The organism is Chryseobacterium sp. FG46 (assembly GCF_057809135.1).
The window spans coordinates 57,672-165,812 of the sequence record NZ_JBMDJJ010000009.1; the positions used below are offsets into that span (position 1 = coordinate 57,672).

At 36.3% G+C, this 108,141-nt stretch carries 100 protein-coding genes, 1 tRNA gene and 2 pseudogenes (1 of these 103 cut by a window edge); 38 read left to right on the forward strand and 65 right to left on the reverse strand.

The genetic code is table 11. From position 1 onward, the window contains the following. From ACODR7_RS08770 to ACODR7_RS08780, 3 genes are all read left to right on the forward strand, one after another. On the forward strand, positions 1 to 561 hold the end of the coding sequence (locus ACODR7_RS08770) for a M28 family peptidase (RefSeq protein WP_488838689.1). It extends 621 nt beyond the left edge of the window; only the last 561 of its 1,182 coding nucleotides appear in the window; its start codon lies off the left edge, out of view; its stop codon occupies positions 559 to 561. A gap of 58 nt (positions 562 to 619) precedes the next feature. Further along, positions 620 to 886: a T9SS type A sorting domain-containing protein gene (locus ACODR7_RS08775; protein WP_488838690.1), complete on the forward strand. Its 267-nt coding sequence runs from the start codon at positions 620 to 622 to the stop codon at positions 884 to 886. Between the two features lie 199 nt (positions 887 to 1,085). Continuing rightward, positions 1,086 to 2,255, forward strand: coding sequence for a M28 family peptidase (locus ACODR7_RS08780; protein WP_488838691.1), 1,170 nt, complete (start codon positions 1,086 to 1,088; stop codon positions 2,253 to 2,255). Between the two features lie 72 nt (positions 2,256 to 2,327). Here the strand turns inward: ACODR7_RS08780 and ACODR7_RS08785 are convergent, their stop codons facing one another. The 16 genes from ACODR7_RS08785 to ACODR7_RS08860 form a co-directional block, all read right to left on the reverse strand. Continuing rightward, positions 2,328 to 3,692 (reverse strand): S41 family peptidase, encoded by a 1,365-nt coding sequence (locus ACODR7_RS08785; protein WP_488838692.1) that lies wholly within the window; start codon positions 3,690 to 3,692, stop codon positions 2,328 to 2,330. A gap of 96 nt (positions 3,693 to 3,788) precedes the next feature. Next, entirely contained in the window at positions 3,789 to 4,376 is a 588-nt protein-coding gene (hisIE, locus tag ACODR7_RS08790) for a bifunctional phosphoribosyl-AMP cyclohydrolase/phosphoribosyl-ATP diphosphatase HisIE (protein WP_488838693.1), read from the reverse strand. Continuing rightward, entirely contained in the window at positions 4,373 to 5,125 is a 753-nt protein-coding gene (hisF, locus tag ACODR7_RS08795; protein ID WP_488838694.1) for an imidazole glycerol phosphate synthase subunit HisF, read from the reverse strand. Before hisF ends, hisIE begins: the two co-directional genes overlap by 4 nt. Beyond that, on the reverse strand, positions 5,118 to 5,840 hold the full coding sequence (hisA, locus tag ACODR7_RS08800; protein ID WP_488838767.1) for a 1-(5-phosphoribosyl)-5-[(5-phosphoribosylamino)methylideneamino]imidazole-4-carboxamide isomerase: 723 nt from the start codon (positions 5,838 to 5,840) through the stop codon (positions 5,118 to 5,120). Before hisA ends, hisF begins: the two co-directional genes overlap by 8 nt. A 2-nt stretch (positions 5,841 to 5,842) precedes the next feature. Beyond that, positions 5,843 to 6,421: an imidazole glycerol phosphate synthase subunit HisH gene (gene hisH, locus ACODR7_RS08805; protein WP_488838695.1), complete on the reverse strand. Its 579-nt coding sequence runs from the start codon at positions 6,419 to 6,421 to the stop codon at positions 5,843 to 5,845. A gap of 2 nt (positions 6,422 to 6,423) precedes the next feature. Beyond that, positions 6,424 to 7,518 (reverse strand): bifunctional histidinol-phosphatase/imidazoleglycerol-phosphate dehydratase HisB, encoded by a 1,095-nt coding sequence (gene hisB / locus ACODR7_RS08810; RefSeq protein ID WP_488838696.1) that lies wholly within the window; start codon positions 7,516 to 7,518, stop codon positions 6,424 to 6,426. A gap of 2 nt (positions 7,519 to 7,520) precedes the next feature. Continuing rightward, positions 7,521 to 8,546 carry a histidinol-phosphate transaminase gene (gene hisC / locus ACODR7_RS08815; RefSeq protein WP_488838697.1) on the reverse strand — a complete coding sequence of 342 codons (1,026 nt, stop codon included), beginning with the start codon at positions 8,544 to 8,546 and terminating at the stop codon, positions 7,521 to 7,523. Between the two features lie 362 nt (positions 8,547 to 8,908). After that, complete coding sequence (hisD, locus tag ACODR7_RS08820; RefSeq protein ID WP_488838698.1) at positions 8,909 to 10,183, reverse strand: histidinol dehydrogenase; 1,275 nt, start codon at positions 10,181 to 10,183, stop codon at positions 8,909 to 8,911. Positions 10,184 to 10,396: 213 nt separating this feature from the next. Continuing rightward, complete coding sequence (hisG, locus tag ACODR7_RS08825) at positions 10,397 to 11,254, reverse strand: ATP phosphoribosyltransferase (protein ID WP_488838699.1); 858 nt, start codon at positions 11,252 to 11,254, stop codon at positions 10,397 to 10,399. A 229-nt stretch (positions 11,255 to 11,483) separates the two neighbouring features. After that, positions 11,484 to 12,599, reverse strand: a complete 1,116-nt coding sequence (locus tag ACODR7_RS08830) for a glycosyltransferase family 4 protein (RefSeq protein WP_488838700.1) — start codon at positions 12,597 to 12,599, stop codon at positions 11,484 to 11,486. Beyond that, positions 12,596 to 13,372: a polysaccharide deacetylase family protein gene (locus ACODR7_RS08835; protein ID WP_488838701.1), complete on the reverse strand. Its 777-nt coding sequence runs from the start codon at positions 13,370 to 13,372 to the stop codon at positions 12,596 to 12,598. Before ACODR7_RS08835 ends, ACODR7_RS08830 begins: the two co-directional genes overlap by 4 nt. Position 13,373: 1 nt before the next feature. Then, complete coding sequence (locus ACODR7_RS08840; RefSeq protein WP_488838702.1) at positions 13,374 to 14,303, reverse strand: glycosyltransferase family 2 protein; 930 nt, start codon at positions 14,301 to 14,303, stop codon at positions 13,374 to 13,376. 5 nt (positions 14,304 to 14,308) lie between these two features. Next, positions 14,309 to 15,478 carry a glycosyltransferase family 87 protein gene (locus ACODR7_RS08845; RefSeq protein ID WP_488838703.1) on the reverse strand — a complete coding sequence of 390 codons (1,170 nt, stop codon included), beginning with the start codon at positions 15,476 to 15,478 and terminating at the stop codon, positions 14,309 to 14,311. A 29-nt stretch (positions 15,479 to 15,507) separates the two neighbouring features. Then, positions 15,508 to 16,320 carry a 2,3,4,5-tetrahydropyridine-2,6-dicarboxylate N-succinyltransferase gene (locus tag ACODR7_RS08850; protein ID WP_034694413.1) on the reverse strand — a complete coding sequence of 271 codons (813 nt, stop codon included), beginning with the start codon at positions 16,318 to 16,320 and terminating at the stop codon, positions 15,508 to 15,510. An 82-nt stretch (positions 16,321 to 16,402) separates the two neighbouring features. Beyond that, entirely contained in the window at positions 16,403 to 17,014 is a 612-nt protein-coding gene (locus ACODR7_RS08855; protein ID WP_488838704.1) for a methyltransferase family protein, read from the reverse strand. A gap of 251 nt (positions 17,015 to 17,265) precedes the next feature. Beyond that, the gene (locus tag ACODR7_RS08860) at positions 17,266 to 17,838 is read right to left on the reverse strand and encodes a C40 family peptidase (RefSeq protein ID WP_488838705.1); all 573 of its coding nucleotides are present in this window, start codon (positions 17,836 to 17,838) and stop codon (positions 17,266 to 17,268) included. Positions 17,839 to 17,992: 154 nt separating this feature from the next. On the opposite strand from ACODR7_RS08860, the gene ACODR7_RS08865 reads away from it, so the two are divergent. After that, entirely contained in the window at positions 17,993 to 18,631 is a 639-nt protein-coding gene (locus ACODR7_RS08865) for a hypothetical protein (RefSeq protein ID WP_488838706.1), read from the forward strand. A gap of 40 nt (positions 18,632 to 18,671) precedes the next feature. On the opposite strand, the gene ACODR7_RS08870 is transcribed toward ACODR7_RS08865, so the two are convergent. Further along, complete coding sequence (locus ACODR7_RS08870; RefSeq protein WP_110366091.1) at positions 18,672 to 19,040, reverse strand: hypothetical protein; 369 nt, start codon at positions 19,038 to 19,040, stop codon at positions 18,672 to 18,674. Positions 19,041 to 19,423: 383 nt separating this feature from the next. Here ACODR7_RS08870 and ACODR7_RS08875 point away from each other — a divergent pair, with 383 nt between their 5' ends. Beyond that, entirely contained in the window at positions 19,424 to 20,107 is a 684-nt protein-coding gene (locus ACODR7_RS08875) for a hypothetical protein (RefSeq protein ID WP_488838707.1), read from the forward strand. Between the two features lie 146 nt (positions 20,108 to 20,253). Here the strand turns inward: ACODR7_RS08875 and ACODR7_RS08880 are convergent, their stop codons facing one another. The 5 genes from ACODR7_RS08880 to ACODR7_RS08900 all read right to left on the reverse strand — a co-directional run bounded on the left by ACODR7_RS08880 (position 20,254) and on the right by ACODR7_RS08900 (position 24,731). Continuing rightward, the gene (locus ACODR7_RS08880; protein ID WP_488838708.1) at positions 20,254 to 21,291 is read right to left on the reverse strand and encodes an alpha/beta hydrolase; all 1,038 of its coding nucleotides are present in this window, start codon (positions 21,289 to 21,291) and stop codon (positions 20,254 to 20,256) included. Positions 21,292 to 21,643: 352 nt separating this feature from the next. Further along, positions 21,644 to 21,717, reverse strand: a tRNA-Ala gene (locus ACODR7_RS08885). 641 nt (positions 21,718 to 22,358) lie between these two features. After that, positions 22,359 to 23,312: an acyl-CoA dehydrogenase family protein gene (locus ACODR7_RS08890; protein WP_488838709.1), complete on the reverse strand. Its 954-nt coding sequence runs from the start codon at positions 23,310 to 23,312 to the stop codon at positions 22,359 to 22,361. Continuing rightward, on the reverse strand, positions 23,302 to 23,895 hold the full coding sequence (gene pnuC / locus ACODR7_RS08895) for a nicotinamide riboside transporter PnuC (RefSeq protein WP_488838710.1): 594 nt from the start codon (positions 23,893 to 23,895) through the stop codon (positions 23,302 to 23,304). The genes ACODR7_RS08890 and pnuC overlap by 11 nt, the downstream gene beginning before the upstream one ends. A gap of 224 nt (positions 23,896 to 24,119) precedes the next feature. Beyond that, positions 24,120 to 24,731 (reverse strand): alpha-ketoglutarate-dependent dioxygenase AlkB family protein, encoded by a 612-nt coding sequence (locus tag ACODR7_RS08900; RefSeq protein ID WP_488838711.1) that lies wholly within the window; start codon positions 24,729 to 24,731, stop codon positions 24,120 to 24,122. A gap of 377 nt (positions 24,732 to 25,108) precedes the next feature. On the opposite strand from ACODR7_RS08900, the gene ACODR7_RS08905 reads away from it, so the two are divergent. Continuing rightward, a complete protein-coding gene (locus tag ACODR7_RS08905; protein ID WP_488838712.1) occupies positions 25,109 to 27,718 on the forward strand; it encodes a TonB-dependent receptor in 2,610 nt (869 codons plus the stop codon). A 238-nt stretch (positions 27,719 to 27,956) separates the two neighbouring features. Here the strand turns inward: ACODR7_RS08905 and ACODR7_RS08910 are convergent. The 14 genes and pseudogenes from ACODR7_RS08910 to ACODR7_RS08975 all read right to left on the reverse strand — a co-directional run. Next, positions 27,957 to 28,016, reverse strand: a pseudogene (locus ACODR7_RS08910) (hypothetical protein); the annotation flags it as partial. 88 nt (positions 28,017 to 28,104) lie between these two features. Continuing rightward, entirely contained in the window at positions 28,105 to 28,548 is a 444-nt protein-coding gene (locus ACODR7_RS08915) for a hypothetical protein (protein ID WP_488838713.1), read from the reverse strand. 432 nt (positions 28,549 to 28,980) lie between these two features. Continuing rightward, on the reverse strand, positions 28,981 to 29,424 hold the full coding sequence (locus ACODR7_RS08920) for a hypothetical protein (RefSeq protein WP_488838714.1): 444 nt from the start codon (positions 29,422 to 29,424) through the stop codon (positions 28,981 to 28,983). 12 nt (positions 29,425 to 29,436) lie between these two features. Continuing rightward, entirely contained in the window at positions 29,437 to 29,871 is a 435-nt protein-coding gene (locus ACODR7_RS08925) for a hypothetical protein (RefSeq protein WP_488838715.1), read from the reverse strand. Positions 29,872 to 29,886: 15 nt separating this feature from the next. Further along, positions 29,887 to 29,946: pseudogene (locus ACODR7_RS08930) on the reverse strand (hypothetical protein); the annotation flags it as partial. 148 nt (positions 29,947 to 30,094) lie between these two features. Next, positions 30,095 to 30,424, reverse strand: a complete 330-nt coding sequence (locus ACODR7_RS08935) for a hypothetical protein (protein WP_488838716.1) — start codon at positions 30,422 to 30,424, stop codon at positions 30,095 to 30,097. Continuing rightward, positions 30,417 to 31,118, reverse strand: coding sequence for a HEAT repeat domain-containing protein (locus ACODR7_RS08940; protein WP_488838717.1), 702 nt, complete (start codon positions 31,116 to 31,118; stop codon positions 30,417 to 30,419). The genes ACODR7_RS08935 and ACODR7_RS08940 overlap by 8 nt, the downstream gene beginning before the upstream one ends. Before the next feature lie 7 nt (positions 31,119 to 31,125). After that, positions 31,126 to 31,692 (reverse strand): hypothetical protein, encoded by a 567-nt coding sequence (locus ACODR7_RS08945; RefSeq protein ID WP_488838768.1) that lies wholly within the window; start codon positions 31,690 to 31,692, stop codon positions 31,126 to 31,128. Continuing rightward, the gene (locus ACODR7_RS08950) at positions 31,686 to 32,123 is read right to left on the reverse strand and encodes a hypothetical protein (RefSeq protein ID WP_488838718.1); all 438 of its coding nucleotides are present in this window, start codon (positions 32,121 to 32,123) and stop codon (positions 31,686 to 31,688) included. The genes ACODR7_RS08945 and ACODR7_RS08950 overlap by 7 nt, the downstream gene beginning before the upstream one ends. A 5-nt stretch (positions 32,124 to 32,128) precedes the next feature. Continuing rightward, complete coding sequence (locus ACODR7_RS08955; protein ID WP_488838719.1) at positions 32,129 to 32,695, reverse strand: polymorphic toxin-type HINT domain-containing protein; 567 nt, start codon at positions 32,693 to 32,695, stop codon at positions 32,129 to 32,131. Positions 32,696 to 32,923: 228 nt separating this feature from the next. Then, positions 32,924 to 33,514, reverse strand: a complete 591-nt coding sequence (locus ACODR7_RS08960) for an SMI1/KNR4 family protein (RefSeq protein ID WP_488838720.1) — start codon at positions 33,512 to 33,514, stop codon at positions 32,924 to 32,926. A gap of 16 nt (positions 33,515 to 33,530) precedes the next feature. Continuing rightward, positions 33,531 to 35,135 carry a polymorphic toxin-type HINT domain-containing protein gene (locus tag ACODR7_RS08965; RefSeq protein ID WP_488838721.1) on the reverse strand — a complete coding sequence of 535 codons (1,605 nt, stop codon included), beginning with the start codon at positions 35,133 to 35,135 and terminating at the stop codon, positions 33,531 to 33,533. A gap of 4 nt (positions 35,136 to 35,139) precedes the next feature. Beyond that, positions 35,140 to 35,946, reverse strand: a complete 807-nt coding sequence (locus tag ACODR7_RS08970) for a hypothetical protein (protein WP_488838722.1) — start codon at positions 35,944 to 35,946, stop codon at positions 35,140 to 35,142. 4 nt (positions 35,947 to 35,950) lie between these two features. Next, the gene (locus ACODR7_RS08975) at positions 35,951 to 38,080 is read right to left on the reverse strand and encodes a type VI secretion system Vgr family protein (protein WP_488838723.1); all 2,130 of its coding nucleotides are present in this window, start codon (positions 38,078 to 38,080) and stop codon (positions 35,951 to 35,953) included. Between the two features lie 884 nt (positions 38,081 to 38,964). On the opposite strand from ACODR7_RS08975, the gene ACODR7_RS08980 reads away from it, so the two are divergent. Continuing rightward, positions 38,965 to 39,852: a C1 family peptidase gene (locus ACODR7_RS08980; RefSeq protein WP_488838724.1), complete on the forward strand. Its 888-nt coding sequence runs from the start codon at positions 38,965 to 38,967 to the stop codon at positions 39,850 to 39,852. A gap of 192 nt (positions 39,853 to 40,044) precedes the next feature. Here ACODR7_RS08980 and ACODR7_RS08985 read toward each other — a convergent pair whose 3' ends face one another. The 8 genes from ACODR7_RS08985 to amaB form a co-directional block, all read right to left on the reverse strand. Beyond that, positions 40,045 to 41,460, reverse strand: coding sequence for an efflux transporter outer membrane subunit (locus tag ACODR7_RS08985; protein WP_488838725.1), 1,416 nt, complete (start codon positions 41,458 to 41,460; stop codon positions 40,045 to 40,047). Between the two features lie 96 nt (positions 41,461 to 41,556). After that, on the reverse strand, positions 41,557 to 44,703 hold the full coding sequence (locus ACODR7_RS08990; protein ID WP_488838726.1) for an efflux RND transporter permease subunit: 3,147 nt from the start codon (positions 44,701 to 44,703) through the stop codon (positions 41,557 to 41,559). Next, entirely contained in the window at positions 44,703 to 45,890 is a 1,188-nt protein-coding gene (locus ACODR7_RS08995) for an efflux RND transporter periplasmic adaptor subunit (RefSeq protein ID WP_488838727.1), read from the reverse strand. The genes ACODR7_RS08990 and ACODR7_RS08995 overlap by 1 nt, the downstream gene beginning before the upstream one ends. 1 nt (position 45,891) lies before the next feature. After that, entirely contained in the window at positions 45,892 to 46,347 is a 456-nt protein-coding gene (locus ACODR7_RS09000) for a transcriptional regulator (protein ID WP_488838728.1), read from the reverse strand. A gap of 116 nt (positions 46,348 to 46,463) precedes the next feature. Continuing rightward, positions 46,464 to 46,976 (reverse strand): GNAT family N-acetyltransferase, encoded by a 513-nt coding sequence (locus ACODR7_RS09005; protein WP_488838729.1) that lies wholly within the window; start codon positions 46,974 to 46,976, stop codon positions 46,464 to 46,466. A gap of 176 nt (positions 46,977 to 47,152) precedes the next feature. Further along, positions 47,153 to 47,383 carry a DUF2007 domain-containing protein gene (locus tag ACODR7_RS09010; protein WP_076597339.1) on the reverse strand — a complete coding sequence of 77 codons (231 nt, stop codon included), beginning with the start codon at positions 47,381 to 47,383 and terminating at the stop codon, positions 47,153 to 47,155. A gap of 61 nt (positions 47,384 to 47,444) precedes the next feature. Next, positions 47,445 to 48,770, reverse strand: a complete 1,326-nt coding sequence (gene lat, locus ACODR7_RS09015; RefSeq protein WP_488838730.1) for an L-lysine 6-transaminase — start codon at positions 48,768 to 48,770, stop codon at positions 47,445 to 47,447. Between the two features lie 112 nt (positions 48,771 to 48,882). Further along, positions 48,883 to 50,433 (reverse strand): L-piperidine-6-carboxylate dehydrogenase, encoded by a 1,551-nt coding sequence (gene amaB, locus ACODR7_RS09020; protein WP_136521510.1) that lies wholly within the window; start codon positions 50,431 to 50,433, stop codon positions 48,883 to 48,885. 135 nt (positions 50,434 to 50,568) lie between these two features. Between amaB and ACODR7_RS09025 the strand changes: the two genes are divergently transcribed. Beyond that, positions 50,569 to 50,718 (forward strand): FAM210 family protein, encoded by a 150-nt coding sequence (locus ACODR7_RS09025; protein ID WP_002979804.1) that lies wholly within the window; start codon positions 50,569 to 50,571, stop codon positions 50,716 to 50,718. A 188-nt stretch (positions 50,719 to 50,906) separates the two neighbouring features. Here the strand turns inward: ACODR7_RS09025 and ACODR7_RS09030 are convergent, their stop codons facing one another. From ACODR7_RS09030 to ACODR7_RS09050, 5 genes are all read right to left on the reverse strand, one after another. Continuing rightward, positions 50,907 to 51,095 carry a type II toxin-antitoxin system antitoxin gene (locus tag ACODR7_RS09030; protein ID WP_034694367.1) on the reverse strand — a complete coding sequence of 63 codons (189 nt, stop codon included), beginning with the start codon at positions 51,093 to 51,095 and terminating at the stop codon, positions 50,907 to 50,909. 79 nt (positions 51,096 to 51,174) lie between these two features. Beyond that, positions 51,175 to 52,041 (reverse strand): SPFH domain-containing protein, encoded by an 867-nt coding sequence (locus tag ACODR7_RS09035; protein WP_110366076.1) that lies wholly within the window; start codon positions 52,039 to 52,041, stop codon positions 51,175 to 51,177. A gap of 569 nt (positions 52,042 to 52,610) precedes the next feature. Beyond that, the gene (locus ACODR7_RS09040) at positions 52,611 to 55,880 is read right to left on the reverse strand and encodes a cytochrome c biogenesis protein (RefSeq protein WP_488838731.1); all 3,270 of its coding nucleotides are present in this window, start codon (positions 55,878 to 55,880) and stop codon (positions 52,611 to 52,613) included. 277 nt (positions 55,881 to 56,157) lie between these two features. Then, a complete protein-coding gene (locus tag ACODR7_RS09045; protein WP_488838732.1) occupies positions 56,158 to 56,736 on the reverse strand; it encodes a Crp/Fnr family transcriptional regulator in 579 nt (192 codons plus the stop codon). 245 nt (positions 56,737 to 56,981) lie between these two features. Further along, positions 56,982 to 57,617: a cysteine hydrolase family protein gene (locus tag ACODR7_RS09050; protein ID WP_488838733.1), complete on the reverse strand. Its 636-nt coding sequence runs from the start codon at positions 57,615 to 57,617 to the stop codon at positions 56,982 to 56,984. 351 nt (positions 57,618 to 57,968) lie between these two features. Between ACODR7_RS09050 and ACODR7_RS09055 the strand changes: the two genes are divergently transcribed. The 6 genes from ACODR7_RS09055 (at position 57,969) to ACODR7_RS09080 (ending at position 65,114) form a co-directional block, all read left to right on the forward strand. Beyond that, positions 57,969 to 60,548 carry an FtsK/SpoIIIE family DNA translocase gene (locus ACODR7_RS09055; RefSeq protein WP_488838734.1) on the forward strand — a complete coding sequence of 860 codons (2,580 nt, stop codon included), beginning with the start codon at positions 57,969 to 57,971 and terminating at the stop codon, positions 60,546 to 60,548. An 89-nt stretch (positions 60,549 to 60,637) separates the two neighbouring features. Beyond that, positions 60,638 to 61,099, forward strand: a complete 462-nt coding sequence (locus ACODR7_RS09060; protein WP_488838735.1) for a hypothetical protein — start codon at positions 60,638 to 60,640, stop codon at positions 61,097 to 61,099. A 147-nt stretch (positions 61,100 to 61,246) separates the two neighbouring features. Further along, positions 61,247 to 61,894: an outer membrane lipoprotein periplasmic chaperone LolA1 gene (gene lolA1, locus ACODR7_RS09065; protein WP_034694350.1), complete on the forward strand. Its 648-nt coding sequence runs from the start codon at positions 61,247 to 61,249 to the stop codon at positions 61,892 to 61,894. A gap of 110 nt (positions 61,895 to 62,004) precedes the next feature. Continuing rightward, complete coding sequence (locus tag ACODR7_RS09070; RefSeq protein ID WP_488838736.1) at positions 62,005 to 63,462, forward strand: LptF/LptG family permease; 1,458 nt, start codon at positions 62,005 to 62,007, stop codon at positions 63,460 to 63,462. Positions 63,463 to 63,593: 131 nt separating this feature from the next. Continuing rightward, positions 63,594 to 64,385: a hypothetical protein gene (locus ACODR7_RS09075; RefSeq protein ID WP_076597350.1), complete on the forward strand. Its 792-nt coding sequence runs from the start codon at positions 63,594 to 63,596 to the stop codon at positions 64,383 to 64,385. A gap of 84 nt (positions 64,386 to 64,469) precedes the next feature. Continuing rightward, the gene (locus tag ACODR7_RS09080; protein ID WP_076597351.1) at positions 64,470 to 65,114 is read left to right on the forward strand and encodes a hypothetical protein; all 645 of its coding nucleotides are present in this window, start codon (positions 64,470 to 64,472) and stop codon (positions 65,112 to 65,114) included. Between the two features lie 59 nt (positions 65,115 to 65,173). Here ACODR7_RS09080 and ACODR7_RS09085 read toward each other — a convergent pair whose 3' ends face one another. The 3 genes from ACODR7_RS09085 to ACODR7_RS09095 form a co-directional block, all read right to left on the reverse strand. Beyond that, positions 65,174 to 66,235, reverse strand: coding sequence for a 3-oxoacyl-ACP synthase III family protein (locus tag ACODR7_RS09085; RefSeq protein WP_076597352.1), 1,062 nt, complete (start codon positions 66,233 to 66,235; stop codon positions 65,174 to 65,176). 197 nt (positions 66,236 to 66,432) lie between these two features. Beyond that, positions 66,433 to 66,987, reverse strand: a complete 555-nt coding sequence (gene frr, locus ACODR7_RS09090; protein ID WP_488838737.1) for a ribosome recycling factor — start codon at positions 66,985 to 66,987, stop codon at positions 66,433 to 66,435. Between the two features lie 374 nt (positions 66,988 to 67,361). Then, positions 67,362 to 67,910, reverse strand: coding sequence for a hypothetical protein (locus ACODR7_RS09095; protein ID WP_488838738.1), 549 nt, complete (start codon positions 67,908 to 67,910; stop codon positions 67,362 to 67,364). Positions 67,911 to 68,469: 559 nt separating this feature from the next. On the opposite strand from ACODR7_RS09095, the gene ACODR7_RS09100 reads away from it, so the two are divergent. After that, positions 68,470 to 69,816: a lipase family protein gene (locus ACODR7_RS09100; protein WP_488838739.1), complete on the forward strand. Its 1,347-nt coding sequence runs from the start codon at positions 68,470 to 68,472 to the stop codon at positions 69,814 to 69,816. Between the two features lie 132 nt (positions 69,817 to 69,948). Here ACODR7_RS09100 and pyrH read toward each other — a convergent pair whose 3' ends face one another. After that, entirely contained in the window at positions 69,949 to 70,656 is a 708-nt protein-coding gene (gene pyrH, locus ACODR7_RS09105) for a UMP kinase (RefSeq protein WP_045496358.1), read from the reverse strand. A gap of 167 nt (positions 70,657 to 70,823) precedes the next feature. Here pyrH and porQ point away from each other — a divergent pair, with 167 nt between their 5' ends. From porQ to ACODR7_RS09130, 5 genes are all read left to right on the forward strand, one after another. Next, positions 70,824 to 71,816: a type IX secretion system protein PorQ gene (gene porQ / locus ACODR7_RS09110; protein ID WP_488838740.1), complete on the forward strand. Its 993-nt coding sequence runs from the start codon at positions 70,824 to 70,826 to the stop codon at positions 71,814 to 71,816. 84 nt (positions 71,817 to 71,900) lie between these two features. Further along, complete coding sequence (gene cmk, locus ACODR7_RS09115) at positions 71,901 to 72,575, forward strand: (d)CMP kinase (RefSeq protein WP_488838741.1); 675 nt, start codon at positions 71,901 to 71,903, stop codon at positions 72,573 to 72,575. A gap of 96 nt (positions 72,576 to 72,671) precedes the next feature. Then, complete coding sequence (locus ACODR7_RS09120; protein WP_034694334.1) at positions 72,672 to 73,022, forward strand: YtxH domain-containing protein; 351 nt, start codon at positions 72,672 to 72,674, stop codon at positions 73,020 to 73,022. A gap of 80 nt (positions 73,023 to 73,102) precedes the next feature. Next, positions 73,103 to 73,411: a phage holin family protein gene (locus tag ACODR7_RS09125; protein ID WP_047496002.1), complete on the forward strand. Its 309-nt coding sequence runs from the start codon at positions 73,103 to 73,105 to the stop codon at positions 73,409 to 73,411. 3 nt (positions 73,412 to 73,414) lie between these two features. Continuing rightward, positions 73,415 to 73,915, forward strand: a complete 501-nt coding sequence (locus ACODR7_RS09130) for a phosphoribosyl-ATP pyrophosphatase (RefSeq protein ID WP_488838742.1) — start codon at positions 73,415 to 73,417, stop codon at positions 73,913 to 73,915. 79 nt (positions 73,916 to 73,994) lie between these two features. On the opposite strand, the gene ACODR7_RS09135 is transcribed toward ACODR7_RS09130, so the two are convergent. Beyond that, positions 73,995 to 74,720: a TrmH family RNA methyltransferase gene (locus ACODR7_RS09135; protein ID WP_488838743.1), complete on the reverse strand. Its 726-nt coding sequence runs from the start codon at positions 74,718 to 74,720 to the stop codon at positions 73,995 to 73,997. Between ACODR7_RS09135 and tamL the strand changes: the two genes are divergently transcribed. Continuing rightward, positions 74,706 to 77,315 (forward strand): translocation and assembly module lipoprotein TamL, encoded by a 2,610-nt coding sequence (tamL, locus tag ACODR7_RS09140; RefSeq protein ID WP_488838744.1) that lies wholly within the window; start codon positions 74,706 to 74,708, stop codon positions 77,313 to 77,315. The genes ACODR7_RS09135 and tamL overlap by 15 nt on opposite strands. Here tamL and ACODR7_RS09145 read toward each other — a convergent pair. Next, positions 77,312 to 77,869: a SanA/YdcF family protein gene (locus tag ACODR7_RS09145; RefSeq protein ID WP_410493465.1), complete on the reverse strand. Its 558-nt coding sequence runs from the start codon at positions 77,867 to 77,869 to the stop codon at positions 77,312 to 77,314. The two genes, tamL and ACODR7_RS09145, sit on opposite strands and share 4 nt — an antisense overlap. Positions 77,870 to 77,925: 56 nt before the next feature. Continuing rightward, a complete protein-coding gene (locus ACODR7_RS09150) occupies positions 77,926 to 79,050 on the reverse strand; it encodes a 2Fe-2S iron-sulfur cluster-binding protein (RefSeq protein ID WP_488838745.1) in 1,125 nt (374 codons plus the stop codon). A gap of 33 nt (positions 79,051 to 79,083) precedes the next feature. Between ACODR7_RS09150 and ACODR7_RS09155 the strand changes: the two genes are divergently transcribed. The 13 genes from ACODR7_RS09155 to ACODR7_RS09215 all read left to right on the forward strand — a co-directional run bounded on the left by ACODR7_RS09155 (position 79,084) and on the right by ACODR7_RS09215 (position 92,592). After that, a complete protein-coding gene (locus tag ACODR7_RS09155) occupies positions 79,084 to 79,644 on the forward strand; it encodes a TlpA family protein disulfide reductase (RefSeq protein ID WP_488838746.1) in 561 nt (186 codons plus the stop codon). Between the two features lie 24 nt (positions 79,645 to 79,668). Beyond that, positions 79,669 to 80,640 carry an iron chelate uptake ABC transporter family permease subunit gene (locus ACODR7_RS09160; RefSeq protein WP_488838747.1) on the forward strand — a complete coding sequence of 324 codons (972 nt, stop codon included), beginning with the start codon at positions 79,669 to 79,671 and terminating at the stop codon, positions 80,638 to 80,640. A gap of 499 nt (positions 80,641 to 81,139) precedes the next feature. Next, positions 81,140 to 82,063, forward strand: coding sequence for an ABC transporter ATP-binding protein (locus tag ACODR7_RS09165; RefSeq protein ID WP_488838748.1), 924 nt, complete (start codon positions 81,140 to 81,142; stop codon positions 82,061 to 82,063). A 165-nt stretch (positions 82,064 to 82,228) separates the two neighbouring features. After that, complete coding sequence (locus ACODR7_RS09170) at positions 82,229 to 82,681, forward strand: MarR family winged helix-turn-helix transcriptional regulator (RefSeq protein WP_062671553.1); 453 nt, start codon at positions 82,229 to 82,231, stop codon at positions 82,679 to 82,681. 53 nt (positions 82,682 to 82,734) lie between these two features. Next, positions 82,735 to 85,128, forward strand: coding sequence for a 3-hydroxyacyl-CoA dehydrogenase/enoyl-CoA hydratase family protein (locus tag ACODR7_RS09175; protein WP_488838749.1), 2,394 nt, complete (start codon positions 82,735 to 82,737; stop codon positions 85,126 to 85,128). An 83-nt stretch (positions 85,129 to 85,211) separates the two neighbouring features. Next, a complete protein-coding gene (gene tnpA / locus ACODR7_RS09180; protein ID WP_488838750.1) occupies positions 85,212 to 85,676 on the forward strand; it encodes an IS200/IS605 family transposase in 465 nt (154 codons plus the stop codon). A gap of 103 nt (positions 85,677 to 85,779) precedes the next feature. Continuing rightward, positions 85,780 to 86,958: a thiolase family protein gene (locus ACODR7_RS09185; RefSeq protein WP_488838751.1), complete on the forward strand. Its 1,179-nt coding sequence runs from the start codon at positions 85,780 to 85,782 to the stop codon at positions 86,956 to 86,958. Between the two features lie 36 nt (positions 86,959 to 86,994). Continuing rightward, positions 86,995 to 87,351, forward strand: coding sequence for a four helix bundle protein (locus ACODR7_RS09190; RefSeq protein WP_488838752.1), 357 nt, complete (start codon positions 86,995 to 86,997; stop codon positions 87,349 to 87,351). Between the two features lie 50 nt (positions 87,352 to 87,401). Beyond that, positions 87,402 to 89,180, forward strand: a complete 1,779-nt coding sequence (locus tag ACODR7_RS09195) for an acyl-CoA dehydrogenase FadE (RefSeq protein WP_076597370.1) — start codon at positions 87,402 to 87,404, stop codon at positions 89,178 to 89,180. A 148-nt stretch (positions 89,181 to 89,328) separates the two neighbouring features. After that, the gene (locus ACODR7_RS09200; RefSeq protein WP_488838753.1) at positions 89,329 to 89,643 is read left to right on the forward strand and encodes a hypothetical protein; all 315 of its coding nucleotides are present in this window, start codon (positions 89,329 to 89,331) and stop codon (positions 89,641 to 89,643) included. A gap of 27 nt (positions 89,644 to 89,670) precedes the next feature. Continuing rightward, positions 89,671 to 90,006 carry a YegP family protein gene (locus tag ACODR7_RS09205; protein WP_136521527.1) on the forward strand — a complete coding sequence of 112 codons (336 nt, stop codon included), beginning with the start codon at positions 89,671 to 89,673 and terminating at the stop codon, positions 90,004 to 90,006. 79 nt (positions 90,007 to 90,085) lie between these two features. Further along, a complete protein-coding gene (locus ACODR7_RS09210) occupies positions 90,086 to 90,532 on the forward strand; it encodes a phosphohydrolase (protein WP_034694511.1) in 447 nt (148 codons plus the stop codon). A gap of 11 nt (positions 90,533 to 90,543) precedes the next feature. Next, on the forward strand, positions 90,544 to 92,592 hold the full coding sequence (locus ACODR7_RS09215; protein WP_488838754.1) for a M48 family metallopeptidase: 2,049 nt from the start codon (positions 90,544 to 90,546) through the stop codon (positions 92,590 to 92,592). Here ACODR7_RS09215 and ACODR7_RS09220 read toward each other — a convergent pair. Both ACODR7_RS09220 and ACODR7_RS09225 read right to left on the reverse strand, forming a co-directional pair. After that, complete coding sequence (locus ACODR7_RS09220; protein ID WP_488838755.1) at positions 92,589 to 93,305, reverse strand: DUF2490 domain-containing protein; 717 nt, start codon at positions 93,303 to 93,305, stop codon at positions 92,589 to 92,591. The genes ACODR7_RS09215 and ACODR7_RS09220 overlap by 4 nt on opposite strands. Positions 93,306 to 93,376: 71 nt before the next feature. After that, positions 93,377 to 95,188, reverse strand: coding sequence for a TonB-dependent receptor plug domain-containing protein (locus tag ACODR7_RS09225; protein ID WP_488838756.1), 1,812 nt, complete (start codon positions 95,186 to 95,188; stop codon positions 93,377 to 93,379). 633 nt (positions 95,189 to 95,821) lie between these two features. Between ACODR7_RS09225 and uvrA the strand changes: the two genes are divergently transcribed. From uvrA to ACODR7_RS09240, 3 genes are all read left to right on the forward strand, one after another. After that, the gene (uvrA, locus tag ACODR7_RS09230; RefSeq protein ID WP_488838757.1) at positions 95,822 to 98,614 is read left to right on the forward strand and encodes an excinuclease ABC subunit UvrA; all 2,793 of its coding nucleotides are present in this window, start codon (positions 95,822 to 95,824) and stop codon (positions 98,612 to 98,614) included. 77 nt (positions 98,615 to 98,691) lie between these two features. Continuing rightward, on the forward strand, positions 98,692 to 99,459 hold the full coding sequence (locus ACODR7_RS09235) for a methyltransferase domain-containing protein (RefSeq protein ID WP_488838758.1): 768 nt from the start codon (positions 98,692 to 98,694) through the stop codon (positions 99,457 to 99,459). 246 nt (positions 99,460 to 99,705) lie between these two features. Beyond that, complete coding sequence (locus ACODR7_RS09240) at positions 99,706 to 100,476, forward strand: alpha/beta hydrolase (protein WP_488838759.1); 771 nt, start codon at positions 99,706 to 99,708, stop codon at positions 100,474 to 100,476. Positions 100,477 to 100,792: 316 nt separating this feature from the next. Here ACODR7_RS09240 and ACODR7_RS09245 read toward each other — a convergent pair whose 3' ends face one another. Next, a complete protein-coding gene (locus ACODR7_RS09245; RefSeq protein WP_488838760.1) occupies positions 100,793 to 101,494 on the reverse strand; it encodes a MarR family winged helix-turn-helix transcriptional regulator in 702 nt (233 codons plus the stop codon). Positions 101,495 to 101,576: 82 nt separating this feature from the next. Between ACODR7_RS09245 and ACODR7_RS09250 the strand changes: the two genes are divergently transcribed. Further along, positions 101,577 to 101,864 (forward strand): hypothetical protein, encoded by a 288-nt coding sequence (locus ACODR7_RS09250; protein WP_076597378.1) that lies wholly within the window; start codon positions 101,577 to 101,579, stop codon positions 101,862 to 101,864. A 48-nt stretch (positions 101,865 to 101,912) separates the two neighbouring features. Here ACODR7_RS09250 and ACODR7_RS09255 read toward each other — a convergent pair whose 3' ends face one another. The 6 genes from ACODR7_RS09255 to ACODR7_RS09280 form a co-directional block, all read right to left on the reverse strand. Further along, on the reverse strand, positions 101,913 to 102,284 hold the full coding sequence (locus ACODR7_RS09255; RefSeq protein WP_488838761.1) for a response regulator: 372 nt from the start codon (positions 102,282 to 102,284) through the stop codon (positions 101,913 to 101,915). 19 nt (positions 102,285 to 102,303) lie between these two features. After that, a complete protein-coding gene (locus ACODR7_RS09260) occupies positions 102,304 to 102,873 on the reverse strand; it encodes a chemotaxis protein CheB (protein ID WP_488838762.1) in 570 nt (189 codons plus the stop codon). 11 nt (positions 102,874 to 102,884) lie between these two features. Beyond that, a complete protein-coding gene (locus ACODR7_RS09265; RefSeq protein WP_488838763.1) occupies positions 102,885 to 103,715 on the reverse strand; it encodes a CheR family methyltransferase in 831 nt (276 codons plus the stop codon). Further along, positions 103,716 to 104,081 carry a response regulator gene (locus ACODR7_RS09270; protein ID WP_488838764.1) on the reverse strand — a complete coding sequence of 122 codons (366 nt, stop codon included), beginning with the start codon at positions 104,079 to 104,081 and terminating at the stop codon, positions 103,716 to 103,718. Positions 104,082 to 104,096: 15 nt separating this feature from the next. After that, positions 104,097 to 107,705, reverse strand: a complete 3,609-nt coding sequence (locus ACODR7_RS09275; RefSeq protein ID WP_488838765.1) for a response regulator — start codon at positions 107,703 to 107,705, stop codon at positions 104,097 to 104,099. Positions 107,706 to 107,710: 5 nt separating this feature from the next. Continuing rightward, the coding region (locus ACODR7_RS09280; protein WP_488838766.1) for a sensor histidine kinase at positions 107,711 to 108,141 on the reverse strand (431 nt) is incomplete at its 5' end.

Consider the following 108,141-nt stretch of genomic DNA (forward strand, 5'->3'; position numbering starts at 1 on the left):
GGTGGTATATCTTCCAATAATGCAGCTTCTACAGCTGTAACACAGGAACTGATGAACTGCACTACCCTTTACTCTCCTCTTCAGACGAATCTTTCTTACGCTTACAGTTCTGATTATATGCCTTTTGAAGCAAAAGGATACACCATTACAGGTTACTACGAGTATCTGAGAAGTGAAAACGAGCATACGACAAGTGATACTTTTGCCAATCTGGATCCTGTCTATGTTTTCAATGTAGGAAAAGCAGCTGTAGGAGCTTTACAGCATTTTGCTGTTGCATCCACAGCCAGTAACCTGCTAAATACCAACGAAGCATCTGTACATAAATCTGGTGAAACAATCAGGGTTTATCCTAATCCGGCTAAAGATCTTGTAACTGTGGAATTTCAGGAAAAAGTAAAACAATTTAAAGTTGAAGTCAATGACATGGCAGGCAATACTGTTTTAACGCTTGAAAATCAGGAGAAAATAAATACTTCAGGATTAACAAACGGGCTGTATACTTTTACCATTACAACCGATAAAGGAAGTACCACAAAAAAAATAATCATTAATAAATAATATCAGGTAGAATATTCTGAATCTGGTTTATATTAAGGAATATTCAGCTACCGGCACATTGGGAACACATGAAGCATCTGGAAAAAATACGTTAGAAAGTGTAAAAATCTATCCAAATCCAGCAAAAGATGTGATCAATATTGAACTTCCGGAATTCAGGATTAAAAACTTCACTTTTGAAATTACGGATTTTCAGGGACGTTCTATTTTCAAGAGAAACAATGAAACAAAAATTAATGCTTCAGAACTGGAAAGCGGAGCTTATATCGGAATTTTAAAAACTGGAGATCAAAAAGTTGTAAGAAAAGTTATGATTGAGAGATAACACGATTTAGAAACCTCTCTAATACATAAAACCTTTGAAACAATTCAAAGGTTTTTACTTTTAGCCCAATTGCAAGATTCACAAAAGTTTCACAAAATCTAATATGACATTCATAATAAATATAATATTAATTTAAATTATTAAACACTTCGTTGTGATTTATTTACTACATTCGTGTTACCAAAATAATATTATTTATATGAAAAAATTCACAACACTTTTATGCTCTGCATTGATGATGCAGAGCATTGCGGCTCAAACTTTTATTCAGGCTTACAAAGACAGAGCAGATATGGTTACCCAGACCAATATCACCAACAATCTTCAGGAATTCAGTAATTTAGGTGTAAAAACTACAGGCTCAGCAGCGAATATCAATACACTGAACTGGATTAAAAACAAGTATCTTTCTTATGGCTATACTGCCAGCCAGATAGAAGAAAGCCCTTTTACTTTTGGAAGTACCAGCTCCAAAAATTTAATTATTACCAAAACCGGAACACTGTATCCTAACAAGTATGTCATTATCTGCGGGCATTTTGACACCATCTATGGCCCGGGAGTAAATGATAACGGCAGTGGAACGTCTATTATCCTTGAAGCTGCAAGGATTCTGAAAAATGTTCCTACTGAATATTCTATAAAATTCATTCATTTTTCCGGTGAGGAACAAGGATTAAAAGGAAGCAGCCATTATGTAAACAATGTGGTATATCAGGGAGGTGTCCGCAAACTGGATATTAAACTGGTCTTCAATCTGGATCAGGTAGGCGGTGTAAAAGGAAACAATAACACCACGGTATATTGTGATGAAGATCAGGGAGGTGTTTCCAGCAATAATGCAGCTTCTGCAGCAGTAACCCAACAGCTGAGAAATTGCACAGCACTCTACTCTCCTCTTCTGACTGCCGTAGATCCGGCTGCGGATACAGATTACATTCCTTTCGAACAGAAAGGTGAAGTGATCACTGGCTTTTTTGAAAGAATCAGAAGCACTTATCCTCACAGCTCTAAAGATACTTTCACTAATATGGATCCTGTATATGTATACAAGATCGGAAAGGCAACTGTGGGAGCATTACAGCATTTTGCAGCAGCTTCTGCTACCATGAGCAAACCTGCCTCTAAAAATTCACTGGAAGCTGTAAAAATCTACCCTAACCCTGCTAATAATATCCTGAATATTGAATTACCTGATTCTAAGGAAACCAACTTCAGTTTTGAAATCAGCAATTCTATGGGGAGATCACTTTTGAAGGCAAATAATGAAAGACAGATTAATGTTTCCGGTCTTCAGAACGGAGTCTATATTGGAGTTTTGAAAGTGGGTGAAGAGACACTTGTAAAGAATATTATGATCGAAAGATAAATAGCATTTCACACAGATAAAAAAACAGAGCAGAATTTCTTTTTTCTGCTCTGTTTTTATAAAGTAGATATTTTAAAGCTCTTCAACAATCTGTTCACTTGTTTTATCCTTTACAGTAATAATTTTTGCCGGAATCAGTTTATTTGGCTGTAAATTCCCTGCTGGTCTTATCCATTCCTTCACCCCAAAAAGGAAATCCAGTTTTGTATTGGGAGTCTGAAATTTTATCAGTTCACCAAAATGATTGGGATGTCCTTTTTCAGGAATTTCACCTGCTACTTCTGCCAATTTGTTATCCAAAACCATCACACTGAACATCATCGCACTGGAAAATGTATTTTTCCCAACAATAACATAAGTCTTCCCATTGAATCGTAACGGATTATGATCTGCTGTTACAGAGCGGGAAGAGATCGGATAATAATCACCGTCTTTTATTTTGTTATATTCTGCAGATTCTTTATTGTTTGCCTTTAAATAATCAGCATACTCTTTACTTTTTTTAAATTTACCCTGATAAGTACGGTACGTTTTATCTGAAAAATAATTGATAAGCAAGCTTCCCACTGCAGAATTTCCTCCGGAATTGTTGTGAACATCAATAACTAGCTTTTGGGCATTGTCTTTTTTGATCTGGCTGAAAATACTGTCAAATTTTGCTTTCCATTCTTCCAGAGTGAATGTATTTCTATCGTCAAAAGTATTTACTGTTACATAAGCATAATCCTTTATCTTTTTATAATCAATAGGTTTAAAATCTTCTTTTTTCTTAGGCTGAGACTTTGAAGCATTGGCTTTCAGCTGTTCCAGAGAAATACTTTTAACCACTGTTTGCAGTCCGCTTTTAAACTTCAGATTGTAGTCATCTGTGATAAAATAACAGTATCTATTAATCACTATCCAAAACTTGTCAACAGCTATTGGGATTCGTTCTTCTATAGTTCCCGGAATAGTCTGGGCGCAGTTTTCCAAGACCTGATCAATTGGCATATTATTCAACGAGAGCACTTCGTCACCAATAGTAAGTTTGCTGTCTGAATAGTTTTCCGTAAGAAGCATTTTGCCATTTTCATATTTGAATTTCAATGGTAAAACTTTCATGTTTTTTCTAATGCTGTCAGTAACGCAAAAATCTGACATTGAACTATGTTCGTCGTTTAAAGTGACAATCAAAGGCTTTGCGAGGTAATAAAAATCCTTCTGTGTCATCCCATCTTTCAGAGAATTACGGATATCTGTATATTTTTTTTCAAATTCTGATTTTGAAATTTCTGTATAGGGATTAACGTGTGCATGGGTTATTTTCGTCTTAATAAAGTCTATATCCTCTTCCAGCTGCTGCTTAGTAAATTTCTGAGAATAAAGTACATTACAGTTTTTCTGAGCAAAAGCGACCTGAACCAACAATGCTGTTATCAGGGTTAATTTTAATTTCATAAGTATTCGTTTCTGGTGGGATTAGTATTTTGAAACCTGTCTTTGTTACATCTTTTTGCTAAGCTTTATTTCCAATCAGAACCATTTTATCTGTTATCATTGATCCCTGTCTTTAAGAATTTCCTCAACTTCTTCCAGCGAAAATCCTTTGGCTTTCAATAAAATCAGGAAATGATACAGCAGATCTGCCGCTTCATTTTTAAAAAGATCATCATTATTGTCTTTTGCTTCTATAACCAATTCTACGGCTTCCTCGCCTACTTTTTGAGCCATTTTATTAATTCCTCTCTGATAAAGTGAATACGTATAAGAACCTTCGGCTTTCGTATCTATTCTCTGGGATATTTTTTCTTCCAGCTCATACATAAATCCTTTGGTATTCTTCTTTCCAAAACAGCTGAAACTCCCTGTATGACACACTACATTCTTCGGAACGGCTTTAATTAAAATGGTATCCTGATCACAGTCGATATCAATACTTTTTACCGTTAGAAAATTACCAGATTCTTCTCCTTTGGTCCACAGTCTGTTTTTGGAGCGGCTGAAAAAAGTAACAATTCCTTCTTTCTTTGTTTTTTCAAAAGCTTCTTCATTCATGTAGCCAAGCATCAGAACCTGCAGTGTTCTGCTGTCCTGAATGATTACCGGAACAAGCCCGTTATCTTTATTAAAATTTATATTCATCGTACTTCTATTTTATGAGTTTTTAACTGTTGTTTTAAATCCTGAATTCCTATTTCATTAAAATGGAAAATACTGGCTGCCAAACCTCCTGTAGCTTTTGTTTCATGAAATACTTTAACAAAGTCATTCGCAGTGCCGGCTCCTCCGGAAGCAATCACAGGAATACTAATATTGTCTGAAACCAGCTTTGTAATGCGAAGGTCAAAGCCGTTTTTTGTGCCGTCACCATCCATTGAAGTCAATAGAATTTCGCCTGCTCCTAAACCCGCTGCTTCTTTTGCCCATTCTACCGTAGTAAGTTCAGTGGCTTCTCTTCCCCCTTTGATATGCACAAGATCTTTATCTCCCACCTGTCTTGTATCAATAGCAACCACTACACACTGACTTCCGAATTCCTGGGCCAGATCAGAGATAAGACCCGGATTTTTTACGGCTGAAGAATTGATACTGATCTTGTCTGCACCTGCTTCTAAAAGCTTTCTTACATCTTCCACAGAAGAAATTCCACCTCCCACCGTAAAAGGAATACTGAGTTCTTTGGCAATCTCTTTTACAAGTTCCACAAAAGTCTTCCTGTTCTCAATAGTTGCTGTAATATCCAGGAAAACAAGCTCGTCTGCTCCTTCCTGCTCATATCTTTTGGCCAATTCTACGGGATCTCCTGCATTTTTTAGGTCTTCAAAATTGATTCCTTTCACCGTAGCTCCGTCTTTTATATCCAGACATGGAATAATTCTTTTCTTAAGCATTTTCAATAAATTTCTGAAGTTGTTGTAAGCTGATTTTTCCTTCGTAAATTGCTTTCCCGATGATTGTTCCGGTACATCCTATATCTTTCATTTTATAGACATCCGTGATGCCTGAAATACCACCGCTTGCCACCAGCTGAACAGAGGTCTTGTATAAAATCTCAATATAAAGTTCTGTTGAAGGACCTTCCAGCATCCCGTCTTTTGCAATATCAGTACATATTGTGGACTGTATTCCTTTTTCCTGATACTGAAGGATAAAATCAATCACATCATTATCGCTTTCCTCCAGCCATCCGGATGTTTTAATCTTTCTGTTTTCACAGTCTGCCCCCAAAATGATCTTTTCCGCTCCATATTTTTGGATCATTTCATAGCAGAATTCAGGATTCTGAACGGCTATACTTCCTAAAGTGATCTGTTGAGCCCCAGAATTAAATGCTGTTTCAATATCCTGCTGAGTTTTTAAGCCTCCTCCAAAGTCGATATGCAGCGAAGTAGAACGGGCAATATTTTCCAGCACTTTCTGGTTGACGATATGCTTTGATTTCGCCCCGTCAAGATCCACCAAATGAAGGTATTGAACCCCAAAGCTTTCGAACTCTTTGGCCACTTCTACAGGGTCTTCATTGTATATTTTCTTTGTGTTGTAATCACCTTTTGATAAACGGACACATTTCCCGTCGATAATATCAATAGCCGGAATTATTTTCATCATTATAAATTTATAAAGTTTTTAACGATCTGATTTCCTATCATTCCTGATTTTTCAGGGTGAAACTGTACAGCATAGAAATTGTCTTTCTGCAAAGAAGCACTGAATGGCAGGATGTAATCACAGACAGAAGTTGTACAATATGAAAGCTCACAGTAGTAGCTGTGAACAAAATAAACATCACTGTTCTTTTCAATTCCTGAAAACAGTGGAGAAACCTGCTCTGAAAGCGTATTCCAGCCCATATGCGGAACAATATCCGTTGATGGAAATTTTCTGACATTGATATCAAAAATTCCCATTCCTTCAGTATCTCCTTCTTCATTTTGCTTGCACATCAGCTGCATTCCGAGGCATATTCCTAAAACAGGCTGCTTAAGGCCCGGAATCAAAAGATCAAGTTCTTTTTCCTTCAGCAGTTTCATAGTGGATGAAGCTTCTCCAACGCCCGGAAAGATCACTTTATCAGCTTTTAAAATCTGTTCAGGATCATCGGTGATCACAGAATCAACATTCAGCCTGTTGAGAGCATTCTGGACGGAGTTAACATTTCCTCCGTTGTATTTTATTATAGCGATCATATTTATAAACTTCCTTTTGTAGAAGGCAGACTGTAGTTACTATCTGATTGGTTCACTGCCATCTTAACGGCTTTTGCGAAGGCTTTAAAGATGGATTCAATTTTGTGGTGTTCGTTATCTCCTTCTGCTTTGATATTCAGATTGGATTTTGAAGCATCAGTAAAGGATTTAAAGAAGTGAAAAAACATTTCCGTAGGCACATCTCCTATCTTTTCTCTTTTAAATTCAGCATTCCAAACCAGCCATGACCTTCCCCCGAAATCAATAGCCACCTGAGAAAGGCAGTCATCCATCGGAAGCAGGAAACCATACCTTTCAATGCCTTTTTTCTTTCCCAAAGCTTTTAAAATAGCTTCTCCCAGCACAATTCCCGTGTCTTCAATGGTGTGATGTTCATCTACAGCAAGATCTCCGTTTACTTTAATCGTAAGATCCATATTTCCGTGTCTGGCAATCTGATCCAGCATGTGATCAAAAAAATGAAGTCCGGTTGAAATATCTGACTGTCCGTTTCCATCCAGATTGACTTCAATTTTAATATCAGTCTCATTGGTTTTTCTGGATACTTTAGCCTTCCTCATTCCCGATTTTAAGAACTGATAAATCTCTGACCATCGTGTTGCAGACAGCTCCGCCTCACTATTTAAGTTTTCATTAAGATAAATAGCTTTAGACCCAAGGTTTTTAGCAAGTTGCACATCTGTACTTCGATCACCAATTACATAGGAATTTTCAAGGTCGTAATTCCCATAAATGTATTTCCCAAGCATTCCGATTCCTGGTTTTCTGGTAGGAAGATTTTCAGATTCAAAGCTTTTATCAATTAAAATATCACTAAAAATGATGCCTTCATTTTCAAATGCCTTCAGCATTTTTTCCTGGGGTTTGATGAAATCTTCTTCAGGAAAACTCTCCGTTCCCAATCCATCCTGATTGGTGACCATCACCAATTCGTAATCCAGTTCATTGGCGATTTTTGCTAAGTTTTGAAAAACTCCCGGATAAAATTCAAGCTTTTCCAGAGAATCTACCTGAAAATCTGTAGGCGGTTCAATAATCAGTGTTCCGTCGCGGTCTATAAAGAGTACTTTTTTCATTATTAAATATTTTTCAAAAGGTTAATTAATTTTTCATTTTCTGCACGGCTTCCTACATTGATCCTGATACATCCGGGAATCGCAGGATCTCTTCTGCTGGTTAAAATCTCTTCTTCAAGCATTTTTCCGTATACATGATCTACATTTTCCATTTTGATCAGAAAGAAATTCGCATCCGTTGAAAATACTTTCGAAATACATGTAATTCCTTCAAACTGCTGCTTCAGCCATGCTCTCTCTTCCAGAATACGGTTTACGTTTTCCTGAAGTCTGTTTTTATCCTCCAGTGTTTTCAGAATCAGTTCCTGGCTAAGAACATTTACATTATAGGGAGCTTTTACAGTATTGATAAGGCTGATAATCTCTTCAGATGCATAAGCCATACCTACTCTTGCTCCGGCAAATCCCCATGCTTTGGAAAATGTCTGCAGTACAATCAGATTGGAATATTGATTCAGAAGTTCAATACTTGATTTTTTTCCGGAAAATTCAATATAAGCTTCATCTACCACTACAATCCCATTGAACTTCTGAAGATAGAATTCAATATCATCAATGCTGTTGCCTGTAGGATTATTTGGAGAGCATAGAAAGAATATTTTAAGAGAAGGATCTTCTGCAGCTTTTAAAAATTTCTCTTTTACAATCTCGAAGTTTTCATCCAAATCAAGTTTCTGTACTTTATTTTCGTTGATTGCTGCATAGAAACCATACATCGCAAAGGACGGGTTCATCATCAGAATGGCATCTTTTTTAGGCTCACAGAAAATTTTAATGATAAGATCTATCAGCTCGTCACTGCCGTTTCCTATGGCGATCTGTGAAGGCAAAACCTTTTTAAGCTCTGCAAGTCTCTTCTTAAGCTTTTTCTGGGTAGAATCAGGGTAACGGTTGCATTCTCCAAAAGGACTTTCATTCGCATCCAGCATAACGGGTGCATTAAATTCGTTATTGTCCCTGAAACTGATGTAGGGCTGTAATTGTACTATATTTTCTCTTACCAGAGTCCTGATACTGTTATTTTTCATTGTATTGTTTATTTAAAACTATTTTTAAACCATTAAGATGAATTGAGTTAAAGGATATTGAAGAAAATATCTTCAGATCTTTATTAAACAGTGGGCTGAATTCAAATGTATTTAAATCTTAACATTACTTAAAAGCTTCATTTTCTTAATGGTTCAATTTTTTTGATATACGCAAGAGCGCAAAGTTTTTTAATTCCGTAACACTTTTTAAGGCGCAAGAAAATCTAAGATTTTCAGCAAGGGTATGGACTTGGTTTTGTGTTTTTATATACATTAATCAATTTTATCTCCGATAAAATCTTTGCGTCCTAAAAAAATATATTTTACAATATTATTTTGCGTCTTTGCGTTTTCCAACATTCTTACTTTAATCTTATTGACACTGCATTTTTGTGGGCAAACAGACCTTCTGCTTCTGCCATGAGTTCAATTGTTTTTCCTAAATTCTGAAGCCCTTCCTTTGAAAGATGCTGGAAAGTTATTTTCTTCACAAAGCTATCCAGAGACACTCCGCTGTAATTTTTCGCATAGGCATTGGTAGGAAGTGTGTGATTGGTTCCGCTGGCATAATCTCCAGCACTCTCACAGGAATAGTTTCCAAGGAAAACAGAGCCTGCATTCTGAATTTCCGGAATATATTTTCCAAAATCATTAATCGCCAGAATAAGGTGCTCCGGAGCATAAAGATTGCTGAACTCAAGAGCCTCTTTCAGCGTATTGATCAAAATAAAAGAGCTGTTTTCCAAAGCCTGACCTGCAAATTCATTTCTGGGTAATTCTTTGATTTGCTGTTCAACACACTCTATTGTTTTATCAAACACTTTAAGGTCTGTTGTAATAAAAACAACCTGACTATCGCTTCCGTGTTCTGCCTGCGAAAGAAGATCGGCGGCACAAAATTCAGGAACAGCCTGTTCATCTGCAATCACAAGAACTTCACTCGGACCGGCAGGCATATCGATCGCAACTCCATAACGCTGGGCATATTCTTTGGCTGCTACGACAAACTGATTTCCAGGCCCGAAAATTTTATTGACAGCTGGAATGCTCTCTGTTCCGAAAGTCATTGCAGCAACAGCCTGCGCTCCTCCTGTTTTAAAGATTTCCGAAACCCCGCAAAGTTTTGCGGCATAAAGAATTGCGGGATTAACATTTCCACTCTTATCCGGTGGTGTGCAAAGGACTATTTCTTTACATCCGGCAAGATTTGCAGGAACTGCCAACATCAGCACTGTGGAAAATAAAGGAGCAGTTCCTCCCGGAATATAAATTCCAACGCTCTCTACCGCACGATTTTCACGCCAGCACACTACTCCTTTTGTGGTTTCAATTTTCTGAATTTCCTGCTTTTGAGAGCTGTGAAATATTGAAATATTCTCTTTTGCCTGTTGGATAGCCTGTTTCAACTCCTCATTAATCTGTTTTTCTGCCTCCTGAATTTCAGCTTCAGAAACTTTTATGCTTTGGGTTTCTGCTTTATCAAATTTTTTGTTGAATTCTATTAAAGCTCTATCTCCTTTTTTTTCAACTTCTGCAAAAATTTCTGTGATAAGTCCTGAAATTTCTTTCTGTTCCAAAACAGGACGTTTTACCAGATCTTTCCAGCTGTCTTTTGTGGGATATCTGTATATCTTCATTGTATTATTTTTAATTGTTTTTTACGTGAAGGCGCAAAGTTTTTAATTCCTATATCTTTTTTAAGGTGCAAGAAAATCTTAGATTTTCAGCAAGTATGTGAGTATTAAACAGTATTCAATTTTATCGCAGATAAAATCTTTGCGCCTTAAAACAGTATTAATTTTTATTCTATTGTGTCTTTGCGTTGGCCAACATTAACCATTCTTATTTTTTTAAATAACCATCTTATCAATTGGAATGATTAAAATATCCTGTGCTCCGTTGTCTTTCAGTTCGTCAATCACTTCCCAGAAACGTTCTTCATCAATCACGGAATGAATACTGCTCCAGCCTTCTTCCGCCAACGGAATCACTGTAGGGCTTTTCAATACCGGAAGAACTTCTGATACTTTCTGTATTTTATCGTTGGGAACATTCATCAGAATATATTTTGAATTTTTTGCTTTTAGAACAGCTTTAATTCTGAAGACAAATTTTTCAAGAATCGCCTGTTTTTCAGGTGATAATTGGAGTGTTTGAGCCAGCACAGCTTCAGATTTCAGCAAAGTGACGGTTTCTCTTAATCCGTTTTTGAATAAAGTACTTCCAGAGCTTACAATATCACATATTCCGTCTGCAAGACCTATATTTGGAGCAATTTCTACAGAACCTGAAATAACGTGAATATCTGATACAATTCCTTGATTTTCTAAAAAGTTTTTAAGAGTATTAGGATAAGAAGTAGCAATTTTTTTACCCTGAAAATAAGAGAGTTCATCAGTTTCCACTTCTTTGGGAACTGCAAGTGAAACACGGCATTTTGAAAACCCAAGTTTCTGGATTGTTTTGATATTTTTACCTTTCTCAGTCAGAAGATTCTCGCCTACAATAGCAACATCTACCACACCGTCTTCCAGGTATTGCGGGATGTCTGAATTCCGAAGGTACATGATTTCCATCGGAAAATTATCTACTGAAACTTTGAGCTGATCTTTCCCGTTGTTAACGAAGATTCCGCAGTCTTTGAGAAGCTGAAGAGATTCTTCGTAAAGCCGGCCGCTTTTTTGGATTGCAATTTTTAATTTACTCATTTTGCCTTTTTTTGGGTCCGAGCAAATAAAAACTGATCTATTGAAATTTCTGAGGAGAATTCAGGAAACAAAAAAACCGCCTATTTACTCAGACGGTTTTAATTATTTTGATTTTAGCACATACTTATTATCAATCAATTCCGCCTAACAGAGATGATGATGATAATGATGTAATGCTAAAAAAGTTGGTTTCATTGTTTCAATTATGATGCAAATGTAGGATTTATTTTTAAAATGCAAAGTTTTTTTTAATTAATTTTTGATAAAAATTCATCAACTCCTTTGCAATGGGTTCGTCATTAAACTTCTGAACAAACTCGAAACCCTTTTCCTCACGGCGTTTTCTCTCAGATTCATTTTCCCAGAGAAATTTTAATTTAGCACGAATATCAAGTTCATTGTCCGGATTCACATACACCGAATCTTTTCCTCCTGCTTCAGGGAGACAGCTGGTGTTGCTTGTAACAACCACCGTTTTAGAAAAAAGAGCCTCAATAACCGGGATTCCGAAGCCTTCAAAGAAGCTTGGATAGACAAAAATATCGGCAAGTTTATAGAGGCAAGCCAGCTCATCCACAGAAACTCCTTCCAGGAAAAGTACCTGTTTTTCCATTTTATTCTTTTTCAGGAAACTTTCTATTTTCTTATAATATTTAGTCTTTCTTCCTACGACTACAAGAGGAATTTCTGTACCGTTGACTGCTTTTACAACATTCAAAAGGTTTTTGCGGTCTTCGATAGTTCCTACATTCAACACAAACCTTTCCGGAAGCTTAAATTTCTCTTTGACAGCTTCCATTAATTCCGGAGACTGCTGCTCTTTAAAAGCATGATGACATCCCTGATAAATGACTTCAATCTTTGTCTCAGGAACTTTTAAATACCGGATAATATCTCTTTTGGTCTGTTCTGAAATAGCAATAATTTTGTCAGCCGTAGCAGCCGCTTTTTTGAATTTCCAGAAATGAATTTTCCTGTCAAAAAAAGAATAATACTGGGGATATCTTACAAAGATCAGATCATGAATGGTAACAACCTTTTTAATAGGTTTTGAATCCCATTTCAGAGGAAGCTCACCAGATAATCCATGGAAAATATCAGCACCTTGCTTCTGGGCATCTTTACCCATTTTTAACTGGCGGGAAAGGTTTCCTTTTGAGGTTTCAATAAATTGAACATTCGGGTGTTCCAGAATATCTTTCCCACGCTCCGATTTGTTTTTGTTGAGTAACAGATATTCATTGTCCGGTTCGTATTCTGAAAGGATTCTTACAAGATCCCTCGAGTAATTTCCAAGACCGGATGTATTGTGGAAAAACCGTTTTGCATCAAAGGCAATCTTCATCGTTGGATCTGTTTTTGAAATTCCTGAAATGTACCAAATGGATGTCCTTTTTCTTTCAGCCAGCCTACAAACGAATCAAACCTTTCTACCATATCTTTTCCTGAGTTTTTTACCGTAAATCCAGGAAGTTTAAAGGCTTCATCTTTAATTTCTGCAAATTCCCACGGGTGGAAATAAATGTTAAGATATTTGTCTTTTTTCAAACTGTCCAAAGCCAGCTTTTTGTAGAAAAACAATGGAAAATTATGAAAACTTAACCAGAATAAAGGAATTCTGAAATTAGGAGAAACCGAGGCCGGAACCTGCGTTACATTTCCTTCTTTAAAATAGGTTCTGGATACTTTTAAATTATTATATCTTCCCGGCAAAAATGTCGGATTGATGGAAGAATTATAAGAGTATCCTGCTCTTTCCACTTCTTTTTCGTCTACAGGCATCATTCTCGGCATTCTTAATCCGGTAACCTTTGTGGAGAATAATTCTTCCAGCCTTTCTCTTGATTCTTTGAGGTGTTTGTCTTCAAATTCTGAATGAAACCAGGTGTGAGAAGCCAGTTCATGGCCTTCCTGTAATAACCTTTCAATAAGATGTCTGCTGTTTTCTGCAAAAACTACCGTGGAAAAAAAAGTAGCTTTAACGTTATGTTTTTTAAGGATGTCAAGTATTCTTTCTAATCCTGTCTGTGAAATTGAAATCTGCTTTTCAAAGGGAATTTCACCCTTATATTCTAATGGCATATCAAATTCTTCAATGTCAAAACTCAATAAAACCATTTTAAAAATTTTTGTTTTTAATAATATAATTAGGTCTGTTTTTCACCTGTTTGAATATTTTACCTAAATAAATCCCCATAATTCCGAGGATAATCAGCTGAAGTCCTCCAAAGAAAACAATGGTCATAATCAATGATGCCCATCCCGAAATCTCTGTTTTTGCAATAAATGAATGAATAACGTATGCTCCATATCCAATAACTGAAAGCGCAGAGAATAAAAATCCCAGATATGCAGCCAGATAAAGAGGTTTCACGCTGAAAGCTGTGATTCCCGTAAAGGCAAAAGTAAACATTTTTTTAAGGTTGTAACTGCTTTTCCCTGAGAGTCTTTCTGCTGCAGTAAAGTCGATTCCTGTTTGTTTGAACCCCATCCAGCTCGTTAATCCTCTGAGGAACAGATCATCTTCATTAAAGTTTCTCATGACTTCAACAGCGCTTGCATCCAACAGTCTGAAATCTGAACCGCCGCCTTTCGTTAAATTAACATCTGACAGGCTTGATAAAAGCTTGTAAAATAAGTCTGATGTTTTTCTTTTAAAAAATGAAATCTCTTTGGGATACGTTCTGAAGGTAAAAACTACGTCATAGCCTTCTTCCCATTTCTTAATCATTTCAGGAATAAGCTCCGGCGGATGCTGAAGATCTCCGTCCATAGAAATGACTGCATTTCCGTGGGCACTGTCCATTCCTGCTTTTACAGCCGGCTGGTGTCCAAAATTACGGGAAAATTCGATGAATTTCACTTCATCATACTGACTGGAAAGTTCTTCTAGTTTTTGCTGGGTATTGTCTCTGCTGCCATCATTCACAAATATGATTTCAAAGTCATAATTGTTCAAACCATCAAATACTTCTTTAATTTTCTGATGGATCATAGCGACATTTCCCTCTTCGTTATAGGCAGGAATTACAATTGAAATTTTCTTCATATGTATTAATTCAGGCTGTAATTTTTCTCAAAATCTTTAGTCAGAAGTTCATAAGTTACTCTCAACCAGATTACAATACAAGGTACGGCTTTTAATGAATATTTGATGATATAATTCTCTTTTACAAATTTAGGGAACAGATCCGAAGTGGAGAAACATGTGAAAATAATGACAAAAACCAGTAATCCTATAATAAGCGGCGTTCTTTCTTTCTGAAGGAAAAACCAGATCAGCACTCCTACCACCGCAATAATATACGTTGGAGATTCTGAACTTGAACTGAATAATACTAAAAACAGTAATGTGGAAGCCAGAATCATCAATTGGAACGCATAGTGCTTGTATTGTTTAATTCTGATGTAAGGTAAAGCAAAAAGCGGCAATCCACCTGCTAAAAATACAAGGTTAGAAATAGACGCATCTCCCAACACTCTTCTTACAAAGCCCATCAGTGAGATGTCCTGCATATTTCCTAACACCTGGTTTTCGCTATTCTTTTCTACAATAGACTGGAACCAGTCCGAGTAACACTGAATGACAAACTGCGGACTTGAATAGGCCATCGGAAGTACGAAAAACAATATAACAATGCCAATTCCTGAAAGAATAAATTTGGTTTTGTTTTTAATAAAGAAAAACTGTGTCAACCCTACAATTCCGTAGATTTTCACGAATATTCCAATTAAAATTGCGGTTACAGATTTTACTTCTTTTCTTTCGTAAATATATACTGCAGACAACAGCAAAAGACCTGTGAGTGCTACATTAAACTGCAGACTTAAAGCAGCAGTAATGTACTCCTGAAGACAAAGCAAACCAAAGATTGCTTTTTTGCTGTCTGAAAAAGGCAGTTTATAAATTCCGTAGATAAAGATGAAAGTATTGGCAATATTCCAAAGTGAAATTCCAAGCCAATCCGGCATCATGGCAAATGGAGCAATCAACGCACTGAAAAATACCCCATAATGGTTCAGATCAAAATAAAGATCGGGATAATGGATAAACAGGTTTTTCTGATGAATCGTATTAAAGAATACATTTTTAAAAATCAGATAATTATTAATCGCGTAATCTCCTCTCAGGTATTTGGAAATTGCTGTAACAACGGATATAATAAGATAAACCCCAAATATATATTTAGGGTTTAATAATATTTTAAGAAATTTTTCTTTCAAGATTGTTGTATTAGATTAAAATATTAATCTTAAACGGCTACATTATTATCTCTCAATGCATCATTCAGAGATGTCTTCTTATCGGTAGATTCTTTTCTCTGACCGATGATCAGTGCACATGGAACCTGATATTCTCCAGCAGGATACTGTTTTGTATAGCTTCCAGGGATTACTACTGAACGTGCAGGAACTCTTCCTTTAATTTCAATTGGAGTATCTCCTGTAACGTCGATAATTTTTGTAGAGGCTGTCAATACTACGTTTGCACCCAATACTGCTTCTTTTTCTACGTGAACTCCTTCTACAACGATACATCTTGAACCGATAAAGCAGTCATCTTCAATGATTACCGGAGCAGCCTGTAATGGTTCCAATACACCACCAATGCCAACACCACCACTCAGGTGAACGTTTTTACCAATCTGTGCACAGCTTCCAACTGTAGCCCAAGTATCTACCATTGTTCCCGAATCTACATAAGCACCAATATTCACATAAGAAGGCATCATAATTACTCCCGGAGCAATGTAAGCTCCTTCTCTCGCTACTGCATGTGGTACAACTCTCACCCCTTTTTCAGCATAACCTCTCTTCAAAGGCATTTTATCATGAAATTCAAACGGGCCTACTTCAATCGTTTCCATTTTCTGGATCGGAAAATACATTACTACAGCTTTTTTCACCCATTCATTTACCTGCCATCCGTTTTCTGTAGGTTCCGCAGTACGAAGTTCCCCTTTATCAACTAAAGAAATAACTTCTCTGATTGCCTTCTGGCTGTCTTCATTCTGCAATAATTCTCTGTTGTCCCAGATATTTTCAATAGTTTGTTGTAATGACATGTTTCTTATTTAAATTAGTTTGAAAAATTATACTGCCCAAAGATACAAAAAAGTTCAGCAAAACTGTTTTTAACATTGTGTTTTAATAAAAGGTGAGCATACGCTTCACGCTCTTTTTATAGGTCTGGTAAATTTCTCCGTGTTCCTTTAGAAGAAACTCTTCTTCAAGCCTGATCTGAATCTGCATTAAAATATTTCCCGTCAGTAGAAAAGCAAAAGCAATTACAGTAGGGAAAGCAAGGAAAAATCCAATAAGACTGATGGTCATTCCCAGGAATATGGGATTTCTTGAAAATCTGAATAATCCGTGAGTTACCAGTTCTGTTTTTGCTGAGTTATCAATTCCAATCCTCCATGAGTTTTTCATTTGTAACTGGGCTATGATCACCCAAATCAATGCAAAAATCATTGATATAATTCCTGTGTACTGAAAAATATCATATTCCAGCACATTGATTTTAAAAGCAGAGAAAATGTCTTCCGGAAAAAATAAAAGTAGCATTGTATAGATAAACAAAGCAAATAAAATCAGCTTAAAATACAATCCCACAAGTCCGTATGCGGAATCATCTTTAGGAAGAACGTCAGGATTTTTTCCAATTTGTTTAGCCACTTTGTAGCTAATGCCAACAAATGAGACCAAAAAGAAAATGATGAAGTAAAAAGGGATAAAAAATCTGATGAAATCTGCCATATGATAATAGTTTTGGGCAAATTTGCTAAGTTTCGTGATGCAATGCTATTGCAATGATTGGGGACTTTATTGGGATTGATGAAATTTGCAATTGTAAGCTTAGAAATCCCTATCCGCCGGAGGGGTAGCGAAAATTCAAAGAATTTTTGACGAGATGGTTAAAGAAGATGATGATATAAGTTTTGGCTAAAGCCGGTTGATTTCTTTTTTTCGATTAAACGGGCTAAAGCCCATTTCTATTGATAGAATATTTACAACACTCTTTGAGCATGAAGATAAGCCTTATTCCAATATTTTTCATTCAGGGATGAGATGATCACACCTTTTGAGGTAGAAGCATGAATAAATTTCACTTCTCCGTCAGGACCAATATCATGAACAATTCCCACATGAGATACTCTGCTTCCTCCGGCTGTTGCAAAAAACAACAGATCACCAGGTTTTACGTCTCTTATATCAATATTCTTTCCGGCTTCGGCCTGATCAGAAGATCTTCTGGGAAGATTAAAATCATTTTCTTCAAAAACTTTTACCGTAAATCCCGAACAGTCAAATCCTGAAGAAGTATTGCCTCCGAATTTATAAGGTGTCCCGATATACTTTTCTGCATCTTTCAGAATATCATTGATTGATCTGGAAACACTACCATTAAATTTTGAATCCAGCTTTCTGAGATTTTCAGTTTTTGCAATGGTTTTCGTATTTGACTTTTTACTTCCTGAAGCACTTTTAGAGGATCTGCAGGATACTACAAAAACTGAGACTGCTAATACCGCAACAATCTGCTTTATGTTCATTTTTTGTTCAAATAATTCCGTTCCCATATTCTTCTGATTTATAATTAATTAACAAAACATACGACAAATATACATTTTATATTTTAATTATAAAATAACTATACTACAACTATATGATAAATATAAGTTAAAAATTTGATTTTCATTATTTATTGGTATATTTGATTTCTATTTTGAAAATATGGCAACCTATGAAAGTGTAATCAAGATCACAGGAGCGGTGGGAGATCTGGTATTTTATACTCTGAATGGCAAAAATGTGGTTCGGAAGAAAAGCGGGTTCAATAAAGCCGCCTTTAAAAAAAATCCCTCCTATGAGAAAGTGAGACAGAACAGTTCTGAATTCGGCCACTGTTCCAGAATGGGGAAAATTATCAGGAAAAGCCTGGAATTATATATTAAAGAAGCAGGTGATCCCCTCCTCTACCAGAAGTTTGCAAAGGTAATGACGATCATTAAAGATTTAGATACAGTTTCTGAAAGAGGAAAAAGAACGGTTGAAAATGGTTTAAAGACTGAAGAAGGAAGAAAAATTCTGAGAGAATTTCAATGGGGTGCAATTAATAATGTTTCTGATGGTGTAACAATGAAAGATCATGTTCTGTATAAAAATGATCATTGTACATCAGACCATGGAGTGATTTTAACTTTAAAACTGGATTCTGAAAATTATAGTATCGAAAGTAGTAAGGAAATAATCCGCTGGAATCAGCAACAAGATAAGTCTTTTAAAAAGTACTTTTCTGATGATGATCTTTTGCTCTATTTTGTAACATTAAAGAATGAAAATGACAAGGTTACCCATATAGGATTTGTTTAAATAAAAAAAGTCTGCAGTACATTCTGCAGACTTTCTTGTTTTATTTCTTTTCTCCTTTCCAGCTTCCTGATATTGCAGGTGTTGGAAGTGAGTTGGACCAATTTCCGTTTCCTTTTTTTTCTTTCGTTAACGTTCCTTTGAAATCTCCTTGTGAAGGAAGTCCTACTCTGGCGTTAAGATCTCCTGTCTCACTTAAATTTCCGGTAATACTGTAGTTTTCATTATTCACATCGGAATGCATTGTTCCTACCACTTTACCGCTCTCATCTACCACAAAGTTCCAAACTCCTTTATCTGCTCCTTCATAAGAACCAGACCATGTTCCTACATAATCATAAATAGTATCATCATCAGAGCTGCACCCGATAAATAAAAACGCTGTTAATAAAAGTAAAAAAAGTTTCTTCATAGTTTCAGTAGTTTTATAACCTAAAATCCTGTTATTCTCCTGCGCTTTCTTCCTAAAAATCCAGTTACAGAGAATGTTTCTTAATATTTATTATTTTTTTGTTCCGTGCAAATCTACTAATTTTTTTATTCAAATTATCTGAATTTTAATCAGCATCCAATATGTTTATTAAAAAACAACATATTTCGGCTAAAATACAAATATTTTTCAAACAAATACAAGGTATATAAATTTGACTTATTATAAAAATATGGTTAAAAACTAATAGTAATAAGTTCAATATTCGTTTATAATTATATCAATATTAGATTTAAAGCTATTTTTATTTCTACTTTAAAGATATTTCTTACCTTAGTGAAAAAATAAACTTTTCAAAAAATTACATGAAAACAAAAACACTATTTTTAGCAGCACTTGTTATTTGTGGCAGCTCAACAGCGCAAGTTGGGATTAATACATCTACTCCGAGCCATACTTTGGATGTAAATGGCCTGGTAAGAGTAAGAGGACTTTCAAATGCTGAAAAAAAAATTGTTGCAGCGGATGCACAGGGAGTTTTAATTCTTATTTCTCCAGAAGAAATTTTTGCGCCAAAGGCTATACTGAACACATCAACCTCTTCCACTGAACAAAGATCCACTGTATACGAAGGAAAATGCTTTCAACCTGGTGACAATGCTTCTTCCTGTACCGTTTCTGTAAACCATTACTCCTCCTGTGCAGGGTTCACCAATCCTGTAGATACTCAAATTATTGTGGGACAAGGTATCAATACCGGCAACGGACAGTTTCTAGGTACCTGGACTGCCCGATATGTTGACAATAAAGGTTTTACCGGCACAACTCCCGTTGCTAACCAAACGGCACCTGACTATCCCAGAATCTCATATCCAAGTACCAATACAGTCAACTACCTGGGAAATGGAAATTTTGCTGGTCAATGTAATACAGATCTGGTAACTACTATTAACCAGAGCACCGGAGATATAAAAGTAGAGTCTGTAAAGCGAAGCATGTACGCACACCTTGTGTACCTTATTAATATTGCCCGCTCCAGATCTTTATAATAGTTGATATTTGATTTCAAAAAGGCAGCCCCAATATTTTCATTGCGGCTGTTTTTATTTTTTTCAAATCCAGTTTATTCTGTTGGAATTCCTGGAGGAAGTAAAAATAAATATAAAAAGGTTAGCCCCAATTAAGGGGCTATTGTTTAATATTGCTTTTTCTTTTCAATATTTTCAGATAATAAAAGAATCTCTTTATTTATTACATCTGCATTCACTTTTTTGGTAATAATACTGCTATGACTTGCGTTCATTATTATTTGTTTTCCTTGAGAAGAAAGTTCTTTTAGCTCTTTTTGCATATGAAACCATATTTGAAGTTGTTTTTCAGGATCAATTCCTGCCTTCCTGTATTTTTCTTTTTGGGATTCTTTATACTGTTCTGTAGCAGTAAATACCAAAACAGGTAGTGAATCTAATTTCTTTGCCTGCCCTGCCCGCTTCAGTACATCATTGGTAAGTTCATTCTCTCTTAAAAACATACTATAAACATCACCAGAATTATACGTTAGCAACTGTGAGCGGCTATACGCTTCTTTGGGCAAATCATCACCTTGATAAGGCTCTTTGCTAAATATTTTGTTATAAATACCCAAAATACCTAAATCCGCAAGTATAGATCCTATTTTAAATAATTTTGCCTGTTCTGTGGGAATCAATTCTTTTTGTGCTAATCGGTTCCATTGTTCAGGATGGCTTGAATCTATGAATACAATTCCTTTAACTTCGTTTGGATAAAGATCTCTAAATATTCTACTGTAAGGACCTCCCATAGAATGTCCCACCAAAATGTAAGGTGGTTTTTCCCCAATTTTCTCTAATAATTCATGAAGCTGATGCGCATAAAACTCAGGAGATCTATTATTGCTATTACTCGATTCGCTAAACCATTTTCCATCTCTGTCATAGCGTATAACTCTCGTTTTATCCTTTAAACCTTCTGCAATCCAATGCAGCATATCTGTATTACCATGTGCCCCCGCTTCAATAATAACCGTAGGTAGAGATTTTTTATTTCCTTCTATTCTTACATGAATATTAGTTCCATTAACATTCACTAATTTACCTGGCGGAACTGGTTTCGGAGAAAATAATCGATAACACATCCCTAAAAACAGCAATAATATTAGAATTCCTATTATAAGTTTACCTAAAAACTTAAATATTTTTAAAATTGATTTCATAGTTATTTTTAAATCTCAAATTGACATTGTAAGAATTGTACAGAGTATTTTACGAAAAACTAAATTGTGACTGCGTAAATATGTTGCATTGGAAGTTTGATATAGACATGATTAAAAGTTTTCGCGCAAATATAACAAAAGCCCTATCAATAAGAAGGCTGTAACTTACTTAATTTTTCTAAAAAACATACAGACCTTGGTGATTGGTGGTCTCAGCTTATAGCGCATAAATTAATGAATTAAAATATTATTTTTTACGATAAATATTGATTGATGATTTTCTTTCAAAGAAATGAGAAGAATCAGAATTTAGAATATAGAAAAAGCCCTTATGAAAAGGGCTTTACTGTAGTGGAGAATACGGGATTCGAACCCGTGACCTTTTGACTGCCAGTCAAACGCGCTAGCCAACTGCGCCAATCCCCCGTCTTTTATTATAAGGCGGTACAAAAGTAAGTATTTAAATGATATTTGCAACTATTTTATACTTTTTATTGAATTAAAATTGATGAAAACAGACTCAATGATCGTAAAACCAATCATTCTTCATGCAATAACTTTTACTGATTAACCCTGTTTTTACATGAATTTATATTAAATTATGCTACAGTACTGTATATTTTTTATAAAATGGGGTTAATTTTGTTGTTACAATAGTTAACACAACTAAACCATTGCAAATCAAATAGCATATGATCCTTTTATGATACCACTTTTTAATTGTCACTGTAATCCAGTTATCATTTTCGATCAATGAATACATTTCTTCTTTTAAGTACATAATGACATGATCCTTCTTCTTTCCGTTTAATGAAAATAAGTCTTTCATAATCTTTGGTAATTTTTAGTTTAACAAGTTTTTATGTTGGCTTATTTCATGGGTTAGTTTAATTATTCCAAATATAGTGAAATAATATAAAATAATTTATGATGCTAATCATAAAAGAATAATTACATTAATATATTCATAAAAAAATTTATTATTAGAAAATTTTTCTATTCAAAAAGAAAAATCAAGAGCATCAGCAGAAGGTCTGAAATTGGAATGCATTGCCGCTGTAAAGTAGTTACAGAACACCTGATACACTGCAGAATAAGGATCTGTAGCACGGATTCCAAGCTGTGTATAAACAGTAAGATAATTTTTGGACCAGCTCTACTCCATATTCATGAATCTCGTTTTGTTTATCCTCTGAAATTTCTTTCTGATCACCGAGTATATTTTCTACTTCTCTGGCAATATGTAATACTTTTTCCAAATTCTTTTCAACAGATTCTGCAAAACTTTTGAAATTGATCTCAGGACGAATACGTTCTGCTTCTTCAATAAAATGAGAAGCCATTCCCAGATAATTGACCAATAGCGTCAGATCCGCAAAAACCCGAAACGGAATACTGTCCAGAATATCATTTGTGAAAAAAGTATCATAAACAAAACTGTAATCTTCGCTTACAATGACATTTTCAATGGTGAACGAATAGGTTCCGCTGGCTTTCATCCCCATAGACTTCCAGTTGGGGATAATTTGAGCCTGCTCTTTTGGAATAATGAATGAGCGAATAATCTCCTTACCGTCTTTATCCATTATAGGTTTCCCGTTTTCCGTAACCTTGGCATTTAATGTAAAGTGGGTCAGATGAGGTGCTCCTGTTGCAAAATTCCATAAACCGTTTATCAAATAGTTGCCGTTATCTTGTTTTTCTGCAGTTCCGCCAATCATTCCGCTTCCGCCAAAGCAGGTTTCAGAATGGGTAAAGAGTAACTGAGCTACTTCTGGTTTGATATTTCTGGAAAAATAATTCGCTCCTGCACAAAGCGTCAGCATCCAGCCGAAACTTCCATCGGTTTCAGCCCAGCCAAATAATGCTTTAAGTCCTTCTTCAAAACGATAGCCGAGCCCTCCATATTTTTTGGGAACCCAGATTTTAAGTAATCCTTCTTCGTGAATACATTGTATTACCTCATCAGAAATTAGAGAAGCTCCATGAAGTTCTTGTCTGATCTCTTTACTACTCAGCATTGGCTTTGGATTTAATAATTTTTTGCCACTCTATATATCCGGAAATGGCTACTAAAAATAAAAACGACGTTAAAACAGCATAGAGATATAGTTCTTTATGAATCATCAAAGGAATGGAAATGATATTACTGACATTCAGTATCACCCAGTTTTCAATTTTTCTTCTTGCCATGAGCCACATTCCTGCCCAGGCAAAAGCACTCACCAGAGAATCCCAAACAGGAACATCAGAATCGGTAAAGTGAGTAAGAAAAGACCAGAATAAGATAAACGTTCCCAGAACAATTCCTCCGGTAATCCATTTTTCTGTGGTGGTGGTAACGGAGATTTCCATTTCGGATTTCTGTTTCCCGAATTTCCAGTACAGCCATCCGTAGATGCTCATAATCAGATAATAAAGATTTAAGGTAAATTCAGCATAAAGCTTTGAAGCAAGCATCACATACAGCGTAAGCAGAATGCCTGCAATTCCGAAAAGATAGTTGTTGACATTATTTTTACGGGCCAATAAAACCTGAATGACTGAAAATAAGACTCCAAACCATTCCGGTAAGGTAATTTGTTTTAAAATGTCCTGCATCATATTAATTATTAGAAATCAAATGATGAGATGATAAATAAGCAATCCCTACACCGGCATTATCCGGATCAGGTGTGGAAGTACAATCCTGGGTATCATCTCAGCCACTGTTATCTGTAGCACCCCATTGTTGGGGCAAAGGTGCAGTTTTTTTGTGGAAAAAGAAAATACATCAACCTTTTTATTTTGAAATGGAAAATCCTAAATCATCCATTACAATAAGTATTTTATTCTTTACAAACTAACCGGAATGTAAGATTAATACGCTCTTTCATAGAAGTTACAGATTTAGCAATCCGATGTTCCCAGTTTTCCTGGAGATCTCCTTTCATAATCAATAATGAACCGTGAGGAAGCGGCAGACTGTATTTACTCTGATGATGGTCTTTTTTCCTGAAATCAAAGTTTCTGGTCTGCCCTAAACTTACTGATGCAATCACAGGACGTTTTCCGTATCTGCTTTCTTTATCTCTGTGCCAGGCAACAGAATCATTATGATCTCTGTAAAGATTCAGCAATACAGAATTGAACTTATAACCGAATGTTTCTTCTATCCTTTCTTTTAAAGAAAACAGTTCAGGGGTCCAGAGATTATTCTCCACTTCACCATTTCCTAATGGATAATCCGTTTTCGGATCCCCATACCATGCGGTTAAGCGTGGGGTCAGAACCGTTTTATCATACATTTTCTGGGTACGCTGTTTCCAGGGTGCTGTTTCGAGCAGATGATTCTTAAGTTTATCTGCTTCATGCTGGCTCAGGAAATGCTCACTGTATTCCAGAAGGTCTTTTGGAAATTCATATAAATCTTCTGAGTCGAACAAACTAAGCTGAGTCATTTTTTTATTTTTTTAAATAGGAGAAAAGCTTATGGTATTTAAGCAAATAACATTGATATAAATAATATCTGCAAATATATTAATAATGATACAAAATAAATCAAACCTCAAATATCATTAGAAAAAAATACATCCTGGTGGACTTTCAGATGAACTGCATCATTATTTTTATTCGTTAAAAACAAGCCAATTATAGTATAATTCACTTTTATAACAAATTGTAAATTAAAGATCTGAAATAATTAATATGCTCAAAAAAATCAGTAATAATGCATTATACACATACAATAGGAAATCACTTCGTTAAGATTTAATACTTAATTCAAAAATAATTATTCATCTTTGCAGCCTTAAATTCAAAAACGCTAGTTTATTTCATGAGCATTATTTTTAAAAAGCGACTAATTATAGCGCTTGTATTACCTACGGCAGCCTTATATTATGGGCAGAGTACGAAGGATTCTTTAGAGAAATCTAAATCTATTGATGAGGTGATGTTGGTGGGTAGAAACCTTTCCCAAACAGCCAAAGAAAGAAAAACTCCTGTTGCAGTTTCCAATATTAAGGCAGCAGAAATTCAGGAAAAACTGGGAAACAGAGAATTCCCTGAAATTATGAAGTCTACCCCATCCGTTTACGTTACCAAAGTAGGTGGAGGATTCGGAGACAGCAGAATTAACATGAGAGGCTTTGACGGGGCAAACATTGCAGTGATTATCAACGGGCAGCCGGTGAATGACATGCAGGGAGGTACGGTGTATTGGTCAAACTGGACCGGATTGGCTGATATTGCAAGCAATATTCAGATCCAGAGAGGTTTGGGAGCATCTAAATTTGTTGTTCCTTCTGTAGGGGGAACCATCAATATTGTAACCAAAGCTACGGATTCTGAGCAGAAAGCAATGATTAAAGGAGAAGTTGGTAATGACAACTACTCCAGAATATCTGCAATGTACTCTTCCGGTTTAAAAAACAAATGGGGAACAACCGTATTGCTTTCCCGCTGGCAAGGTGACGGATACATCAATGGAACAAAAGGAGAAGGTTACTCATGGTTTTTCTCTACAGGGTTTAAGCCTAATGAAAAGCATGCGTTCAATTTAATCGCTACCGGAGCACCACAGGTACACGATACGAGAAGATCTTCTGCAACCGGAGCAAACGTAGCAACACTGCAGCAGTTTGAAACCTATGGAAGAAGATACAATCCTCAAACAGGAATGCTGAATGGCTCTCAATTCAATTTAGCACCTAACTTCTATCATAAGCCTATTGCATCCCTTAACTGGGACTGGACGATGAATGACAATCTTAAGTTATCTACAGTTCTTTATGGCTCATGGGGACGTGGCGGCGGAGGAACAGGACTTAATGGTTCTATCAAAAATGCAGCCGGACAAACCATGAACTTCATGAATTATGGCGCTGGCGGAGATGGTACCATCAACTGGGATATGATTTATCGTTATAACAGAGGCGGTATGGTAACCGATTATAATGGAAATAACTTCCAGAAATCTACCTTTACAGCACCTGCAGGCTCTCCTGGTGATTATAACGGACAGTATGTATCTACTCTTAACGGAACCAGCGGTATCGTGAGAAAGCAAAGTATCAATGCTCATGACTGGTATGGTGTGATTGCAGATCTTAATTATAAAAAAAATAACTGGACTTTTAACGGAGGTATTGATCTTAAAACATACAAAGGAGCATTATATGATATTGTAACTGACATGTTAGGATCAGATGCATTATTTGTCACTGGTACAGCCAATGCTCCAAAAGGTTACTATATCAATCAAACCGTAAAACCGGAACCGCTTACCAAGCTGAAAGATGCTCAGAAGGTATCTATCCACAACGAAGGTCTGGTAAAATGGGCCGGGATCTATGGAATGGTAGAATACAGCTCTGAAAAACTAAGTGCATCTGTTCAGGGGTCTGTTTCTGAGCAATATTACAAGAGAAGAGACTATATGTTATATACTCCCGGAAATCAGGAGACAAAATGGTATCACAAAACAGGTTATATTGTAAAAGGAGGTGCAAATTATAATATAGATGATCACCATAATGTATTTTTCAATACAGGGGTAATTTCAAGACAGCCGTTATTCAACGCTTTATTCCCTTCAAACCAGAATATTTATAACGATGCAAAGAATGAAAGAATCTTCTCTGTGGAATTGGGATATGGTTTCAAATCGCGTTATATCGATGTGAATATCAACGCTTACAGAACACAGTGGGACGACCGATTTATTTCCAGAACATTCAATGCTACAGCAGCAGATGTTGCTAAATTCTCCCAGCTAAGTCTTGGAAATGCTTATTTCTACAATGCACTGAATGTAGGCCAGCTCCACCAGGGAATCGAGCTGGAAGCAAAGGCAAGACCTTTTGCTAACCTTAGACTGAGAGGAATGGTATCATTGGGTAACTGGAAGTATAAAGGAAATGCCAACTTCAACATCCTTGATGTTCAGAACAACCAGGAAATAGCAGGAGCTACAGGAACAATCAATATCAAAGACCTGAAGGTTGGAGATGCAGCCCAGACAACTGCAAGCATCGGAGCGGATTACAATATCACCAAAGCTTTCAGCATTGATGCCAACTGGGAATATTATGACAAGCTTTATGCTCAGTTCAACCCGATCAACTTTCTTACTGAAGCCGCAAGAGAAAAAGGAATTGTAAAATTGCCAAGCTACCATTTATTTGATGTAGGAGCTTCTTACAAATTCACGCTTGATGCTAAAAAATCTTTAACATTGAGAGCGAATGTATACAACTTATTCAACAAATATTACATTTCTGAATTAAGCTCCAATATTTTTGCTGGTGATAAAATTGCCAATGGTCCGGATGCCGGAAAAACTTATCAGGAAACTGGCAGAGTGTATCAGGGTGTCGCAGACGGAAATACAGGATTCCTTGGTTTTGGAAGAACCTGGTCTGTTGCAGCCACTTTGAGATTCTAAGCAGCCTTATCTGAATAAAACAAAGAGTTGTAATTGTAATGATTACAACTCTTTGTTATTGTTAAACTTCAGCGGGTTTACTGCTTAACTCCATGTCTATCCGATAAGCCAGATCGACAAAAGCAACGGTTCCATTTCCGTCACCTATTTTAGGTACTATTTCTCCTAGTCTTGGCATACCAGCATGTCTCCTAAAGCCATCAATTGACTCCCAAGCATCATTATTAGTATACCCATTATGCACAAGAATCCCATCCTCAGTCACATAATAGTTTTCATTATCCTCAATATCAAAATTATAACCCTATTGAATATAAAAAAGGAAATGTTCAAAACACTTCCTTTTTGTTATAATTAACTATTAGTTTTGGATTTTAGAGCATACTTTATTCATTAACAGGAATTGCCATATCTTCCATATTATTCTTTAAAATTGTGCTAATATAATTACCCTTCTCTCTATCTATACTTGCTGTTGCAAAGGTCATTGGAGATTTATATTTAACCCCTTTAAAATCAGGGCTAGTGAGAACCGGCATCATATAAAATGTATTCTTTTCATTATCAATATCCATCACCCATTTGCCTCCTAAATGTTTTCGAAATGTTTCTCCAATATAAATGGTAAGAAGGTCTAACATTCTAGAATCTTCTTTTAAATTGTTAATCGATGGATAGTTATTGATAATCCATTTCTCTAATTCATCTAATGATTTGATGCTGTAATCCAGAGTAAGATTATTTTCTTGCGCAAACCCTTCTGTAAATGAATCCATTTTTTCTCCGATGAAAAAAATCCATTCCTGAAAGTTTTCTTGTGTATATGACATCTTATTGTTTTGAAAATTATATCTATTTTCTTTGAAGCTTCGTGATCTAAAGATTTGTTACTTCATCAATTTGAAAATCAAGACTTGTAAAATAAATCCAGATCCATTTATTCAGGAAAGTCAAAGTGATTTCATCATACCTTTCATCTTCAGAATAAATGTAACTTTAAAGTTTATCTCTGATCAATCTCTATTATCTACAAACTTTGCTGCTATTCAATACTCATCTTTTTACTTTACAAGGTTAATTAAATCTTCTATTGAATCCCCTCTTACTCCAAACTCTTGATTTCCAACCTCAGTTCGTAATAGATTCATTGCTTTCATTACCAAAATCATAGCTATATTGAGCATAAAAAAGGAATGTTAAAACGTTTCCTTTTTGCTATAATTAAATAGTGTTGGTCTTTAGAGTATTCTTTAATAACACTATTATTCATTAACAGGAATTGCCATATCTTCCATATTATTCTTTAAAATTGTGCTAATATAATTACCCTTCTCTCTATCTATACTTGCTGTTGCAAAGGTCATTGGAGATTTATATTTAACCCCTTTAAAATCAGGGCTAGTGAGAACCGGCATCATATAAAATGCATTCTTTTCATTATCAATATCCATAAACCATTTACCTCCAATATGCTTTCGAAATGTTTCTCCAATATAAATAGTCAGTAAATCCAAAATTGTATGATCTTTTATTAACTGATCTTCATTCTTATAAGTTTTTAAAATCCATCCCTCTAATTCATCTAATGATTTGATACTGTAATCCAGAGTAAGATTATTTTCTTGCGCAAACCCTTCTGTAAATGAATCCATTTTATCATCGATATAAAATATCCAATCTTGAAAGTTTTCTTTTGTATATAACATATTTAATTTATTTTATGGTTTATGTGAAACTTTAATACCTGCAGCTTTCAATTCATCCAGCAATGGTTGGCTTGCACCACCCTCAATTCTCCACTCAATATCCCACCCATCTTTAACCAACTGCTTATCTCTTTTTATTTCGTACATTATTTCTTCTGTCCTTGAGAAATAATTTCCAGACTTCACTTCAATTCCTTTTTGTTTTTTTATATCAGCAATATCTAACCTTCGATTTACAGTATTTCCGTCTAATTCAACTTCTACTGTAACTTCTCGTTTACCCCATCCTACTTTTTCATGATAAGCATCTGCTGCAGCATTTCCTTTATTAGCATTCTGAATAGCAACATCATATCTTTTACTCCAGTCATCATAATCTAGTTCACCACCTCTAGCCTGGTAATCTTCCCATCTTTGAGCTTTATGTTCTGGAGTACCAGCCTCCAATTTATACCCATTATGCACCAGAATCCCATCCTCAGTTACATAATAGTTTTCATTATCCTCAATATCAAAATTATAAACTTTTTCGTAATGGGATAAAAAATCAGACTGTCCATGACAGTCTGATTTATATAATTTTTTCTTTTTCTATAAGAGTGTTGAGTTTATATTAAATCACTTGTTTTCTCATAAAAATTATAACGTTCAACAGACAATCTTCTACCTATTACCACTTTTGAAAAAAAACACCTTCTGGTATTTGCCAAGAGCTATTTTGAAATAAAGATTTAATAATTGTTACACAGTCTTCATATGTACATTCTTTTTGATAAGAACCCATTTCTGTTATTTCAGGAATATCTAGCTGCCAAACATTATCGTTTATCCATGCAAATTGTCTTATTTTATTAAATTCATTCTTAATTCCCAAAAAACTTCCATCTGCTTCGGATAAATTATAAAATCTATTCAGGACATCATCAAGAGTTACTTCAATAGCATTATTAGAAGTAATTTCTTCATTTAAATATTCATCATTATAAAATAATTTATTCATGGATTAATTTTTTTATAATTTTTTCTTTAGATTTTACTATATCTCCAGAAATTTCACCTGTATTGGGGTCTTCTTTTAGACCAAATTTTGTTTTAGTAAGATCTTGAATTACTGCAATCATAATTGCTAAAACTTCTTCATCAGATTCTATCTTTATTTTACTCAATATAAAAGATAAAATACTCTCTTTTGTATCAGGATTACGAAAATAAATTTGACGCATCGCTGTGATTGTAAATCCGCGTAACAGATTTTCTTTTTCTATATCAAAATTATTTTCCAGAACATTTATCGTAGTAGAATCTCCTAGCCAGCCAATAGCTACTATTGCTTTATACCTTACATCTTCATCAGTATCTTTCAAATAAGGAATGATATAGGGTAAATATTTTTTATTATAAGAAAGCCCTATAAGATGTATAATATTAGATTTTTTTAATGAATCTTTTTCCACATTTAACTTTTGTACTAAAAATTCTAATCCACTTTCTCCTCTCTTTAAAAAACCTTTTCCTAATATTCTTTTCAAATCACTATTAGAAGTGTCTTGAAAAAAAGAATAATGCAGTTCCATTCCTTTCTCCGAAGAATCACTTAATAAAGAATTTAAAAAATCATTATGCACCTTGAAACTATCCGTTTCATTTGCTTTTTCATAATCTATAGTAAGTTGCTGGTTTTTATTATCTATCATAATTTTACTATTTTAAAATCTTAGGTTTATTTGCCGGACCAAATTCATGATATTGATCTCCACATATTTTATGTCTTGCTCTATGTGTATCTTTTGGCTGTGTTTTCATATTATCTGCAACATCAATCTCAGATTTACCTTCTTTTGTTTTTCTGGTATAAAGTGGTTCTTCATGGGAAACTTCATAATTATCAGGGACTTTGTTTCCATTATTTTCTTTTATGAATTTTCGAGCATCATCAGTTAAATCTGCAGCCGGGTCATCTGCATCTCTAAGTAATGCTTTTCTCCTTTCTGCCATACTCCTTGAGTAATCATCCTCTCCTTTTGGTTTTGATTTAGTATTAGGGTCTTTAGCATATGTGCCGTCTTCATTTCTTAATTTACCATTACTATCTCTAAAAGTACCTGGAAGATCATTATCTAAATTATTAGCGGTATTGTTATACCCATTATGCACCAGAATCCCATCCTCAGTCACATAATAGTTTTCATTATCCTCAATATCAAAATTATAAACTTTTTCATAATGGGGTAAAAAAAAACTGTCATAATAGACAGTCTTTTTTATAATATTTTTTCTTTTTCTACAGGAGTGTTGAGTTTTATTAAATTACCTGTTTCATCATAAAAATTATAACGTTCAAACTGACAATCTTCTAATTTATATCTTTCTCCATTAAGTATTGAAAAATATTTTCCATCTTTAATTTCCCCAATATTTAGATTAAGTATTATTGCACCTTTTTCGATCTGTTGCCTCCATCCAATTAAATCTTTCGAATAGGACAATCCATAAAAGTGCTTGTTATCTGGAGTAATTATAATAAAATTTTCACTTAAAACGCCCCCTGTTTTAGGGATTAAAGGTGAATTGGCAGATGCAACTATATTAACAAAATTATCTTTTGTAATTTTTCCATTACCACTTTGAATATAAATGTATCTGTACTCTCTAAAATCAAATTCTTCTTTTCCCGGAAGAATTACATTTTCTATTTTCATAATAATTAAGGTGTTATTTCAAATCTTACGTTAGTAATACCATTTTGACTAAAGACCTGTGAATAATGATCCGCCAATTCTTGACTATTTGTGTGATATATAACTTCATCAAAAGCATTAGAGTATTTTTTTGCCTGGTCAAGCATTTTGTTTTGTTCAGCTATGGCCCAAGGTTTAGTATCCAAAGGATTTCTTAAAGACTTGTTCCAATCTTCAACAAATTTAGCCTCAATAGCTACATTTTTCCCATTAATAACAGCAACATTATCAGCAACTCCGTTTACTAATTGTCCATCAACTATCGCAGTATACTGTCTTGAATTAAAATTTGCAGCTCCTCCATATAAATCTTGAATATCATCTTCGTATTGCTGTGCTTTATCTATAGCTCTATATCTACCATTATGCACCAGAATCCCATCTTCAGTTACATAATAGTTTTCATTATCTTCAATATCAAAATTATAAACTTTTTCGTAATGGGGCAAGACCTCCACGCTGATCACTGTTGTATAATCTCCACCTTTTAAATGTAAAAAATCTCCGGCTTTCAGATTTCCGGCTTCTACCATTCATCATTACAGAAAAACCTATGTTCAGGAGTTACCCGTACAAATTCTCCGGTGGGTAATTCCAAAGAAAGCATTTGCTGGGTAAACCGTTCATGCTTTGTAAGGATAGGTTTATATTCCTGTTGTTTTTGTAAGTTCGTTGTAGTTCTTGGGGTAAATAAAAAAGCTGCTTATTATCAAAGCAGCCTAAAAAGTAGTATTAATATCAAAGATTCTTATAAATGAATATTATCCATTTAATAAGGCATCCCATTCTTCAAAAGAAAGAGGTGGCAAACCTTGTTTTTCTCTTTGCTCATTTTTAATTTTTACTGCTATAGGAGTAATTTTTACTTTACTGTATTTTTTTGCTACCTCAATTTCTTGGACAGTTGGAAGTTCAGATAAGGTTAATTCATCAAGGTATTCATATATACTATTAGCAACTTTTTCTGGCCATTTATCTACACCTTCTATCCCCCAATCATCTATCTCATGAAACCAATAATATATATTCTCTGTTTCTTTATGCATACACAGTAAATCTCCTCCATCTATACTCCCAATAGGGAAAAGTAGATCAGGCATTCTATTTGAATAGATTTCGTAATTTTCAAACAGGCTTTGGTATTTATCTTCGGAAATTCCAAAGAAATAATTTAAATCAAATTCAGTTTTATTATTTTTATAAAATGTTTTGTTGGGTTTACATACATTATAATTCAATAAAATTTCTCTAAAGCTTATAGGAATTTTAAATTGATATTTTATTTCAAAATTATTAATTTTTTCTCCTACTAATTCTTTATCCAGTTGTACTAATGTGATTATTTTATTCATAATAATATTTTTTCGTTTAAGGTAGTGTTCCATCTCTTAGACCTGAAGCTCCACCAGTATGAGGGAAATTACCATTTATTGATTTAGGTACTAATTGCATTGTTAATCCATCTTCAACATGATGCCAAACATAACCTGCAGGAGTCTCAGTGTAACCTGCTGCTGCATTTGCTAATGCTTCATCATGTGAGTATTTACCATTCATTCCTACTACAGGACTAACTTCATCTATAGCATGTGGCGAAAAATCTGGGTAACCTGCCGCATTATAAGTTACAGAATCTCCATTAATATCTGTATAAGTTGTACTGCCATCAGGATGATTAACTGTTTTAGCGTGGTCGATTTTTTTATTTGTAGAAGATGGACTTCTTGGTTTATACCCATTATGCACCAGAATTCCATCCTCAGTCACATAATAGTTTTCATTATCCTCAATATCAAAATTATAAACTTTTTCATAATGGGGCAACACTTCTACGCTGATAACGGTGGTATAATCCCCACCTTTTAAATGTAAAAGATCTCCTGCTTTCAGACTTCCGGCTTCTATCCATTCATCATTACAGAAAAAGCGATGCTCAGGAGTTACCCGTACAAATTCTCCGGTGGGTAATTCCAAAGAAAGCATTTGCTGGGTAAACCGTTCATGCTTTGTAAGGATAGGTTTATATTCCTGCTGTTTTGTAGTTTCGTTATACGTTAATACAAGGTCACCTTCATAAAGATCTTCAATATTTACGAGTCCTTTTTCAGCGTGTACTTTCGTACCTGCAGGAAAACAAACCAATGTGGCTCCTTTTGCTGCAAAAATCCCCAAAACAAGGCTTACGCCACTATCTTTCAGTTTTTCAAGAACATCTTTATCACTGCTCCAGATATTATACTGGTCGTAATAAGCTCCGCCAATTCCCAGTCCACGCATAGTCTTACAGAATAGTGATGCATTTTTAAACCCTTTAAAAGTAAACTGTTCTATCAGTTCCTTTCGTGCTGTATTCATAAACTGCTGTCCGAAGGCTGTCGCAAATCTGGAAGCTCCTTCCCTTAGAGTAGTGGCTCCGGCAGCGGCTGAACCTGCTCCGGTCACCATTCCTGTAGCTCCTCTTCCGGCCAGAAACCCAAAGGCAAAGCTGGCGACATGCCCCAGGTTGGTAAGGGCAGCACTTCCCCATGCTTCCCAAACGGTTTCCTTAGCGGTAATGGTTCCGCCTTCTGCCGGACAAACCATAATGGATGAGAGGGTAAGCGTTTTATGTTCCTGTATGGAGAATTTTTGAGAAGTATTGGTCCAGACCCTCTGGGAAGCGGCGGCTTTACATTTTATAAGTCCGATAGCTACTGCAGCCAAAATAGCGGCAGCAATAATGGCGGCAACCAGCCAGCCAGGTCCTGGGATCATGGCACAAATACCCACAGCAATTCCAGCTGCGGCTCCTGCCATAAAAGCTACACTGCCAAGGCAGACAAAGTTATTGCCTTTCAGGGTATCCAGTTCTGTAGCTGCTTTGTCTCCACTGAAGGTGACAAAATCCTGACTGGTGACCTTCATTTGCTTGGGAGCTACTCCTTTATCGCAGACCAGATAATGTTTTTCGGTAAGATATTGTTCATCTTCCATAATGTTACAATTCTAAATGAGTATCCATATAACAGTGATAATAGAAAAATTCACCCAGTTTCTCGGTAATGGTAAAATCTGATTTTAACAATATCCGGTCATCATACAGGTATTTTCCTTTTACCTGATAGTCGGGATGCATATAATTGTCTTTTGCAAATTCCCGTAGCCTTCGGATCATCTTTTCATCACGGATCATCTTTCCTTCTGCATTCCATTCATTCAATCCCTCTTCCGTCTCTCTCTCCGATACGGAAAGATTAACAGGAATTACAACTCCGGCTCCGAAACGGTCCATATCTTCTCTTTTAAGATAGCTTTTAGCCCCTTCCGGCATAGGTTCTTTTCCGAAAATATAGAAAAACTGGTAAATAAAATGGATGTAACGGATGCTTTTTATTTCCATTTCTTCATTGGTCAGTTCATATTCTTTAGCCCGGATAATTTCATAAGCTTCAATAGGATGGGCATTGGTGAGCCATTCTTTTATATCTTTCCATTTTCCGCGGATCATGTCGCCGTTATAGATTTTGGCAATTTCTCCTTTCTTATTGATCCCTACTTCCAGAGTACTGTAGATGCTGCATACTTTATTGGTCATTTCAGTAATCTGGACAATTAACGGATCTTCATACATTTCCAGCCCATAATCTGTTTCTGTGATTTCAAAAATGTGATAATCTTCATTGGGATCTTTTCCTTTATAGATCACAGAGGTTTTAATATTGATCTTATAATTACTGTCCAGACTGTGTACTTTAGTTTTTCCAACTACAGCAGTATTGTACAGGTATTCTTTTCCAATCTCCATTATTCTATTTATTAATATTTACTTTCTTACCATTCACCTGCACTTCCGAGCTTCCGGTGACGGTTACATTTTTACCGCCCAGTTTCGTATCATTGGTTGCCGAAAAATCAATGCTCTCTTTGGCATCAATCTTTATTTCTTTTCCGTTGATAGTGATTTTTCCTTCTTTATCAATGATAACGGTACTGGCACCCACCATAATTTTAAATTCTGTATTGGCCGTAAGGGATACTTTTCCGGTTTTATCCATCTGAAGAACCGAAGCATCAGCTACGTTAATCATATTGGTGTTTCCTGCTCTTACGGTATTATCATTCCCTACGTTTACTTCTTTGTTCTTATTGGCATTGGTAGTTGCGTTTCCTGCTCCATCAAAGAACATATTAGCCCCTCCCTGGTCTTTAAGATTCACAGATCCGGCGCCATTGTCATATTTCAGTTCTGCACCGCTCCGGCCGCTGAAACTCATGATGTTATTTCCGGCACCGCCCCCGCCTCCAATTCCGCCATGATACATTCCTCCCATCACAAAAGGACGGTCCGGATGAAGATGTACAAAGTTGACAATTACCTGGTCGCCTACTTCGGGAACAGACATAAAGCCACGGTTTTTGCCTACTTTTTCACTGCTTCCGGCATCCGGAGACATCACGCGGATAAATTCTGTAGTATCCTGCCCGCCCTGCCAGTCGAGCTGAACCTGTACACGGCCCTGGTTCTCAGGATCCGTATTGGAAACCACCTTTCCAAACTGGGGTTCTGCTGTGGGAACTGTAAATTCCGGTCTTGGTATAAATCCGGTATCAGAAGCTATTGCCCGGAAAGAGCCATCGTAATATCCGCGGGCATCTACTTCATGGGTTACTTCTATAAGCATGAGCCTGGTAAAATAACCGGTATCATTGGTATCCGTTTTACGCATCTCAACATCTGCAATACATCCAGGATAAAGAAAGGGTACGGTTGTATTGCCGGAGGTTACAAAAACTTCTGAAGCCTTGCTTCCGGCTGCTCCTTTCTGTGAAGCATCAATATCCATGAAAGAGGAGGCTTTAATGGGAGCTACTCTCAGAGACGGGGTCTGAAAAGTTTTCTCCGAAATTTCATAAGCTCTCTTCGCAATATCTGAGGTATGGGTTATTTTTGAACTTCCGCCTTTAAATTTTTCATTTTTGCTGCTGTTATATCCGTAAAATGATGGATTTACATGCTGGGCTTTCATTCTAATTTTAACATCGGTAAGATTACTGCCATAAGTCAATAATACTGGTTTTTCCTGTGGAGGCAGCTGTCCGAAATGTAAAACTTCCCCATCATAGAAAAATTGTTCTCCATACGCTTCAGCCATTCTGGCCAGATAATTATAATGGGTTTCTTCATACTGACAGCTGTAAGATACATTGCCATGACGTGCATCCACCCTGAAATCAAATTTCCCCTGTCCCAACCCCTGTTTAATCACTTCATTCGCAATACTGTTCAAACTTACCGGTTGCGCGCCTCCAAAACTTTGAATATGAGGGGCAGCATCCAGCAAGATTGTTGGGCTGAAACCGGACAAAACAAGATTTCCCAGACTTCCTTTTTCCTGGCTGAAACCAACTTCCGTGATAACACCTATAAAATTTCGTTCAGCACCACCTTCCACATCTTTATATTTGAAAACAACGGTAATTCTTTTTCCGAGAAAATTCTGTACTTTTTCAAGATTATGATTTTCTGTATCTCCTAAAGCATCATGAGCAAGAATGAGTTCAAATTCATGATGCTTAGTTGTACTTTGTGTCAGTTTAAAATGTTTGAAATATTGTACAGGCTTACCTTCCACATGAATATCAAGCTTTACTACCCGATTAATCCCTGCTATAGCGCTCTCCGGAATACTGTCGGCATTAAATATTCCGGAAGTAGGCTGTTTAGCCCAAAGTTTCTCTTTTATGATGGCTGGTTCATTGGGTAATAAGGGCTGGTTCAGAAACTGTTTCCCTGTATTCATCACCTGGGCTGCATTAGTAGCTTTTGAAGCCGCTTTCTTTACTTCTTTGATTTTTTTATTTTCTTTAATTTTGTTAACAAAATTTTTCTTTTCTGAATCTATTTCCGGTTTGGGAAAATTATTCTGTTCCTGAAACATGATATCATAATTTTTATCGGTTCTATTGATAAACGGAGATTTTCACCTAAAAGGCGGGACCATTCTGCTCGGAAAGACAATCAGTAATATATGATGGTCTCAATACAAAATTACTGTCAGACTGTCTTGAGAATTATATCAGAAAGAGTATGAATAAAGATCAATACTCAAAAGTTCATTAAAAGCAGCCATTTTTCAGGCGCATGAATGTTCTTTTTCATAAGTTTTTTTATTGATTTGGTTCTGCCAATTTATCATCTTAAATATTCACTTCAAAATGAATTAGCTATTATTTTAAAAATTGTAGTAGTTCTACGACAGTGAATGAAAAAATTCCATGCTAAACCCTTATAAAGTAAAGGCGTTATATTTTTATGATTCTAGTCCATTTTCTAAACAAACAATAATATAAGTTGTAAAGAATTATTCATATTATTTTAGAAAGAATCAATGGAATAAAATTGTTTAAAGAATGAGTTGCCAGGCTTGTTCCAAACCCCATTCTTATTCTTAAATAACACAGGATAAATCCAAAAAATCTGAGGAGCGAATGTTACAAAAGAATACATAAGTAAATTAGTAGTAATTGTATAATTTCCTATGTGAAGAGCTCCAAATAAAAAAGACGATCTGAAAAAGAAAAAAAAGCGATGGAAACATTGACAACTTCATACTTGAAGGAGAAACTCATTGCTGAAAACAAATAGTCCATTTTACATTAAATTCACAAAATAATGAATAATATTAACAACTATAAACAAAAGCGATGAATAAAAACAAATAAAAATATAAAAAAACTAAAACATTAACATATTCATAAAGTATATCATAATTATATAAGAATAATTTATATTTTTATATAATAAATTTTAAATAATATAATAATGAAAAATCTAAAACTAATTGCTATCGTATTGGGGATGCTATCTCTTTCTTCATGTAACAGAAATGAAGAAGAACAAAATACTCAGCAACCTAACAAGGAAAATCAGGCAATGCGTTCATTAGGAGCAATCCTGGTAGATGATAAAACCTACAATTCATTCGCTAAAGCTGATATAGAAGCATTAACAATGAAATTTAAAGGAAAATCAGCCGAAACCCTCATAGCTTCTATTCCATCAAATTATACTATACCCAACACTCCTCCAATAGTAAATCAGGGACAGGAAGGTTCATGCGTTGCTTTTGCTACAGCTTATGCTGCTGCAAGTACTCTGGAATATAATTTTAAAGGGATAACTAATCCAAGAAGTCCTGAATATGTTTACAATCAGATTAAAGTAAGCGGCTGTCCTAATGGAACTTATGTATCCAGTGGATTAAATTTAATAAAGGATCAGGGAGTTTGCAGTTGGAATGAAATGCCATACACAGATGTTGAGTGCTCTACCCAGCCCAATGCAACTCAAAAAAGTGCAGCAAGTACACATAAATTTACAACCTGGGCTACTGTAGATAAAACCAATATCAATAATGTAAAGACACTTTTAAGTATGAATTTACCAATAATCATTACAGTTACGGTAGATGGAAGCTTTGATAGTTTGAGTTCTGCAAACAATTGGATCTGGAAAAGTCATTCTGGTGCTACAAGAGGAGGACATGCCATTTGCGTAGTGGGTTATGACGATGCTAAACAAGCTTTTAAAGTACAAAATTCCTGGGGTACCGCATGGGGAAACAATGGATTTTTCTGGATAGACTATGCATTTTTTGCCAAGGCTAGAAAAGGAGCTATAAATGAAGCTTATGTAGCCTATGTTCAATAAAAATTAACTTTGAGTAAGTCTCCTATGCTTGTATTGTCAAATGTAGGAGACAGTCTCATTTTTATGCTTTTAAAACTGGATCATTTACTTTTTACAAATAATAACACTAGTAAAATCAGATTAATATTGTCAATAAAAAACGTATGCCATTGCTGACATACGTTTTTTATGATATTATATTGCAGAATACGGCTATTTCCAGCCTCCGCCCAAAGCCTGATAAAGCTCAACGGCGGCTTTCATTTTGCTGTATCTTGCATTGGAGATGTTAAGCTCTGCATTCAATGAATTCACACTGGCGTTCAACACTTCAAGATAGTTGGCCATCCCATAGTTTACCAATTCCTGAGAATAGTCTACCGATTTTTTGTAGGCATCCAGCTCTTTTTGTTTCAAATCAATAAATGAATCCTGAACCGAGAAAACCCTGATGGCATCCGAAACTTCTTTTCCGGCAGTCAAAACTGTTTTTCTGAAGTTAAGATAAGCCGTTTCCTTATTGGCAAGGCTTACGTCATAGTTAGTCTGTATCTGTCTCTTATTCAAAATCGGCTGAGCCAGTCCCGCCACTACATTTGCAAACAATGAATTGACACTGAATAAATGGTCAATGTCAACAGACTGAAGCCCACCGCTCCCTGTTAATTTTAAAGTTGGATAAAACTGAGCTTTGGCTGCATTGGTCAACTCAAAAGCATTCATTAAATTATATTCCGCTCTCATAACATCCGGACGGTTGGCCAGAAGTTGAGTAGGATAACCTAATTTCAAATCGATGGGAAGCTTTTGCCCTTCCAATGTAGATCTTTCGATAGCGTGAGAAGGTTCTCCCATCAAAAGACTCATGGTATTTTCCAGCAACTGTATTTGTGTATCAATATCAATCAGTAATGATTTGGCATTGAAAACCAGAGCCTCACTTTGCTGTACTGCTACTTCAGTAACTGTTCCGGAAGTTTTTAAAGCCTTAGTAGCTTCAAGGTTTTTCTCTCTTACTGCAATGGTTTCCGTAATAATTCTCTTCTGTGCATCAAATGTCAACAATTGATAATATGCAGAAGCAATGGAAGACACCAAACTGCTTTTAACCGCTTTATGTGCTGCAACAGTTCCTAAATAAGTGGCCAGCTGTGCTTTCTCCTGTGCCTTCAATTTACCCCAGATATCAGCTTCCCATCCGATACTTGCTGTAATGTCAAACTGATTTACATATCGCCTTTCTCCAATGATCTGTCCAAACTGGGTATTGATAGACTGCGTCTGAAATGTATAGTTGGGTCCGACAGAAAGGGTTGGCTGATAGGCTGCTTTACTCTGTTTAAGATAAGCTTCCGCAGAATTAATACTTTCCAAAGCAATTCTGATATCAAGATTGTTTTCCAGTGCCTTGGAAATATGCCCCTGCAATATCGGATCAGTGAATATCTCTTTCCAGGAAATATCGGCAATATTGGTACTGTCCGAAGGAAGCATGTCTGTACGAAAAAGCTTTTCGTCCACAACATTCTTCGGTCTTTCATATTCTTTTCTTGCCATACAGGATGAGATGGCTCCGAGTATGAAAACCGAAAAGGTGATTCCTTTTATGATGTTTAATAAACTCTTCATTATTTAAAATTAGAAATTAGATGTTAGAGGTCAGAAGTTAAATAGGGTTTTAGACTTACTTTCTAAAGATCCAACTTCTGACTTCTCTAATTAATTTTATTCTGCTAAATTGATATCTTCTTTTTTGATAGGTTTAATTTTTTCCTGCAGTGTTTCAAAAATCACATACAGAACCGGAATTACGAATAATCCCAAAACAGTTCCTATCAATAGTCCGATGGCCGCACCCGTAGCGATAGACCTGTTTCCTACTGCTCCGATTCCACTTGCCAGCACCAACGGCAATAAACCGAAAATAAAGGCGAATGAGGTCATCAGAATAGGTCTTACCCTGGCTTTCGCTGCATTGATGGCTGACATCACAATGGTTTCACCATGATGTCTTCTCTGAACAGCGAATTCAACAATAAGAATTGCATTTTTCGCCAATAGTCCCACGAGCATGATCAGAGCAATCTGGAAGTAAATATTATTTTCCAGTCCCATAATCTTCTGGCCGAAGTAAGCTCCCATTACCCCAAGAGGAAGAGAAATAATAACGATCAGCGGAAGGATATAACTTTCATACTGTGCGGAAAGGATAAAGTAAACGAAGATCAAACTTAACCCGAAAATCAGAAGGGTCTGAGATCCTGAATTTAATTCTTCTCTCGTTAACCCTGTAAATTCTACGGCATAGTTTTGATTCAGGGTTTCATCCGCCACCTGCTGTACCGCAGCAATAGCATCCCCGGAACTGTATCCGTCAGAGTTTGCTCCTGTCACCTTCACGGAAGTAAACAGGTTATAGCGGCTTACAGATTGTGGCCCATAGGCTTTTTTCAAGGTTACAAACTGTGAGATCGGAGTCATGATACCTGATCCTGTTCTCACATACAGCTGATTCAGGTTTTCAATATTCTTTCTGTTCTCAGGAAGCGCCTGAACCATAACCCTGAATTGCTTTCCATACTTGGTAAAGTCGGCTGTATAAATACCACCAATATACCCCTGCATGGTAGACAGGATGTCGTTTACAGAAACTCCAAGCTGTTTGCTCAGAGGAACATTAATTTCCATCTGATACTGAGGATATTTCGTATTGAATGAAGTCTGTGCAAACTGAATTTCCGGTCTCTGCATCAGTTTACCGATGAATTCATTGGTTTTAGCATCCAGATCAGCATATTCTCCACCTGATTTATCAAGCAACACCATTTCAAAACCTGCACTGCTACCAAATCCCGGTACACTTGGCGGCTGGAAGAATACCACTTTGGCATCAGGAACAGATCCTACAATTCCGAATAATTTTTTGGTGATGTCTTCAGAAGTCTGTCCGCCTTTTTTTCTTTCTTCGAATGGTTTCAGTTTCACAAAGGCAAGACCGTTGTTACTTCCGTTTCCGGATAAGAATCCTCTACCTGTTGAAATGGTTACGTTCTGCACGCCCGGAACTTTCAGTGCTTTCGCCTGAAGCGTTTTCAAAGCGTTGTAAGTTCTTTCCATAGAAGCCCCCGGAGGAAGCTGAACATCTGTAAAGATAATTCCTCTGTCTTCTGTAGGTACAAACCCTTTCTTCATACTGCTGCTTGCCCAGAATAAGATCCCCCCGGTAACTGCAAAAATAATCAGGGTTACCCATTTATGTCTTAACAGGAATACAAATCCTCTTCCGTAACGTTCAGTAGTTGTTTTAAAAGCAATATTAAACTTATAGAAAAACTTCTGTAGTAAGTTTAAGTTCTTATACTCTGCATGATGTGCTTCATGAGGTTTCAGGAATAATGAACATAAAACAGGACTCAGCGTTAATGCATTAATTGCAGAAATGATGATGGCTATAATCAGTGTAATACCAAACTGCTGGTAGAACACCCCTGTAGGCCCCGTAATGAACGTTACCGGAATAAATACCGCCGCCATTACCAAAGTAATAGAAATAATAGCTCCTGTAATCTCATCCATGGCTTCTACAGTCGCTTTTTTAGCATCTGAAATACCGTGTTCCATCTTCGCATGAACGGCCTCGACGACGACGATGGCATCATCCACCACAATTCCGATCGCCAGTACCAATGCAAAAAGGGTTAACAAGTTTAATGAATATCCGAAAAGATTCAGGAAGAAGAACGCTCCTACAATAGATACCGGAACCGCAATGGCCGGGATCAGCGTAGATCTGAAGTCCTGAAGGAAAATATATACTACAATAAATACCAGAATAAAGGCCTCAATCAGGGTATGTACTACCTTTTCAATGGAAGCTTCCAGGAATTCGTTGGTATCAAAATTAAAAGTATACTTTACGCCCTTTGGAAAAGTTCCTTCGGCTGATTTCAGATAGGCTTTGATATTTTTAATAATCTCCTGTGCGTTGGATCCCGGAGTCTGGAAGATTCCCATACTGATGGAAGGGTAGTTCCCATTTTCCCCGACACCGGAATAAGACTGCCCGGCAAGCTCTACTTTAGCTACATCTTTCAGCATCAGGTTTTGTCCGTTTGCAAGAGATTTGATGATGATATTATCGTACTGCTCTTTATCGTTGAATTTACCTACATATTTGATGATATATTCAAAAGAACTTCCGCTGTTCTGTCCGATAGAACCTGCAGCGGCTTCTCTACTCTGCTCATTAATGGCATTGGTAACATCCGTAGGAGTTACACTGTAGGCAGCCATTTTTGCAGGATCCAGCCAGATTCTCATCGAGTAGTTTTTACCACCGAAAACGTTGGCATCCCCTACACCATTTACCCTTTTCAGGTTCGGAATGATATTGATATTCAAAAAGTTCTGAAGGTACACATCATCAAGATCCTTATTTTCAGAATAGAAAGACATATACATCAGGGCACTGGTCTGCTGCTTCTGAGTTACAACCCCTGAACGTGTTACTTCAGATGGTAAAAGAGGTGTTGCTCTGGCCACACGGTTCTGTACGTTTACCGCTGCAATATCCGGATCTATTCCCTGTTTGAAAAAAACCTGGATCTGAGCAGAACCGTCATTACCGGCACTGGAAGTGATATAATCCATACCTTCCACCCCATTGATCTGTTCTTCCAAAGGTACTACTACACTTTTCATTACCGTCTCGGCATTGGCTCCCGTATAATTGGCGGAAACACTTACCGTAGGCGGTGCAATATCCGGATACTGTGTAACCGGTAACGAGATCAGTCCCAGCACACCGAGAATCACAATCAGGATTGAGATTACGGTGGATAAAACCGGTCTGTTAATAAAGTTCTTTATCATTAGAATTTCGGTTTTATAGATTGAACAAGACTATCCATTTTGATTGGCTTCGGCTTCACTGCTGTTCCCGGTTTCAACCCTCCGATACCAGCTGCAATAATTGTTTCTCCTTTATTAACTCCTGATTTGATGAGAGCCATATTGTCGATTCTGTCAATAACATTCACAACAACGTTTCTGGCAGTATCTCCTTTTTCTACTTTGTATACGTAAACAATACCCTGTTGTTCGTAAGTAGCACTTTCAGGTACCACAAGAACATTATCATAATGCTGAGGGAATCTGATGGTTCCGCTGTTACCATTACTTAATAATTTCTGAGCGTTCGAGAAAGCAACTCTGAACTGAATAGTCCCGGTTGTAGGATCAATCTGTCCTGTAATGGCTTCAATTCTCCCTTTTTCAGGATAAAGACTTCCATTGGCCAGCTGAAGCTCAACCATGGGTAAGTTTTTGATTTTCTCAGGCATAGAGGCTCCCGGAGATTTTTCAAGAAAATCAAAATATTCCTTTTCATTCATCGCGAAGTAAGCGTAGATCTCAGAAGTATCAGAAATTGTTGTAAGAGGCGTCTGATCAGACGGCCCTACCAAACTTCCTACTTTCAATGGCAGTCTTCCGATTACCCCTGAAATAGGTGCACGGATAATAGAATATTCAATATTGGCTTCTACGCCTTTGTAATTAGCTTCAGCCTGTCTTTTGGCGGCATTCGCCTGTTGCAGCTGTGCCTGTGCCTGAGCCAGATGTGCCTGAGCGGTCTGTAACTGTACGTTACTGATGATATTTTTCTGAACCAGAGGTTTTAGTTTATTTACTTCTACCTGAGCTGCGTTTACAGAAGCCTGAGCTGCGGCAACACTAGATGCTGCAGCACCGATTCCTGCTTTGGAAGCGGCTGCATTTTCGGTCAGAATATTGGTTTCCAGACGGAACAATGGCTGTCCTTTGGTAACATATTGTCCTTCATCTACCAATACCTGGGTAATATATCCCTGTATCTTTGCACGTACATCATTGTTTACCCTACCCTGGATGGTAGCCGGAAACGTCTGATAACCCACTATATTTTTTGACTCCACGGAAATGACAGGATACGGCTTGGCACCATCCTGTTTCGGAGCTTCTTTTTTGCAGGCCGTCAGTGAAAACGCTGCAATGGAAAGTATAACTAGCTTATTATTCATTTTATAGTTTATTAAGAGATTCCTGAATATTTTCTATATTTTTATTTAAGAGTGCTTTGTAAACTTCTATTTTTTCATTGTATCCATCGTCTTTACTTTTTTTAAAATTGTTTAAATCATCTAATAGTCTTAATTCGTCCTGCATTTTCTGGACAATTTTTTCGAATCGTATTTTTTTGTATTCATCATTGATGAAAAAATACCGTTTCCGCTCATCCATTTTGTTATGGTCTACGATAAGCTGAGCATTAAGCAGTAATGAAATACTGGTAGAAACAGAACTTTTGCTCGCGGAGAGCACTTCAACAAACTCGTCAAAAGTAATTCCTACTTTCTCATAGTCAAAAAGAAGGTAGGAATAAATTTTTGAGGCTAAAGGAGGTAAGCTAAACACGGTGCCATAGAATTTTACGGCATCCTGAAAAATTTTTTCATCAACTTCTATACTTTGGTGCATAATATAAAAATTTGAACAAAAGTAGAAATTAGTTCAGAACCAAACGAACAAACCTGATAGAGTTTATAAATACAGAGCGTTTTAAAAATTCAATGAAAGTTGATTTAACTTTTGGGCTAAATTATAATCTTCTCAAAAGCTTTCCTCAATCCGTCTTTCAAAAGAACCTCTCCACAATAAGAGTAACCTTTGCCTTCAAGAATTTTCAACATAGCCATATTATCATGGTTGGTATCTACTTTAACACTCTGAATTCCATGGAATTTAGCAAACTCCTCAATCTGATCAAAAAGTTTTTTTACCATACCCTGCCCTGCAAATTTTTCATCTACAGCCACTCTGTGAACCACAACAAATTCACCGTCACTTAACCATGCTCCTTCAATGGTGCTGTAAGCCGGTTCATCATTCAAGATCAGGGCTGCATATACTGCAATCTCTCCATCTACAGTCAATACATGCCCGAATCCTTTCGCAATGTCACTTTCCACTGTCCCGAGATTAGGGTATCCGTTCTGCCACTGGGTGCTTCCATCCTGTCTTCTTCTTTCGATGGATTGCTGAATGATTTCCCAAATAATGTTCCTGTCTTCAATTTCCGCTTGTCTTAGTTTAATCTGTGGATTCATGCTGTAAAATTTGATTAAAAGATTGAATGATCTAAGAATTAGAAATCAGAATAGCCACTCTTCCTTCAATCTTTGAAGTATTCATCTTTTAATGGTTTTTAATTAATTAAAAAACCGAAAATTAATTATAATTAATTTTCGGTTTGAAGTAGTAAAATTTAAAATTATGAAATTGTTTATTGATTTTCACTTTGTTGAAGGTAAGCATCAATAATTTCAAATGCTCTTTTTTCTTCTTCCAGATCTACCATAAGCTTCAGCGAAGTTGCCGTTGGCGTAGTGGTAAACGTAAGATAGTTATTTTCAACGGTATTTGCAATTTGTGCGTCATCCAATTTAGACTTAACCAACTGAATTTCTGAAGGGTTATCACTTACATAAACTGATACTCTCGTACTTCTTTCCATATCCTAAATGTTTGAGTATCTAAATATACGATGTTTTTTTTAAAATTACAAATCCCGGATTTTAAATTTTATTAATATTATTTTCAATTTTGTCTAAAGCAAGCTGGATTTCTTCTTTAGTAACATTTAAATGAGGTCTGAAACGAAGAGACTGGTCTCCACAAGGAAGAATGATTAAGCCGTCGTTGAAAAGCTCATTCATCAGGTGATTTCTCTGCTCTGCAGTGGGAAGATCAATAGCACACATCAAGCCTCTTCCTCTTGCATTGGAAATTTTTTCAGGATATTTTTCAGCAAGGGCTTTTAAGCTTTCCAGTAAGAAATCTCCCACTACTCGTGCATTCTCAACAAGATTTTCTTTTTCAATCACTTCCATTACCAATTGGAAACGAAGCATATCAATAAAGTTTCCTCCAAATGTAGAGTTGATTCTTGAACTTTCTCTGAAAACATTGTTCGGAACCTGATCAAACTTTTCTCTATTGGCCAGTACGCCGCAAACCTGAGCTTTTTTACCGAAAGAAATAATATCAGGTTTTGCTGTAAAATGCTGGAATGCCCACATTTTTCCTGTAATGGCAATCCCTGTCTGAACTTCATCAAAAATAAGTAAGATTTCATTTTGATCACAGATTCTTCTTAATCCTAATAAGAATTCGTCTCTGAAATGGTTGTCACCTCCTTCAGCCTGAATAGGCTCAATGATGATACAAGCCACTTTATCAGGGTTCATCAAAATAGCTTCTTCAATCTGAACTAAAGCAAGGTTTTCGTTTTTGATGGTTTCTTCAAGGTTCTCTTCAGTAATCGGGAACTTTAATTTTGGGTTTAAAATTCTCGGCCAGTTGAACATCGGGAAATACTGATACTTTCTTGGATCAGAAGTATTGGTTAGGCTCAAAGTATAACCACTTCTTCCATGGAAAGCCTGTTTGAAATGAATACAGATTCCTGCTTCTGTGTTTAAGCCTTTTGCAAAGTTTTTGCGGGTTTTCCAGTCGAAGCATGCCTTCATTGCGTTTTCAACCCCCATTGTTCCGCCTTCAATAAAGAAAGCATATTGTAATTCTTCAGGAATAACTACTCTTTCAAAAACTTCAAGGAAGTGAGCGTATTCTTCTGAGTAAACGTCAGCTAAAGTAGGCTTGTTCACAGCCATTCTTCCTAACCATTCTGATCTTTCTACAAGATAAGGGTGGTTGTACCCGATAGATGCTGACGCAAACATAGAGAACATATCCAGGTATTCTCTGTCTGTCAGTTTATCATAAAGCCAAGATCCGTGTGATCTTTCAATATCCATCACAAAATCGAAACCGTCTGCCAACACATGTCTTCCTACTGTTTCTTTTACTTTATTTGCTTTTATATCTAATGTGTGTTCCATAATAAATTTGTAGTGTGATTTAATAAGTGAGTGATTAAATAATCCAATGAATACAGCATTTAATCATTCAGGTTATTAATTTTTTTGTTTTTAAGTACTTTAAGCAAAACTTTTATAAATCAAATTTAATCCCTTGTGCTAAAGGAAGTTGCGCTGTATAATTTATAGTATTGGTTTGTCTTCTCATATAGTATTTCCAGGCGTCAGATCCTGACTCTCTTCCTCCTCCGGTTTCTTTTTCACCACCAAAAGCTCCCCCAATTTCAGCACCGGAAGTTCCGATATTGACGTTGGCAATACCACAGTCTGAACCAGCATGAGAAAGAAACAGCTCTGCCTCTCTTAAATTCTGGGTCATGATCGCAGAGGATAATCCCTGAGGAACATCATTCTGGATAGCGATAGCTTCCTCTAATGTTTTGTATTTGATTAAATATAGGATTGGTGCGAAAGTTTCGTGCTGAACAATCTCATAAGAGTTTTTCACTTCTGCAACGCAAGGCTTCACATAGCATCCGGATTCGTAATCTTTTCCGGTTAGAACTCCGCCTTCAACAACGAATTTTCCACCTTCTTTTTTACATTTCTTGATAGCTTCTTCGTATTGATTTACAGCATCAGTATCAATAAGCGGTCCAACATGGTTTTTCTCATCCAATGGATTTCCGATTTTCAACTGTCCGTAAGCCTTTGCCAATCTTGTTTTCACTTCATCGTATACACTTTCGTGGATAATAAGCCTTCTTGTTGAAGTACATCTCTGACCAGCAGTTCCTACAGCTCCGAAAACAGCTCCGATGATCGACATGTCGATATCAGCTTCTTTTGTAATGATAATGGCATTGTTTCCACCTAATTCAAGGATAGACTTCCCGAATCTTTCTGCTACTTTCGAAGAAACCATTCTTCCTACTCTGGTAGAACCTGTGAAAGAAACAAGAGCAACTCTTTTATCGTCTACCAGTTTCTGCCCGATTTCGTGGTCTGATACCAATACACTTGAAACGCCTTCAGGAAGGTTATTTTCCTTCAGAACTTCCATCATGATATTCTGGCATGCAATAGCGCAAAGCGGTGTTTTTTCAGATGGCTTCCAGATGGTAACGTTACCACAGATCCATGCTAAAGCTGTATTCCAGGACCATACTGCTACCGGAAAGTTGAATGCGGTGATAATCCCGACAACTCCCAGCGGATGGTACTGCTCATACATTCTGTGTCCAGGTCTTTCAGAGTGCATGGTGTACCCCTGAAGCTGTCTTGAAAGTCCTACTGCAAAGTCACAGATATCAATCATCTCCTGAACTTCTCCAAGACCTTCCTGCAAAGATTTACCCATTTCGTAAGAAACAAGTTTACCAAGGTCGTCTTTATATTCTCTTAATTTTAAGCCCAACTGTCTTACCATCTCTCCTCTTTTAGGAGCCGGAATCAGCCTGAATTCCTGAAATGCCTTTTGAGCAGTTTCAATTACTTTGTCATAATCACTTTCTCCGGAAGTTTTTACTTTAGCGATTAACTTTCCGTCCACAGGAGAAATGCTTTCTATCACCTTTCCTGAAGCGAAATATTTTCCGCCCACTGAAGTCCCTTTGTTCTCTTCTTTAATCCCAAGATTTCTGAGTGTTTTTTCGATTCCGAAATCCTTTACTTTTTTTGACATAAAATCTTACTTTTCGTTCTCTCTAAAGATAAAAATATTATGCGAACCTCAAAACTTTAATTTTTAATACGTTTTTTATTTGGACTAATTATAAACATGTTTATCTTTGCAGGGTAATCTTTTTGATAATCACCAATGGAAAATTCACAAGAAAACAACTCAAAGCTTAAAAAGTGGTTCAAGCGTGTGGGATGGGCAGGATTAGCTTTCTTTACCATAAAAGGCTTGATTTGGCTCGTCATATTCTACGTTGGAGCAGACAGTCTCCAAAGCTGTATACAATAAAAAAGCAGAGAAAATTTCTCTGCTTTTTTTTGGGTATAAGATTAATTGAATTGTTATTTCTTTATTGAAAAGCTAAAAAAAACGGTCTTTTTTATATTTTCTGCAATTAAAAAAAGGAAAAAAATAATTGATTTCTGTACGATTAATCCCGAAAAAGATTATTTCCCATCTTTAATTTACTCTTTACACTACTCTTTTTTCTTTCTCCCTGCGTTCACCAGGCTCTGATGAAGCAGATATTCTATCTGTCCGTTCACACTTCTGAATTCATCATTGGCCCACTTTTCAAGGAGTTTATAAGTAGACTCGTCTATTCTTATCACAAAGGATTTTTTCCCTTTGCTTTCTGAAGAGTTCTGAGCTTTTTCTGATTTCATTTTCTAAATTCTCTTACATTATTTCTGATTACTTTAGTGTAAAACTTTATACACTAAAATCCAACTGTTTTTTCACTTCTTAATTGTAAAGTGTTCCAGCATTTAATATAGGTGTTGCTGCTTTTTCACCGCAAAGAACTACCATTAAATTGCTTACCATTGCCGCTTTTCTTTCATCATCCAATTCAACGATATTATCTTCTGAAAGTTTTTTCAATGCAAGATCTACCATTCCTACAGCCCCTTCCACAATCTTGGTTCTTGCTGCAACAATAGCTGTTGCCTGCTGTCTCTGAAGCATTGCTCCGGCAATTTCTGAAGCATAAGCCAGGTGTGAAATTCTTGCTTCCTGAATCACAATTCCAGCTTTTGAAAGGCGGTCTGTAAGCTCCTGTTCCAAAATAGAATTGATTTTATCTCCTCCTTCTCTTAAGGTAATCGGAGCATGATCATCTTCTAAGTTATCATAAGGAAAGCTCATCGCCAAATGTCTTACGGCTGCCTCACTCTGCATTTTTACAAAGTCAGAATAACGCTCTACATCAAAGGCCGCTTTATAAGTATCTCCCACTTTCCATACAATTACAACTGCAATTTCAATAGGGTTACCCATTTTATCATTTACCTTCAAAGTCTGACCCTGCAGATTTTCGGAACGTAAAGAAATTTTTTGTGATGAATATAAAGGATTGATAAAGAATAATCCATTCTCTTTTACACTTCCCACATATTTTCCAAAGAAGTTTAATACTCTCGAATGGTTCGGCTGAATAATCATTAACCCTTTTAAGAAAAAGCACGAAAGAAGAAAGCACAGCATAGAGATAACCACATAGGCTATACTTTGATCTACTCCACTCACAAAGAAGTATACTGCTGCTACAAACAAGGCCAGGCAAATGACCAATGTAAGATAACCCGACATAGGTTTTAATGTTTTTTCCATAATTGAAATTTATTTTGATATTATTTTGATATCATAAAGATAGTAATCAATTTTGAATTACAAATGATGAATTTTGTTTTTTTTGAATGAGCTGCGGGTTTCGGGTTTCGAGATGTGGGTATTTTTAACTAACGCAAAGTTCGCGAGGTTAATTTATTAGGATGCATTATATTTTTGTTCGCAAAGCCACTTCGTTTAGCGAAGACCAATACTTTCTTTGCTGAGTGAAATGCCTTTGCGAACGAAATTTTATTATCAACAAAATCATTGTGAACCTTAGCGTTAGAATTCGAGATGCAGATATTTTATCAAACGCTAAATGCGAGGTCAATTTGTTTTATTATGCGTTTTATTTTTGCGCGCAAGCCACTTCGTTTAGCGAAGACCAATACTTTCTTTGCTGAGTGAAATGGTTTTGTGAACAATATTTCATCATCAATAAAATCATTGCGAACCTTAGCTTTTGGAAAAATACCAACTTCCCTATACTTTACAAAGCATCAGAAATAATATAGACAAAAAAATCCCGGAAAGTGAATTCCGGGATTTGAATTTGTATGTTCAGATCTTTATTTCTTTGTTAAAGTTTTAAACTTCCAATAAGAAACAGCTGCTAAAATAATCATTGTTGAGATTCCTATGTATACCCAGGCTGGTACCGGTACCGGATCTCCTGCTGCGTATGAGTGAAGTCCGCTCAGGTAATAGTTTACTCCAAAATACGTCATTACCATTGAGCAGAACGCAAACATTGTTGCTACATGGAATGCCCATCTGCTTCTCAATCCAGGTACTAATCTCATGTGCAGTACAAATGCATATACCATGATAGAGATGAAAGCCCATGTTTCTTTCGGGTCCCAGCTCCAGTATCTTCCCCATGATTCGTTTGCCCAGATTCCTCCTAAGAAGTTTCCTACTGTAAGAGCAAACAATCCGATGGTTAAGGACATTTCAGAAACGATTACCAATTCCTTCAATGTCGTATCATGGTGAATTTTATAGGTTTCTTTATTGGATATAATATAGAATACCAGTGAAATTACAGCAATGATCATTGACAGGGCAAAGAATCCATAACTGGATGTAATAATAGCCACGTGAACAATCAGCCAGTAAGATTTCAGTACAGGAACAAGCGGTGTAATCTGCGGATCAAGTGCAGAACCTCCGTGCGCGAATCCCATCATGATAACAGCTACCATGAATCCGGCTGCAGGAATCAATGCGTTGGCATTTCTGTACAGGATTAAACCTGCCGTAATACCTACCCATGAGATAAAGATAATCGCTTCGTATCCGTTACTCCAGGGAGCATGTCCTGAGATATACCATCTTGCAACAAGTCCTAAGAAATGACACAGATAGCCAATTAAACCAACCGCAATGATTACTTTAATTGCTTTGCTTAATACTTTATTTGATTTGAATAATTCAACGAATCCTAAGATCAGAAGAAGACCGCCGATAAGGGTGTAGAAGATTAACAATTTGAAGTTAATATCTACTTTATTCATAAATACTTCAAGATCTACTTTGGATTTTGCAGGAACAACTGCTTTACCCCATTTTTGCTGATAGTCTGAAAGTTTTGCTAATTCCGCATCTGCTTTGCTCCAGTCACCAGTTTTCTGTGCGGTAAGAGCTTCTGCAAAATAAGGTCCCATTACCTGCTGAGATTCCATATCCGGTTCAAACTTTTGGTCTAACCATGAATGCCATGTATGGTTGGCATCATTTTTCACAGGAACAATTCTCATAAACTGACCGCTGAAGAATTCATTGAAGATCTGTACTCTTTCGTTGACAGCAATTACTTCTTTATCATAATTCGTTTGTTCAGCCGGTTTCTTACGGAATGCAGTATTGTAATCGTGCTCTAAGATATAGGTAAGATTACCATTTGCATCTGCAGGGAAAAGGTTCATCAAAGAAGTATAGCCATCTTCATCTGCTTTTGTCTTATTCTTCAGCTCATCTCCTCCTTTAGTTCCCACTTTAATAATCGGAACCATTGTCCAGCTTGGAGTATCTGTATTGATAGAAAGGAACCATTGGTTGGCTGTAAGAGACTTCCCGTCTGTTCCTTTAAATTCGTCTTTCTTGTATAGTTTTCTTAAAATATCGATTGCCTCTGTATTGATAGGAACAATTCTTCCTTCAAAGTTCTGAACCAAAAGATATCCGAATTTATCCGCATGTTCTTTGCTGATTTTGTTTCTTGCAATGATTTCGTCCGGAGAAATAGATCTCATTTTCCCCATTGGAGTTGCCAGAGAGTTCTGCTTAGGAGCAGCACCATCAAGTGGCTGGGCAGACGGAACCGGAGCATGAGAATGATTGTCTCCTTCCACATGAATGTGTTCTCTGCTTCCATCTGTTGTTCCGTGGGTTTCTATTTTCTGTGCATTTAACCCTAAACTTAAGAACAATAAAAGTATCCCTGCAGCTTTCTTTTTATTAACGTCAGCAAGCATTTTATTCAATTTCCAGAAATGAGTTCCTTTCCAGAAGAAGATTACAAACATTCCCAGGAATAAAAGTCCGTATCCGATATAAGAAATCAAAGTTCCCCAGTAATCGTGGTTTACGGAAAGAACGGTTCCCATTCTGTCCGGATCAAAACTCGACTGGAAGAAACGGTATCCTTTATGGTTAAGAACGTGGTTCATATAGATTTTATAAGGAGTTTCTTTACCTTCATCAATGATTTTTACGTGGCTTTCATAAGCACTTGGAGATGAACTTCCCGGATACGTTTCCATTACGAAGTCATCCAGTTTCAATGCAAAAGGTGTGTTGTATACTTTAGGTCCGAAACCGACCATGATGTTTAAACCATCCATCGTAACCTGCTTGTAAGCATTCGGATTTCCTTTTTCAACAGAAAGATCTACGATTTGTTTTGTTTTTGGACCCTGAAGCTCAATCTGAAGCATATCAGGAACATTGGCATCTTTCTTTCTGTCACCTTCAATCGCCATCAGTCTTCCTTTTTTAAGGCCTTCAGGTACTACCAGTTTCAGCTCGTTGATGGTATATAAACTTCTTAATGCCAAAGGCTGGAATTGATCTTTCACTGTATTTCCTGTGGCCTGTGTTGCCATGGTCATATAGCTTGCATCTACAGGAGTTTTGATGAATAATTTTCCGCCTTCATTTTTGAATTCAACAGCCCCTTCAATAGCTCTGTTGAATGTCACCAAAGTACCGTTGATAGATTTTGTTTCTCCCGGTTTGATGTAAATATTCTGTCTTCCGGTGCTTCCGGTAGAAACCAGATGAAGATACTCGGCCCCGTTCGGTTCAGCTACAAGGCTGTCTTTTTTCCTTTGGATGTATTCCTTGGCAAACACTTTCACTTCTTTTCCGTGGAAGTCATAGGTTGCTTTGAAATCTTTGTGTAACGGAGACATCAGATAAGGAACATCCTGATAATTCAGCACATCACCTTTTTCTTCGATCTGAATTTTAAAGAAATTTTTATCGGTTACGATTTCGTTGGATGTTTCACCTTCTCTGATGTGCATTGTCCCTTCAAAACTGATGTATCTGGTGATGGCACCACCGATAAAAATGAAAACAAAGGCAAGGTGGAAAACAAGAACCGGCCACTTATCTTTTTTCCACAGTCTGTATCTTCCGATATTTCCTATGAAATTGAGGATAAGCAGGACCATGATCAGTTCGAACCACTTGGCCTCATAAATTAATGCTTTTGCTGTAGGAGTTCCGTAGTCGTTTTCTAAGAACGTTGCATAGGCCATCGCGAATGCGTACACCAGCAACAATACAGCCATTGTCCTGGTTGAGATAAGAATATCTTGGAGCTTCTTCATGATTTATTGTACTTGACATGCAAAAATAAGCATGATAAACCACAAAGAGCTTAAAAAAAGCTGTTTTTTATCACTTTGGCCTCGGTTTTGCTTATTTTGAAACATTCTTAATAAGCCCGAAAACATTAGGAAAAATTCAATTTTTAAAACCGAAAAAATATAGATTCATATTACCTATAACCATGATTGAGGACTTCTATTTCCATCCTCATTTATTTATTAAAAGAAACGTCTAAAATGGTTAGGAATCTGATAATTTCCAGGACTTTTTTCATCATTATTTTTCAAATATTTTCCTCCTGATTTTACTTAAAAATTCATGAGTAATTCCCAGATAGGATGCTACCTGCTGCTGGGTAATTCTTTGCTCCAATCCCGGATACTTTTCAAGGAATTCAAGATAGCGTTTGTCGGCTGTTTTGCCTGTTAAGGAAAGAATTCTCCTCTGCAGTGCTACCGAAGATTTCTGGTTCATGATTCTGAAAAGCTTTTCTATCTGTGGTATGGTTTCATACAAATGTTCTTTATCTTTTTTGGAAATCATCAACACTTCGCTGTCTTCAAGGGCTTCAATATTGAGAATACTGGGAACATTATTGATCAAACTGTCGATATCTGTGATCCACCATCCTTCTACCGCAAAATAAAGGGTTTGTTCCAATCCATTTTCATTCAGGTAATAGACTTTGAAACAGCCACTCAAAACAAATCCTTCAAAATTACAATAGTTGCCTTCTTTGAGAACGATTTCTTTCTTTTTAAACTTTCTGTATTCAAAAGGCTTTACAAACTGTTGAAAATCCTCTTCTGAAAGGTTGATGTATTGACTGATATTTTTAAGAAGTAAATCGGCCATGGGATTATTTATGCAAAATAAAGGTATCAAAATTATTGACACCTTTATGAAATTAAGTTATGTTAAGTTATTTTTGTTCTAAGCAATAGAACTCTGGTCTTTTGCTGGGCAAACGCAAAAGCGCTAATAATTTTTGAAATATCAGATGTTTTTAAGATCGCAAAGATTTTATCTCCGATAAAATTTAAAACATCTCAGCTTGCTGAAAACCTCCGCTACTACACCTTTCCATGTCCAAAATAGCCTTATTGTAAAAATTCATTGGTGTTTATTACACTTGCATAGAAATTTCCAAGAGCAGAAATCCCTGCCAAAAAGGACTTTTGCACGTCTGCTGCTTTTATAACTTCCCCATTCAGTTCACGATCTCTCGTTGCTGTAGCATCACCGATAACTGTATTGATAAACCCGAAATCAAAAGCGGCTCTGGTGGTAGACTCCACACAAACATCTGTCATCATTCCCGTAATAACCAGATTTTTAATGTTCTTTGACTGAAGATAGTTCAGAAGATCAGTATCCCTGAAGCTGTTGGGAAAATGCTTAACAATAACTTTTTCATCTTCCATCGGTAAAACCAGATGATTGATTTTAGCGCCATCTGTATCCGGAAGGAAAAACGTTGCGCCATTGTTGGTAGAAATATGCTGGATATGAATGACAGGAAGATTATTTTTCCTGAAATAGTCTAAAATACTTCGGATATTTTCAGCAGCCTGTACAGCTTTTTCAAGTATCATCTTTCCTCCCGGGAAATAATCATTTTGTACATCGATAATGATTAATGCAGTGTGTTCCATTTTTTGTTTTTGTGCGTTCATTGTAATCAGTGAAATTAATATCAGACCTAAGGTCAGAATAGTTTTGAAAGTGTTTTTCATATATGAAATTTTATAGGTCAAAATTAAAGAGGTTTCAGATCCTGACCTTTGAACTAGTTCAAAAAAACACTATCGAGACATAATATTGTTATTTTTTTTAATTAACACTGTTTAAATAGAAAATTTTATTATCTTTTTAAAGAAAAATAAACAATAATCAGTTAATATAATGTAACGGTATCAGATTTGGATAAGCAAAAAAAAACCTTATTTTATTCTGTCATACAAGAAAATATTTTTAAAGTAAAAATTTTAAATAACCATTATAAAAGCGGGATTACCAAAATGTTTTTTGGGTAAAAAAGATTCATTTAGTGTTGAATAAAACATTAAATTTGCGACATTGATATTATGGATAAAAAGACACAAAAAAAACCGACTGAATCGCCTGAAAAAGGCAGAATCTTATCTAAGCCACGTATTTTTTTCGGGCTTACTTTTATACTTTTATCGGCTGTTCTCGCATTCTCATTCGTCTCTTATCTGATGAACTGGAAAGCAGATCAAAGCCAGGCAGGAACCATGCTGGACAAAAGCATAAAATCTTCCAATATCTTTGGTAAGGTGGGTGACTGGCTTGGGAATATTTTCATTTTTGAAAGTATTGGTATTGCCTCCTTTATCATCGCATTTTTACTGCTTGTAGTAGGTACTCTGATTCTTAAGAAGAAAATCTTCAAACCCTGGAAAACTATTGGCCACTCTTTATTTTTTATCTGCTGGCTTCCTATCTTTATGGGGGCACTTACGAAAGGTCAGGGTGTTTTAGGAGGTGTTTATGGATATCAGATCATGGATTACCTTAATTCTATTATTGGAGCAGTGGGTCTATGGACGGTATTGGTGGCAAGCATCCTTTTATATTTTATCCTTGAATTCAATCTTCGTCCAAGTTCTATCAAGGCGAAACTGGATAAGATCAATGAAAATACAATTGGAAAAGTAAAATCTATGATGCCGGATTCTAACGATGATTTCGAAGCCGATGATGAATTGAAAGAAGAAGCAGAGGAAGCGGAAGAAGAAACTGCATCCAGAATTACCGTAAGTGATACTACCAATCATACTGTCAATAATCTAATTAATACCAAGAAAGAACCAGAACCGGTAAGTGCACCGAAAGGATTTCCTGAAGTTCCGGTTTCCAACGAAATAGAGACTATTACTACACCCAACCATACTTCTTTTGATGCAGAACCTAAAGAGGTTTCTCAACCTGTAAGTTTAAATCTTTCTACCAAACCAGTTGTTCCGGTTTCCAGCCCTGAGGAAGCATTTGACATCAGGTCTTCTACTCCGTCTCCGGCAGTAACCACTGCTCCGGTACAGGATAATATTAAATTCAATGTAGAAGTAGCTCCGGTAATTGATATTCTGGATGATTCTGATAAAAAGTCTCAGGAACTGGTAGAAAAGCACGGGTTGTATGATCATAAGCTTGATCTGGCCAACTTCCAGATGCCGCCCGTAGAATTACTGAAAGATTATGGAAATGAAGAAATTTCTATCAATAAAGAAGAACTGGAAGAAAATAAAAATAAGATTGTTGGACTTCTGAAGAATTTCAATGTTGGTATCGCAGAGATTAAAGCTACAATCGGGCCTACCGTTACGTTATATGAAATTGTTCCTGAAGCAGGTATCAGAGTGGCAGCGATTAAAAAACTGCAGGATGATATTGCGCTGAACCTTTCTGCATTAGGAATCAGAATTATTGCGCCAATGCCAGGAAAAGGAACTATTGGTATTGAAGTGCCAAGAAAGAATCCTACCATGGTTTCTATGCGTTCTGTCATTGCTTCTCAGAAATTCCAGAATACGGACATGGACCTTCCGGTAGTTTTCGGAAAGACTATTTCCAACGAAATCTTTATGGCCGATCTTTCAAAAATGCCTCACTTATTGATGGCGGGAGCAACAGGTCAGGGTAAATCTGTAGGGATCAATGCTATCCTTACTTCCCTTCTTTATAAAAAACACCCAAGCGAACTGAAGTTCGTCATGGTAGACCCTAAAAAAGTGGAACTTTCATTATATTCAAAAATTGAAAGACATTATCTGGCAAAATTACCGGATGCAGAAGAAGCTATCATTACAGACACCAATAAAGTAATCAATACCCTGAACTCTCTTTGTATTGAAATGGATACCCGATATGACCTTCTTAAAAATGCTTTTTGTAAAAACTTAAAAGAATATAATAAGAAGTTTACGGAAAGAAAATTAAATCCCGAAAACGGACACCGTTATTTACCTTATATCGTATTGGTAGTGGACGAGTTTGCAGATTTGATCATGACAGCAGGTAAAGAAGTTGAGTTACCGATTGCCAGACTTGCACAGCTTGCAAGAGCCGTAGGAATCCACCTTATAGTGGCTACACAGAGACCATCCGTAAACGTTATTACAGGTATGATCAAAGCCAACTTCCCTGCAAGAGCTGCCTTCAGAGTAATTTCCAGTGTAGACTCCAGAACCATCCTGGACTCTCCGGGCGCAGATCAGCTGATTGGTAAAGGAGATATGCTTTATTTCAATGGAAACGAGATTTTAAGACTTCAGTGTGCTTTCGTAGATACTCCGGAAGTAGAAAGACTGGCAGAGTTCATCGGAGAACAGAAAGGATATGCTTCAGCATTATTACTTCCTGAATATGTTTCTGAAGACTCAACAAGTTCAGTAGGCACTTTTGATCCGAACGAAAAAGATGCTTTATTTGAAGAGGCAGCAAGAATCATTGTTTCTACCCAGCAGGGATCTACTTCAATGCTTCAGAGACAATTGAAACTGGGATATAACAGAGCCGGCAGAATTATGGATCAGCTTGAAGCAAGTGGTATTGTAGGAGGATTCAATGGAGCTAAGGCAAGAGAAGTTCTGATCAGTGATCTTCATTCTCTGGAACAGTTCCTTGAAGATTTAAGAAACTAATTATTATAAAATCATCAATACAAAAATTAATCCCGGATATTCCTGATCGGGAACCGGGATATAAAAAATTAAACTAAAAAACTATTACTATGAAAATTACAACAAAACAAACTATTAGATGGGGACTTTTTGCATGTATACTTACCTTATCTTCATGCGCATTAAGAACTGTACCCAGTGATTATGCTTCTGTGAAACTGGATGTTATTGATTATAACACTCTGGGAAATGGCAAAGTCCTTATTTATAATGGCGCAGGAGTTCTCCATAAAATGGATAACACGGCAAGACTCAATATCGGCCTTGACGGTAAATCATTAGGGCAAATCAGACCCAAAGAATATGTTATTGTTGAGTTAGAAAAGGGAAAGCATGAGTTCACAGCTCTTCATATAGACATGGTGAATATGAGAAGTAAACATCCGGTTGAGATCAATGAAAATACCAAAGTGATTAAAATTGAACCCACCATTACTTCTAATAAATTAACGGTGACCAATATTCTCCCTGAAAAATTTGATCAGTATATTGAAAGACCGGAAACAAGGTAATTTGTGAAACAATATCTGGCATAAAATATCCGGCGTTACAGGGTGGATTTTTGGAACAGTTTTTGAAAGATCTGCGTAGTTAAAGGAAAAACAACAAGTTTTAACCTTAAGAATTAAAGAAAATCTAACGATTATTAAATTAAGAAAATGAAAAATATTATTTCAAAAGTTATATTAGGAAGTTTTGTTGTAGGTGCAGTAGGTATGGCCAACGCTCAGAAGATTGATGCGAAAGCTAAAAAGATATTGGATGATATTACAGCCAACTACAATTCTAAAAAGAATTCTTACTTCAAATTTTCTTTTGGAAGCGGTCTTAACGGACAGGTGACAAAAACAGAACCTGGTATTTATTATGTTGCCGGAGAGAAATACAAACTGAAGATCATGGATACCGAGCAGATCTTCGATGGTAATAAAATTTACAACATCAACGCTGATGATATGGAAGTAACCATTGCCAAACCTAACGGAAGCAGCACCATGTTCTCCCCTATCAACTACCTTACAAACTATAGAAATGATTATAATGTAACGTACAACGGTAAGAAAGTGGTAAATGGCGTGAATGCCGACTTTATTAAACTGACTCCGGTAAAAGCAAACGGAATAAAATATGTGTACCTTTTTGTAGATTCAGCGAAAAAGCAAATGGTAAAACTGGAACAGCACGGAAACAACAAAGATGTTGCTGTAATTGCCATTAAAGAATATAAAGAAAACCAGGAACTGGATCCTAACATGTTTGTTTTTGACAAAAATAAGTTTAAAAACTACATCGTTACAGAACTTTAAAAAGCTGAAAGTGAATTCGCAACTAAGTAAATTGACTTTTAAAGTTAAAAAAATAACAAAATATAAAAAGCCACAAGTAAACTTTGTGGCTTTTTGATTAATTTTGGCGCATGTTAAAAATACTAGACCGATATATCATAAAAACCTTCTTTGGACCGTTTTTCTTTATATTCAGCGTATTGTTTTTCATTTTTATTGTAAACATTATCTGGGTTCAGTTAGGTCAATTTATGGGAAAAGGATTAAGCTACTGGCAAATCCTTAAACTTCTCTTTTATCTTGGGGTAAACGTAATCAGTATGGTTCTTCCCCTTACGATCCTTCTGGCGAGCATTATGTCATTCGGTGAATTTGGAGAACGTTATGAGCTTGCAGCAATGAAAGCCGCAGGAATTCCTCTGACCCGGGTAATGACTCCCCTTCTTGGAATTTCAACGGCACTTGCCATCATGCTGTTTTTCTTCTCCAATAATATTATCCCGGATTTTCAGAAAAAAGCTAAAAACATGCTTTTTAATATTGCCCAAACAAAACCAGCCATCAACTTTACTCCGGGACAGTTTATTGATCAGATTCCCGGTTATATGGTAAAATTTGACAAAATATATGGGGAAAACGGAGAAAATATTGAAGGGGTTTTTGTTCATAAAAAAGCCAATGCTTACGAAAACCAGCAATCTGTTGTCGCAGAAAAAGGAAAATTTGTTCCGGCAGCCAATAAGAACTTTCTAAAGCTTGTTCTGTATAACGGATATGTATTTGAAGATGCTTTTGCCGGAAAAGGTGATAATGTAAGGTTAAAACAACCTGACCAGGCTATTAAATTTGATACATTGGTATCTCACTTTGACATTAGTGAAATCATCAATAAAGCGATCGAAAAAGAACAGATTACAGATGACTACCGTTTCCAGACTTACAACCAGCTTGACGGAACGATTACCAAAACCAAGAAAGACAATAAACAGTTCTTTGATAATATAGGTTCGGAAGTTCTTAACCAGACCAATTCTGTGATTACCTATATGGACAAAGGAAACAAACATAAAGTAGCTCCGAAACAACAGATCAAACTGGATACGGTAAAAGGTGAAAAAAAACTGGAAATTATTTACAATTCCTACAACAGGCTTGACAACCTGAAATCAACACTGGAATCTAAAAAGAATGAATACAGTTCCAATGTAAAATACTTCAGTAAAGTCGTTATTTACCAGCAGAGAATTGTTGCGTATTCTGTGACGTGTATCATCTTCTTTCTGATCGGAGCCAGCTTAGGGTCTATTATCAGAAAAGGAGGAATGGGACTTCCTGTCATCATCGCTATTGTTATTTTCATTATCTTTTATGTAATGAATGTTGGGGTAGAAAACATGTCATGGAGCGGAAAAATGAATCCTTATCTTGCAGCATGGCTTCCCAATCTGATTCTTCTTCCTTTTGGAGTTTGGATGACCTATAAAGCACTTACAGATTCACAGCTGTTTGATGCGGAAAAATACAAAGTACTGTTCAAACCAATCACCAAAAGGTTTACGAAAAGTAAAGAACACCAGAGATATCAATAATTCTGATTTTAAAACAGAACTAAAGCTTCGGAGAAATTCCGGAGCTTTTTTATTGATTACTAATTAAAATATTTAGTGGATAACGATTTTAAATTTAAAAATTTATATTTGTGAGAATTTAAAACAAAACCATGAAGAAATTACTACTTATTGGCCTGTTCGGTCTTGCATCACTGAACGCCTCTGCTCAGGAGCAGAATGAAACCGGGACATACAACGGTGAAAAATACGGTTACATTATTGACAAATCCGGAAAGAAAACTGAAGGTGTTGTACAATTGCACGGCGGTTATTCAAGCCCGTGGCAAAATCAGTTAAAAGTAAAGTTTGCAGCCATTGCTGATATTGATAAAGTAAAGAACAGAATAAAATTTAAAACGTACGACACAGACGATATCAAAGAATATATGCTGTATGAAGGTGACACTCCGAGAGTTTTCAAATCGGTAAAATACTCAAACATGAGAGAGGCTTTAAATAGCTCAGAAAGTTCAACAGGATTATCGGCAGGCTTTAAGGCAATCAATAACCTTTCAAGAACGGAGCAGTTTGCAGAAGTAGTAACGGAGGGCAAAATTACAGTTTATAAGCTTTATGGCTATCCTACCGCTCTTTCTGCAAACAGCACACAGGCCATTACGCAGAGTGAAACAGACCGGTTAAAAGAGAATCCCAATTATATCTTTTCGAAGAAAGGAGGAAAAGCTGAAGAATTAACTCCCGCAAAAGCCAAAATCATACTGGCAGACTGCCCTTACGTAAAAGCAAAAATAGCAAAGGGTGAATATGGTTCCCTGAAAAATGAGGAGAAAAAAAGAACAGGTCTTGGAAAATTCATCCGGGATGAAATCAGCAATTCAACAGTGGATAAACTTTCAATCATCAATGAAGTGATCTACGATTATAATGAAAACTGCAAATAAAACAATATAAGGCTTTCTGTTGGAAGCCTTTTTTTATGTCATTAAATTTTTTATATTCTTATACACCACCAAACACTTAATTCTATGAAAATTCTAATTCTGACAGCCGGCCTGCTTCTTTTTGTTTCCTGTAAAAATGAAAAAGATAAAACCATTCCCAAAGAATCCGCTTTCATAGATAATTCTGTTGTAAAAAAGGATTCTGTAAAAGCAGACATAACAGAAAACCCCATTGATCAGATCAAAAAAGAATATGCTGTGCTTCAGGCTCAGCTGGAAGCTGAGAAGCTAAGTTCTTCAAAATTCAGTTATGACTGTAATGATGAACCTTCAGGAGAAGTTATTTTTCATTCTGACAAGGAAGGGATTAAAGTAATAGAGCATTTTTATGCAGAACACAGTCATTTTTCGGCATCTGAAAAGTATTTTATCAAAGAGGGAAAGCCTTTCTTTATTTTCAGACAGGAAACCGTATGGAATTTTGATGGCGGCACTCCCGAAAAACCGGTTACCAAAGATGAAATTACAGAAACCCGTATGTATCTTCAAAATAATCAGCTACTCAAATGTCTTGAAAAGAAATACAGTATAAAATCCCATCAGAAAGAAAAAACAGCTCCGGATACAATTCCTGGTAAAAAAATTATGTGTAACATGGAGGAAATCGTTAAGAGCTACCAATCTCTATTAAAACATAAAGACCAGAAAGGCTCCATACAATGTTTGTAAAAACAAAAGAGATTGCCCAAAAGTCAATCTCTTTTTTATATTTTGGGAGAGCCTGTATTTTAAAACTGATAAACAAAAGCATTAATATTCATTCCTGCGCCTACGGATGCAAATAAGACTACATCATTTTTTTTGATTTTATGATGTTCCAGTTCATCCTTTAAAATCATCGTCAGCAAAGAAGGAATAGTTGCAACGCTGCTGTTTCCTAATTTATGAATAACCATAGGCATAATATTTTCCGGAACTGGCTTTCCATACAATTGATAAAACCTGCTAACGATGGCTTCATCCATTTTTTCGTTTGCCTGATGAATGATAATTTTATCTAACTGATCAATGGAATACCCACTGTTGTCAAGACATTTTTTCATCGCATCCGGAACATTGATGAGGGCAAATTCATATATTTTTCTGCCATCCATCTTGATGTATCGGGTATCCGGACAGCTTTCGTTGTTGTAAGACTTTCCAAAATACAAATAGTCTTTTTCTTCAAGTGTATAAGAAGCTGATAAATGAGACCTGATCCCGGAATCATCATTTTCATTCACTTCCAGAACAGCCGCTCCTGCTCCATCTGCATAGATCATACTGTCTCTGTCGTGGATGTCCACTACACGGGAAAGTGTTTCTGCCCCAATAACCAGGCATCGTTTGGCTATACCAGACTTGATCAATGCATGAGCCTGTATGACTCCTTCAATCCATCCCGGGCATCCAAAAAGAACATCATAGGCTACGCAGAAATTATTTCTGATTCCCAATAAATGTTTCACCCTTGCAGCAAGACTGGGCACGGTATCAGACTGAACCGTTCCAAAACGAACATCCCCAAAATTATGGGCAAATATAATATAATCTAATGTTTCAGGATCGATTCCTGCATTTTCTATGGCTGAACGCGCTGCAATAAGTCCCAGATCTGAAGTAACCTGTGTACTGTGCGCATATCTTCTTTCTTCAATACCTGTAATCTTCTTTAGCTTGTCCGTAATGGAAGCATTATTCTCTTTTAATAAAATCCCTTCTTCATTAAGAAAAACATGTTTATCAAAAAATAAATTGGTTATTGTTTCTGATGGGATATAATTTCCTACCCCGATTATTTTTGTCATCATTTTAGTATTTGGCTCCTGTTTTTTAATTAGACCTCAGGAATGATTTATTAAATATAATGAATGAACGTAAATACTTCTCAATATAGTATAGAACAAGAATGCATTGCATTATAAAAAATTAAATGTGATAGCAGAAAAATAATAAAAAAAGAGGTGTCCCATCGGAAACCTCTTCTTTATTTTCAACAGCTTTAGAATTATACTTTCATAATTTCAGCCTCTTTTGTCTTAAGATGCTCATCACAAAGCTTAACGTATTTATCAGTATAAGTCTGGATTTCTTCTTCCACTCCTTTTACTACATCTTCAGAAACTCCTTCCAGCTTTTTAAGTTCTTTTAAACCATCCTGTCTTGCGTTTCTTACCGTTACTTTAGTGTTCTCAGTTTCTGCTTTAGCCTGCTTTGCAAGTTCCTTTCTTCTTTCCTCAGTTAAAGGCGGAACATTCAGGATAATGTTTTCTCCGTTGTTAGAAGGGGCAAAACCTAAGTTTGAGTTGATGATTGCTTTTTCAATCGCGTTGATTGCTGTTCTGTCCCAAGGTTGAATAGAGATTGTCATTGCATCCGGAACAGAAACATTCGCAACCTGGTTGATAGGAGTCATTGCTCCGTAATATTCTACCATTACATCCTGAACCATTGCCGTAGAAGCACGCCCTGCTCTAATTCTTTGAAACGCGTGATCCAGGTGCTTTACCGCTGCATCCATGTCTTGTTTTACAGATTCTAATATAAGATCTAATTCTTCCATTATTATATTAAAGTTTGATAAATTACACATCTATTAATCCATCTGAATATCAGTTAATTAAAACTAAAAACGCTGTAAACATCAGTGTTTTCTTACTATTTTAAATTATTTTTTACTATTCAGTGCTGCAAAAATAATGATTATTTCCATATTCTGGTAAGACTGCATTCTGTATTTTGTGAAAACATTGATATTTTTAAAAATGACAAGCAACAAAATTGAAAGTCATCTAGAATCTTTAGGCAAATTAAACTTAGGAATTGTTAATGGCAGCTCTTAGGAAAGAAAAGACGGCTTAAATGTAATATACTTTCATCTTGTATTCAATTTGTTAACATAAGATGAATTCTAAAGTCCCAATTAAGGAGCTATTTTTAAATTCTTCTGATGTTAAGTCTTGGATTAACAACATTGATACCTAATTCATCTTGCAATTTCTTGATAAAATCTTCACAGTCCACGACTACCTTTCCGCAAAGATCAATCATTTCTGCATCTGAAAAATTCTCTATGTCTATGATTCTCTCAATTTCCATATTGAAAGCTTCAAAAATGACTCCTTCTAAAATTAATAAATCATGCTTCGTTTGATCGCTTAAAAATAACGTTTGTTCATCAGAAACTTTTCTAAAATCGTCCCAAATAGCTGTTATGGTTTTAGCATCATCTTCTCTTTTAACTCTTATTTTACCTCTCTTATCCTCTACGTCTCTTTTCACGCCCACAATACATTCTGCTAAGGTGAAATAGGATTTAACTTTATGTGTAAATAAATGATCTCTAATTTTGTCTTTCCTCTGAAATCTATAAGTAAGGTAAGATCCCGTCATTGCACCTCCTAATGCTGCAAATAAAGGTATTACTGTTTTGCTTACATCAGTTAAAAAAGCCATTTCCTCGGTTGTCAAACTCAATAATACCATGGTTTTCGTTTTGAGCAAATATAACAAAAAGCCCTCTCAAAGAGAAGACTGCTATATAAATAGCCCGATAAAAGAAATTAAAGAGGCTAATATTCCTACGGTAATACTAATTATTGCTAATCTATCAGATCTATTTGAGGTACTATAAAAATTGAAGAAGTCAGTGATCAGAAATATCTTTTTTCGAACAAATTCCCAACCTTGCTTTTTACTTTCTTCTAATTCTGAATATAAGATTTCTTTGTAATCATAACCGCACATTACCATCCAATCATCATGCTGTTGCTTCCTTACTACATATTTCACTAACATAAAAACATCGTTTATCTCTAATATAGTGATTTCCTTCTGTTTTACAAATAGTTATACAGGATTTTATACACTTACATTTTTTTTGAAAAAACGAAAGTTACTTTCTACCTGAAAATACAATATTGAACGAAAGCCTCAGGTACAAATACCTATAAAATATTTTGGTTATTTCTGCTCATCTGCATGCCATTTTTTATGGCTTATTTTACTCTATCATTTATACACTAATTTTTAAACCAATCACATCATGACAAATCCATCTTTAGACGCTTACCAACAGGTTTTTGCAATGTCAGGACTTGCAAACCGTGCCGGAGGCTACAATGGTACCGGCACCGAATTGCAGCAGCAGCTTCAATATGATTTATCGTATTATTTCAGCAATGTTCCGCCAGTGGCTGTAATGGGACAAACAGTACCCTCAACACCTAACTCATCAATCCCTCCTTTGCTGGGAAACTGGAATCTTGTCTGGGGCCCTGCCCTTATAGAAGAAAAAGATGAAAACGGCAATCCGACAGGAGTTGCTGACAATGCTTTGTATGTGGTACAATGTGATGCAGTAGCATTTCCCGGCGGTCCTACGCTGCCCACTTATGTTGTAGCCATTGCAGCCACCAATCCTTCTTCTCTCTACGACTGGGAAACAGAAGATTTTTCGGTAGCCGAAGTAGTCAACTGGACCACTTACAATCCGTCTAATTTTACTCCTTCACCTTATAATGGTACCGACCCTTATATTTCTAAAGGAACAGCAACAGGAATAGGAATACTTCTCAGCCTGATAAGCCCGGATAGCGCAGCTTCACCTAACACGACCTTACAGCAGTTTCTTACAGGATTGCAGACAGATACAGACACTGCGGTTGTATTTTGCGGTCACAGCCTTGCCGGCGCGCTGTCTCCTACCCTTGCTCTGTATTTAAAAGAGAATCATCAACTGGATGCATTCAGTATTTCTCTTGTTTATCCTACCGCAGGTCCAACTCCGGGTGAGAGTGCCTTTGCCAGTTTATTTAATGATACATTTCCTCCATTACCTGCTGGCTGGTTGCCCCAAACAGGAGATTACCAGAGCTGGAACACCATGCACTGGAATGATCTGGATGTTGTTCCCCATGCCTGGCCAAAAGCAGATCTGGAGATGATTGCAGATCTATACGGCCATTCTCCAAACAAACTTACCGCTTTTGCCTTAGACGCATTGCAGGAAGTAGCCATTAATGAGGCTTCTCAATCACGAGTAACCTATACAAGAATACAAAATCAGCCACTTCCGGGGCAGCTTCAAAAAATGGATGGCTCAATCCCTGTTAATATTCCTCCGCAGTCTCTGTATAATTATGTCCGGCAGTTATTCCTGCAGCATGTAACTATGTACTCCGGTAGTCTGGCTGCGGATAATGCTCCTGCCATAACCGGATTGATCTTACAGCAGCCCCTTCCTCAACAATCTCCACTGCAGTTGGTACCGGGAGTCAGCCTGGTGACAAAAGACGAAATGATTCTAAAAATAATACAACAGATTATCGGCTGGATTTCTTCTCATTATCTGGCAGAGGAAAATAAGCTGATGAGTGAGAATGCTAATTAACAAAAGAATATCTATAGGCTATTCAGAAAAATATCATCCAAATATTGACTAAAGAAGAATAGTCTAAAAACAAAACACCTGTCACAGTATTACTGCAACAGGTGTTTTTATATTTTTTAGTGGTTAAATTAATTATAAATCAACCAAAGTACCTACATTTTCTCCGTCTACGATTTTTACTAAATTTCCATCTTTATTCATATCGAATACAATGATTGGCAATTTGTTTTCGTGGCTCAAAGTAAAGGCAGTCATATCCATTACTTTAAGATTTTTCTCAAATACTTCATCAAAAGATAATGAATTGTATTTTACAGCGTCTGCATTCTTTTCAGGATCACTGTCGTAGATTCCGTCTACTCTTGTTCCTTTTAAGATCACATCAGCTCCGATTTCGATTGCTCTTAAGGTAGCCGCTGTATCAGTAGTAAAATAAGGGTTTCCTGTTCCGGCTCCGAAGATCACTACTCTTCCTTTTTCAAGGTGTCTTACTGCTCTTCTTTTGATGAAAGGTTCAGCTACTTTATCCATTTCGATAGCAGACTGAAGTCTTGTTTTGATTCCTGCATCTTCCAATGCTCCCTGTAAAGCCATTCCATTGATTACAGTGGCCAGCATTCCCATATAATCTCCCTGCACTCTGTCCATTCCTTTGGCAGCTCCTGCTACACCACGGAAAATGTTTCCTCCTCCAATTACAATCGCAACTTCACAGCCTTTTTCAACTACTTTTTTGATCTCAGCTGCATATTCCTGCAGTCTTTCGTTGTCAATACCGTATTGTCTGTTTCCCATTAAGGCCTCACCGCTTAGTTTCAGAAGGATTCTTTTATATTTCATCTTTTATTTTTAATAACTTTTTATTAGTATGGGTTTCCCCTGATTTTGATTTTGCAAATATAATCATTAAAGATATTGATGAAAGAAAAATATTTAAATAGAAATAATGTCAGAAATATTTTGAAAAGTACGAAAAAGGATTATTTTTGCATTAATTATAAATTGAGTTGAAGAAAATTATCATTTTTTCATTATTTCTATCAGGAATTGTTTCTTATGCGCAAACAGGAACAAATGTTTATCCGTTCTTAAATGTACCTGTATCTGCAAGACAGGCTGCTTTGGGTGGAGATGCAATTTCGGTAAGAGATTATGATGTTTCCTTTGCTATTGCAAACCCTGCCCTGTTAAATAAAGATTCTGACAAACAGCTTTCTGTAAACGCAACGGCTTATCTTGCCGACTCGAAATACGGAACTATTGCTTATGCCAAAGACTTTGAAAATGGCCACATGGCTACCATCAATGCAAGGTATATGAGCTATGGAAGTATTGCAAGGACGGATGAAAGCGGTTTTGAAAACGGAGAATTCAAAGCTTCAGATGTCGCTATTGGTGCAGGCTATGCCTACCAGTTTGAAGAAGACTGGACGATTGGTGGAGGACTTAATTTTATTACCTCAAAAATTGACAACTATACTTCTTCCGCGATCTCAGGAACAGCGGGAATTACCTATCATAATAAAAAGAGCAAAGAAGTAGTTTCATTGGTCATGAGAAACTTTGGGTTTCAGCTGAAATCTTTTAACGGAACAAGAGAAAATCTTCCCTTCAGAATAGATCTGGGCTATACCAAGACCATCAAGAACTTCCCTCTTGCCATTACCATTACCGCACATGACCTTCAGAAGTTTGATATTTCCTCAGAAGAGAATCTGGATGGGCAGAAAGTGGGTGCCGGAAGAAAAATTGCCGATCACTTTTCGTTGGGAGCAGAATTGTTTCCGGAAAAGAATTTCAATATCAGGCTGGGCTATAATGTAAAAAGAGGAAATGAGCTGGCAGTTGCGGATCAAAGAAACTTCTCAGGACTTTCTGCAGGATTTGGAGTTAAAGTTTCCAGATTTCGTATTGATTATGCCCACGTGAGATACCACAACTCTTCGAACGTCAATCAGATAGGAATTTCCATGGATCTTTCCAGCCACAGAGGAGAATAATTTTCCTGACCGGAAATTTCTTAATTATTCTGAAAATTTCTTACTTCTTCTTGATTTTCTAAAAAAAATCTTGAAATTTGCAGTATGAAAAAACCTGTAATTGCTATCGATGGGTACTCGTCTACCGGAAAAAGTTCTATCTCAAAAATTATTGCTGATCAGCTGGGACTTATTCATATGGATACAGGAGCGCTTTACAGAGGAGTTACCTGGTATGCTTTGCAGCATTGTCTGAATGAAAACGGTGAGATTGATCTGAATACACTATTCTCTTCTTTTAATCAGATCAGACTTGAATTTAAAAACAACGAAGGAACACTTATTTTATTCCTTAATGACACCGATATCTCTAAAGAAATCCGTACCAATATAGTATCGGACAATGTAAGCCTTGTTGCCAAGCAGAAACAAGTAAGAGACTTCCTGCTGAAGTCGCAACGCAGTTTGGCAGAAAAAGGAGGCGTTATTATGGACGGACGTGACATTGGGACAGTAGTTCTGCCAAATGCAGACTATAAATTCTTTCTTACTGCCAGCATTGACGAAAGAACCAACAGAAGATTTCTGGAACTGAAAGACCTGGGAATAGAAGCAGATAAAGAACAGGTAAAGCAAAACCTTATAGAACGTGACAAGATCGACAGCGAACGTGAAATAGCCCCATTGAAGCAGGCTGAGGATGCAATCGTTATTGATAATTCCGAACTAACAAAAGAGAAAACCATACAGCTTATTTTATCTCACATCAAAAAGATTTAACAATTTTTAATAGGCTTCAGGCCTCCTTTGGTATACAAATTGTAAGTTTTATTACTGTAAAAAACTAATCTATTATTAATTATTAAAAAACTTAAAATGTCTAGAAAAGGAAATAATACAGCAGGTATATTGGCAGGACTTCTTGCAGGTGCTGCAGCAGGTGTAATCTTAGGAATGTTATACGCACCGGAAGAAGGTAAAGAAACCAGAAAAAAAATCAAAACTAAAGCAAACGATCTTAAAGATCAGGCTAAAAATAAATACGGAGAGGTTTCTGAAAAAGTAAAAGATCAATATGGCAATATTTCTTCTACTTTCAAAGAAACGGCAAGCAGCGTAGCACATACTGTGAAAGACGGATATGATAAATACAAAGATCAGATTGTTTCTAAAACTGCAGATTTGGCAAAAGATGTAGAAGCAGAACTGAATGATCTGAAAAAATAAGTAATTTATCTTTTTTAAGTAAATTACAGAAAGGAACTTTTGTGTGAAAGTTCCTTTTTTTGTAACTTTAAAAAAAAACAATGATAGAAACTATTAAAGAATACGCCTCCAAGAGAATAGATCTTCTGAAAATTGAAGCGACTGAAAAGTCTTCACTTTCTGCCGGGCTCATTACTTACTTTGTAGTACTGCTTGTTGCTTTTGCTTTTTTTATTATCCTTTTCAATTTTGGAATTGCTTTTCTTATCGGAAAAGCACTGGATAATTACTCATATGGATTCTTAATTGTTGCTGCATTTTATGCGCTGGTGATGGCGTTTGTAATTGCCTTCAAAAATAAGATTGTGAATACCGTTGCTGATCAGGTTATTAAATTTTTAAATCATTAAACTATGGGCATAAAATACGAGAGCATAGAAGAATTAAGAAGAAAGAAAAAACTGCTTCAGAGTGAAATAAGTGATCTGGAAAACCTTCTGACCTTCAAAAATACAAAAGAAAGCCTAAGTGCTTTTACCAATGGTTTAAGTGATCAGTATCTTCAGGAAAAGATTGATGAAGACGGTGATGAAAAAGTAGTTATAAGAAAAGATGTCATTGCCAAACAGCTTACTTCCGAGGTGAAAGATCTTCTGATCAGCAAAAATACCGCCGTAGGAATTGCGAGTTCCGCATTCAGGGGAGGAAATATTACAGACGGCCTTGTTAAACTGGGTGTTACGGCCATCGTAGGAAACTACGCCAAAAAGAATATGAAAAGTTCCAACTGGAAGAAAAAACTGATTGGTGCCGCATTGATTTATCTTGCTCCTATTGCTCTGAAATATGTCAGAAAAAAGATGGAGGTATATCAGAAAAATAAAAGTGTTTCAAGTTTGGAACAATTGATATAAAATCAGATATTAGAAACCAGACGCTGGATCATATTCAGTAATATTTTACAATAATTTCTAACCTCTGGTTTCTGATTTTCTATTTTGAGAATAACTGCCCTAAAATAATCCCGGCCGCCATTGATACATTCAGGCTTTCTGTAGACTGGGATTTTCCAAACCGCGGAATACTGATACTTTTTTGTAAAAGCTTTTCTGTTTCCGGTCTCATTCCGTTTCCTTCATTTCCTAAAATCAGATTTAGCTTTTCAGGTTTCTGAAAAGTATAGATATTTTCTCCTTCCATATCGGTTCCGATATTTACATTCTCTGTTGTAGAAAGATATTCCACCAGATCAGTATAAACGACATTGACTCTGGTAAAAGATCCCATCGTTGCCTGAATCACTTTCGGATTGTAAACATCTACAGTATCTTCACTACAGATGATCTGTTCAATACCAAACCAGTCTGCCAGTCGTATAATAGTACCTAGGTTTCCCGGATCCTGTATTCCATCCAACACCAATTGTATATTCTTATCCTCCCATTTTTCTTCCCCGGCAAGATAACATACCGCAACAGAATCTTTTGGAGTTTTAAGAAAACTTATTTTTTTTAATTCATTTTCAGAGATATGGGTAACAGGGATATCAGTACGGTCCAATTTTTGTGGATCGGTTGACAATATTTCTTTAACTTTAAAGTTAGAATTAGAAAGTTCACAAATGATTTTATTACCTTCAACCAAAAACAAATTGTATTTTTGTCTGAACTTCTTTTTATCTAAAGATTGTAAAACTTTTATTGTATGAGCTGTAAGCATTATAAGAATTCTCCTCAAAAATATTATAAAATTATCTCATTTGCAACATTTGTTGGTCTCCTTTATGCTTGTAGTACAACAAAAAAAGTTCCTGATGGCGAATATCTGCTCACCAAAAACAGTTTAGAGTTCGAAGATAAGAGAGAATTTTTCGACGAAGAACTGAAAGATTATATCCAGCAGAAACCTAATAAAAAGCAGTTTCTTTTCATGCCATTGAGTTTACTGCTCTACAATATTGCAGATCCGAAATACGATACCATACTTAATGAATACATGACCTATCCCGGTGAAATGAGAAATCAGAAACTGAGAGACTCTTTATTCCTTAAATATAATATGAAAAGCAGTGTCGGAAAAAGTCTGCTTTTTGACCGTTTACTGCACAATTGGGGAACACCTCCGGAAATTCTTGATCAGACAAGAAGTGAAAAGAGTGCTGAGTCTATCAAAAAAAGACTTACCTACAGAGGATATTGGGATGCTGATGTAAATTTTAAACACACATTGGATTCAGCTTCAAAAAAAGCATCTGTTAATTATTCTATCAAGCATAACGATCCTACCCGCATTAAAGATTATTATTATAATATTCCGGACCAAGGCATCAAAGGTTATTACAACTATAATCTGAACAGAAGTCTTGTGAGATCAGGACAGATTCTTGACCAGACCGTTCTTGAAAGAGAGGTTACCAGAATTACGGATCTGATGAGGGAGTTTGGTTTCTACAGGTTCAATGCTTCCAATGATGAAGTTTATTTCGTTGCGGATTCTCTTAAAAACAGGAAACAGATTCCTTTAACCCTGGAAATTCATAAAGATTCTTTGGATAGTCCCTATAAAATAGCCACTTTTGGAAATATTGACGTTGCCATTGTAGATGAACCCGGTGACTATCCTAAAAATACCAGGAAAGACAGCTTAAGGAGAATAAGATTTCATACGATGAATAATAAATACAAACTTTCATCTGTATGGAGAGCTATTATTCCGGACAGTAAAAAGGTTTTTGACCAAACAAAGCTGGATGTAACCAAGAGAAACATTTTATCGATGAATAACTTTAGCATCGTTAAAGCAAGAGACTCTTTGAGACAGGGCGGAATGACTTCCCCTAATGATAGTATTGTTGATGTGTTATATGTATTGAAACCACTTCCGAAGTATGAACTTAAAGTGGGAACAGATATCAATTATTCTCAGGTTTTAAATCTGGGGATATCTCCCTCTGTTGACCTTACCACCCGAAATGTTTTTAGAGGAGCAGAAAACCTTTCTACCAGTCTTTCAGGGACATTTGGTTCTATCAGAAGTACAAAAGATATCAGTAAAAGAGTTGCAGCCTACGAAATATCAGCTCAGGCATCCCTGAATTTCCCAAGGCTTTTATTGCCTTTTAATTATTATAAATTCATTCCTAAACGATATACCCCTACATCATCTATTTTGCTGGGGGCATCGATACAGAACAACATCGGTTTGGGTAGGTTAATTTTTAATACGGGATTAAACTATCAGGCAAGTGTGAATGATCAGGTTTATCATAAGCTTACATTATTCAATACTCAGGTCAGTTTGACGAAAAATAAAGATGCCTACTATGACTACTTTGTGAATGATGGAAGAGTCAAAGATGAGGTATTCGGGAATTATTTTATGTTTAACCCAGAAACTGCGCAAACCGGACAAGATTACAGAGATGGAAAACTCAGTGTGGATGAGGTTTCCAAAAAGATTATTGAGAATGATGCTTACCGCGGAAGTCTCAATCAGCAGGGAAGAGATCTTTTAACGGCATTTACCGGAACACTGGTTAACAAAGACAGACAAACTCAGGATGTCCTTATTTCTTCCATGATCTACAATTTTGTCTATAGTGAAATTGGAAAAAAAGAATATCCAAATGCCTTTTATTTTAATGGAAAAGTAGAACTTGCGGGTAATATCTTAAGCTTATTTAATAAAAAAGATAATGGCGGAGGTATTGTTACCGGTCCACAAGGAACTATTTTTGGGCTGCCATACGCACAGTTTGTAAAATTTGATATTGATACAAGAAAATATTTCAAATTTAATGGTAACCAGACATTGGTACTGCGCCAGTTTATTGGAGTTGGAATTCCGTATGGAAATTCTGAAGATATGCCTATTATCAAATCTTACTTCAATGGAGGTTCTAACGATATCAGAGCATGGGTAGCCTTTGGAGGATTAGGTCCTGCTGATTCTCAGGTGGATGAGAGAGTTCGTACTTATATGACTGATAATTTAAAGCTTACTACCAATATTGAATATAGAATTCCTTTCAATAAAACCTATGAAGGAGCTTTATTTACGGATATCGGAAATACGTGGAGTCTTCGTAACTATAACGACGGATATGGAGATGAATTTAAATTCGGTAAGTTCTGGAAACAAGTAGGTATCGGAAGTGGATTCGGATTAAGATTAAATATTGCCTACGTAACAGCGAGAATTGATCTTGCGTATAAGATCTATGACCCGAATAAACCTGAAGGCGACCGATGGAGATTCAAATTCATCCAGCCTTTCAAGCCAACAGTTAATATCGCGTTCGGATATCCTTTCTAATCCGGAGAAACGCCTAGAATAAAATATACTACAGCAATCACACGGGCGAGGATTTCCCTCGTCTGGTTTCTGTAGAAACTTTCAGGTCTTGTGACATCCTGCGCATCAAACCCCAAAGCATTCATATCATTATTTCTTGCAAAAAACAATGCCCTCAGGTTGTGATATCCCTGAGATACGATAATGACATTTTTCTTTTTATAAACATCCTTACAGCGGAGAATGCTTTTATAGGTGTTAAAGCCTTTCGGATCTTCCACAATAATATCTTCAGGCACTCCTTCCTGATTGATCAGATAGTTTTTCATTGCACCCGGTTCATTGTACCCCTTACTCTTCTCCCCGCTCACTATAATTTTCCTGATTTTTCCATGATGGTAAAGAAGTGCTGCAGCATCCATCCTTTTGGTGAAATAAGGATTGGATTTTCCGGATCTCATTTTCGGAGATGTTCCCAGAACTAATGCAATTTCCCTTGGCGGAATTTTTGAAATTTTGGTATACGTTCTCCCATTGGTAAGTCCGAAAACCCACACATTACAGAAGCATATCATCAGAATTCCCAATTCCAGTGATATAAACCCAAGGTTAAATATGTTCCTAATAATTCTCAACTAAGATCAAAGTTAAGCTTTATTTTTTTACTTTTCACAATAGACATACAAGCTAAAATATGTCCCTGCTCTTCCTCTTTTTCCGTAAGATACTCATTTTCTAGCAATTCCACTTCTCCATCTTCTAAAGAACATTCACAACTTCCACAGATTCCGGACTTGCAGGAATAAGGAACAGGGAATCTCTGCATCAGAAGCTGCTGAAGGATTTTAGCCTTATTATCAGGGAGCTGAGTTGTATATTTTTTCCCCAGCATGGTAAATTCCACCTCAATATTTTCAATCAAAGGAAATTCTTTTTCTACAGGATAAATATCATCATTAAATTCTTCAAAAAGTTCAAAATGAATATTCTTTTTCGGAATTCCGTGGTGATAACATGCATTGGCTAGTGTCTTGATCATCTCTCCCTTCCCGCATATCAATACTTCATCTACCGCATCCCAAATGGTAGATTCTTCATCTGTATCGTCTAAATGAAGGATCTGATTGATGATAAGATTCAGTTTCTTTTCATCCAGCCTGCCATAGAAAAACTGGTCTGCTGTTTTTTCCTGTGAGAAAAAGTAAAATATCTGAAGCCTGTCTCCACATGTTCTGGCAAGATTATCCAGCTGCTCGCGATAGACTAAATCTTCTGAACTTTTATTTCCAAAAAATAAAAACAGACGTGTTCTGGGTTCGTTGTGAAGAATATTTTTAAAATGACTCAAAATGGGGGTAATTCCAATACCGGCAGCAAAGGCAACAATAGTCCTGAATTCGCTGGGCTTGGATACAATGGTAAATCTTCCAGCAGGTTCACTCACCCACAGTTCATCACCTGCATTATAATTTTGAAATAACTGAAAAGTAGCCCCTTCATTGGAATTGATCTTTATTCCCAAAGATATTTTACCTTCATAGGGAGCCGAAGTCATTGAATAATCATTAATAACCTCTTTCCCATGTGATTGAAAGCGTATACTAACAAACTGCCCTGCTTCAAACCTGAAATTTTCTTTTAAATTCTCAGGAATATCAAACTCCAGAGAAAAAGTATTTTTGGTCAGCTCTTCCTTTTTCGCTATTTTTAACGGATGAAACTGTATCAGTTTCCCTTTATAGATTTGTTGTTCCATAACTTCAATTCAAAAATAGATAAAAAATAATTTATGAAGAAGATAATTTTATCCACGTTACTTCTTACTGCACTGTACAGCTGTAAAAAAGAAGGTCAGAAAACTGAAAACGCAGCTGCCGCAGACTCTGTTTCCATATCCCAAACTACAGAAAATGAAGAAAGTACCGTTCTTCCCAAAGAACTTTCTCCTGAAAATGTAAGTCAGCATTTAGCAAAAAATAATGATACGTTATATGTCACCAATTTTTTCGCAACATGGTGCGGCCCATGCATGAGAGAGATTCCAAGTTTTAAAAGTAAAATGGATGAATTGAAAGGAAAACCTGTAAAATTTACCTTTATAAACCTTGATGATAAAGCTGATTGGGCTGGTGCTGTTAAGAATTTTGCCACAGAAAATAAATTGGGCGGCAACATTATCTTACTGGATGGACAAAAATTGGATCCAAACTTCTTCCACAACAATTTCAAGCAATGGGACGGAGGTTCTATTCCTTTTACTTTCATGAGAAAAGGTGATAAAACCGATGAATACCTGGGAATGATGACGGAAGATGTTTTGAATTCAAAAATTGATTCTTTCTTAAAATAAAATAGGCCGAACTCTTTCTGAATCATGTCAAAAAAGTTTAAAATCCTGTGTTTATTATTTGTGACCGCCATTATTCTAAGTGCTGTCATTAATCTGAACACAGGATTTTTAAGTTTAAGCCTCCAGGATTTCTTTCAGGACTCTGCTCATAGTCAAATCGCCGAGATCCGTATCAACCGTGTTCTGGTGATGATGCTGGCTGGAATTTCAATTCCCACCTCAGGTTTCCTGATGCAGGAATATTTTCAAAACCCACTGGCAGGCCCTGATATACTGGGAATAACATCGGTCGCCAGTTTGTCAGTTGCCTTTTACATCTTCTTTTCTCATGATATTTTCCTTCCTGAATTTTTACAGAACAGTTTCCTCAGCTTAGCAGCCATTGGAGGAAGTTTACTGTTAATGCTGATACTGCTCTCCATGTCCAATAGATTTCAGGACAAATCTTATCTTATTATTTTCGGGTTTTTGATATCTGCTTTTGCAGGTGCCATTGTATCACTGCTTCAGTTTTATGCAGAAAATCAAAGTCTGAAAAACTATATTTTATGGTCTTTCGGAGCTAATAATATGGTAACCAGAAATCAGATCTACGTACTCTCTATCCTGGTTTTTATTGGGATGTATATCTGCTTCAGAGCGATAAAACCGCTTATTGGAAATTCTCTGGGCAATTCATACGCACAAAGTTTAGGAGTAAATCTGAAACAGCTGAAACTCTTAATAATAGTAGCATCTTCTCTCCTTTCGGCTTCTGTTACTGCATTTTTAGGACCTATTCTCTTTATCGGAATTATTGTGCCTCATTTTTGCAGACTGGTTTATAATCCATCCAAATTATGGCAGCAGTGGATTCTTAATATGTTTCTGGGAATGCTCATTATGCTATTCTTCTCAGTTATTGCAGAGAAAACACAAATCCCTTTGAATGTAATAAGTTCTGTATTCGGTATTCCTGTCATTCTGATGATGCTTTTAAAGCAGAATAAAGTGTAAAAACATCAATGAAAATATAAATCATTAATTTAAAACTCTTGCAGATTATGCAGATGAAGCAGATTTTGGGAATAAATTCTTAACTTTCTTCATCAAATAAAAAAGAGAAATATTCGTAATGTGTCATTCCGAAGGAATCTAAAACAACTTTACAGAGATGCTTTCAGCATGACCTACTCAATACAATTTATCGAACTATAAACGAAACAATGAAAGTTCAAATAACACAAAAACAACTAATTTCTGCACACATCCTTTTGTTTGTAGTAAGTTTCGTATTTTTGGAGTATTCAAAGATGTTTCGGATGAATCAGAAGTTACATTGGATTTATTCTTGGGGTCATAATTGGTGGATTATGCTTGCGTTACCTACAGCATTCTGGGGCTCCCTTATTTTAGGTGGTTACACCTTATGGAAAGTTAAAAAAAGTAAATTCTTATATCTATTATTAAGTTTTCTACCTATCCTTTTATTTCTAATACTATTCTTCTTTTAAACATGCACCTACAGATCAAACAGGCTGATATCGGCCACAATACAACATTAATTTCCAATGCCCATGCAGGTTTAAGGCTTGGTGATGTGTGCCTGTTGATTGGTAACAACGGTGTAGGAAAAACAACATTAATCAAATCTATTCTACATCAGATTCCCCTTCTGGAAGGGGAAATTTCTATTAACGGGAAAAATATAAAAAATCTCTCGGTAAAAGAAATTGCGGAGAATATTGCTATTGTTTTTTCCAAGTCGGTTATTCCGCAGCATTATACGGTTGAAGACCTTATTTCTCTGGGAAAATACATCTACTACCCTTTCTATTTTGAATTAAAAAAAGAAGACCGCGAAGAAGTTGCGCATATTATTAAAGAACTGGATCTGGAGCAGTACAGATATACTCTTTTGAAAAACCTCTCTGACGGAAACCTTCAAAAAGCATTTATCGGACGGGCTATCACCCAGAATTCCCCTATTATTATTCTGGACGAACCTACTACCCATCTGGATGAAAAAAATAAAATTATTATTCTTAAAACTTTAAGAAAGCTTGCTAAGGAACAGAACAAACTTATTCTGTTTTCTTCCCACGACTGGAGACTCGCCAAAGAATTTGCAGACAAAATATGGTATGTAAAAGAAAACCATCTGTATTCAGGAATTGTGGAGGACATTTTGCTTCAGCACGATGAACTTACTAATGCTTCGCTATTTCAAATCAATGAGACTTTTATTCCACCCTTAATCTCAGCACCGCAGTTTCACAAGGAAATGCTCTATTCTCTGCTTCAAAAAAACTTCCCAAAAGATCTGTCTGACCTCAATTTCGAATTTCAGCACGCATTTTGGGTAATTGCTAAGGATTCTATGACTTACCAATGTGAATCTTTTGAAGAAATCATTAATTTAGTCAAAAACATTCATTAATACTTGATTTTCTTTGATTTATCCACATACTATGCATGCATAGTATTATGCTAATCATACAATTTAATCCGCTTATTTACAGCCTATTAACAAAATTTAACGTTAATAAATATTATGCATGCATAATATTTATTAAATTTGGGTAAAACCATTGGCGCAAAAATAATGGATCATAATAAGGAAAAAATAGAAAACGTAGATTTAATTTTAAAGCAGACCTGGTTGGCTGTTTCTAAAATGTACACAGAATTAGCTCAGGAACATGATTCCACAGCGGTACAGGCACTCACCCTTCTTAAAATAGATCCCAAAGAAGGTACGCGAAGTACCAATCTTGGACCGAAGATGGCTATTGAACCCACTTCATTAACGAGAATCATCAAACTTCTTGAAGATAACGGATACATCTATAAAGAAAAGACCACCACTGATAAAAGAGAGGTGATCATCAAACTTACAGACAAAGGATTAAACTCCAGAAATATGTCTAAAGAGGTCGTGGTGAATTTCAACAAGAAGGTTATGGAAAAAATTTCTCCGGAAAAACTGGAGGCTTTCAAGGATGTGATGGGTGAAATTATGAAAATAGCCAACGAATTATTAAATAACAGAAAATAAATTTTGATGAAGCCTTCGGGTTCATATCATCTTATACAAATAAAAATTTACATATGAAAAGAAGAATCAAACATGTAACGGTTCTTGGTTCAGGAATTATGGGAAGCGGAATCGCTGCTCACTTCGCCAATATTGGCGTTGAAGTATCACTTTTGGATATTGTTCCTTTTGAACTTACTGAAGCTGAACAGAAAAAAGGTTTGACCAAAGATGACAAGGTAGTAAGAAACAGAATTGCTTCCGAAAACTTTGAAAAACTTAAAAAAGCAAGTCCTGCACTTCTTTATTCACCTAAGTTTGCAGACAGAATTACAATCGGAAATTTTGATGATGATTTGCCGAAAATAAAAAATACCGACTGGATCATTGAAGTAGTCGTTGAAAAACTTGACATCAAGAAGTCTGTGTACGAAAAAATTGAACAGTTCAGAAAACCGGGAACATTAATTTCTTCCAATACATCCGGTATTCCTATTCATTTCCTTACAGAAGGAAGAAGCGAGGATTTCAAAAAATACTTTGCCGGAACGCACTTCTTCAACCCGGTAAGATACCTTCCTCTTTTAGAGATTATCCCAACTAACGATACAGATCCTGAGATCATCGATTTCTATATGAATTACGGAGCGAAATTCTTAGGCAAAACGACTGTTTTAGCTAAAGACACTCCAGCTTTCATCGCCAACAGAATTGGGGTGTTCTCCATGATGGATCTTCTTCACAATGTACAGAAATTAGGACTTACCGTTTCTGATGTTGATAAATTAACAGGTCCTGTAATCGGACGTCCAAAATCTGCTACATTCAGAACAGCTGATGTTGTAGGTCTTGATACTTTGGTAATGGTAGCCAACGGTGTTCGCCAGAGCGGTGCAGAAGCCAATGACTTCAATAATGTATTTGCCCTTCCTCCTTATATCCAGAAAATGATGGATAATAAATGGCTGGGTTCAAAAACAGAACAAGGTTTCTATAAAAAAGTGAAAAATGCAGAAGGAAAATCTGAAATTCATGGATTAAATCTTGACACTTTAGAGTATGAACTTCAAGGAAAATCGTCATTCCCGACATTAGAATTAACAAAATCTATTGATAAACCAATCGACAGATTCAAAGTATTGATCGGCGGTAAAGATAAAGCGGGTGAATTGTACAGAAAATCTTTAGGGGCATTATTCGCTTATGTTTCTCACAAAGTTCCTGAAATCTCTGACGAAGTTTACAAAATTGACGATGCGATGAGAGCTGGTTTCGGATGGGAAAACGGACCATTTGAGATTTGGGATGCTGTAGGTGTTCAGAAAGGTATTGAACTGGCAAAAGATGCAGGATACGAGGTTTCAGACTGGGTAAAAAATGTAGAAACCTTCTATAAAGTGAATGACGAAGGACAAAGTATTTATGTTGATAAAAATTCAGGTGAATACAACAAAATCCCGGGTCAGGATGCATTCATTATCTTAGATAATATCAGAAAAAATAAAACGCTTTGGAGCAATTCAGGGGCTGCTATCCAAGATTTGGGAGACGGAATTATCAACTTTGAGATCCGTTCAAAAATGAACTCTCTTGGAGGTGAAGTTCTTGATGGATTAAACAGAGCAATTGATTTAGCTGAAAAAGAATATGACGGATTAGTAGTTGGTAACCAGGGAGCTAATTTCTCTGTAGGTGCCAACCTTGCTATGATCCTTATGATGGCAATCGAACAGGATTGGGATGATCTCAATATGGCGATCGCTTATTTCCAGAAATCAATGATGAGAGTACGCTACTCCTCTATTCCTGTAGTAGTTGCTCCTCACGGAATGACGCTAGGTGGAGGATGTGAAATGACGATGCATGCAGACCGTGTGGTTGCCGCTGCAGAAACGTATATCGGACTTGTTGAAACCGGAGTTGGAGTAATTCCTGGTGGTGGTGGTACTAAAGAATTGACTTTAAGAACTTCCAGAGAATTCCACAACGATGACGTGAAGAATAACAGACTTCGTGATGCCTTCATGAACATCGCCATGGGTAAAGTAGCTACTTCTGCCTACGAAGCTTACGATATGGGAATCCTTGAAAAAGGAAAAGACATCGTTTCCGTAAGCAAAAGCAGACAGATTGCGGAAGCTAAAAAAGTAGCGAAACTATTAGCAGAACAAGGCTATACCCAGCCCATCGAACAGAAAGTAAAAGTTCTTGGTAAAGACGCATTAGGGATGTTCTACGTAGGAACTGACCAGATGTTAACCGGAAACTTTATTTCTGCACACGATAAGAAAATTGCTGATAAACTAGCCAACGTGATGGTAGGTGGAAACTTATCTGAACCAACAGTTGTAACGGAACAGTATCTATTGAACCTTGAAAGAGAAACTTTCCTTCAGCTTTGTGGGGAAAGAAAAACTTTAGAGAGAATTCAGTATATGTTGCAAAATGGGAAACCTTTGAGAAACTAACGGGAAGCTCCGTAGGAGCGAACTGTTAATAGCATGAATAATTTTAAAAGTTGGAAAGCCTCGTAGAGGCGACCTGTTAATGTATGGCAAACACCTACACTCAGATTTATATTCACATTGTTTTCGCTGTAAAAGGAAGACAAAATCTGATTTCAAAAGAAAACAGAGAAGAATTACATCAGTTTATTACAGGTATTATTTCCAATAGAAATCAAAAATTATTCGCAGTTTTTGCAATGCCTGACCATGTGCATATTCTTGTAAGTATGAATCCGACACTTGCGGTTTCAGATTTAGTAAGAGATATTAAAGCGGGTTCTTCAAAATTCATCAATGAAAAAGGATGGATCAATGGAAAATTTAATTGGCAGGAAGGGTACGGAGCTTTTTCATACTCTAAAAGCAGTGTTGATTCTGTTGTAAAATATATTTTAGATCAGGAAGAACATCATAAAAAGAAAACTTTTAGAGAAGAATATCTGGATTTTATGTCAAAATTTGAGATAGAATATGATCCAAAATATTTATTCGAATGGATTAATGATTAACAGGTCGCTCCTACGGAGCTCCGCAAAAAGCAAAAACAATATCTATGAACAGTTTACCTCTACGAGGCAAAAAAGTCTTAAAACAATTTAATTAAACAAAAAAATGAAAACAGCATACATAGTAAAAGGTTTCAGAACTGCCGTTGGAAAAGCTCCAAAAGGAAGTTTAAGATTTACAAGACCTGATGTAATGGCAGCTACCGTTATTGAGAAATTAATGGCTGAGCTACCCCAATTAGATAAAAACAGAATTGACGACCTTATCGTAGGAAATGCAATGCCGGAAGCTGAACAAGGGCTGAACGTTGCGCGTCTGATCTCTTTGATGGGATTAAATACTGATAAAGTTCCGGGAGTAACGGTCAACAGATACTGTGCATCAGGAAGTGAGGCAATTGCTATTGCTTCTGCGAAAATTCAGGCTGGTATGGCAGACTGTATCATCGCGGGTGGTACAGAATCAATGTCATATATTCCGATGGGAGGGTATAAGCCGGTTCCGGAAACGGATATTGCAAAAACAAACCCGGATTACTACTGGGGAATGGGTTACACTGCCGAAGAAGTGGCAAAACAATATAATATTACAAGAGAAGAACAGGATCAGTTTGCTTTTGAATCTCATATGAAGGCTTTAAAAGCGAATCAGGAAGGAAAATTTGCCAACCAGATCGTGCCGGTTCCTGTAGAATATAATTTCCTGGACGAAAACCAGAAACTGCAGACTAAAAAGTTCGATTTTTCTGTGGATGAAGGTCCGAGAGCTGATACCTCTTTAGCTGGTTTAGCAAAATTAAGACCCGTATTTGCCAACGGAGGAAGCGTAACTGCCGGAAACTCTTCGCAGATGAGTGACGGAGCCGCTTTTGTAATGGTAATGAGTGAGGAAATGGTAAAAGAATTAGGATTGGAGCCTGAAGCAAGATTAGTGGCTTATGCTGCAGCAGGATTAGAACCAAGAATCATGGGAATGGGACCTGTTTATGCTATTCCAAAAGCTTTGAAACAGGCAGGTTTGGAATTAAAAGATATCGAGCTGATCGAGCTTAACGAAGCTTTCGCCTCTCAATCGGTTGCTATCAAAAAAGAATTAGGTTTAAATCCAGACATTCTAAACGTAAACGGAGGTGCTATCGCTCTTGGACACCCGCTTGGATGTACAGGAACAAAGCTAACAGTGCAGCTTCTTGACGAAATGAGAAGACGCGGTAACAAGTACGGAATGGTTTCTATGTGCGTTGGAACAGGACAGGGAGCGGCTTCTATTTTTGAACTACTTTAATTAATTATAGATTTTAAATTATAAATTTTAGATGTAATGAGTTTCAAAGAAGACAATTTGATCCAAATAAAAACTTTTGATTTCGCTTTAAGAATAATTCAATTTTATACTGAATGTAAATCTCAAAATGAGTTTATTTTATCAAAACAGATTCTTCGTTCAGGAACCTCAATTGGAGCAAATGTAGAAGAAGCTATAGCCGCTCAATCTAAAAAGGATTTTATTTCAAAGCTTTCAATTGCAAATAAAGAGGCAAGAGAAACAAGATATTGGTTAAAACTTTATCATTCTTCAAATCTTGTTCAAATTGAGATCAATTCATATTTAATAGATATTGAAATGATCATTAATATATTGACTAAAATCATTAAAACATCATCTGAAAATTTATAACAACAAAATCTAATTTAAAATTTATAATCTAAAATTTAAAATAATAACAAATGAGCAATATACTTAAAGGCGGGGAATTCCTGATCAAACAAATTCCTGCAAACGAAATTTTCAGTATTGAAGAACTGAATGAAGAACAAAAGATGCTTCGTGATTCTGCGAAGGAATTTATCGATAGAGAAGTTGTTCCTCAAAGAGAGCGTTTTGAGAAGAAAGATTATGCATTTACAGAAGAAACAATGCGTAAACTGGGCGAAATGGGAATGTTGGGAATCGCTGTTCCTGAAGAATACGGAGGTCTTGGAATGGGCTTTGTAACTACAATGCTTGCCTGTGATTATCTATCAGGAACTACAGGTTCATTGGCTACAGCTTATGGAGCACACACAGGAATCGGAACGTTACCAATTGTTCTTTACGGAACTGAAGAGCAAAAGAAAAAATACCTTCCGGATTTAGCGACAGGAACAAAATTCGGGGCTTACTGTCTGACAGAGCCGGATGCTGGTTCTGATGCGAATTCAGGGAAAACAAAAGCAAAACTTTCCGAAGACGGAAAACATTATATTATCAACGGCCAGAAAATGTGGATCTCTAATGCTGGATTTGCAGATACATTCACATTATTCGCTAAAATTGATGATGATAAAAATATCACAGGATTTGTAATCAACAGATCTGAACTTGAAAATCCTGAAAGCTTAACTTTCGGAGAGGAAGAGCACAAATTAGGTATCCGCGCATCTTCTACCCGTCAGGTTTTCTTCAATGATATGAAAATCCCTGTGGAAAATCTTTTAGGAGAAAGAAACAACGGTTTCAAAATCGCTTTAAATGCCTTGAACGTAGGCCGTATCAAACTGGCAGCAGCTTGTCTTGATGCACAGAGAAGAATCTTAAACCACTCTATCCAGTACTCTAACGAAAGAAAGCAGTTTGGTGTTTCCATTGCTACTTTCGGAGCCATCAGAAAAAAACTGGCAGAAATGGCAACCGGAGTTTTCGTAAGTGAAGCAGGTTCTTACAGAGCTGCTAAAAACGTTCAGGATAAAATTGATGAGCTTGTTGCAGCAGGATTAAGCCATCAGGAAGCAGAATTAAAAGGTGTTGAGGAATTCGCGGTAGAATGTTCAATCCTTAAAGTATTTGTTTCTGACCTTGCCCAGCATACAGCAGATGAAGGAATTCAGGTGTACGGAGGGATGGGATTCTCTGAAGACACTCCAATGGAAGCTGCCTGGAGAGATTCAAGAATCTCGAGAATCTATGAAGGTACCAACGAAATCAACAGATTATTAGCTGTAGGAATGCTTATCAAGAGAGCCATGAAAGGTGAACTTGATCTTTTATCTCCTGCAATGGCCATCAGCAAAGAATTGATGGGTATCCCTTCATTTGAAGTTCCTGATTATTCAGAATTCATGAGTGAAGAAAAAGCAATTATCGCTAACCTTAAGAAAGTATTCTTAATGGTTTCCGGAGCAGCTCTTCAGAAATACATGATGGATATTGAAAAACAACAGCACTTATTATTAAATGCTTCTGAAATCCTTAACCAGATCTACATGGCAGAATCTGCAGTATTAAGAGCAGAGAAACATTTCTCTCCTGAATCTGTAGAAGCAGCTATGGCTCAGCTGAACCTTTACAAAGCTGTAGAGAAAATCATCACGGCAGCTAAAGAAGGAATTGTTTCTTTCGCTGAAGGAGATGAGCAGAGAATGATGCTTTCAGGATTAAGAAGATTTACTAAATATACCAACCATCCGAATGTAGTAGCGCTTACTGAAAAAGTAGCAGCTCACTATATTGAGAAAGGAGCTTATTAGTCTTTAATAACATAAATTTGATTCAGCGTCCCAATTTTGGGGCGCTTTTATTTTTATCCCACATTTCTTATGGTTATCATTGGATTTATTGGCAGCCAATAAGTATATTCAAAAAAAATCATTATTTTTATTCTAAATTAAATAACACATGAAGAAATTATTATTTCCCCTCGTCTTCATTTCGGCCATGTTTACGGCACAAAAAAAAGAAAATGTAATCCCTGTTCCCAAGGTTGATACAACAAAAATCATTTCTAAAGGAAAATTCCCGGGATATTTTGCTCTGAAACCTGAGCATGCTCAGAAAGAACTTTACAAAATACTGACAGTTAAGCCTAAAGATACTGCCCTATATCTTGCTTTAAAAGAACCATCAAAGGATGAGTCACAATATAAAATTCTAAATTCGATTACTTCTGATAAGCTTCAACCAAGCAGAAAAAAGATAATACCATCCAAATAAACACAATACAAAATAAAAATTATTACCATGGGAAAATTTATTATCTCTCAAAGAACAAACGGAGACTTCCAGTTTAATCTTAAAGCAGGAAACGGACAGATCATTTTAACCAGCCAGGGATACAGTACCAAGCCATCCTGTGAAAACGGAATCGGATCCGTAAAAATCAATGCACAAGAAGATGCAAAATTTGAAAGAAATACAGTGAATGACGGCAGGTGTTACTTTAATTTAAAAGCAGGAAACGGACAGATCATTGGAACCAGCCAGATGTATGAATCTGATAATGGCATGGAAAACGGGATAGAATCTGTAAAAAACAATGCTCCGCATGCTCCTGTAGAGGACGAAACAAACTTGTAAAATCATCTGAAATATTCTTCATAAAAAGGCCTTAGTTTTTAAGGCATTTTTTATTTTTGTAATCTATTTTTCGTAAAAAATGACAAAAGAAGAATTACTGAATAAAGCAATTAAAATTGCCGATAAGGCTCATAAAGGACAAACCGATAAATACCATGCTCCATACATTGCCCACGTAATGCGTGTAATGAATTATGGTAAAACACTGGATGAAAAGATTGTAGGCGTTCTGCACGATGTTGTGGAGGATCACCCGCTGGAATTCAGCCTGGATTATTTAAGGTCGGAAGGGTTTCCTGAATATATTATTTTTGCCATCAGCTGTCTTACAAAGCTTGATCCTGAAGAAGATTATGATGAATTCATCAAAAGAACAGAACGATCTCTCCTTTCCGTTGCTGTAAAACTGAATGACCTTCGTGACAATATGGATCTTAGAAGAGTAAACAGAGAGCTTACTCCTAAAGACATCAAAAGATTCAACAAATATCTGAAAGCCTATCGTTATCTGATTGAAAAATATTAATAAAAAAACACATGACTAATAACCTGCCAAAAATTTCTTCAGCTTATCAATCTAAGCTGGTTTCTGCTATTGTATCCGTTTCAGTTTTTTTTCTGATCTATCTGATACTTATACTCGCCTCACTCCTGATGATTTTCCTGTTAGGATATGGAGCAATAAAACTGTTAAGTATTTCTCTCAATTACTTTACCGTTTTTGGTGCGGCAGGATTATTAAGTGTAGGGATTTTTGTGTTTATTTTCCTTGTCAAATTTATTTTCAGAAAAAACCATTACAGCACACGTCACTTGCTGGAAATTAACAGATCTCACCAGCCTCAGCTTTTTGCTATTATCGATGAAATTGTGGCTGAAACAGGAGTGAAAACCCCTCAGAAAGTTTTTCTTTCTCCGGATGTAAATGCCAGTGTAAGCTATAACTCTGTTTTCTGGAGCATGTTTTTGCCGGTGAAGAAAAATCTGACGATTGGCGTTGGGTTGATCAACACTACAAGTGTAGGAGAATTGCGGACAATTCTGGCTCACGAATTTGGACATTTCTCTCAAAAAAGCATGAAAATAGGCGGTTATGTAAGCCAGGCAGAAAAGATTATTTTTGAAACCGTTTACAATAATAAAGACTATGAAAACTTTATCATGGAGTTTTCGGGAGGGAATGCTATTTTTAAAATTTTCGGTCTGATTTCCGTTAGTTTCATTAATGCATTTCAATCTGTTCTTAAAAGCATGTCCAGCTTTCTTTTCAAAAATCATGCTTCCCTGCAAAGAGAAATGGAATACCACGCAGATGCTATTTCAACCTATATAACCAATCCTGATGAGCAGACTTCATCTTTATTAAGACTGGAACTGAGTGATGTTGCTTTTAATACTTCCTTTAATTTTTACATTGAAAGTAATCAGAAATATCTTCCAAAAGACCTGTACAAGAATCAGATCTCTTTAATGAAAATTTTATCCGAAAGGAATAACCATCCTTATATCAACGGATTTCCAAAAATTGATGCTGAAGATCTTACCCGCTATAACAAATCCAGAATAGAAATTGAAGACCAGTGGACTTCACATCCTGATATTTTAAAAAGAATTGAAAGGATTAAAACAAACGAAACCAGAAGTACAGCCGCAGACCACAGATTTGCAAAAGAAATTATCAGCGGGTTTGATAAGATTTGTGAAATTATGACGTCAAAATACCTCACTTTACATACAGTGAAAAACGTGGGTGAAGTGATAGAGGATGAAACTTTCATCAAGCTTTATCAGGATCGTAATATCTATCAGTCTTTCAGTTCCAATTTTAACGGATATTACGAAAGGCACAATCCTGTTATAGAAAACATTGAATCATGTATTCCTGATGCCGCGACTCATGATGATGGAGATCTTTTCAGTGACAAAAAGGTATCTTTAGTCTATGAAAAATCAGGAATAGAGGGTGATATACAGATCCTGCAATACCTGGCTTCCCATCCGAAAGAAATAAAAACATTCAGATTTGAGGGCACTTTATACAAAGCAAAAGATGCTGCTGCCCTTATCCCTAAACTGGAAAATGAACTGAGGAGAGTAAAAGACGAACTTTTGGAAAATGACAAGGCTATTTTTCAATACTATTATCATATTTCCAATGAAGATATTAAAAAAGACCTTCTTAACAAGTACAAAAATTTTGCAGTAATCGATAAAGAATTTGATGATTTTCAGAAAAGTCTTAATGATTTTACACCATACCTCCAGTTTATGGCTGCTACTTTACCTTTTGAAGAAATCCGTAAACACAGGGCTAAACTATTGAAAGCAGAAGAACCTTTTAAACTGAAGACGCAACAACTGATCGAAAACTCGGCTTACAAAGAAGCTTTAAAGCCTGATGATAAAAACATTTTACAGGAATTTGTAAAATCTGAATACATCTACTTCAATAAAGACAAATACCTTGAACATGAAGTAAGTGCCATATCGTTAGTAATTGAAAAATATCAGACATTACTGAATGATCATTATCTTAATTCTAAACTGGAGCTGTTAAACTTTCAGGCAGATTTAAAGAAAAATTAATCCGCACCCGGGAAATCATAAGTTTTCGTGTGATGATCTGTTCCGTCGATGTTGATGTTTAACGCAAGGTAAACGAAATGTAAATTTTTGTTTCCTTTTGCTTCAAATTCACGCTGCCACAGATATCCGCTCACGATCCCAAAATAATCATCAATCTGATAGCCGAAACCGCCATAGACTCTGTTTCTGGCGAAAGTAGGCTTCATCGGAGAGACAAAGAATACTTCGTCATAAGCATTGGCGAAAACAGTTCCTTTCTTGATGGTTTTGGCGTTTAAAGGGACACTTACGTTCAGACGATATCTGTAACGCATTCTCTGGGAAGTCTGGTCTGTTTTCGGCTCATAGAACCAGCTCTTTTCAGCACGGAAACGGTTTTCAAACTTTACGATACCTTTCTTGATATCTATAACGTCCTGAAGCCACACCCTGAACTCTTCTCTGCTTAAGCTGTGATCTTTATAATTCACATATCTTCCAAGCCCTACAAAAGGTTTGTGGTTTTTGGTAAGATTGTAACCTAATCCTCCTTTTATTTCATAATAATCGGGGTAAGTATAATCTTCATTGCCACGCAGCTGACCTTCTGCATAAAGGAAAAATTTCGGATGAAACTTATAAGTCAGAGTCACTGCGTTGAAGCTGGAAATGTGTTCCTGTGCTTTAAAAAAAGAAATTCCAAGTAGTAAACCTAAGCCTATAAGACGTTTCATAAAAAATTTTTGCAAATGTATATTTTTTAACAATTTGTTAATATTAACTTTCATTAATATTAAATTAACACCTACTTAATATTAATAGTATAAGAAAACCCGAGGTGGAACCATCTTTGCGGCATTCCGACACCAAATGCCTCCGTATATTTTGTATTCGTTACATTGTTAATCAATACATAAACCGAATAATCTTTCTTGGCAAAGCTCAGCTTCTCATCTACAAGATTATAGGTTCCCAGATTGACTCTTTCATTGTAACGGTAAACAAGCTCATTGGTAAAGTTTTTCAGGAATTTTACTTCTAATTTGGAAACAAACTGATGTTTCAGATTGTCCAGGATATATCGAGAAACCAAGCCCGCTTTTTCTTCATATTTGCTGTCAATATAAGTATATCCAACGGTATATTTTAACCAGTCTGCAGGTCTATGGCTCCACTCTGCTTCTATTCCTTTCGTTTTAATATTTCCCACATTCTGAGCAAACCATACTTTATCACTCAGCTCCTTTTTCACCCAGTCAATGGAATTGTTGGAATTCCTCAGGAAACCACTGATTTTAGCCAAAATTCTGTTGTTCTGGTACTGATATCCTACCTCGGATGAAACTGCATTTTCAGGAAGCAAATCAGGATTTCCATGTTCCGTGGGACTTACATAATACAGTTCGGTAAATGTTGGTATACGGTGTACTTTTGCAATATTTCCGTAGATTTTATTATTAGAATTAAAGTTATATCCTACATCAAGCCCCGGATAGAAAAAATTTCCTTCTTTAGAATAATTAGCCCATGAAATTCCAGGACTGATGTTCAGTTTTTTGTCCAGTAATGAAAAATGATGTTCAAAGAAAACCTGAGAAACAAAACGATTTCTGTTTCCTAAATTACTGCTCGCCAAAAGTTCTTTTCTAAGCTCAACTCCAATTCCGGTTGTTCCCAATCCCCACTGGTAACTGGAATTTACTTCTCCACCCACATTATTTCCGATGTGCATATTTCGGTAAAAAATAGGGTTCCATCTGTCATAAACGTACATATCCTGTCCTCTTCTCCAGTATACATTGGAGCTAAGCTTCAGCTTTCCAAAAGTCTGCTGATGAGCTACACTTACGATAGAAGCTTGTGTTTCCTCATATTGTTTTGTAGCAGCACTGGAAGCATAAAAACCATTGGCCCCGAATTTCTTTTCTGAAAAACCAGCCTGTACTCTTACATCTCCGTTTTTGATATTCAGTTTTCCCTGATAAAATACATTTCTGATCTCATAGTCCGTATTGAACATATAGCCTTCTGAAGAAGCAGAATTCGCCTGAAGAGAGTTCGTGAACTTCTCATTTCCAATCTGCGCATTAAATCCAAGACCATACGTGCTGTAATCTCCGCCCTCTGCACTGATTTTCACTTTCTTCCCTGGTGTAGTCCTGGTAATAATATTAATAACACCGGCATAAGCATTCTGTCCGAAACGTCTTGCTGCCGGGCCTTTTATGATCTCTATCTTTTCTACGTCATCAAGATCTACCGGAATATTCATATTATTATGTCCGGTCTGGGAATCATTCATCCTGATTCCGTTCAACAACAGCAGAACCTGCTCAAAAGAACTTCCACGAAAACCGATATCACTCTGCACCCCATTAGCTCCTCTCCTTCTGATATCCATCCCTGGCACCTGCTGAAGAATTTCATCGATACTTTTAGCCGGAGAATTTACAATGTCTTCTCTGGTGATAACACTGATGTTCTGATTAGCGCTTTTATAAGGTGTAGAGATAAATTTTCCCTGAAATTCAATGCTTTCAATATCTGTTGTCTTTTCCTGTGCATTTACCCAAAGTAAAGTTCCCAGAAAAAAAGCACTTCCTATCTTTTTGATCATAACCGTTTTCGTAGTTTTTTTAACAGAGTCCAAAAGTAAGGGAGTTCACCAAGACAGGCAAATGATAGTTGTCATAAAAAAAGATGCAGCGTAATGCTGCATCTGTGTGAGGGAGTAATTCTATCTTTTTCTCATTAAATGTGTAACTAGATCTCTGAATAATTTTCTCATTTCTATATTACATATTTACGGCTACAATTTTAAATAATTTTACAACATAAAACAATAGTTAAATAAAAAAACACAACATATTTCAAAAATCCACATAAAACACTGTAAAATAAACAGTAAAACAAAATTAAGTCCACAAAAAACATTCATTTTTATCATTTATCTACAGGTCTATTTCTTTTTTCGACTTCTTATTTCATGTTGATAATAACAATTTTTAACAATAAGATAAGCGTAAATTTTTCGCTAAAATTTCGTAATTTTGTGGGTCTTAATTTTACGATGAAAGTATTCTATTTCAACAGTAATTTTTGTCCGCATTTATAGAAATGCAGCAACAGGTTTCGGATGAATTCAGAATAGATGTAAAAGTTCAATTGATACCGGCCGCAGAATATTTGTAGCCAAACACCATTACTGGCAGCCTTAATGCTGTACAGTCTTTATATGAATAAACAAAATATGGCTAACACAACAGAAATAGATATAAAAAAACAGATTTTCGTTAAGAATGCCCATCTTAATAATCTGAAACATATAGACGTCCTGATTCCGAAGAATAAGCTTATTGTTATTACAGGAGTTTCAGGAAGTGGTAAGTCCTCTTTGGCCTTTGATACTATTTATGCAGAAGGACAGAGAAGATATGTTGAAAGCTTAAGTTCTTATGCCCGTCAGTTTTTGGGAAAATTAGAAAAACCAAAAGTAGATGATATCAAAGGACTTGCCCCTTCTATTGCCATTCAGCAGAAAGTAATTTCTTCCAATCCTCGTTCTACAGTGGGAACTTCTACAGAGATTTACGATTATATGAAACTCTTGTTTGCAAGGATTGGGAAAACCTTTTCACCGGTTTCGGGAGAAGAAGTGAAAAAAGATTCGGTTTCTGATGTAATTGACTTCATCAAGGCATCAAAAAAAGATACTTCATTTCTATTGACCGCTCCTTTGGAATATGACATTAATAATTTTAAAGAAACATTAAATGTTTTAAAACTGGCCGGTTTCACGAGACTTGAAATCAATGGAAATGTAGCCGGGATTGAAGATCTTGAAAGTTTTGGTTTTGCTCCGGAAAAAGGAATGACGATTAACCTTATAATCGACCGTTTCTCGTACGAAGAAGACGAAAGCTTTTTACAAAGACTTGCAGACTCAATTCAAATGGCATTCTATGAAGGACGCGGATATTGTTCATTAAAAAATACCGATACTGAAAAAGTAAAAGAATTCTCTAATAAGTTCGAACTGGACGGTATGGAATTCCTTGAACCCAACGTTCATTTTTTCAGCTTCAATAACCCATACGGAGCATGCCCGGCATGTGAAGGATACGGAAAAGTAATCGGGATTGATGAAGATCTTGTAGTTCCCAATAAAACGCTTTCTATCTATGAAGATGCTGTTGTCTGCTGGAGAGGAGAAACGATGAGTGAATGGAAAAAAGATTTCATCAAAAAAGCAGGTGACTTCCCTATCCACAAACCTTATCATCAATTAACAAAAGAACAGAAAAACTTTCTTTGGAAAGGTGACGGAAAGAGTAACTTCCCATGCATCAATAATTTCTTCAAAATGCTTGAAGAAAACCTTTATAAAATCCAGTACAGAGTAATGCTTTCCCGCTACAGAGGAAAAACACTTTGCCCTACATGTGAAGGATTGAGACTTCGTGAAGAAACAAGCTGGGTAAAAGTTGACGGACATAATATTCAGTCGATGATCGAACTGCCTTTGGATGAACTCGCTCCGGTAATTAACGGATTAAAACTTTCAGATCATGACAAAGAAGTAGCCAAAAGACTGATCTACGAAATCACTACCCGCCTTGAGTTTTTATTAAAAGTAGGATTAGGATATTTAACATTAAACAGAACATCGAATACCCTGTCGGGAGGAGAAAGTCAGAGAATCAACCTGGCAACAAGCTTAGGAAGTTCTTTGGTAGGGTCTATTTACATCCTGGATGAGCCTTCTATCGGGCTGCATTCTAAAGATACGGAAAACCTCATCGAAGTATTGAAAAATCTTCGTGACCTTGGAAACACCGTCATAGTAGTGGAACACGATGAGGATGTGATGAGAGCGGCAGACTATATTATTGATATTGGCCCGGAAGCGGGTTATCTTGGCGGTGAACTGGTATTTGCCGGAGATTATAAGGATCTGAAAAAAGCAAGCACGCTTACTTCAGAATATCTTACCGGAAGACTTAAAATAGAAGTTCCGAAGAAAAGAAGAAAAGGAAAAGAATGGATTCACATTAAAGGAGCCCGTCAGAATAACCTTAAAAATATCGATGTAGACGTTCCTTTGGAAAGTCTGGTAGTCATTTCCGGAGTTTCAGGAAGTGGAAAATCTACTTTGATGAAAGAAATTCTTACCAATGACATCCAGATCCAGCTTGGAATGGGTGGTAAAAAAGGAGATTATGACTCTGTAGAATTCCCGAAGAAACTAATCAAAAATATTGAACTGATTGATCAGAACCCGATTGGAAAATCATCACGTTCAAACCCTGTAACTTACTTAAAAGCTTACGATGACATCCGTGATCTTTTTGCCAAGCAGAAAGTCGCTAAAATGATGGGTTACAAGCCTAAACATTTCTCTTTCAACGTAGATGGCGGAAGATGTGATGAATGTAAAGGAGAAGGGGTAATCAACGTTTCCATGCAGTTTATGGCAGACATTGAACTTGAATGTGAAGTTTGTAAAGGAACACGATTCAAAAATGAGATCCTTGAAGTAAGATTTGATGAGAAAAACATCTCTGATATTCTTCATATGACCGTAGATGAAGCGTTGGAGTTCTTTAAAGAGAATAATGAAGAGAAAATCGTAACGAAGTTGAGACCTTTACAGGAAGTAGGTTTAGGCTACTTACAACTGGGACAAAGCTCTTCTACCCTTTCCGGTGGTGAGGCGCAGCGTGTGAAACTGGCTTCATTCCTTGTAAAGGGGGTTACAACAGATAAAACGTTATTCATCTTTGATGAGCCTTCCACAGGGCTTCACTTCCATGATATTCAGAAATTACTGAAATCATTACAGGCATTGATTGATCTTGGACATTCGGTGATTGTTATTGAACATCAGCCTGATATCATCAAATGTGCAGATTATATTATTGATATTGGCCCGGAAGCTGGAAAACACGGCGGAGAAGTTGTATTTGCAGGAACACCTGAAGATCTGACTAAAAATAAAAAGTCCTATACGGCAAAATACATCAAAGAAAAACTGGAACAATAAATACAATCGGCTGTTTTAAAACAGCCGATTTTTTATTGAGATTTTCTATATTTATTAAAATTACAAAATTATTCTTTATGCCCTGGAATCCCGAATTATACGATCAGTACAAAGATGTACGCTACAAGCCTTTTTATGATCTAGCAGCATTGATTAAGCCCGGAAACAATATAAAAGCTATTGACTTAGGCTGTGGAACCGGAGAACAGACCTCTATCCTTACGGAAAAACTGACAGGTTCCACATTCTTAGGAATTGATTCATCATCAGAAATGCTTGAAAAATCGAAGAAGTATGAAAATAAAAACCTTCATTTTAAGCTTCAGTCTATTGAAGAAACAGCACAGTCTGACCAGAAATGGGATCTTGTGTTCAGTAATGCCGCTTTACAATGGGCTGATGATCACCAAGCCTTATTTCCTAAAATTATTGGATTGCTTTCACAAAAAGGACAATTAGCCATACAAATGCCTGTTCAGAAAGAAAATATTCTCAATCAGATTCTTACAGAAATGGCAGATGAAGAACCTTACGTATCCCAGTTAAATCATTTCAACCGTGATTCTCCGGTGCTTTCAATGGATGATTATGCCCAGATATTATTTGATAACGGAATTCAGGATATTGAAATATTTCAGAAGGTATACCCTATTATTGCAGATGATTCCGAGGCTTTATACACCTTTATTTCCGGAACAGCATTGTTACCTTATTTAGAACGTCTTAAAAAGGAACAGAAAGAAAATTTCATTTCAGAATTTAAATCACGCATCGCAAAAAGATTTACAAAATATCCGGCCATCTATGCATTTAAGCGCATCCTGATGTATGGCTGTAAGAAATAAGTTTTTCATCTGAGAAACCAGAAACGCTGCCAGATCTGCAGCACAGACATCTTCACCTTTGCAGTCTGTAAGATTTATTTCCGTTGGAAAGAGTTTCCCTGTAAGATGAATCAGCGATAATAATTTTGATGGCAGCCTTAAACAGAACCTGCATTAAAAAGCTAAATAAAGGAAGATGATTTTCCTCACCGGAACTAACTCCTATATTGGCAGATGAACTAAATTCCGGATTATAAAAAACAAATCATGAAATACTCTCAAGTCATTATTTTCGCCATTCCTCTCTTCATATTCAACTGTTCCGTACAAAAGAAAAATACTGGAAATAATGATTATGAAGTAAAGCTGGATACATTAACCTTATTTGACCAGAGCAGAAACCGGAAGATTCCTGTTGCTTTTTACCATCCTAAAACTGCTAAAAAGATCCTACATCAGCCAGTTGTTATCTTCAGTCATGGATATGGAGCCAACAAAGGTGGAGATTATTTTGTATATTCTTATTTAACAGAAAAACTGGCTTCAAAAGGCTATTTTACAGTAAGCATTCAACATGAACTTACAACAGACAGTCTTTTACCAACCGAAGGAAATTTGCAGATTGTAAGAAGACCTTTCTGGCAAAGTGGTTCTGATAACATTCTATTTGTACTGAATGAACTTAAAAAGACTCACCCGGAGCTGGATTATTCACATCTGACTCTTATAGGCCATTCTAACGGAGGGGATATGGCAGCATTATTCACCAATCAGCATCCTAACCTGGTATATAAACTGATTACAATGGATAACCGCAGAATGTTTCTGCCGAGAACTTCCCTTCCCAGGATTTACACGTTACGCTCCAATGATTACCCTGCTGATGAAGGAGTTCTGCCTGATGAAGAGAACCGGAATAAGTACCATATCACCGTACAGCCTACGCAGATCAATCATGCACATATGGACAATAAAGGAACTGATGAAGAGAAAAAAACCTTGAATGATTTTGTTTTACAATACCTTTCTGAACAATGATTTCAGAAAACCCGATAAGTTATCCACATTTTTTTGTGGATAACTTGTGAATTTTAACATTAAATTCATATTTCGTATTAAAATTATTACTACATTTACTATGTAATAAACATCGAAGTGGAAACTTTATTTGCTTTTCTTACTACTCTTGAAATTGCAATTAAATTTGAAATAAAAATTTAAGCACAGCATTGTCGGCTGTGCTTTTTATTGTTGTCTAATTAAAAAAATGAGATGTATTTATCTACTGGATCTGCCTCTAAAGGGCAGATTCTTTTATTCAGGTAGTTTTGCAAATAGTACTTGTAAGAATTTGCTATGAATTTTCAAATGCATATTCGTCATAAACAGTGTTAATAAGCTGATCTGCGTTGATGTTTCGCGAAAAAATAGGATAATGAAAACGATCCAGTTTATTGAGAATACGAATCAGATCCATCTTCTCTTTATGGTTAAGATTTCCTGCCACAATGTTGGTAGCCTGCCGGATCTTCTCCATTTGTTTTTCAAGGGTTAACAACCCTCTTTCAGAAATACGGATTAATTTGCTTCGCTTATCCAGATCAGAATCTGTTTGCTCAACAAGCCCCTGACGCAATAGTCTTGTAATGATAAGCATACCTACCGGTTTATCATGAATATTCTTTTTAATAAGGGCCATTTTGGTCATTTCACCAAATGCCTTCAAATTGATTAAATAAATAAAGTCTTCCTGGGTAGAAAATTCAGAATCTGATATCGCAGATTTTGAGTAAGTTTTTGCATATCGGTTAAGATGAACAAGTAATGTATTGATTGCACTTTCCGGTGTTCTTCCATTTTCTTTACCTTCCCAATAAGGCTCATCAAAAGTATCAGTCTGTTGAGTGGTCTCCTGATCAGAAATCCAGGTCTTAAAGCCTTCTATTGTAGCAGGATAGACATCAGGATATATATTAGCTTCTGATTCAAATTGCTCGAGGAGCGTCATAAAATCTTTAATAAGGGCAAAATTCATGTTGATTAAAATAGTATACAAATATACCTTATTTTATTATAATGTTAAGTATTTCCCCTTATACGGTATAACATTTGTACTTTAAAGTATAATTATCAATAGTATGGATGAAACAAAAATAGAATTATTGGATCTGATTAATGATAAGCATTTAATAGATGAATATTTTAATTTCAAAATAAAGAGGGAATTGAATATTGACATTGATCTTAGTTCTGAATATATTACTGCACATAATATAGTTTCAAAAAAATTAATTCTTGTGCAGACATTCTCGAATACGATAATGGACAACCCGCAGTTATATCTTTTATTACGCTCTTTAATTCATAATATCAACAGCTATTATCTGACAAAAAATGAAATCATTTCTACTCTGAAAAATCAATAATCCCTCAAAATTTGAGAGATTATTGATGCCTGAAAAAGTATATGGTATTTATACCTGCTCTTTTATATGTTTTGCCACCATTTCTTCAAGGTCATCCAGATTGAAAGGTTTTGATACATAATCATCTGCCTGTGCTTCGGAAGCTAAAGCCGCGATATCATTATTTGCAGTAACATAGATGACAGGAATATGATTAAATTCTTCACTGCTTTTAAGAAGTTTTGTAGCTTCTACTCCTCCTATTTTCGGAATCCAGTTATCCATCAGAATAACATCAGGATGATATTTTGCTACTTTCTCCAGAATGTCATGTGAAGTTTCTGAAATCTTAACTTCGTAGCCATTCTCTTCAAATATGATGGTAATCACTTCCAAAATAGCAGCATCATCATCAAAAATTAAAATTTTCTTTTTGTTCATATTATTTAGGTTATTCTTATTACAATTGATTGATATAATCTGCCAAATTATCTGGTCTGATAATGAGATCATAATTAATTTCTTCTACGGCATGTTTGGGCATATATTCTACTTCTGCCGTGGCAGGATCCTGAATCCACACCTGTCCGTTATTTTTTTTGATATAGCACAAGCCTTCTACTCCATCAGCATTGGCACCTGATAAAAGGATTCCGGTCATATGTTCTCCAAAAATTTCCCCTGCAGATCTGAAGGTAACATCTATGGAAGGGCGGGAATAATTCATTTTTTCTGAGCTGTCCAATGACATATTTTTCTTATTTTCAAACAGCAAATGATAATCAGCCGGCACGATATATAAGGTATTGTTATTTATTTCAGTTTTATCTTCTACTTCTATCACTGGTATTTTAGTAAACTGCTGTAATAAAGTCCGCAAAATATCTCCGGATTGGGCTTTGCGGTGAAGGACAATCACTATGGGGATTTTCAGAGCATCATCAAGATTTTTGATCATTTCAATAATGACCTGTAAACTTCCTGCCGATCCTCCTATAACAATGAGTTCAATGTTCGTCTGTGATTTCATAGCAGTACTTATTAGTGATGATCAAGCTTTTTCCAGATTTTCTGATCTTCCACCTGGTGATACTTCTTTTCAATGGTAGAAAACCTAAGTGTTTCTTTAGCACCAAGAGCCAGAAAACCTAAATTTTCCAGACTGTTGTCAAAAAGGTTAAATACTCTTTCCTGTAGTTCTCTATCAAAATAAATCAGAACATTTCTGCAGATAATCAGCTGAAAGCTATTGAAAGAACTGTCTGACACAAGATTATGAGTAGATAAGATAAGTTTTTCCTGTAAGCTTTTATCAAATTTTACGCTGTCATAATTCGCCGTATAATAATCAGAAAAATCACTTTTTCCACCCGAAAGCATATAATTTTCGGAGTATAATTTCATCTGCTGTAGCGGAAAAACTCCCGCTCTGGCCGTCTCAAGAACAGCAGGGTTTAAATCAGTACCATAGATAAGGGATTTATGATAAAGACCTGCTTCTTTCAGCAAAATAGCAATAGAGTATGCTTCTTCCCCCGTGGAGCATCCTGCAATCCAGATCCTGATCAAAGGATAGGTTCCTAATTGAGGCAAAATTTTCTCCCTTAATGCTTTAAAAAAAGAAGGATCGCGAAACATTTCTGTGACATTTACTGTAACTTCCTCTACAAAACGTTTTAAATATTCGGCATCATTCATAATGGTATATCTCAGTTCCGCGAAGCTGGTAAACCGGTCTAAAAGGCATATACGATTCACCCTTCTTTTAAACGAAGCCCTGCTATAACCGGAAAAGTCATAGCCATACATCTCATAAACATCGTTGATCAGATATTCTACTTCTTTATCTTTTATGATACTTGGTTCCAGCATCTATGAAAGTTTTTCTATTGCCATTATTAAAAGGTCCACATCAATGGGTTTCGAAACATAATCATCAGCCCCTACCTCAATACATTTCTGACGGTCTTCAGGCATTGCCTGTGCGGTAACGGCAACAACGGGAATATCTTTGATTTCAGGGGTGTTTCTTATAATCCTTACCGCTTCATAGCCATCTATTCCAGGCATCATCATATCCATCAGTACCACTGAAAACTGAGGATCAGCCTTTAGCATATCTAAAGCTTCCTGAGCCATAGTACAGGTTTCAACCGCATATCCACGAGCCTTAAGGGTTAGCTTCAATGCGAATATATTGCGTGGATCATCATCCACAATTAAAATTTTCTTATTCATCAGAATTTTATCTGTTTAACTTTCATATAACCAAACGCGAAGAAGCGACAATAGCTGATCAATATCCACGGGTTTTGAGATATAATCCGAAGCACCGGCTGTAATACATTTCTCGCGCTCTCCAATCATTGATTTTGCAGTTACGGCTATGATAGGAAGCTTTCTAAATGCCGGCATTTTTCTTATCTGCTTTATGGTTTCATAGCCATCCATTTCCGGCATCATCATATCCATTAAGATCACATCTATATCAGGATTGTGATGAATTTGCTCAAGGGCATGCTTTCCATCCATGGCTACAATCACTTCCACCTTATATTTTTCCAGGGCTTTGGTTAAAGAAAAGATATTACGGACATCATCATCCGTAATGAGTACTTTTTTACCACTCAGCACTTCGGTGAGAGATCCCAACATTCTGCCTGTGGTATTTTCTGAGGAATTATTTTTTTCTTCCACCAAATGCAGGAACAACCCTACTTCATCTAAAATTCTCTGGTATGAATGTGCTGTTTTTACAACAATTGAATCTGCATACTGTTTTATTTTAAGCTCTTCTTCTTTAGATAAATGGTGTTCTGTAAAAATGATAATAGGAAGATTTTCCAGCCCTTCATGACTTTTGATTGATTCTATTACATGATAATCATTTCCTTTTGAGCTTCCGATATCCAGAATAACGCAGTCAACAAGATCCGAAGTCAGAGCTTTTACACTATCTTCCACCGTATGTTCTACTGATAAAGAGATATTGAAATTGCTCAGGAAATAAGACAATGCACTGGCATGCTTGGCGTTTTCTTCTACAATCAGTACTTTTTGAGATCCTTTTTTTAAGGCTTCTTCGATTTTTCTGAATACATCAGTCATTTTATCCAGCGCTACCGGCTTGTTAATAAAGTCTACAGCACCTTTCATCAGGCTTTCCTTTTTAAGATGAAGGACAGACATCATATGAACCGGAATATGTTTGATATAAGGATCTGATTTCAGTTCGTCCATTACCTCCCAACCATCTTTTACAGGAAGCTGAACATCCAATAGAATGGCATGTGGGTGGTACTTCTGAGCTGCTGAAAGACCATAATCTCCTCTCACTACAACAACTCCTTTATAGTTTTGCAAATGAGCATATTTCAATAAGGCTTTAGCAAAATTGATATCATCTTCAATAATTAAAATAACCTTATCCCCTTCCTGAATATTTTCTCTGTCATCCGCCACATCATCAGGAACCTCAAGGGTATTTAACGGAGTGGTTTTTTCTTCTCCATCATCAAGTATATTTTGGATTTCTTCCACATCTTCACGTATCACTTCTACAAGATCCTGATCTGTCTCAGAATGAGCAATTTCCGTTACGGCATGTACAGGAATGATAAAACTGAACTCACTTCCTTTGTCTAGCTCACTTTTCAGAGCAAGCTCACCTCCCAGAAGCCTGGCAATTTCACGGCTGATTGATAAACCAAGGCCTGTCCCTCCAAATTTTCGTTTGGTAGAACCATCTGCCTGCTGGAATGCTTCAAAGATGATCTTTTGCTTATCTTCTGCAATCCCAACACCTGTATCTTTAACTGAAAATATTATGAAATCAGGTTTTTCAGAATGTTTTTTGATGTGTAAATCTATGCTTCCTTTTGTGGTAAATTTTAAAGCATTGGACAATAGATTTCTTAAGACCTGATCAATTCTAAGACGGTCACTTTCGATAACATCCTGAACGTCTGCTTCAATTTCAATATTGAACGGAAGGGCTTTCTCCTGAAAGACAGGGTTAAAAAGACTCTTTAGATCTTGTACCACTTCTTCGATAATCACCTCCTGATATTCAAGAGTCATCTTACCGGATTCTATTTTTGCAAGATCCAGAATTTCATCAATAAGGGTTAATAAACTGGTTCCGGAACTATGAATTACTTTTGCAGATTCTACTTGATCTTCATTGAGGTTTTCATCCGGATTTTCCGTCATTAATCGTGATAAAAGAAGGATTGAATTCAGCGGAGTTCTCAATTCATGAGACATATTGGCTAAAAACTCAGATTTGTATTTGGTACTTAATGCCAGCTCCTCTACCTTCTTCTGAATCTCATTATTACGTTCAGCAATCAAATGATTTTTCTCTTCCAGCAATCTGGAACGTTCTTCCAGTTCTGCATTAGCCTGCATCAGTTCTTCCTGCTGTACTTTGAGCTCTTCTTCCGAAGCCTGAAGTTTCTGTGTTTGTGCTTCAAGTTCGGTATTCAGATTTTCAAGTTCAGAGTGCTGAACCTGCAGTTCTTCAGACTGTGCCTGGGTTTCTTCCAGTAACTGTTGTTCTTTTTCCCGGCCTTTTGCAGCACTCAGGGCAATTCCTATATTAACGCAACATTCTTCAAAATAACTTATTCTGTCTTCATCAAAGTTAGAAGTGGAGCCAAGTTCAAGAACTCCGATTATATGACCGTCTGCAAAGAGTGGAAGCAGTATAATTCCATAAATTTTAATCGTACTGCTGGCAAAAGTCACTACAAAATCATCTTCATGAAGATTATTGTAAACCTGTGTTTTAGTTTTAACAAAAGCCTGTCCCACCATTCCTTCTCCAGGCTCAAAAGATTTTTTCATATTGGATTCCAGTCCGTAAGCTTTATTAAGCTTTAACAGGCCTTCATCATATAAATACAGCGAACCGTTAATACAGTTTCCATATTCAATCAATTGCATTAAAGCTTTATCAGAAACTTCCTGCACCGATTTATTTCCTACCAGTGATTCATTCAGCAAAGCAAGACCTTTCTGACGCCAGTCGCTTTTATTAATTTTATCAAAGGAGGTTTTGAGAGATTCTGTCATATTATTCAGAGATTCAACAAGGTCTCCGAGATCATCCTGAGCATTATCCACTACTTTTTCACTGTAATCACCGTTAGCTACTCTGTTGGCAATTTTTTGAATAGCACTTACACGACGCATTGTTTCTTCATCCTTCTCCTTAAGCATTTTTTCCAGTTTATCTCTTCGGATAAGATCTGCACGCATTTTTATATAGAAAAATGTAGTTACAACAACTGCAGCAATTGCGGAAAAAATGATAAACAGAACCGTTGTCCCGGATGAACGGTTAAGATCCTTATTTTTAATTTGCAGCTGTCTTTCTTCGTATTGTACAAAATCATTAACAATTTTCCGGGATTGATCCATATAGGCCTTGCCTTCAATAATCTGCTGTTGAGTCATTATAATACCTCTTCGTCTGTTCTCAACCAAATGCTTCAGATTATCCATTACCCGATCCACTGCAGCTTTCAGACCGGCAAGTCTTTGTAATTGATTCTGATCATTGATACCCAAAGATTCAGCGCGTATCAAAGCTTCAGGATATTCTCTCAATCCCCTTTTATAGGGTTCAAGAAAGTCTTCTCTCCCGGTAAGCTGATAACCTCTGTTTCCGGTTTCTGCATCCAGTAAAGCAACCAGCACATCTTTCACTGCTGTTACAGAACGTCTGCTTTTAGAAAGATTCTCCCTATGATTCATCTGGTTCTGGATACTCCAATAGGAAGCCAGTGAACTTGCGATTAAAATCAAAAGTGAAAGACCTACTCCAAACTGAAGATTTCGTATTATTTTTTTGGGCATTAAAATTAATTTAGGGGTAATGTAAAATAAAAAGTAGAGCCTTCATCTAGAATGCTGGAAACGCCAACACTTCCATGGTGCTGCTTGATGATTTCAGAACAAATGAACAATCCGATCCCCATACCCTGAAACTGCAATGAAGATTCTTCTACACGATAGAATTTCTTAAATACAGCATCCTGTTTAAAATCAGGAATTCCAATCCCAAAGTCGGTTACATTCACTCGTACTTCCTCCGCTTCCTTGTCTACAAAAGTGGTAACTATAACCTGATTGTTATCCGGTGAATATTTAATGGCATTTGTGAGAAAATTAATGAGAACCTGCTCTATACGGATCTCATCTAAAGGAATTAAAATATCAGGTTTTGTTCCATGACGCTCAATTTTCACTTCGCGCTGATCATGAGTTTGCAATATTGTTTCAATAGCATTAT

What these genes read in the sequence shown, in the direction of transcription:
- ACODR7_RS08780 (WP_488838691.1), top strand. Translation starts at nt 1,086, where the DNA reads ATGAAAAAATTCACAACACTTTTATGCTCTGCATTGATGATGCAGAGC.
- ACODR7_RS08785 (WP_488838692.1), bottom strand. Translation starts at nt 3,692, where the DNA reads ATGAAATTAAAATTAACCCTGATAACAGCATTGTTGGTTCAGGTCGCT.
- hisIE (WP_488838693.1), bottom strand. Translation starts at nt 4,376, where the DNA reads ATGAATATAAATTTTAATAAAGATAACGGGCTTGTTCCGGTAATCATT.
- hisF (WP_488838694.1), bottom strand. Translation starts at nt 5,125, where the DNA reads ATGCTTAAGAAAAGAATTATTCCATGTCTGGATATAAAAGACGGAGCT.
- hisA (WP_488838767.1), bottom strand. Translation starts at nt 5,840, where the DNA reads ATGAAAATAATTCCGGCTATTGATATTATCGACGGGAAATGTGTCCGT.
- hisH (WP_488838695.1), bottom strand. Translation starts at nt 6,421, where the DNA reads ATGATCGCTATAATAAAATACAACGGAGGAAATGTTAACTCCGTCCAG.
- hisB (WP_488838696.1), bottom strand. Translation starts at nt 7,518, where the DNA reads ATGAAAAAAGTACTCTTTATAGACCGCGACGGAACACTGATTATTGAA.
- hisC (WP_488838697.1), bottom strand. Translation starts at nt 8,546, where the DNA reads ATGAAAAATAACAGTATCAGGACTCTGGTAAGAGAAAATATAGTACAA.
- hisD (WP_488838698.1), bottom strand. Translation starts at nt 10,183, where the DNA reads ATGAAGATATACAGATATCCCACAAAAGACAGCTGGAAAGATCTGGTA.
- hisG (WP_488838699.1), bottom strand. Translation starts at nt 11,254, where the DNA reads ATGAGTAAATTAAAAATTGCAATCCAAAAAAGCGGCCGGCTTTACGAA.
- ACODR7_RS08830 (WP_488838700.1), bottom strand. Translation starts at nt 12,599, where the DNA reads ATGAAGATTGCCTTTGATGCAAAACGGTTTTTCCACAATACATCCGGT.
- ACODR7_RS08835 (WP_488838701.1), bottom strand. Translation starts at nt 13,372, where the DNA reads ATGGTTTTATTGAGTTTTGACATTGAAGAATTTGATATGCCATTAGAA.
- ACODR7_RS08840 (WP_488838702.1), bottom strand. Translation starts at nt 14,303, where the DNA reads ATGAAGAAAATTTCAATTGTAATTCCTGCCTATAACGAAGAGGGAAAT.
- ACODR7_RS08850 (WP_034694413.1), bottom strand. Translation starts at nt 16,320, where the DNA reads ATGTCATTACAACAAACTATTGAAAATATCTGGGACAACAGAGAATTA.
- ACODR7_RS08855 (WP_488838704.1), bottom strand. Translation starts at nt 17,014, where the DNA reads ATGGCAGATTTCATCAGATTTTTTATCCCTTTTTACTTCATCATTTTC.
- ACODR7_RS08860 (WP_488838705.1), bottom strand. Translation starts at nt 17,838, where the DNA reads ATGGGAACGGAATTATTTGAACAAAAAATGAACATAAAGCAGATTGTT.
- ACODR7_RS08865 (WP_488838706.1), top strand. Translation starts at nt 17,993, where the DNA reads ATGGCAACCTATGAAAGTGTAATCAAGATCACAGGAGCGGTGGGAGAT.
- ACODR7_RS08870 (WP_110366091.1), bottom strand. Translation starts at nt 19,040, where the DNA reads ATGAAGAAACTTTTTTTACTTTTATTAACAGCGTTTTTATTTATCGGG.
- ACODR7_RS08875 (WP_488838707.1), top strand. Translation starts at nt 19,424, where the DNA reads ATGAAAACAAAAACACTATTTTTAGCAGCACTTGTTATTTGTGGCAGC.
- ACODR7_RS08880 (WP_488838708.1), bottom strand. Translation starts at nt 21,291, where the DNA reads ATGAAATCAATTTTAAAAATATTTAAGTTTTTAGGTAAACTTATAATA.
- ACODR7_RS08890 (WP_488838709.1), bottom strand. Translation starts at nt 23,312, where the DNA reads ATGCTGAGTAGTAAAGAGATCAGACAAGAACTTCATGGAGCTTCTCTA.
- pnuC (WP_488838710.1), bottom strand. Translation starts at nt 23,895, where the DNA reads ATGATGCAGGACATTTTAAAACAAATTACCTTACCGGAATGGTTTGGA.
- ACODR7_RS08900 (WP_488838711.1), bottom strand. Translation starts at nt 24,731, where the DNA reads ATGACTCAGCTTAGTTTGTTCGACTCAGAAGATTTATATGAATTTCCA.
- ACODR7_RS08905 (WP_488838712.1), top strand. Translation starts at nt 25,109, where the DNA reads ATGAGCATTATTTTTAAAAAGCGACTAATTATAGCGCTTGTATTACCT.
- ACODR7_RS08915 (WP_488838713.1), bottom strand. Translation starts at nt 28,548, where the DNA reads ATGTCATATACACAAGAAAACTTTCAGGAATGGATTTTTTTCATCGGA.
- ACODR7_RS08920 (WP_488838714.1), bottom strand. Translation starts at nt 29,424, where the DNA reads ATGTTATATACAAAAGAAAACTTTCAAGATTGGATATTTTATATCGAT.
- ACODR7_RS08935 (WP_488838716.1), bottom strand. Translation starts at nt 30,424, where the DNA reads ATGAATAAATTATTTTATAATGATGAATATTTAAATGAAGAAATTACT.
- ACODR7_RS08940 (WP_488838717.1), bottom strand. Translation starts at nt 31,118, where the DNA reads ATGATAGATAATAAAAACCAGCAACTTACTATAGATTATGAAAAAGCA.
- ACODR7_RS08950 (WP_488838718.1), bottom strand. Translation starts at nt 32,123, where the DNA reads ATGAAAATAGAAAATGTAATTCTTCCGGGAAAAGAAGAATTTGATTTT.
- ACODR7_RS08955 (WP_488838719.1), bottom strand. Translation starts at nt 32,695, where the DNA reads ATGGTAGAAGCCGGAAATCTGAAAGCCGGAGATTTTTTACATTTAAAA.
- ACODR7_RS08960 (WP_488838720.1), bottom strand. Translation starts at nt 33,514, where the DNA reads ATGAATAAAATAATCACATTAGTACAACTGGATAAAGAATTAGTAGGA.
- ACODR7_RS08965 (WP_488838721.1), bottom strand. Translation starts at nt 35,135, where the DNA reads ATGGAAGATGAACAATATCTTACCGAAAAACATTATCTGGTCTGCGAT.
- ACODR7_RS08970 (WP_488838722.1), bottom strand. Translation starts at nt 35,946, where the DNA reads ATGGAGATTGGAAAAGAATACCTGTACAATACTGCTGTAGTTGGAAAA.
- ACODR7_RS08975 (WP_488838723.1), bottom strand. Translation starts at nt 38,080, where the DNA reads ATGTTTCAGGAACAGAATAATTTTCCCAAACCGGAAATAGATTCAGAA.
- ACODR7_RS08980 (WP_488838724.1), top strand. Translation starts at nt 38,965, where the DNA reads ATGAAAAATCTAAAACTAATTGCTATCGTATTGGGGATGCTATCTCTT.
- ACODR7_RS08985 (WP_488838725.1), bottom strand. Translation starts at nt 41,460, where the DNA reads ATGAAGAGTTTATTAAACATCATAAAAGGAATCACCTTTTCGGTTTTC.
- ACODR7_RS08990 (WP_488838726.1), bottom strand. Translation starts at nt 44,703, where the DNA reads ATGATAAAGAACTTTATTAACAGACCGGTTTTATCCACCGTAATCTCA.
- ACODR7_RS08995 (WP_488838727.1), bottom strand. Translation starts at nt 45,890, where the DNA reads ATGAATAATAAGCTAGTTATACTTTCCATTGCAGCGTTTTCACTGACG.
- ACODR7_RS09000 (WP_488838728.1), bottom strand. Translation starts at nt 46,347, where the DNA reads ATGCACCAAAGTATAGAAGTTGATGAAAAAATTTTTCAGGATGCCGTA.
- ACODR7_RS09005 (WP_488838729.1), bottom strand. Translation starts at nt 46,976, where the DNA reads ATGAATCCACAGATTAAACTAAGACAAGCGGAAATTGAAGACAGGAAC.
- ACODR7_RS09010 (WP_076597339.1), bottom strand. Translation starts at nt 47,383, where the DNA reads ATGGAAAGAAGTACGAGAGTATCAGTTTATGTAAGTGATAACCCTTCA.
- lat (WP_488838730.1), bottom strand. Translation starts at nt 48,770, where the DNA reads ATGGAACACACATTAGATATAAAAGCAAATAAAGTAAAAGAAACAGTA.
- amaB (WP_136521510.1), bottom strand. Translation starts at nt 50,433, where the DNA reads ATGTCAAAAAAAGTAAAGGATTTCGGAATCGAAAAAACACTCAGAAAT.
- ACODR7_RS09025 (WP_002979804.1), top strand. Translation starts at nt 50,569, where the DNA reads ATGGAAAATTCACAAGAAAACAACTCAAAGCTTAAAAAGTGGTTCAAG.
- ACODR7_RS09030 (WP_034694367.1), bottom strand. Translation starts at nt 51,095, where the DNA reads ATGAAATCAGAAAAAGCTCAGAACTCTTCAGAAAGCAAAGGGAAAAAA.
- ACODR7_RS09035 (WP_110366076.1), bottom strand. Translation starts at nt 52,041, where the DNA reads ATGGAAAAAACATTAAAACCTATGTCGGGTTATCTTACATTGGTCATT.
- ACODR7_RS09040 (WP_488838731.1), bottom strand. Translation starts at nt 55,880, where the DNA reads ATGAAGAAGCTCCAAGATATTCTTATCTCAACCAGGACAATGGCTGTA.
- ACODR7_RS09045 (WP_488838732.1), bottom strand. Translation starts at nt 56,736, where the DNA reads ATGGCCGATTTACTTCTTAAAAATATCAGTCAATACATCAACCTTTCA.
- ACODR7_RS09050 (WP_488838733.1), bottom strand. Translation starts at nt 57,617, where the DNA reads ATGAAAAACACTTTCAAAACTATTCTGACCTTAGGTCTGATATTAATT.
- ACODR7_RS09055 (WP_488838734.1), top strand. Translation starts at nt 57,969, where the DNA reads ATGGATAAAAAGACACAAAAAAAACCGACTGAATCGCCTGAAAAAGGC.
- ACODR7_RS09060 (WP_488838735.1), top strand. Translation starts at nt 60,638, where the DNA reads ATGAAAATTACAACAAAACAAACTATTAGATGGGGACTTTTTGCATGT.
- lolA1 (WP_034694350.1), top strand. Translation starts at nt 61,247, where the DNA reads ATGAAAAATATTATTTCAAAAGTTATATTAGGAAGTTTTGTTGTAGGT.
- ACODR7_RS09070 (WP_488838736.1), top strand. Translation starts at nt 62,005, where the DNA reads ATGTTAAAAATACTAGACCGATATATCATAAAAACCTTCTTTGGACCG.
- ACODR7_RS09075 (WP_076597350.1), top strand. Translation starts at nt 63,594, where the DNA reads ATGAAGAAATTACTACTTATTGGCCTGTTCGGTCTTGCATCACTGAAC.
- ACODR7_RS09080 (WP_076597351.1), top strand. Translation starts at nt 64,470, where the DNA reads ATGAAAATTCTAATTCTGACAGCCGGCCTGCTTCTTTTTGTTTCCTGT.
- ACODR7_RS09085 (WP_076597352.1), bottom strand. Translation starts at nt 66,235, where the DNA reads ATGATGACAAAAATAATCGGGGTAGGAAATTATATCCCATCAGAAACA.
- frr (WP_488838737.1), bottom strand. Translation starts at nt 66,987, where the DNA reads ATGGAAGAATTAGATCTTATATTAGAATCTGTAAAACAAGACATGGAT.
- ACODR7_RS09095 (WP_488838738.1), bottom strand. Translation starts at nt 67,910, where the DNA reads ATGGTATTATTGAGTTTGACAACCGAGGAAATGGCTTTTTTAACTGAT.
- ACODR7_RS09100 (WP_488838739.1), top strand. Translation starts at nt 68,470, where the DNA reads ATGACAAATCCATCTTTAGACGCTTACCAACAGGTTTTTGCAATGTCA.
- pyrH (WP_045496358.1), bottom strand. Translation starts at nt 70,656, where the DNA reads ATGAAATATAAAAGAATCCTTCTGAAACTAAGCGGTGAGGCCTTAATG.
- cmk (WP_488838741.1), top strand. Translation starts at nt 71,901, where the DNA reads ATGAAAAAACCTGTAATTGCTATCGATGGGTACTCGTCTACCGGAAAA.
- ACODR7_RS09120 (WP_034694334.1), top strand. Translation starts at nt 72,672, where the DNA reads ATGTCTAGAAAAGGAAATAATACAGCAGGTATATTGGCAGGACTTCTT.
- ACODR7_RS09125 (WP_047496002.1), top strand. Translation starts at nt 73,103, where the DNA reads ATGATAGAAACTATTAAAGAATACGCCTCCAAGAGAATAGATCTTCTG.
- ACODR7_RS09130 (WP_488838742.1), top strand. Translation starts at nt 73,415, where the DNA reads ATGGGCATAAAATACGAGAGCATAGAAGAATTAAGAAGAAAGAAAAAA.
- tamL (WP_488838744.1), top strand. Translation starts at nt 74,706, where the DNA reads ATGAGCTGTAAGCATTATAAGAATTCTCCTCAAAAATATTATAAAATT.
- ACODR7_RS09135 (WP_488838743.1), bottom strand. Translation starts at nt 74,720, where the DNA reads ATGCTTACAGCTCATACAATAAAAGTTTTACAATCTTTAGATAAAAAG.
- ACODR7_RS09145 (WP_410493465.1), bottom strand. Translation starts at nt 77,869, where the DNA reads ATGATATGCTTCTGTAATGTGTGGGTTTTCGGACTTACCAATGGGAGA.
- ACODR7_RS09150 (WP_488838745.1), bottom strand. Translation starts at nt 79,050, where the DNA reads ATGGAACAACAAATCTATAAAGGGAAACTGATACAGTTTCATCCGTTA.
- ACODR7_RS09155 (WP_488838746.1), top strand. Translation starts at nt 79,084, where the DNA reads ATGAAGAAGATAATTTTATCCACGTTACTTCTTACTGCACTGTACAGC.
- ACODR7_RS09160 (WP_488838747.1), top strand. Translation starts at nt 79,669, where the DNA reads ATGTCAAAAAAGTTTAAAATCCTGTGTTTATTATTTGTGACCGCCATT.
- ACODR7_RS09165 (WP_488838748.1), top strand. Translation starts at nt 81,140, where the DNA reads ATGCACCTACAGATCAAACAGGCTGATATCGGCCACAATACAACATTA.
- ACODR7_RS09170 (WP_062671553.1), top strand. Translation starts at nt 82,229, where the DNA reads ATGGATCATAATAAGGAAAAAATAGAAAACGTAGATTTAATTTTAAAG.
- ACODR7_RS09175 (WP_488838749.1), top strand. Translation starts at nt 82,735, where the DNA reads ATGAAAAGAAGAATCAAACATGTAACGGTTCTTGGTTCAGGAATTATG.
- tnpA (WP_488838750.1), top strand. Translation starts at nt 85,212, where the DNA reads ATGGCAAACACCTACACTCAGATTTATATTCACATTGTTTTCGCTGTA.
- ACODR7_RS09185 (WP_488838751.1), top strand. Translation starts at nt 85,780, where the DNA reads ATGAAAACAGCATACATAGTAAAAGGTTTCAGAACTGCCGTTGGAAAA.
- ACODR7_RS09190 (WP_488838752.1), top strand. Translation starts at nt 86,995, where the DNA reads ATGAGTTTCAAAGAAGACAATTTGATCCAAATAAAAACTTTTGATTTC.
- ACODR7_RS09195 (WP_076597370.1), top strand. Translation starts at nt 87,402, where the DNA reads ATGAGCAATATACTTAAAGGCGGGGAATTCCTGATCAAACAAATTCCT.
- ACODR7_RS09200 (WP_488838753.1), top strand. Translation starts at nt 89,329, where the DNA reads ATGAAGAAATTATTATTTCCCCTCGTCTTCATTTCGGCCATGTTTACG.
- ACODR7_RS09205 (WP_136521527.1), top strand. Translation starts at nt 89,671, where the DNA reads ATGGGAAAATTTATTATCTCTCAAAGAACAAACGGAGACTTCCAGTTT.
- ACODR7_RS09210 (WP_034694511.1), top strand. Translation starts at nt 90,086, where the DNA reads ATGACAAAAGAAGAATTACTGAATAAAGCAATTAAAATTGCCGATAAG.
- ACODR7_RS09215 (WP_488838754.1), top strand. Translation starts at nt 90,544, where the DNA reads ATGACTAATAACCTGCCAAAAATTTCTTCAGCTTATCAATCTAAGCTG.
- ACODR7_RS09220 (WP_488838755.1), bottom strand. Translation starts at nt 93,305, where the DNA reads ATGAAACGTCTTATAGGCTTAGGTTTACTACTTGGAATTTCTTTTTTT.
- ACODR7_RS09225 (WP_488838756.1), bottom strand. Translation starts at nt 95,188, where the DNA reads ATGATCAAAAAGATAGGAAGTGCTTTTTTTCTGGGAACTTTACTTTGG.
- uvrA (WP_488838757.1), top strand. Translation starts at nt 95,822, where the DNA reads ATGGCTAACACAACAGAAATAGATATAAAAAAACAGATTTTCGTTAAG.
- ACODR7_RS09235 (WP_488838758.1), top strand. Translation starts at nt 98,692, where the DNA reads ATGCCCTGGAATCCCGAATTATACGATCAGTACAAAGATGTACGCTAC.
- ACODR7_RS09240 (WP_488838759.1), top strand. Translation starts at nt 99,706, where the DNA reads ATGAAATACTCTCAAGTCATTATTTTCGCCATTCCTCTCTTCATATTC.
- ACODR7_RS09250 (WP_076597378.1), top strand. Translation starts at nt 101,577, where the DNA reads ATGGATGAAACAAAAATAGAATTATTGGATCTGATTAATGATAAGCAT.
- ACODR7_RS09255 (WP_488838761.1), bottom strand. Translation starts at nt 102,284, where the DNA reads ATGAACAAAAAGAAAATTTTAATTTTTGATGATGATGCTGCTATTTTG.
- ACODR7_RS09260 (WP_488838762.1), bottom strand. Translation starts at nt 102,873, where the DNA reads ATGAAATCACAGACGAACATTGAACTCATTGTTATAGGAGGATCGGCA.
- ACODR7_RS09265 (WP_488838763.1), bottom strand. Translation starts at nt 103,715, where the DNA reads ATGCTGGAACCAAGTATCATAAAAGATAAAGAAGTAGAATATCTGATC.
- ACODR7_RS09270 (WP_488838764.1), bottom strand. Translation starts at nt 104,081, where the DNA reads ATGAATAAGAAAATTTTAATTGTGGATGATGATCCACGCAATATATTC.
- ACODR7_RS09275 (WP_488838765.1), bottom strand. Translation starts at nt 107,705, where the DNA reads ATGCCCAAAAAAATAATACGAAATCTTCAGTTTGGAGTAGGTCTTTCA.